The following is a 115,343-nucleotide window of genomic DNA, read 5'->3' as shown; positions in this document are numbered from 1 at the left end:
ACCAGAAAATGAAAGGCTTGTCGCATGGTCAACGGGTAAAAGCCTGTTTGTTACTGGTGCTGGCCAGACGACCCAAATTGCTGGTGTTAGATGAACCCACCACTGGGTTGGATCCAGTGGCCCGTGACGAAGTGATTACCGAGCTGGCCGATATATTGCGCGATGACGAACGCAGTGTGTTGTTCTCGTCGCACAACACCCATGACATCGAAAAACTGTCGGACCAGATTGCCTTTTTAGACAAAGGCAAATTACTGGCGCTGCAGGATAAAGAAAGCTTTGTGCAAAGTTGGGCGCGTTTTCGTTGTCAGCTGCTGCCGCAGGCGCAGGACAGTGTGCTCGGCGCGGTGAGCATTCGCCGCAGTGGCCAGTTAGCCGAGGTGATTACCGATCAATGCAGCAGCGACTTTGCCGTTGTGCTGCAGCAGGCCGGTTTTAAAGTGATCGAGCAGCATCGGATGTCGCTTGAAGAAATTTTTGTCGCCAACGTCAAGCGTAACAGATAGGAGCAGACAAGATGCTAAATGCGCTGGATAACACCGTAATGATAAAACGTTTGATAGTAAAAGACTGGCAACTGGTGAAAAAGTCCCTGGCCGCTTATATGCTCGGTGGCGTAGTGGTCATTGGCATGATGGGGATGGCCACACCGTTGATGTTTAATAGCGGTGCCATCATGATGATCACGCTGATGATTGTCATTGGTGCCCGCTCGGCCATTGAGCTGGTGGTGAACGAAAAGAAAGATCAAACCTTAGCCTTTATGATGAGTTTGCCGGTTACGGCGCAGGATTATGCCCTGGCCAAGCTTGGCGCGAATCTGGCGCTGTATTTGGTGCCCTGGTTGCTGCTGGTATTGGGGATGCTGCTGGTAATAGTTAGCACACCGGTGACCAACGGCGTGATCCCGCTGGTGGTGCTGGTAAGCGTGTTTATTTTGTTGTCGTACTGCTGTTATCTGGCCACCGCACTACTGACTTATTCAGAAGGCTACACCGTGACGGTGATGATAATCACTAACTTGTTACTGAACGGCTTTATTTTCTGGATCATCCGCATGCCGGCTGTGCATCTAACTCTGGAAGCGCCCACGGCCAGTTGGAATAGCACAACGCTTGGTCTACTTGCGGCAGGTAGCGTGTTAGTGGTGGTTGTACTGATGCTGACCGCCTACTTACAAAAGCGTAAAACCAGCTTTTTATAACCCCAGCTTTTTATACAGCCAGCCTGGTAACGGTTGCCAGAAGGAGCCAGCATTATGTCGCAGGGTAGCGGTTATACACGCCTGTTTTACCTGGATAATCTGCGTGCGCTTGCGATGCTGGCCGGCGTGCTTTTTCATGCCGCCCTGGCTTACAGCCCTATGGCGCAGCCATTTTGGCCCAGCGCCGATGTACTGAACCATCCGCTGTTTGATGTCTTCGCCTGGGCCAGCCATCTGTTTCGTATGCCGGTGTTTTTTCTGCTGGCCGGCTTTTTCGCCGCTATGCTGCTACATAAATATGGTGAGGCTGTGTTTTGGCGCAACCGGCTGCGCCGCATCGGCTTGCCCTTGTTGTTATTTTTGCCGTTGCTAACGCTGGCTATGGGGGCGGTAATACAGTTTGGCTTGTTCCATGTGCAGCACAAGCCACCGTTTTTAGCCTTTGTCCAGTCGATGCTAAGCCAGGCCGAGCCAGCCGCCATGCCGCTTAGCACCATGCATCTGTGGTTTTTATACCATTTACTGTTTTTGTATCTGCTGACCTGGTGCGGCCGCATTTTGCTTAACCGCAAGATGTTGCGCTGGTTTAGCGAACTTAAGCCAAATGCACTAGTGCTGTTGTCAATAATGGCCTGTGTGCCTGCCTTGTATAGTGTGTCAGTGCCATTTCCGGCACCGGAATGGATTTTCCCAGCCTTATGGGCACTGTGGTTTTATGGTGTGTTTTTTGGCTTGGGGTATGCCTGTTTCAGCATGCCGGCCTTGTTAGCCGGCTTTAGTCCGTTTCGGCATTATTATTTGCTACTGGGCGCTGCCAGCTATGCGCTGTACTACGCGTTATTGCCGATAACCCTGACACCACAGAGCCAGCCAGAAGGTTGGCTGAAACTGGCGATCACTGTGCTGGAAAGTTGCAGTGCGGTGTTATGGACACTATGTGCCCTGCTGTATGCCAGGCGCTGGCTAGACTGGGATAGCCGCGCTCTGGCGTATTTGTCAAAGGTTAGCTTTTGGCTGTATATCGTGCATTTGCCGCTACTGCTTTTTGTGCAGTTTCTGTTGATTGATGTGCAGATGGCACTATGGGTAAAATTTGTTATCAGCTGTGGCGCTACGCTGGCACTCAGCCTGCTGGGTTTCCATATTCTGGTCGCGCCCACCGCTCTGGTCAGCATCCTGGCCGGTAACCGAACACACCAGGCGTAAGCGGCGAATAACCCGGTATTAGCGTGCGTCCGCTTGTGGCCACGGGTTGCTGTAAGCCGGGTTGCTGACAAATTGCTCGTCGCTCAGGCTGTGTAAAAACGCCAGCAGCGCTTGTTTTTCTTCTGGGGTTAACTCAAAACCGCGCACAAAACCGCTTTTAGCCGGGTGTAATCTGCCATCGCTAAGCTCGCCATTGATCTCGGTTACCAGACCGCCTGCGGCATAAAAATCGACTACCTGCGCTAATGTCGCCAGACTGCCGTCATGCATGTAAGGCGCCGTTAGGGCGATGTTTCTTAGTGTTGGTGCCCGAAAGCGGCCATCGTCTGCCGGGTTAAGAGTTACTTCTGCTAATCCTCTGTCGTGCTGTAAATAGCCGCTATCTGCCAAATCTGGCCGGCTGGTATAGTACAGGCCGGTATTGTGAAATGGTCGGCGATCCAGTGGCTGGCGTTCGTGACTGGTGGCTTGAGTAAAGTTAAAGCCGCCGTGGCAGTGGTGGCATTCTAACCGCTCAGAGAAAAACAGGTTTAACCCCAGTAACTCTTGCTCATTTAGCGCATTGTCATCCTGTTGATAGGCGTAGCGGTCAAAGCGCGAATTAAACGACAGTAACTGCCGGGTAAAGCTGCTAAGCGCATCAACGACCTGACGAAACTCTGGCTTGCTGTCGCCAAAGGCGGCATTAAATAAGCCAGGGTAAGGCTGGCGTGTTAGCCGCGCTAAAATCTGTTGTTCGTGGCCAGCCGCGCCCAGTTCTGTTGGTGTGTCGCCAAATAGCGGGATCAGCAGTTGTGCTTCAATATGCTGCAAGCCATCGTGTGCCCAGGTAAGGCTGTTGTTATAAGCCACATTAACCAGTGCTAGCGCATTGCGCCGGTGCAGTTGTCCGGTACTGCCAACAGACACCGTACGAGGTTCAGCAAAAGCATGTGCTTGCTGGTGACAACTGGCACAGCTTTGCTGCTGATTGGCTGACAACGCCGTGTCGTAAAATAAATAGCGGCCAAGCTCTGCCTTTGCCGCCGACATGGGGTTATCTGCCGGTACTACCGGCTGAGGAAAGCCTTCGGGCAGTGCCCATTGATAAGCGGGTTCAGGCTTGCTACAGCTACTTAGCAACACGGTAAGCAGCAATGCCAGGGCATATCTCATTGCATGCTCCAGCCTAGTGCCTTGCCATTAATGCCTAACCTTGGCAATAAGGTTTGGCAGCTTAGCCGGTTGATGTCTGACATGCAGTGATTATCGGCCGACATATTAATGCCATGTAGCAGTGGCGCCAGGTCTAATTGCAGCGTTTGGCCACGCTGAAAGGGCAGGTTAATGCGGGCTAAATTAGGCTGTGCACAGGCTTTGCTTGGTGCACGTAGTACGCTGGCAGACTGGCAGCCCGTAGCACCCAAATGCAATGCCCATGCGTTTGCCTGTGGTGAGTTAACCTTGTCGCTAGCCTTGCCTGCCAGTTCTAAACGCAGGTATTTATAGCCTTGCTGCCAGCTCCAAAACATATCACTTTGATTCAATGGCGTCTTAGCTAACAGTGGGTCTTGGTGGTTACGCAGTTGTGGCACGCCTACAGTAAAACTTAAGCTGCCACTGGGCAGGGCGCTGGCAAATTTTAACTGCCAGTTGCCACGGCTATTTAATGCGTTACCGTCACACACGGCACCCAATAATGCAATGTTGGCTTGCTGATAGGGCAGCGTTGGGTCGAGCAATAAAGGCGTATTGTTTACGCTAAACTCACTTAAATACAGCTGAAATTGCTGCAGCGCCCAGGGTTTGCCGGCAATGTTTAGCGTGCTATCACAGGTAAGGGCTGCACCGTTATACTGCAATTGTAGTGATAGTCCCGCTGAGCCTGACTCCGATGTTGACCCCGAAGTAGTAGTGCCAGGCTCACAGCCGGTTAGCAACGCTGGCAGCAAAACGGCTAGCAAAGAAATACTCAGTCTCAACATTAATAAACACTTGCATAACATATGTATGAGGCTAACAATACCTGAAATAACAAAGTTGGTCGATATAGCAATAATACTGAAGGAGTGGCCTGTGCAAACGAGTTTAGGTTTCAACCGTATTAGCCTGGTATTGAGCTTGCTGGTATTGGCAATGCTGCCGCTCCAAGTGCTGGCGCATGCTGAACATGATAAGGCGCGCTTTGTTGCAACCGATGGTAAGGATATTGGTCGCTGTGATAAACCGTTACGTCCCTGTCAGACTATTGGTTATGCCGTTAAGCAGGCCAACAAGGGTGATAAGGTGTTGGTTGCAGCAGGCCATTATCAACTTAATGATGAAGAGCAGCTGTTTTACTTAAGCAGCGAGTTAGTGCCGGTATTGGGTGGATACAGCCGGATAGATCATTATCAGTTGCAGGCACCGCAAATTAACCGCACCACACTAAGCGGCGTGCCGGCCGAGTGGCAAGATAGGCTTTTACGTCGTGGTTTACATACATTGCGTGACGGCAAGGCCAGCCTGTCTGCCGGTTTGCAAGCGCGCTTGGCGCAGCATCAAAGCCTGAGTCATTCGCAGCCAGCGCAGCAATGTGTGGACGGTAAAGCTGGTAATTTTAGCTGCCGTAATATCGATTTGGTTGGCCATGTAGGCTTAGCCGATTTTAGCTCGCGCCCCAATGCCGCGAATGATATTTGGGGTCATGTTGATTTAAATACCGGTACCGAGTATGCCTTAATTGGCCTGACCAACGGTACTGCGGTGGTAAGCCTGGCAACACCGGATGCACCATTGGAAGTAGGCACTATTTCAGGTACTTTAACCTCCTGGCGTGACATTAAAGTGTACCAATATTTCGATAACACCTTACGGCGCTGGCAGGCGTATGCCTATGTCTCGTCTGAGGGCAGTGATGGTATTCAAATTATTGATTTAAACCGGCTACCTGATGCGGTATCGCTGGCGGCAAGTTACCGCACTGTGGTATCCAGTCATAATGTGTTTATCGGTGGTGTAGATTACAGCACCAATAGCCAAAATAGCCCAGCAGCACCGGCGCTGTATTTAGCCGGGCAGAACACGCAGCGTGGCGCCGTGTCAACGTTGTCATTGGCTAATCCCACCCAATTGTCGTTTTTATGGCAACGAGGTACCGCACTGGCTGAAGATTACAGCCATGATGTGGCCATGATGCAAATAGAAGACAGCCGCGCGACAAGCGACTGTCGGTTTAGCCCTTGTCAGGTGTTGTTTGATTTTAATGAGCAGGAGGTGCAGTTGTGGGATGCGTCTGTTGCTTCTTCACCGGTTAAGTTGTCGCAGTTTACGTATGACCGGGCCAGCTATATTCATTCAGGCTGGAGCAGTGAGGACAACCGCTTTCTGTTTGTGCATGATGAATTGGATGAAACCAGTTTTGGTATAAACACTACGCTAAGGGTGTACCAACTGGATGACTTACGTAACCCGGTGCTGCAACATACCTGGAAAGGCCCCAGTGCCGCTATTGATCATAATGGTTTTGTTCGTGGCAACCGCTACTACATGTCTAATTATCAGCGCGGTTTAACCATTCTGGACATCACAGATCCTGCTGCGCCTACCGAAGTGGCTTTCTTTGATACCTTTTTACCCTCTGACGGTGCGGCGTTTAACGGAATGTGGGGCACTTATCCCTACTTACCTTCTGGCCTAATTTTAGGCAGTGATATTAATTCTGGCTTGTATATCTTGCAAGACAATAGCCTTACCTCTGCTGCCGGTTCGCTGTCGTTTAATCAGGCCAGTATCGAGGTGGTGCCAGGTGCTGCTGCGCAGCTTAGTGTACAACGGCCAGCGGGAACGGGCGCTGTTAGCGTGGCGTATCAAAGTTTTGCCGGCAGTGCAGTGCAAGATACCGACTTTGAAGCGCTAAGCGGGCGATTAAGCTGGGCGGCCGATGATAACAGTGATAAAACCATTACACTTAATACCCTTGATAGCGGTGAAGCCGGCCGGCGCACTGTTTTTGTCAGGCTGTTCGACCCACAAGGTGGTGCCACGCTGCAAGCACCGGCCATGACAACGGTGGCGTTTGGCATTGAGCCACCCCGCCCGGGTAGCCTTAGTTTTGTGCAACAAAATAAGCGGGTATTAGAAAACAAAACGGTGCAGCTTAGCGTGCAACGCCTGGGTGGCCAAGACGGCGACGTTGCTGTTGATTATGTGCTGCAAACTGCTAGTGCAACAGTAGGCGAGGATGTTGTTGCACAAAATGGCCAGTTAAATTGGGCCGATGGCGACATTAGCGATAAAACGTTTACCCTGGAGCTTATTGATGACACCTTGGATGAAGGTGACGAATCCTTTACCGTGCAGCTAGTTAGCGTTAACGGCAGTGTGCTGGGGGCAAGAAGTGTTTTGCAAATAACCATCCTGGACAACGATCTGAATACACCACCGCAAGTTAACGCCGGAGACAATATTCAGGTAAATGCCGGTCAAATGGTTAGCTTAACTGCCACAGGGCAGGATGCAGAGAACGACAGCATAAGTTATCAGTGGCAGCAACTCAGTGGCAGCACGGTTAGCTTGCAAAATGCGGCTAGTGAAACGCTGTCGTTTGTTGCACCGTCAAACAGTGCCACGCTGGTGTTACAGGTAACCGCGACAGACAACCGCGGAGCCAGCAGTAGTGATGACGTTACCGTTACTGTTGTGGCTGTGCCGCAGAACAATGCCAATACTAACGAAAGCACCGGTGGCGGCAGTGGTTCTCCTTTTGCCTTGCTGTTATTAGCGTTGCTGTGCTGCCGACGCCAACGTCGCTAAGGCATGGCTCTAACACAGGGCGCTAAGCAATAGCACTAAGCAATAGCACTAAGCAATAGCACCCAACTAACGTGCTAAGTTACCGCGCTAAGCAAAAAGCCAGACTCTCGTCTGGTTTTTTTCTTTTGGTACCCTGTAAAGATTACTAGCCGCAGGTAACTTCTACAGCTTTGGCAGTGGATAGTCGTGTCATTTATTTTTTTTATTAACCTTATCCTATTGTTTTGTATCATTATATTTAAACTGGCATAACCATTGCGTAGTTAACGTTGTACAACAGCAGTACTTCACTGCTTTTCATCCTGTTAACTAAGGAGGCATATATGGCCAGCTCATCAACTCAAACAAATAGTTCGTCTAGTAGCTCAGCAAATAACTCAGCAAATAATGCAGCAAATACGCCCGTTACTGACAAAGCCACTGCGGCGGCGCACCATGCCGTGGATGCCATGGCAGAAAAAGCCTCAGTTGCCGAAGACAGTTTACGCAAAACCGCGGCATCGTCGCGCGACACTATTGCGCACAAGCAAGAAGAAATTAAACAGCAACTACAAAGCTCTTACAGTAAAACCCGGGAGCTGGCAGCTGAAAACCCGTTAGCTACAGCAGGTATTGCTTTTGCTGCAGGCATGCTGCTTACCACATTGTTACGTCGCCGGTAGGATATGGCTATGCAAAGTCGTGAATTTGCCCAGGCGCCGCCACAGAAGCCGGTGACTAGCAAGACAGCGAATATAGGCGAGCAAGCGCTGGATCAGCTAACAGAGCTAGCGGCAATAAGTTGGTCGGTAACGGCCAATTATACTGAGCAAGTAAAGCTCACCGCTAAGACAGCTAAAGCAGAGTTATCGCTGTCTGCGCGCAGCCTTACCGTGGCTGCAGGCCTTGTGGTGTGTTTTGCTGCCGGGCTTATTTTACTCTGGGGCAGTATGCTAGTTGCCATTGGCTACCTGACATTTCAGTTAACCGGTTCGCTATTAATCATGGCCGCTACCTTATTACTGATGCAATGCATCATGCTGCTATGGTGTTGGCGTAGTTTACGTTACGTTTTATCGCAAGTAGGGTTTCGTCATACCTGGCAGCAGCTATGTAACGTGTTTATGGCCAAGGCAACTGAAAAGTAAGATGCGCATGCTGATAAAGGAGGACACTCATGCTGATAGATAAACTTTTGCGCCGCCGCAGACAGCGTGTACAACATTTCGCCGAGCAAGGCGCACAACTTCAGCAAACCTTGCAAGCACAGCAATGGCTGTTAAAACAGCGCGTCAGCGCATTTATCGTATCTGCACCGGGCTTACTGCTCAGTTTTAGCGTAGGCTGTTTATTTCAGTTACGGCACAACAATGCCGTGAAAACCCTGCATCGTGTTGTTGGCCTACGCCGGCTTACTAAGTGGTTTATTTTATAACCCGGTACGCCGAACGCAGCAAAATAGCAAAAAACCTTTATGCTTAAGCCCATAGCCCATAGCCCATAGCCCTGGCGCATGCTGCAGTGTTGCGCTAGCTCGGGTTCAACATAGTGCCAGTCCTTGTATTACCATTCCCTTTGACTAAATCCTGTTTAGCCTTCTCTATAAAATTTATTTTTGAATATTTTTTCAGCAAGGCACTTGCTAAATTGCTGTGTGGCACATAGTATGTGTTGCATGGTGTTTGATGCACAGTATGTGTTGCACAGTATGTGTTGCGCAGTATGTGTTGCACAGTAAAAGGAGAAACGCATGACAACAGCACAGTTGGATAAAATGCGACTGGAGTTACGCCGTGGGGTACTGGTGTTAGCTGCCCTGGCGTTGTTAAAGCAGCCGCATTATGGCTACTCATTACGCAAACAGTTGCAAGATAGTGGTATTGATATCGACGAAGGCACGCTATACCCGCTAATTCGTCGTTTAGCAGAGCAAGGGTTGCTGGACAGTGAGTGGAAACACGCTGAAGGCCGTGAAAGGCGTTATTACCAGTTATCTACAATGGGCCAGGAAATGCTGCAACAGCTTACTACTGAATGGCGTTTGTTAAATGGTGCGCTGGGTAACTTATTGGCAAGTGATGAGGAGAAGGCATAATGGAATTAGTCCAACGTTATATTGCTGCTGTGCAGCGCGAATTACCTGAAACAAAACGTGATGAAATAGGCCGCGAACTTAATGCCAATATTATGGATCAGCTCGACGCACTGACAGAGCAACAGGGTGAAATAAGCGATGCTGAAGTGGCAGCACTACTAAAGCAAATGGGCCATCCGCGCACTGTAGCACAGCAGTTTGTGCCGCCACAGCCATTCATCAATGCAAGCTATATGGCACTGTATAAAAATACCTTATTTATGGTGTTAGGTATTTTATTTGTGCTGCATCTGGTTGATGTGACGACACTTTGGCTAAGTAGCGCCGATATGGGCCTGATCCGCTATGGTTTTGCCCTGTTTGGCGGCTTTATCGACGAAGCATGCTTTGGTTTTACCTCTATTACTGTGGCGTATTGGTTTATGTCACGCCAGCAGCCTGTCGCTAATACCGGCTGTGGCAAAAGTTGGCAACCGGAGACACTGCCTCCAGCCGGGCCAGGCTGGCAACACATAAAATTGCAGGACATTTTTACTGATTTAGCCAGTTATATTTTCTTGCTGGTGGTCATTTGGTACCCGCTGTCGATGTCAGCTGAACAATTGGCGCAGAGCAGTTTGCTGTTAAGCAGTAATGTCAGGTTGATACTGCAATACAGTACACCGGTGATTGTGTTGGGAATTATGCATTCTTTATGGCAATTGCAGCAGCGACTGTGGAGCCGCAACATGTTGGCCAGTCATGTAGTGTTAAATGTGGTTATTGCTGCCATTGCACTGTATCTGGCCAGCACTTCGCCACTGCTGCAACTTAATACAGAGCGTTGGTACGGCGTGTTTAACCTGCAGCAACTGGAGCGCAGCGCTATGATAACCTTGGTAATTATTGCGCTGTTTCCCGCCTGGGAAGCGCTGCGTGATAGCGTGCGGCTGCGTAAATTTAAATAGTTTTTTGTCACCAGTCGGCTGCCTGTTACAGGCGGCCGCTGTTGATTAGGCCAATAATTAAACCGGCAAAGCCTGCACCATAACCCAACACTAAACCAAACGTACACCACAGCTGCTTTTTACGGTATGCCGCCGCGCCTTGTTGTTTTAACTGTGGCAGCATTAACTGCCAGCCGCGATAGTTGGCCCACAACAGGCCGCTAACAAACAGCGTAAAGGCGCTAATTGGCCCCCAGGCACCGGCAGTAAACTCGTAGCTGACGGTTAACAGCACACCACAGCCTAGCACCCAAGCAATAGTAAGGTTACGTAGTGTAATTAGCTGCTGTTTTTGCTTAGTGCTGTTGGCGCGTTTTATCGGCTGGCGCATACCGGCAATAACGGCAACCACGCCAGCCAGTGCACCCAGCATGGCACCGCCCAGCAGTAAGGCAGCTTTTCCCAGCCATGAGCTTTGGCTGGCGGCTGCCGTACTTGCCGTGGCCGCTGCTATCGGCGGGCTGGCCAGTGTTAAGGCGCTGCAAATGGCTGTGGTTAGCCCAAGGCCGGGTGCGGTGGTTAATATCAGCTTGCCGTATTTGGCCAGTAACTGGACTTTTAACAGTTCGCGCACCCGCTGTAGTTTTTTACGTACATTGCTCTCGCTTAAACCAAGTAGTTCAGCTACCTGTTGGCTGTTTTGCTCTTCGCGGTAAAACAGCAGCACGATTTCACGGCTGTCTTCAGGTAACTGGCTGATAAAATCCGCCATTATATGGTTTTGCTGTGCTTTGGCTAAGTCGTCATCCAGCTCAAGTTCGCTGGCAAACTCTGCCAGTGCTGCATCAGCATCATCACCGGTGAGAGTACTGCCAACTTTGTTATCGCGCAGGTAGTTAAAGGCACGGTAGCGCGTTATCTGGCGTACCCAGGGCAAAAAGCTAGCCGGGTTTTGTAAGGTATTCAGTTGCTGCCAGATATGAATAAACACCTGCTGGGTAATATCTTCACTGGCGTCTAAATCTTTAACAATAGCCAGTGCAATGCTGTTGACACTGCGCTGACAGCGCGCCACTAAACGTTCAAAGGCGTTAATATTACCTTGCTGCGCGGCAGTAACGTCAGGAATAAGCTGCTGCTCTGTAAATGTGATAGCCATAATGCTTACTCCTGCAGTGCGCTGATAATCTGGTTTGCTAACCACGCTGGCTGATCCAGCATAATAAAATGCCGCGATTGCTCATTAAACTCAAGCGTGGCATGGGCAATGCTGGCAATTTGTTCTTGATACAAGGCTTTGGCTCGTTCCCTGTCAGCGTTTGATGTTAAAGCCCCACCGGCACCAAGTAACAGCACTTTGCTTTTAATTTGATGTACTACCGGGCGCAAATCCGTTGTCAGTAGCTCATATACCGCCTGACCAGCAGCTTTAGGATCAGAGCGTGTCGCCATATCCAGCACCTGCTGCTGATGCTGTTGTGATGTGGCCTGAATAAACAGCCCTTGTGCCGTCATGGCGGACAACTGCTGTGGGCTCATTTGTTGATACTGCTGGCGCAGGTAATCGGCCTGTCCCTGCATCATCGCAACCGTGGTATCGTTAGTGCGACTAAACACCGGTGCCAGATAGGGCAGGCCGTCTACAGCAATCACAGTGCCAATCATTTCCGGCGCGCGGCTGGCGAGGTTAAATGCCATAAAAGCCCCTAAACTGTGGCCAACAATTGCAGGCTGTTTTAGGTGGTGTTGATTAATATATTGCAGCAGTTCTTGTGTAACGGTGGGTAGCAACTCACCATCAATGGCTGGTTTACCAGCAAAACCGGCAATACTGATTAAATGCAGCTGATATTGACCTGAGAGCGCTTCGGCTGTTGGCCGCCATACGCTGGCGTCCGACATTAGCCCTGGTATCATAATCACCGGTTTGCCTTTGCCAATAACCTCAACACTAAAGCTTTCAGCCGCTTTACTACTAAAATTGGCCGCCAGCATACCGCCAACGATGGTTAGGCTAATGGCGAAGTGGGTCCAAAAGCCGGGGTGCTTTTTATGGTTGTTCTCGTTAGAAGGTTTCATTTTAGGTCCTTAATAAGTTATGAGTAACATTACCAAGTACCGCCAGCAAAACGGGCTGTGACAAAAAAACTGAAAAATATTTTAACGGTAACAAAACTGGAGCGGGTGGCGGGAATCGAACCCGTGTCTAAAGCTTGGCAAGCTTTGCGGGGTAGTTGAGCTACACTCAGTTACACAGTATGCTGACCAAGCAACAGTAAGTGGAGTATATCGGTGATAAATATCCAAATAGACAACCCAGCATTGGAAGCGGATTTAAAACAAGCTTTTGGCGACAATCCGCAATCGGTCGCGCACGCTTTTGCTGAGTTTGTGCAGGCAAAACGTATTGGCGATGACATTAAGGTGTCACTAAGTCAGTTAGAGCAAGGGCAAGCACTTAACTCTGCCGACGTATTTAACAGCATTCGCGCCAGGTATGAGTAAACTCACACTCGCTTTTTCACCCAGAGCTAGCGAGCGCTTAGGGCAAATAGCAGCACACTTGTCTGAGCAAAGTTTATCAAATGCATTTGTTATCGATTATCTGAATCAATTTGAGTTGTGGCTGAATAAAGTACTGCTGGAGTTTCCGGATTCAGGTGTGCCTATGCCGCAATTTGGCGCTGATATAAGAAAAATCTGCTATAAAAAAATACAGTTTTGTTTATCGCGTGACGGTAGAGCAAATTGAAATTTTGACGGTGTATCGAGAAAACTTACCTTAAAACTGGAGCGGGTGGCGGGAATCGAACCCGTGTCTAAAGCTTGGGAAGCTTTCGTTCTACCATTGAACTACACCCGCAGAACAGGCAACCACAGTAATGGAATGCTGCTTCAGCCGTCAACCAGATAAAATACTTTTTTCTTTGTACCTGTTACGCTAATGTAAGTGCTAAGCCAAACTTCAAGGAGATGAGGTGCTTAGTATTTACGAAACATTTAATGCTGCGCTTTATGCGCAAATTAATTACAGTAAAAACCAATTTTTAACCTTTAATTTAATATTAATTTGACAAAAATAACCCCTGTTGTGAGAATGCGCGACCTTATGAGTTAGGTTTTTGATTCATGGTCTTGTTTTTACTGGGGTAGTTGCAGCATGCACAATCAGCAGTTCGATGGTGTTATCTTGGAAGATAAGTGGGGTAAAACTTACCTCTGCAGCAACTGCCTGTTAGCCTTTGCTTCGCTTGGCGAGAGCCAGATTTGGGAAGTAAAAGACGCCATTTTCTGTAGTTATTTTCTGCACGATTTAGAACCCTATTGGGACCTGCGGCAAATCTGGACAGACGTTTACCGTCATGCCCGGCCGTGGGAATATGACTTGTCGGGCTACTCTGATTTTCAGCTACGCGATACACTAATACAGATGTTTGCCCAGCAGGAAATATGGTTATGGCAGTTAACCGAAGGTTGGGGCCAGCCACCTAAAGGTAACGGCATTGGCGATGGCGGTTTAGTCGCAGGCAGCAGTAGCACAACCCCCTTACCGATAACGAAAAAAACCAACAAACCCGGTGGTGGTTTAGCAGACACTAACGCTGTTTCGTCGACAACGGCCACTCATAGTAGTGAAGTTAAGCCAACCAATACGGCATCAACAAATCGGAGCGTTACCGAGCGGTATGGTGACAATGAAGCGGTTTGGGTAATTGATGAACAAGGTAGGCCGGTATCGGTTACCGCCAGCTTGGGTAGCACTTATAGTGATGCGCGTTCGTCGCAGGAAAAGAAACATCAGCGAACGGTAGGGGGCGATGTCCGGTTAGATACCGACGATGGCGGGCATATAATCGGCCACCGTTTTATGAGTGACCAAGGCTTAAAAAACCTGTTCCCGCAGGATGCTAACTTAAACCGTGGCGCTTATAAATCCATGGAAAATGAATGGGAAGACTGGACCAAAGAAGGCTACGAAGTTAGGTTAACGGTAGAATTGGACCCGCCAGGAAATGCGCGGCCAGATAACATCATTGCCGAGTATCAAGTTTTTGATAAAGTGTCGGGCCAGATGGTGTTTGAACGTGATCATGAATTTAATAATCAACATGGTGAAGCGTTTGAGCGGGTCGCCCGCAAAAATATGCAGGATTACAGAGGTTAACGATGAATATCGATCCAAAATATATCCAGGAATTAGCAGAACTGGTGTTGCGATGTAAGCGCGTTGTTGAAACAGAAAGCTGGGACGCATTGGTTTTTGTATTTGATGTTAGCGAGGGGCATATGGCTAACTCTGGATTTATCTATATTGGCGAAGAGATCATTCCGGCATCAGCAAGAATAACCGATGACAAAATGGCTTTGAGCAATAAAATCCGTGAGTTTCAAAATGCCATATTTGAAGCCTGCGGCCATAAATTTGTGCAACTGCTTATTCAAATGAACTCGGCCGGTAAAATTCATATCGACTTTGAGTTTGATAACCCCAAACGTTGGAATATGGGCCCGGCTAACTACCGCGCAATGCGCGAGCAGTTACGCCCGGTGTTTAACTGAGAGCTGCTATGCGTTTAGGGCTAAGCCTATTATTATTGCTGTCTGTTCCCGCCTTGGGTGCCGTGCAATTTAGCCAAGCGGAATGCCAGGCGTTAAACACTGAGCGGCTGGATATTCGTAAGCAGCTGCGCCAGCCTTATACCGCTGAACAGGGCGAGCAGTTGCAGGCGCGACAAAAAAAACTACTGCAGTTGCTTAAACATCACTGTAAAAAGCCGGTAAAGGCGCCGCCAGCTAATGAGTTGCCGCGGTTACCGTAAAGCGGGTTAAGCCAATAAGTTGTTCTGACTCGGTAATAACTTTTACCTGCCACTGGCCTTGGGCGTTGGCCGGAAAGTTCTGTTTATGGCTCCAGGCGCGGTAGCCCTGCTCTCGGCCTCCGCTAATATCCAGCATAATTCGATCGACCTCTTTGCCATTGTGCAGCCAAACATGAAACACCTTTTCACGTAAACCACGAGGCACTGTAACCGCGGTAAAACTGTACAACCCCTGTTGGTGTAAGCGGGTAGCGTCGAGGTGTTGAATACTGCGGCCGGGTTTTCGCTGTTGCTGGTCGACGTTGTGTGACAAGGTAATGGTACTTAAACGCAGCGCAGCCGGTGGCACAAAACTGCGTAGTTGCCACAACCCCGCGCTTAAGGCTGCCAGTAACAGTACGGTAAGTGGAAAACGCCACCAGTGGCCGTTAGGCATTAGCGCCCCCAAGCTTGGGAGGCTGAGCACACCGGCGATGGCTAGTGTGGCGGCCAGGCTTTGGCTGGTGGTAAGTTGCAACAATAAGGGCAGTACCACTAACAACACTACAAACAAGGCAAAGGCATGAAATACCACAAATAAGGTGCGATGCGGCGCCAGTTTTTTGTAATAAATTGGGTCAATTAATGATACCAGCGCACACAACATAATAAGCACGGTAAAGATGGCTTGAGCATGATCCCAGTGGGTCACGGCCAGGAAAAAGGGCAGGGCAAAAAATAAGCTTTCCTGATGCACCATTTGCAACACAAAGCGCACGATATTAGGAGACAGCGCAATGCCAAAGCGCTTTTCTACGCGTTCACGCAGCCAGTTATCCAATAACAACCATAGCCAGCTGAGTAGTAAACACAGTGCAATAAGTTGTGCCAGCGACTCTTTGCGGTCTACCAATATATAGCTGGCGATGCCAGAGGCGAATGCCAATACGGCCATTAAACCCGGGTAGCGCTGTAAGGGCGTATGTATTTGCAGCAGCAGATTTTTGGGCCAGTACATCTTTAGGGGGAAACTCCGCCTTGTGTTGCTCTGTTATAAGCAACAGAAGATAGCGGAGTATAGCTTAACCGTGGCTGTCTCACCTCGTGAGAATGATTAAGTTTGTGAAATTACGCCTCTATCTGTCATTAACTGTGCAATTTCTGGCAAGCTGGCTGGGTCGTCGATAGTTGACGGCACGGTATATTGGCTGCCATCGGCTATTTGCCGCAGTAGCTTACGCAAAATTTTACCGGAGCGGGTTTTAGGTAAGCGTTTAACAATAACCGCTTTTTTAAAACAGGCTAGGGCACCAATTTCCTGCCGTACCATAGCAACCAGCTCGGCTTCCAGAATGGTTTCGTCAACGTCGATACCATTTTTAATCAGCACCAGGGCTAAAGGTTGCTGACCTTTGATCGGCTCGTTAATACCAATAACACAACACTCGGCTATGGCCGGATGGCTAGACACGATTTGCTCCATCTCACCGGTAGATAAGCGATGGCCTGCAACGTTAATAACATCGTCGGTACGGCCCATAACAAACAAATAACCGTCCTCGTCGATATAACCGCCGTCGCCACTGGCATAGTAGCCAGGGAAGGTAGATAAATAGCCGTCTACATAGCGTTCGTCATTCCCCCAAATGGTGGTTAGGCAGCCCGGGGGGAGTGGTAGTTGCAGCGCAATATAGCCTTGCTCATTGGCTTTTACTGCCTGGCCGTTGTCATTAAGAATGTGTATGTTAAAACCGGGTACCGGTACTGTCGATGACCCCGGTTTGGCTGGCATTAATTCAATGCCTGCCGGATTAGCCGCGATTGGCCAGCCGGTTTCGGTTTGCCACCAGTGATCTATTACTGGCTTGGCTAGTTTGTCGCTAACCCAATGATAAGTGGCCGGGTCTAGCCGCTCTCCGGCCATAAAAATGCTGCGCAGGGCCGATAAGTCATATTGCTGCAATGCGGCGTCCGGGTCTTCTTTTCGAATGGCTCTAAAGGCGGTGGGTGCCGCAAATAAAATATTAACTTTATACTCAGCACACACCCGCCAGAATGCCCCCGCGTCTGGGGTAAATACGGGCTTACCTTCATATAAAATAGTGGTGCAGCCCGCTATGAGTGGGCCATATACAATATAAGAGTGACCTACCACCCAGCCAACATCTGATGCGGCCCAAAACACATCGCCCGCTTTGGCGTTATACACCGCTTGCATACTGTAATTCAGTGCTACGGCATGGCCGCCATTGTCGCGTACAACCCCTTTGGGTTTGCCTGTGGTGCCAGAGGTGTACAACACGTATAGCGGATCGGTGGCTTTTACCGGCTCGCAGGCAGCAGGCTCGGCTTTGGCCATGGCTAATTGCCAATCTAAGTCGCGGCCGTTTTGCATTGGCGCGGGCAACTGCGGGCGCTGAAAAATGACGCAGCGTTCGGGTTTGTGCTCTGCTTTAACAATGGCGTCATCCAGTAGCGGTTTATAGGCAATTAGTTTGCTTATTTCGATACCACAAGAGGCACTTACCACCACTTTAGGTTTGGCATCATCAATACGCAGCGCCAGTTCATGGGCGGAGAAACCACCAAACACTACCGAGTGCACCGCGCCTAAGCGGGCCACTGCCAACATGGCTATGGCTGCTTGTGGGATCATGGGCATATAGATAACAACCCGATCGCCTTTACTAACGCCTAGCGCTTTTAACACACCGGCAAAACGCGCGACATCGTCCCGCAGCTGCAAATAGCTAAATTGCTGTTTGGTGTTGGTCACCGGCGAGTCGTAAATAAGTGCGGTTTGTTCACCGCGGCCTTGTTCTATATGGTAATCAAGCGCGAGGTAAGCGGTATTGAGTACGCCATCAGTAAACCATTGATAATGGTTCGCATCCTGCTGTTGCACAATGCTGTTTGGTGTTTTGTACCAGCTAAGCTTTTCAGCCTGATGACGCCAGAATAGCTCTGGTGCGCTAATAGATTGTTTATGTTGTTGATAATATTGGCTTTGGGAATTGATAACCATAATAGCGCCCTCGGAGCGTGCATAAAGTGGCAACGATAATACCTCTACTGTAGCGAATAATTGCACTTTAAGAACTTAGACTTAAGGTGCATAGACTTTAGGAGAATAGACTTTAGGCGAAGCGCAGTAAGTACTAAACCTTGTATGGTTGAGGCGTATATGGTCTGATCACAGCAAAGTTGATGTAAACAGGCATAATTTATGGCAATTCAGATATCAAACAGCGTACAGCTGGCCGACAATGAGTTGGAATGGCAGTTTATTCGTTCCAGCGGCGCAGGTGGCCAACACGTGAACAAGGTTTCCACGGCCGCCCAGCTGATTTTTGATATTAGCGCGTCCAGCTTGCCGCAATTTTATAAAGATAAATTGTTGGGCAAGTCAGACCATCGTATTACTCAAAGTGGCAAAATCATTATTAAATGCCAGCAAAGCCGCAGTCAGGAAATGAACCGCGAGCAAGCGTTGGCGCAGTTTATAGAGTTGGTGCAATCCGCCGCACGGGTGGCAAAAAAACGTATTGCCACCAAAGCGACTTACGGCAGCCAGCAGCGGCGGCTGGAACACAAAAAACAACGTGGCGCGACGAAAGCACTGCGCCAGGGCAAGCCGCAGGTTTAGCTAGCTGTAGGGAGTTTAGCGGGTAAGCTACGAACCTGTTTACCCACGCTAACACGCCCTGAACCCGTCCATGGCGGCTCGTTTCCGCCCGTCCAGGGCTTCAACGGTTAGCTTAGGGTAATCAGGTTCTCGTTATTTTTACAACGCCCGGGCGCGAATCGATTTACCTTTAATCTTGCCTTCGGCAATAAGTTGAAGCGCCAGCCTGACAGCAGAACGCTTAACCGCGACAAAACTCCAGATGTCGTGCAATTGAATTTTGCCTAAATCATCATTCGTCAGTTGCTTACTGGCGGTGAGGGCACCAACAATATCACCGGCACGGATTTTATGTTTTTTGCCACCATCCAATTGCAAGGTAGCCATTAGCGGTTTGGCTGGTGCCTGCGTTGACATAGCTATTGCAGGCAGTTCAGCACCTTCAATTTTAATGCCTAAGCCATCTTCCAATGGGATAAGCTTGCCGGCATCGCTGGCGGTAAACAGGCTAATTGCCATGCCACTTTGACCCGCGCGGCCGGTGCGACCAATACGGTGGGTGTGAGTGTCGGCGTCGTGTGCTAATTGGTAGTTAAATACCGCATCTACACTGCTAATATCTAAACCGCGGGCGGCTACGTCGGTAGCTACTAAAATGCAGGCACTGCCGTTGGCAAACTGTACTAGTGTTTGATCGCGGTCTTTTTGCTCCATATCACCATGCAGGGCCAGCACACTAAAGCCATAGTCGTGCAGTGCATCGGCAACATCTTGCGTTTCGCGTTTGGTATTACAAAACACCATACTGCTTTGGCCCTGATACGTTAGCAATAAGCTGCGTAAAGCCGTTAAACGGTGGTGGTTGTCGCTAACCTGAAAAAACAACTGCTCAATACTACTGGTGTTATGCTGTTCTTCAACCGTGACACGCAAGGGGTTATTGAGTAAACGCTCACTAAGCTTGGCAATAGCATTGGGGTAAGTTGCGCTAAACAGCAGTGTTTGGCGTGCAGCAGGGGCTTTGGCAATAACGGCGTCTAAATCAGCCTGAAAGCCCATTTCCAGCATGCGGTCTGCTTCATCCAGCACCAGTGTGGTTAAATCATCCAGCTTTAAGCGATTTTGCTCTAAGTGATCAATAACCCGGCCCGGTGTGCCGACAATAATATGCGCGCCGTGCTCAAGTGAGCCAATTTGCGGGCCCAATGGCACACCACCACAAAGGGTAAGAATTTTAATATTGTGAATGCTACGTGCCAGTTTGCGCAGTTCTGCCGCCACTTGATCGGCCAGCTCGCGGGTGGGGCACAGTACTAATGTTTGTACACGAAAATATTTTACATCCAGCTTGGCCAGCAAGCCCAAACCAAAGGCCGCTGTTTTGCCTGAGCCGGTTTTAGCCTGAGCAATGACATCTTGCCCCGCTAGTATGGCGGGCAGTGCCTGCGCCTGTATAGCGGTCATGCTGGTGTAGCCTAAATCATTCAAATTACTAACTAAAGCAACGGGTAAGGCTAGGCTGGAAAAGGAAGTATCGGTCATGTAGGCGCTCCGCCAAAAGTAACACTGCGGGCCTGGGCCAGCAAAAGGGGCGGCATTGTAGCAGAATGCGCAGGCTTTGCATCTGTCTGCTGCTGAAAAAAGCAGCAGAGCATGATTTGGATAACCAGTGTCATCGGTTTGCTCACGCTAACACGCCGTAAACCCATCCCTGGGGGCTCGTTTCCGCCCATCCGGGGCTTCAACGGTTAGCTTAGAACAAACCGATTCTGTGTTGCTTCGACGTATGCTACGACACGCTTTTTAATAACATCATTGCTTTGGCATTAAATCCAGTAGCGCAATTACCGTGGCTTCAACGCCTTTAGTCACTGCCGGTTCTGGGCTAATTTTAAACAACGGGCTGTGGTGGCTGGGCACGGCCGGGCCACCGGCTTTCTCGGCGGCAAACGCCTCTGGTGGTGTGCCGCCTACAGCAAAATACGTGCTAGGAATATAGGGCTTGGTGGTAAAAAACGGAAAGTCTTCTGCACCCATGCCCAGCCGGCGGTAATTTTCGTCAAACACCGGTTCGCCCATGTTGGCGGCCCAGGCTTTTTTCAGCCGCTGTGTCAGTGGAATATCATTTACGGTGGGTGGTGTGGGTTCATCATCGATAATCACTTCTGGCAGTTTATCTTCTGGTAAACCAGCAGCTCGGCCCAGATTTTCAGCAACGCGTTTAATGGCAGCCATTAAATACTCTCGCGTTTCCCAGCTATCGTTACGTACGGTGAGTTGTAAATGCGCTTTGTCGGAGATGATATTGTGCTTGGTGCCACTGTGAAAGGCGCCCACGGTAATAAGTGCAGGCTCTTTAGGGGCAATCTCGCGGCTAACAATAGTTTGTAGGGCGAGTACAATTTGTGCCCCCAGTACGATAGGGTCTTTGCCTCTGTGCGGGCTGGCACCATGCGCGCCCACGCCGTGAACAATAATATCGACACTGTCGACACCTGAGTATGGCGATCCTTCTACAGCGACAATTTTACCCGTCTCAATTTCAGAAGAAACATGAAACGCCAGGGCGTAATCAGGTTGGCCAAAGCGGCCCCAAATATTGTCTTGCATCATGCCTTTAGCGCCGCCAACACGCTCTTCAGCGGGCTGCCCTACCAGCATTAAAGTGCCAGACCAGGCGTTTTTCATTGCGGCCATGCGTCTTGCGGTGCCTACCAGGCTGGTAATATGCACATCGTGCCCGCAGGCGTGCATCACATTGACCTTGTTACCGTCCCAATCTGTTTGTGTGGCTTTGGATGCATAGGGCAGGCCAGACTTTTCCTCTACCGGCAGACCATCCATATCTGCGCGCATCATTACCAGTGGGCCCGGGCCATTTTTCATCATGGCAACTATGCCGGTTTTACCCACCCCTTCGGTTACCTCAAAACCCGCTGCGCGCAGCTCTTGGGCTAGTCGCTTAGCGGTTTGAGTTTCCATGTGCGACAGTTCTGGGTGTTGATGAAAGTGCTTAAACAGCGCACCTAAATGGGTTTGGTAGTCTTGTTGAATATGTTCAGATAAGGTGCTTGCCGTTGCAGCGCTAAGGCTGCCAAAGCAGAGTAAAGTGGCCAGAAGCGTTTTTTTCATTGTTATCATGCCTGCAGGAGTAAGAACTGCATGTAACCTAACGCTGAATTAACAAAAACGCTAGCCTTTGCGACCAACGACAACTAGGTTGCGTTGCTATCCTGTTGCGTTACTATCCTTTATTGGCTTTGTTTTCCAAAGGTTGCTTCGAGCTTGGTTCTGTTTCACCTTTTGGTAAACTAACAACTTGATCTGCAGACGTTGGCAGAGTTTTACCCAAGAAGCTGCCACCGCGCTCTATACTTAAGTCGTCACAGTGAATTACGCCATGTGCTTTACCCTGTGGCAAAATTTCAACGCTATTGGCATAACACTCACCATCGAACAGGCCATTAATGATGACTTTGTCTGCCGTAACCTCGCCTTTAATGCGGCCGGATACGCTAATAACCAGGGTATGGTCGCTGACTATTTTCCCTTCAACGTAACCATCTACCTGAATATCACCGTTTAATCGGATACTCCCGTTAGCTGAGCATCCTTGTGCGATGACAGTTGTAACTGAGTGCTTGCCTTTGTTTCCAGCATGCTTACCAAAGAGTCCCATTTAATGCTCCTTTCCTTTTCAAAAACCAGATCAAAATTGGCAGAGTCCCAGTCCATAAAGCTCTGTGGATTCAGTGCCCGATCAAGGAAATGTACTTCATAATGCAAATGTGGTGCCGTAGACAGCCCCGTATTGCCGGAAGTAGCAATAAGTTCGCCCTTGTGCACAAAATGCCCACTTTTTACTTTGAAATCATTAAGATGTGCATATAGCGTTGAAAAACCATAGGCATGGCGAATTTTTAGTAGATTACCAAAACCTTCTTTACTGTTACGCACAACTTCAACTACGCCATCCGCAGGGGCATAGATAGGCGTACCTTTACTGGCAGATAAATCGACACCTTTGTGATGCGTTTGCTTACCAATAATGGGATGGTCGCGCAGGCCAAAACGTGATGAGCGCCGTCTAAATTCTAGTGGGGAACCATTAGGAACCAGTTGCAGCATGGCGTGTCTGGCGACGGAGTTAATGCTGGCGGTATCCAGCCTGTCTTCTAAGTTTTGCGGATAATGTTGTTCTAAACCCAATGCCAGCTCTATTTCACCTACGCGATTTACCACCTGCAGCATTTCGTCTTGCTTTAATGCTAATTCTTGTTCAAGTTGCTGTTTGCTGCCTTGTAATGTGGCAATTTCATTGCGTAAGGTGCTGGCTTGAACCGCTAACTGCTGATGCTGTGCCTGACTTTTGTCAACCGTACGTAGTAGATACTCTATTACCGCTGCAGTAATAATTAGGCCAAACAATAACAGCCAGGTTGCAATAATTGCGTTGCGTTTGAATAGCTTGCTGATATTAAAATGGCGGGTACCATTGATGGTCGAAACAGAAATGATAATACGATCTTTCATTTGGGTCAGATTTCGCTCAATGGCTAGAGGTTGCTCAGGGGGGTAAAAATAGGGGCCTTTGCTGTCGGTGTCAAGAATTTAGTTCTAATGCTAATACATTGTTAGCAAGTAAACATGGGCTAAAGGGACAAAAAATTTGATGAGATTAGCCGGCTGAGACGTTTATCCCAACCGGCTTACCTGCGTACTTAATGATCGGCGTGACCATCTAAACCATGCACATGGCCATGGTCTAACTCTTCTTCAGTGGCATCACGTACCAGCATTACTTCAACATCAAAGCTTAAATCAATGCCTGAAAGTGGGTGATTCCCATCGACGACGACTTCGTCCTCGGTAACTTCCAGCACAATAACTGACTGCTCGCGGCCATCTGGCCCTGCTGCACGAAAACGCATGCCAACAGACACATCCATGCCATCAAACATAGATTTAGGCACAGCCTGTGTTAACGCATCGTGGCGCTCACCATAGGCTTCTGCGGCTTTAATATCAGCTTTGAACTTAGCACCGGCAGCTTTTCCGGCCAGCGCTTGCTCTAGCCCTGGGATCAGTGAGCCGTGGCCAAATAAGAAGACTAAAGGTTCGCCGCCGACAGACGTATCTAATTCGTTACCTTGAGGGTCGGTAACGGTGTAATGCATGGCGACAACTTTGTCCTGAGAAATGGTCATGAAAACCTCTTTAATTTAACGAGTAAGGTAACGGCGTAATGTGCAGTGCCGGGGCACTGTCACTGCTTAGCCGTAATGAGTCTGCCGGTGTTATGTCGTTGGGCAAAACCGCAATTATCCATAATTGATTATGAATATTTGCCGCATTAACAACCTGGCCGCTCCGGCGCCAGTTTTCGCCTAATTGTATGTCGATGTCGGTGCCTGCTGCAGGTAGCTCTGCACTGTCGGCTTGTAATATAAACGCGGCTCTTTTATTGCCACCACGGTATTTAAGCCTGGCAACCGTTTCCTGCCCAATATAGCAGCCCTTACTAAAGCTAATAGCATCAAGTGCTTGTAAGTTAAGCATTTGCGGCACAAACTCGCCAATTAATCCCTGCTCAAGATAGCTAAAGCCGTGCTTAATATGCTGTACCAGCCAAACTGTAGGTGCGGCGAAGGGTAATGGTTGTTGCATCAGCGTGCGGGCATCATCCAATGGCATTAATAGTAAAAAGTGGTCGTCGGTTAATGCCAGAAGCAACGCACCGTTACTGCGACTAAGGCCACCATGTTTAGGCACGTCGAAGCCAAGTTGTTGTATCAAACTGGCCACATTATCACCACCTAAACCAAAACAGGCGAATTGTGACTGACCGGCGTCAAAACTCACTTTGGAAAATACACCAAACTTTTTCCATTGTGCGGTCGATGCGGTCAGTTCGTCGCGAAACGCTACTGTAATTAGCTGATCGCCATAGGTAGCAAGATAAAATTGTGACCACATTTTACCTTTGGCATCGCAGTGCGCACCATGTAAAAAATTGCTATCGGTTAACTGATCCACATCACAGGTGATTTGACCTTGTAAATATTTACGATTATCAATGCCGCCAACGAGTAAACTCTCAAAGGCGGGGAGTGGGGCAATAAAAGCGCCCTGAACCTGAGTGGATAAAGATGCGTATTGATCTGCGGTTAGCCAGGAAGTATGCATATAAATTGGGTACTCAATTTCAGCCGGACAACATATAAGGCTATGATTGGGGGAAAGCAGGAAAAGCTCAACCCCGTTTAATGAATTTTGTTAGAATTGACCACAATCATTGTTGATCCACTCGATCAGACAACTTTTATCAAGGAAATTTATGCCAGAGTTAATGATTAAGCCTCGACTACGTTGGGCCTGCCGGCGCGGTATGTTGGAACTTGATGTGTTATTAGCCCCCTTTGTTGAAGCTGGATATGACGCGTTAACGTTAGATCAAAAAAGAGATTTTGAACGATTACTCTCTTGCGATGATCCAGACTTATTTTCCTGGTTTATGGGCCATGCAACGTCACCCGATCCGGCAATACAAGCTTTAATCAAGTTGATTCTGGATCGTGTCCGCGTTTAACGTTGTACTAACGCCATCACGCTATGCCCGTCTTGGGTTACTGCTGCTGGCGTTGTTGCCTGTTTTGGTGTTAGCAACCCATCCGCTTGAAGGGGGGTGGCGCTATGCCCTGCTAATGTTGTCATTTGGGTATTACTGGCAATGCTATAGCCAGTTTAGCCAGCTTGAGCAGAGCACAATATTTACCCTTACGGCACAAGGACGATTACAAAGCGCTAATGCAAACCTGCCCTCAGGACAGTTAATCGCCGGGGGGCTTGTTAGCCAATATGTTCTAAAGCTGTGCTGGCGGTGTGATGACGGTGATGTGGTGCATCAACGCTGGATATTTGCCGATCAGTGCACAGATACGGAATATAGGGCTTTAGCTCGCTTGGTGAATCAAACTCATTGGCAACCGAGGCAGGCCAACGTCTGATGCGATGGCTTGCCCCAATATTGGTGTATCAAGTTTAACGTATTTTGGAGATTAGTTTGTCAACGGCGTTAGTATCGTCGGCTCGCTATTTGTCAGTAAATCTGGGTAGTCAAGATTATAGTGCAGTCCACGGCTTTCTTGGCGTTGCATTGCACAACGAATAATGAGTTCGGCTACCTGCACCAGGTTACGTAGTTCTAACAAGTTGTGACTTATGCGAAAGTGGTTGTAGTACTCATGTATTTCACGTTGTAATAGCTCTACCCTATGCAGTGCACGCTCTAGTCGTTTATTGGTACGTACGATGCCAACGTAGTCCCACATAAATAAGCGCAGTTCATGCCAATTGTGTGTAATAACCACTTCTTCATCTGAGTCGCTTACCCTGCTGTCGTCCCACTGCGGTAATAATGGCAATGCGCTGGTAACATCTAACTGCGCCAAAATATGCTTGGCAGCCGCTTGAGCAAATACTACACATTCGAGCAATGAATTACTCGCCATACGATTGGCACCGTGAAGTCCGGTGTACGCAACTTCACCGATAGCATACAGATTAGTAATGTCGGTTTGGCCATTAAGATTAGTCATAACGCCCCCACAGGTGTAATGGGCGGCAGGTACAACGGGAATAGGTTGCCGTGTTATATCAATACCCACACTTAAGCATTTAGCGTAAATAGTAGGGAAATGCTCAATAATAAAATTTTTCGGCTTATGGCTGATATCTAAATACACGCAATGCGTGCCCAGTCGTTTCATTTCAAAATCAATTGCCCGCGCAACAATATCACGTGGTGCCAGCTCAGCGCGTTCATCGAAATCTGGCATAAAGCGGCTGCCATCCGGCCGCTTTAAGTAAGCGCCTTCTCCTCGCATTGCTTCTGTAATTAAAAAGTTAGGCGCGTCCGGGTGATACAAGCTGGTTGGGTGAAACTGGTTAAACTCCATATTCGCTACCTGGCAACCAGCACGCCACGCCATGGCAATACCGTCGCCACTGGCGACGTCTGGGTTGCTGGTGTACAAATACACTTTACTGGCACCGCCGGTAGCTAATGCAATAAATCGGGCTTTTACCAGCTCAACTTTGGCGGCCGTTTTATTCCAAACGTAAGCACCGTAACAGCGTTTAGGATCCTGGTTAATTTTGCGGCCATTAATTAAATCTATTGCGTTGTAGTTTTCCAGCAGGTGAATATTCGGATGCGCTTTTACTTTATCAACTAAGGTAATTTGTACGGCCTGACCGGTAGCATCGGCTGCATGTAAAATGCGGCGATGACTATGGCCGCCTTCCCGCGTTAGGTGGTACTTCAGGCTGCCATCTTCACCTTGATATTGATCAAACGGAACGCCTTGGGCTATAAGCCATTCCATCGCACTTTTGGCATTGCCTGCGGTAAATTGTACTGCTGCTTCATTACACAAGCCAGCGCCGGCGACAAGGGTGTCGTTTACGTGTGACGCAATACTGTCGTTTTCATCAAATACTGCAGCAATGCCACCTTGCGCATACAGCGTAGATCCTTCGCGTAATGGGCCTTTACTTAACACCAGTACATTGGCGTTATCAGCCAGTTGCAGCGCGAGTGACAAGCCTGCTGCGCCACTACCAATAATTAAAACGTCACAGAGATATTCTTTTGCTTGCGTCATGCGATACACTTGTCATCAGTGGAATTGAGCCTATTGTAGCTTTTTTGCCATATTTAACAGAACTATTTCTGCGGTATACGGTCTTATCTTCATGCTAGACCAGCGCCAGTTAGCTTAATAATTAGTATTACAGGGGATTAGCTCGAACATGAGCGAGCAAGAATTGGACTGGCAGATTGTCCAGCGTGTACAGCAAGGCGATAAAGCCGCGTTTAATGTACTAGTGAAAAAATATCAGCATCGTATTGCGAACTTAATTTCGCGTTATGTCTCTAACCACGGAGACGTAGCAGATGTAGCCCAGGAAGCTTTTATTAAAGCGTATCGGGCTATTCCAGGCTTTCGCGGTGAAAGTGCGTTTTATACCTGGCTGTATCGTATTGCGGTTAACAGTGCTAAAAATTATCTGGTTGCCAATGGGCGTAAGCCTCCGGCAACAGATGTTGACGCTGAAGATGCTGAATATTTTGAGGGCAGTGATGCGTTAAAAGAACAGGACTCACCAGAGCAGCTATTGTTGTCTGATGAGATCCGACATGTGGTGTTTAGCACCATTGAAAAACTGCCGGACGAGCTGCGTACTGCAATTACATTACGTGAGCTGGAAGGGTTAAGTTATGAAGAAATTGCGGATGTTATGGGGTGCCCTATCGGCACCGTCAGAAGCCGTATTTTTCGGGCGAGAGAAGCCATTGATATACAGCTTAAACCGTTGATAAGCTAGCCATCAGGGCAAAATCAGTAACTAAGACAGGAAACATTATGTCATCAGAACATCAGGATTGGCTCTCTGCTGCCAGTGATAACAACGCACTGACCAAAGCACAGCTTGACCGCTTGCTAAGCGACGCCGAACTGCAAAACACGCTTGCGCGTTACAATCTGATTGGCGCTACTTTGCGCCGTGAGACGCACAGCCCGCTGCAAGCTAATTTTAGCGATGATGTTATGCTGCAATTAGCGGATGAGCCTGTATATAATTTGCAGTCGAATCGCAGCATGTTACAGCGTATCAAATCTGCGGTAGCCGTAGCGGCTAATGGCACTTGGTTACAGCCAGTAGCACAAGGAGCGATTGCCGCAGGTGTTGCTTTAATGGCGGTGTTTGGTGTGCAGCAATATCAACAGTCACCTGAAGCAGCTTTAAGCCCGCAGCCGTTATTGCAAACGCAGCCTATTGCTGGATTTGCAACGCCGGTCAGCTTAAGCCAAACCACCGTGTCTGATCGTTTTGCCGAGCAAGAACAGCAGGCTATGCTAGAGCAGCAAAAACGCTTGCAGGCGTTGTTAAATGCTCATCGCCAGCAGGTTAGGGTTATGGAGCAGGCCCAACAGGCTAGCCATAACACACCAGATACTGGAACTGGACAGAACGAGCAATAATGATGCGATTCTCTGGCGTATGTAGTGCCATAGTGTTAGTCGTATTGTCGGGATTTGCCCATGCTGAACAAGAAGCCTGGGCATTGTTCGACAAAGTGCAGCACGCCGTTCAACAATATAATTTCGATACCTCATTTGTCGTGCTTAAAGGCACTAAGGTTGACACCTATCGATGGTTACATGGCCGCACAGATACGCAAGAAATAGAACACCTTATTCCTCTGGATACCAGCGGCGTTGATATATTGCGTCGTGATAGTGTGGTTTATTATTTGCTTACAGACCGGCCAGCATTTGTTACCCGCAGTAGCAGTATTCCTGAACTACCATCACTGCTGTTTGAACCGAAAAGCAAGGTGAGTGAGCTTTACAATGCGATTGCAGGAAGTAGTGCGGTGATGTCTGGGCGTAATGCACAGTTATTGCGCTTAACTGCAAAGCAGAGTAGCAGATATAATTATTGGCTTTGGCTGGATGCTGAAACCGGCTTTCCTCTGCGTATCGATACCTTATCTGAACAGCAAACTCCGTTGGAACGCTGGTTAGTGACGCATATGCAAATTAGTCCTGAGTTGCCGGAAAATTTGCGCGCCTTGATGGATGCGGATCTGCCTGCCCCTGCCGACAGTATTGATAAGGCTTTACCTCAAACCAGCCATCAACTTACGTGGTTGCCAGATGGGTATCAGCAAGTGACTGAGCCTGCCACTATTCCACAATTGGAAAAAAGTTTACTGAGCTATTGGTTATTAACCGATGGTTTGCATCAGGTATCAGTGTTTGTGCAGAATTCGCAGCGGTTGCCCACTCAGGCGTATCGTGATGGCGCAACAACCATCTTTGTTCAGGCTGGTAACAAAATGGAGGTTACCGTTATCGGTCCTGTTAGCATTGATACTGCCCGCCAGTTAGCGGCATCGGTACAGTAATGGTTGAGGAAATTGCAACCGTCGTCTCTTGCAGCGATGAAGGGGTTTGGCTTACCACAACACCCGTTGCCACTTGCAATACCTGCCAGGTTAATGATGATTGCGGTACTGGCATAGTGGCAAAGACGCTGACGGCACGTAAACACCACTTTTTCGTGCCATGCACACTTAAATTGTTGCCTGGTGAGCAAGTTAAAATTGGCTTGGCTGAGCAAAGCCTGCTAATGGCTGCTCTCATGGTTTATATGCTGCCACTACTGCTATTGTTGACATTGGCGTTGCTTGCTAATGCTCTGGGCTTAAATGAAGGCGGTGTGGTGCTGTTTGGATTCAGTGGCGGATTTGCAGGCTTTATCATTGCACGTCGCTATGGACAGTATCAGGAAAAACATACACACATCCATATTATTGACGTCCTGCCTTCGCTGGGTATTCAACAGCAGATACGCTAAAACCATCAGCACCACGCAATGACACGCTGCAGTTAATAACACATAGCAAGCAGACGCGGGATAGAGTACAATTCGCGCTAATTTATCGGAATAACCCGCGTTGACGCTGACGGTGCTTTATGGCTTGGCCATCTTTGCAACCAGGTGCAACGCTCACTGTTTTGCGGACAACATGCCTAAACTAAATCACATCAGAAACTTTTCTATTATCGCCCATATCGACCACGGTAAATCGACATTGTCAGATCGGTTAATACAGTTCTGTGGCGGATTATCTGATCGCGAAATGCAACAGCAAGTGTTGGATTCAATGGATCTGGAGCGAGAGCGCGGTATTACCATTAAGGCACAAAGCGTTACGCTGTATTATAAAGCAGACGATGGTGAAACCTACCAACTGAATTTTATCGATACACCGGGCCATGTCGACTTTACCTATGAAGTAAGCCGCTCGTTGGCTGCTTGTGAAGGCGCATTGTTGGTTGTTGATGCCGGACAAGGTGTTGAAGCGCAGACCGTAGCCAATTGTTATACTGCGCTGGACATGAATTTAGAAGTTATTCCGGTACTGAATAAAATTGACTTACCACAAGCTGAACCGGAGCGGGTGGCGCAGGAAGTTGAAGATATTATCGGTATTGAAGCGATGGGTGCGGTGCAATGTTCAGCAAAAACCGGCCTTGGTATTAAAGATGTTCTCGAAACAATCGTTAAAAAAATCCCGCCACCGGAAGGCGAGCCAGAGCAGCCAACGCAAGCACTGATCATTGACTCCTGGTTTGATGCCTATCAGGGCGTTGTGTCGCTGGTAAGAATTAAACACGGCAGTATTAAAGCTAAAGATAAGATTAAAATCATGTCAACCGGTCAAGTGTACGAAGTTGATAAGGTAGGTATTTTTAGCCCTAAAGCCACCAATACTGGTGCGCTGAATACCGGTGAAGTCGGTTTTATTATTGCCGGTATTAAAGAAATTAAAGGTGCACCCGTTGGTGATACGCTCACATTGTCAAAGAACAGTGCCGAGAAGCCACTGCCAGGGTTTAAACGCATAAAACCTCAGGTTTATGCTGGTGTGTTTCCTGTATCGTCAGACGATTATGAAGACTTCCGTGATGCATTGGCTAAGTTAAGCCTGAACGATTCATCGCTGTTTTATGAACCAGAAAACTCTGCATCACTGGGTTTTGGTTTCCGTATTGGTTTCCTTGGCATGCTGCATATGGAAATCATTCAGGAACGTTTGGAGCGTGAATACGATCTGGACCTGATTACAACCGCTCCTACGGTAGTTTATGAAGTGGTCAAGAAAGACGGTACAGTTTTACTGGTAGATAACCCCAGTAGTTTGCCCGCGGTAAACGACATTGACGAAATTCGTGAGCCTATCGTTGAAGCCCATATACTGGTGCCGCAAGAATATTTAGGCAATGTTATTACGCTATGTATCGAAAAACGTGGCGTGCAAACCAATATGTTGTATCACGGCCGCCAGGTTGCCGTAACGTATGAGCTGCCAATGGCTGAAGTGGTGATGGATTTCTTTGACCGGTTAAAATCAACCAGTCGTGGATATGCCTCATTAGATTACGCGTTTAAACGCTTCCAAACGTCAAATATGCAGCGGGTAGATATTTTGATCAACGGTGAGCGGGTTGATGCGCTGGCCATTATCAGCCATGTCGATTTTGCCCAAAGTCGTGGCCGTGAATTAGCTGAAAAATTAAAAGAGCTGATCCCACGGCAGATGTTTGATATCGCCATACAGGCGGCGATTGGTAATCACGTAATTGCACGTACCACCGTTAAGCAAATGCGTAAAAACGTATTGGCTAAATGTTACGGTGGCGACATCAGTCGGAAGAAAAAATTATTACAAAAGCAAAAAGACGGTAAAAAACGTATGAAGCAGGTGGGTAATGTGGAAGTTCCACAAGAAGCCTTCTTAGCCATTTTAAAAGTTGGTAAATAATTAAGGGTTTTACATGGCAGGTTACTTTGCAATTTTTCTGGTGTTGCTAACGCTCGCCAGCGGACTTATCTGGTTACTTGATGCATTCGTGCTGGCGCCAAAACGCCAGCAAAAACTTGCCACAGCGCAAGCGGCTGCTGGTGGTAGTTTGCCAGAAGCTGCCGGTACAGAACTGGTAAAAGAGCCGCAGATTGTTGAAACGGCAAAGTCGATTTTCCCTGTCATTGCGCTGATTACCATATTCCGCTCTTTTATTTATGAGCCGTTTCAAATTCCATCTGGTTCTATGATGCCAACGCTGTTAGTCGGTGATTTTATTTTAGTGGAAAAATTCTCCTACGATGTAAAAGATCCGGTCTGGCGCAGTACGCTTTACAGCAATGCCAAACCACAGCGCGGTGACGTTGCTGTATTTAAGTACCCTGAGCAGCCGACGGTAGATTATATTAAACGTGTTATCGGCTTACCTGGCGACAGGGTGATCTACCGTAATAAACAGTTGTTTATTGAAAAGGCCTGTGCTTCAGAACTAAGCGCAGCGTGCAAAAAGCTGGAAATGGTTGAGTTGGCATTACAAAACGAAGGCGAGTTTTATCAAGAGCAGTACCCACAACGCCGTTATACCGAGCAGCTTGGCGACGTGTCACACGATATATTACAAACCCCGGCACGGCGAGAGCATACCGAGTTTTTCTTTAAACAGCGCGGCACAGCCATTGATGAATTTATTGTGCCCGATGGCCATTATTTTGTATTGGGTGACAACCGGGACAATAGCCGGGATGGCCGGTTCTGGGGTTTTGTGCCAGAAGATAACATGGTTGGCAAAGCGGTGTTTATTTGGATGAGTTTTGAATTTAATACTGACCCGAACAGCTGGATACCGGGTTGGGTACCAACAGGTGTGCGTTTTGAGCGTCTTGGCCCTATTGGCTGAGGTTTGGTACCACGCCGTTAAGAGACAAACATGCAAAAATCGTTAAATCCCCTGATAGCCCGGCTGGGCTATCAGTTTCAACAACCTGCATTACTGGAGCAGGCCCTGACACACCGCAGTTGCAAAGGTCAGCATAATGAGCGACTGGAGTATCTTGGTGATGCGGTATTAAGCCTGGTGATTGCTGAAACCCTTTACGCTAATTTCCCTAAAGCCCGCGAGGGTGATTTAACCCGTATGCGTGCAACCTTGGTAAAAGGGGTCACGTTAGCGGAAATAGCTCAAGAGCTGCGACTATCTGAATATTTACGTTTAGGCCCAGGCGAGCTTAAAAGTGGTGGCTTTCGTCGTGAGTCTATTTTAGCTGATGCCGTTGAAGCCATTTTAGGCGCTATTTACCTTGATACCGGAATGGAAGCTTGTAAAGAGCGCATCCTGTTTTGGTTCGGTTCCAGGCTGGAAACCATTACTCCCGGTGAGCAGAAAGACTCGAAAACCCTGTTGCAGGAATACCTGCAAGGGCTACGCTTAGCATTGCCGTTGTATGATGTTATTGCCACTGTTGGTGAGGCGCATCAGCAAACCTTTACTGTACGCTGCTCGGTTGCAGGTATGGATCCTTTTATCGCTACCGGCAGTTCACGCCGCAAGGCAGAGCAGGACGCCGCTCATATGGCGCTGGAAAAAATTAAGCATGACAGATAGCACTGCAACTCCAACTTATGCTGCGCTAGTGGCTATAGTTGGCCGGCCTAACGTGGGTAAGTCGACACTGCTAAACCAGTTGGTTGGGCAGAAGGTGAGTATTACGTCAAAAAAACCGCAAACCACGCGTCACCGTATTGTTGGTATAGATACTCGGGAAAATTATCAAACCGTTTATGTTGATACGCCGGGCTTACACATTGAAGAAAAACGCGCCATTAACCGCTTAATGAATAAAGCCGCTGCCAGCTCTATTTTGGATGTTGAATTTGTGCTGTTTGTGGTTGAGGGTACGCGCTGGACTGATGATGACCAAATGGTGCTAAACCGACTAATCGCGTCGAAAAAACCGGTGGTGTTGGTGGTAAACAAAGTTGATCTTTATCGCGATAAAGACACCCTGCTACCGCATTTGCAATGGTTGGGTAGTCAGCTAAGTTTTGTCGATGTAGTGCCGTTGTCTGCTGAAACAGGCGACAATATCAATGCCCTGCGGGCGGTAGTGCAAAAACACTTGCCGCCATGCGAGTTTTTCTTTCCGGATGACTATGTAACAGACCGGTCAATGCGCTTTATGGCTGCAGAAATCGTACGGGAAAAGTTAATGCGCTTTTTAGGCGACGAACTACCGTATTCGGTGACCGTAGAGATTGAACGTTTTAAGTGGGAAGAGAAACACTACCATATCGCCGCTCTGGTATTAGTTGAGCGTGAAAGCCAAAAACGTATGGTTATTGGTAATAAAGGTGAGCGTATTAAAACCATTGCCACTGAAGCACGTATTGATATGGCCGCCATGCTGGAACAACCGGTGTTCCTTCAAGTATGGGTTAAGGTGAAGTCGGGCTGGGCAGACGATGAAAGGGCACTTCGCAGCTTGGGCTACGGCGAAGACTAGCATTGCATGCACGCTGAACTTTGGCCTGCTTACATCTTACATAGCCGCCCGTTTGGCGAAGATAAGCTGATTTTGCAATTGTTGCTGCCAGAACAAGGCAGATTATCGGCAGTGGTGCGAAAGAAACAAGGTAAGCAACGATTAGCCTTGCAACCTTATCAATTGTTTATGTTGCAGTTAATCGGGCGCAGTGAGCTAAAAACGGTAAAAACGATAGACGAAGCTCAACCTGCATTTTTGTTCAGCGGTAAGGTACTTTATAGCGCAATCTATCTCAATGAACTGGTGTGTCGGTTATGGCCGGATAATTTAGCAGCAGAGCAGCTGTTTAATGTTTACCAGCAAAGCTTACACCAGCTATGGATGGTACAGCAGCAGGGGGTGGAGTTGGAGCCTTGCCTGCGAGAGTTTGAGTTTGCGCTGTTAGCAGAGCTAGGGTTGCCTATTGACTGGCAGTACGATAATTGTGGTGAAGCATTGCAAGCCAGCGCCAGTTATCAATGGCACAGCGAGTTAGGGTTTGTTGCTGCTGTCAGCGGATTTCGGGGTGAGCACTTGCTAAATATTGGCACGGGTCAGTGGCAAGATGCAGAAACACGTCGCTGTGCTAAACAGCTTAGCCGGCAAATACTCACCCCACTGCTTGGAGCTAAACCCCTTGCCAGCCGGGCGTTATTTGCGGGGCAATAATATTTTTTTCGACAATGTCCGGAGTAAGACATGCTGAATCCTATTTTTCTTGGTGTAAACATCGATCACGTTGCCACGTTGCGCCAAGCACGTGGTACTTATTACCCAGAGCCGGTTCACGCTGCGTTGATGGCTGAACAAGCAGGTGCAGATGGGATCACCGTACATTTGCGTGAAGACAGGCGGCATATTATTGACCGTGATGTGTTTGTACTGCGTCAAACCATTGCAACCCGACTTAATTTTGAAATGGCGGTAACGGACGAAATGCTTGCGATTGCTGGCAAACTTGCCCCTCATTTTGCTTGCTTTGTGCCCGAGAAACGTCAGGAGTTGACGACAGAAGGCGGTTTAGAGGTGGCCGGTCAGTTAGACCGCATCACCGATGCGGTAACTCAGATGCGTGAGCAGAATATTCTGGTGTCGTTATTTATCGATGCCGACCATGCACAAATCGAGGCTGCGGCGAAAGCGGGTGCACCTTACATTGAAATTCATACTGGTAAATACGCAGAATGCACCGATGCCGTCGCGCAGGCAGCTGAGTTAGCGCGTATAGCCAAGGCGGCAGAGTTTGCATCCAGTCTGGGGCTTATTGTCAATGCTGGCCACGGTTTGCATTATCATAATGTGCAGCCTATCGCTGCTATTCCGCAAATGTACGAGTTAAACATTGGGCATGCCATTATAGCACGCGCCGTGTTTAGCGGTTTAGACGCGGCTGTACGTGAGATGAAGCGACTGATGGTTGAGGCGCGTCGATAACATGGCGATAGTGGGGTTGGGAACCGATATTGTCGAGATAGCACGCATTGAGCAAAGCTTAACGCGCAGCCCAGCTTTACTGAAGCGAGTATTAACAGAAAGTGAGCAAGTTATCTTCGCTACGATGGCTGATAAGCATCCTGCTAATGCGGCACGCTATTTCGCCAAACGCTTTGCGGCAAAAGAGGCGGCAGCAAAAGCGCTGGGCACAGGTATTGGCCGCGGTGTTTCATTTCAGCATATCCATATTAGTAATAATGCTGACGGTGCACCGTTGTTAAGCTTAAGTGACTATGCGGCTGAACTTGCTGCGACCATGGCGGTTAGCCATATCTGGTTATCGATCACCGATGAGCAAGCTTATGCAGCTGCAACGGTCATTCTGGAGCGACAATAAACAAGCTTTACCAGTCGCTCCATTGCTGGCTCTCTTGCCACAACGCTTGCATAATATCATCCAGTTCAAGCAGTTCAGGCTCCAGCTGTGCAAGTTTTTCATCTTGCTTTAGCTGAGTCTCAAGCAATTCTGCCAGTTGCTTCAACCGGGGTACGCCGGTGTAACAACAGGCACCATGCAGTTTATGTACTTGTTGGAGTAATTCAGCAGTATTATGTGTAGCCTGAGCATGTTGCATGGCAGCGCGGCTTGCTGGAATACTGCTTACGAGCATTTGTAGCATTTCTTTTACTAAGCTGCACTTGCCACTAGCGCGTTCCAGCGCCAACGGCCAGTCAATTAATTTGCTAACGGGCCAGTTTGGTGCAGGGGGCTGAGTACGGCCTACAGGACAAAACTCGCGCAGCGTACAGTGCAACATATTTTCATCCAGCGGCTTGCTTAAAAACTCATTAAAACCTAGCGTAAGCAAGCGCGCACGTTCACCATCAACAGCGTGAGCCGTGACCGCAACGATGGGAGTGTGTTCGTTTAAGGAGCTTTGACGAATGCGCTGACACGCGGTAATGCCATCCATTACCGGCATATTGATATCCATAAATATAATATCGTAGACATGCTGCGTAGCCTTATGCCACGCTTCTGCGCCGTCTTGAGCTGAATCAATATGTTCTACTTGCTCTGCCAAAAGCGTATTGATAAGTTTTAAATTGGCATCGTTGTCATCCACAGTAAGCACTTTTAAGTTACTTAGGCTTTGGTCAGACTGCTCATCAATGATGGTTTTTTCACTTAGGTACGGTTGCGCTAACGCCGCTGCCAACTTACGTAAGTGAGGCGGTTTAGATAAACAAGCATCGGCTCCCGCGCTAAGGATGGATTCTCTTAAATGCGGTGACAGGGTATTGACTAACAAACAGGTATGACCGCTTTGAGGTTTTACTTGCTGAATAAGGGCAAGTACCTGATTAACTTGATTCAGTGCAATGGTTCGGCCAATTAGACTAATATCGTATCGCTTACGCTGAGCCAATGCTTGTTGTAGCTGGCCTTTCGTCGCACATGCTGTTACCTGCAATCCCCAACTGTGCAACACACTAAGCGTCGCTTCGCGTGAATGTTGCTGGGGTTCAAAATACAATAGCGATTTATTTTCTAACACGTCCAGCGGCAGGCTGTCTGCAACAGATAATTGGTGTCTCAGGCATTTAAGAGTAAACCAAAAAGTAGACCCCTCAGCCGGTTTACTTTCAAAACCAATATTGCCGCCCATGGCCTTTGTCAGTCGCTGTGAAATCATTAGACCAAGGCCAGAACCTGATTGATGACTGCGCGATTCACTTTGTGTAAAGCCTTGAAATAGTTGTGCTTGTTGCACTTCATTAATGCCTCGGCCGGTGTCTTGTACGGAGCAATGAAGAAACAGTTGGTCTTCATTTAGTAAAGTTGCTGATACCCGAATAACAATGCTGCCATGATCTGTAAATTTAATCGCATTGCCAGCGATATTCATCAAAACTTGCACAAAGCGGGTAGGGTCGGCGACCAGATCATCCGGGCAGGAAGGCTCAACCATTAACACCAGTTCCAGATGTTTTTCAAAGGCATTTGCGGCAAGCAGCTCGGTAGCATCATTTAGCAAATCGCGCAGTGAAAATGGCTCAGGGTTAATGGATAAACGGCCTTCCTCCAATTTAGAAAAATCAAGCACGTCATTAACCAAACGCAGCAAACTGTTAGCGGACTTTTGGATGGTGGTTAGGTAATCATACTGATTGCTGGACAATTGCGTTTTGAGCAATTGACGGGTAAAGCCAATAACCCCGTTTAGCGGTGTACGCAGTTCGTGACTCATTTTTGCCAGAAAATCTGATTTTTGCCGGTTTTCTTCCTGCGCTTTGCGCCGGGAGAAATCTAGCTCAATGTTTTGTACTTCCAACTGTTCCATACTCTGCTGCAAATCGCTGGTAACTTGCTCTATTTGCTGCTGCGTTTCTTGCTCTTGTGCACTTAAACGGCCACTAAGCTGGATCAGACTATTTTGCAGTGCAGATAACTCACGGACCATGCCATCGGCGACGACGTTTGGTGTTTGGCCGTTAATTAGCTGCTGTAGTTGTTGCTGTAGTCGTCTTACCGGCTGATATAACCGCCGGAGTAAAAACAGTGTCGGTATGGTTACTGCGAGCAAAAAGCTTAATGTCAGCATGCTAATGTGTAGCAGCATATTTTGTAATGCTAACTGCAGTTGCGCTTTGGGTAACTGTAATAAGATATAGCCGTTGTTACTGTTGTCATCGACCGTTTTCGCCGGCAGCGGTTGGTAAACAGCCAGATATTTATCTGTCTCCAGAGTAAAACCGTTAGCCGGTAACTGCTGTATCTGACTAAGCTGCAGCTCAGCATCGGCCTGTTGCGGATTAGTGTGCAGTAACGGCTGACGATTAGCATCAAAAAGGCTAATGTTGCTTAACAGTGGTGAATTTAAACGGTGCGTGCTATCAAACAATTGTTGCAAGGTAACTAGATTCTGCCTGCTGAGTAAATCCTGGCTACTGATTGCTAATGGTAAGGCAATCTGACGAGCTTGCTGGGTAAAAGAAAGTGTTATCTCCTGATAGCGAACATAGCTAAAATAGCTGGCACAGAATACACTAACCAGCAAAGCTGGTAGCACAGTGCAAAGCAGTAACCACGAACGCAATCCTATTTTAGTCATTGTTGCAGGCTATTAAAAAATAACTAGTGTATTGATAATGACATAAGACACTGCACTTGCCTATAACCCGATAGAGAAGCCATGTTAAACATATACAAAGCCAAACCTAAAGCCAGCCTGTTGGGCAAGACAATAACCTTTAGTATTGACAGTAACGATTACGAAGTACATGGCATAAGTCAGCACGAAAAAAAAATTGTCTTTGTCAGTGCTGCGCTACCGGGTGAGCGTGTACAGGCAAAGGTAACAGAAGACAAAGCTGCTTTCATAAAAGCGTCAACGGTGAAAGTGCTACAAGCGTCGCCATTGCGTATTACGCCGCCCTGCGAGTATGCCCGGGCCTGTGGTGGTTGTCAGTTGCAACACCTTGGTGTGACGTCGCAACGAGAGCTAAAACAGCAAGGCATAGATAAGTTAATTTGCCATCAAACGGGCTTAACGGTTTTGCCGTGGCAACCCATGTTGATAGCTGACGACAGCGGTTACCGGCGGCGTGCACGTATAAGTATTTGGTACGACAAAAAACAGCGCCAATTTAGCGTTGGCTTCCGTCAACACGCGGATAAACACATCGTTGCCGTCAACCATTGTATGGTGTTGTCACCCCAGTTAGCGCCGGTGTTTAACGTGTTAAATGCGGTGTTGCCACAGCTACAGGATCCAATGGCAGTAACCCATGCCGAAGTATTGCAGGCAGGCGATACCGCTTATGTTATTTTGCGTCATATTAAACCGATAAGTGCGCACGATCAGACGTTATTTGTAGATGCGTGGCCAGAAGCGGTTTGGTTAGGTGAAGCCGAACCTGGAAAGTTTTGTTACTGGCATAACACGGTGACGCCGCAGTACCAGTTAAGCGAGCAGGCGTTGACACTACAGTTTTCACCAAATGACTTTATTCAGGTTAATGCTGTTCTTAACCAACAGATGGTAAGTCAAGCGCTTAGTTGGCTGGACGTTAACAGCAACGATGTTATTCTGGACTTGTATGCGGGTATAGGTAACTTTACATTGGCACTGGCACAACGCGCTAAAACGGTGCGTGCTTTGGAAGGTGTTGCTGAAATGGTGCAACAACTGGAAACCAATGCTAAGGTAAACGGTCTTAGCAATGTAGAAGCATATCAAGCTGATTTGCATTTGGCATGGCCAAAAACCAGTTGGAACAAGCCTGATTATAACAAGGTGTTACTTGATCCGGCGCGCGCAGGTGCCGCGGGTGCCATCGAACAAATTGTTCGGTTAAAACCGGCACAGATATTGTACGTGTCGTGCAACGCCGCGACATTTGCCCGCGATGCGAAAATGTTGCTACAAAATGGCTATACGTTAGCGAAAGTCTGTGGCGTAGATATGTTTACGCACACCAGTCATCTGGAATTAATGGCGTTGTTCAGCCGGTCGTAATATAGAGGGAACAGCACATGGTAAGGGTGCGTCAGTCACACAGCACAGATTACAACAGTGGTGAAACACTGGAATGGTTGTGCTCGCTGGGATTGAATGAAAAGAAAATCAGCAGTCTGATGAGTGCCGCCGAGTGGTTGAAGCAGCATCAGTTAGTAGAGCCTGATCCTGCTGTACGAACCGGTTGGGAGATGGTCGAAATACTGGCAGAACTGCGGATGGACAGTGACTCATTGCTTGCAGCGTTGCTGTTTCCTTTGCTGGAAGCTCAGCAGGTTAATATAGAGCAATTGGAGCCTGAATTTCCTGCCAATGTTATCGGCATGCTGCGTGCGGTGCAGCAGATGGAAGCTATTCGTACTATTCCTACCGGGCCTAATCAAAGTGTTAATCCGCAGCAGGCCGATAATTTGCGGCGCATGTTGCTGGCGATGGTAGAAGATGTGCGCGCTGTAGTGATAAAACTCGCCGCCCAAATTTGTTATCTGCGTGAAGTGAAAAATGCAGATGAAGAAACCCGTGTACTGGCTGCCAAAGAAACCAATGCCATTTTTGCCCCGCTGGCAAACCGGTTAGGCATAGGGCAACTAAAATGGGAGCTGGAAGATTTAGCCTTTCGTTATCTGCATCCGCAACTGTATAAACAAATTGCCAGTCTGCTGGAAGAGAAACGCTTAGACCGTGAGCAGTACATGCAAGATTTTGTCGCCTCGGTGCGGCAAAAAATGGCGGAAGCCAACGTGATTGCTGACGTGTATGGCCGACCCAAACATATTTTTAGTATCTGGAAAAAAATGCAGAAGAAACAACTGGCGTTTGATCAGTTGTTTGATTTGCGTGCCGTGCGCATTGTTACCGACCGGGTACAAGACTGTTATGCCGCCCTGGGTTTAGTGCACACCAGTTGGCGACATTTGCCTAAAGAGTTTGATGACTATATTGCCACGCCTAAACAAAACGGCTATCAGTCCATTCATACCGTGGTGCTTGGGCCACTAGGCAGGGCCGTAGAAATACAAATTAGAACCCGGCAGATGCACGAAGACTCTGAGCTTGGGGTTGCGGCGCACTGGCGCTACAAAGAAGGTGCTGTCGCCAGTAAAGATGGTGCTAATGATGAAAAAATTGGTTGGCTGCGCAAGTTACTGCAGTGGCAGGAAGACGTAGTTGACAGTGCGGATCTGGCTGAAGAGCTGCGCAATCAGGTAATTGAAGATCGGGTGTATGTGTTTACGCCCAAAGGCGATATTGTTGATTTACCTATGGGCTCAACGCCGTTGGATTTTGCGTACTATGTGCATAGTAATGTAGGGCATCGCTGTATTGGTGCCAAAGTGTCAGGCCGAATTGTGCCATTTACCTACCAAATGAAAACCGGTGATCAGGTTGAAATTCTGACCGGACGCGAACCCAACCCCAGCCGTGATTGGTTAAACCCCCATCTGGGGTATTTAAAATCCAGTCGCGCGCGTTCCAAGGTACAGTATTGGTTTCGCTTACAAGACCGTGATAAAAACCTGGCGGCAGGCAAAGAGTTACTGGATACCGAATTAAGCCGGCTTAACTTGCTAATGGAGTTTCCTGCCAAGGTGTTGGCCCGCTTTAATGTCAACAGTATGGATGAACTGTTGGTCGGCATTGGTGGTGGCGAGATTAAAGTGACTCAGGTCGTGCATTTTATTCAAAGCCAGTTTGTTAAAACCGAAGAGCCGGAGATCGACCCACGTTTAATCACCAAACCGCTGGCGCCAACGCGGGCTAAAAGCGATGTTGTGGTACAGGGCGTTGGTAACTTATTAACGCATATGGCCGGTTGTTGCCACCCGCTGCCGGGCGATGCCATTATTGGTTATATTACGCAAGGCCGTGGTATTGCTATTCATCGCGATGATTGTGATCAATTTAAAACGCTGCAGGATAGCCATCCGGAACGTGTGGTTGATGCCACCTGGGGTGATAAGTATGCGTCGGGTTACGAGGTAGATATTCGTATTGTTGCGCACGACCGAAACGGCTTACTGCGAGACATCACCAGCATTTTGGCCAATGAAAAGGCCAATGTAACGAAAATGAGCAGTAGTTCAGATATCAAAGCGCAAACCGCAGTCATTAATATGACCTTGGAGCTATATAACCTGGACTCATTAAATAAATTACTGAGTAAAATTAGCCAGATAGATGATGTTGCTGAAGCGAAACGCTTTCATCATTAAGCATAAAAGAGATTAAGGTGCCAGATAATATTACCCGACTGTTAGGCATTATGAGCCGCCTGCGCGACCCGCAAACCGGCTGTCCGTGGGATTTAAAACAAAGCTACGCCAGCATAGTACCGTACACGCTGGAAGAAGCGTATGAAGTTGCGGACGCTATTGCACGTGAGAACTTTGACGAGTTAAAAGACGAGTTGGGTGACTTGCTGTTTCAGGTGGTGTTTTATGCGCAAATTGCAAAAGAAGAAGGGCGGTTTGAGTTTGATGATTGCGCTGCGGCGATTTGCGATAAATTAGAGCGGCGCCATCCGCACATTTTTAGCGATGTCACCGCAGAAGATGCAGACACCGTGCTTAGAAACTGGGAAGCGCTAAAAAGCGCCGAGCGCAAACATAGTGGTTTACACAGTGTGCTGGACAATATTCCCCAGGCTATGCCCGCATTAAGTCGGGCGTATAAGTTACAAAAGCGCTGCGCCAACGTAGGCTTTGATTGGCCCAATGTGGAAGGCTGCTGGGACAAAGTAAAAGAGGAAATCATCGAAGTAGAACAAACCCAACCAGGCAGTCCTGAGCTGACCGAGGAGTTGGGGGATTTAATGTTTGCTTTGGTTAACGTGGTACGAAAGCACAAACTTGATCCAGAAGCCGTACTGCGCGCGGCAAATACCAAGTTTGAAATGCGTTTTCGTGGTGTAGAGCAAGCGCTGGCAGCGCAAGGGAAAAGCCCAGAGCAAAGCAACCTGGATGAAATGGAAGCACTGTGGCAGCAGGTTAAACGGCGTAAGAACTGAAGCAACCTGGCTGCTAACAATCTCTTACCTATCTTTGAACATTGGCTGACATATATCTGTTAGTCGATGATCGGGTAGTTATAGAACGCGGTAAAACAGCTTTCTTGGATTAAATTTCATTGCTGCTCAGCTTTACATTGAGTGGCTGCGCAGGCTTTGCTATAATTTTCTCCCGTCCTGATACCAATTCTACAACAGTCTTTTCTTCCCTGTGTACTGCACTGGGTGATTGCTGTTTTTAGTGTTTGGTATTCATCTATTGATTAACATTGTCTCAGGGGTCTCATGACTACAAGATATATCTTTGTGACGGGTGGCGTGGTTTCATCGCTCGGTAAAGGCATTGCTGCTGCTTCACTGGCTGCTATTTTAGAAGCGCGGGGCCTGAAAGTAACCATCCTCAAACTTGACCCCTACATTAACGTTGATCCGGGCACCATGAGCCCTATTCAGCATGGTGAAGTATTCGTTACCGAAGACGGCGCGGAAACCGACCTTGATCTTGGCCACTATGAGCGTTTTATTCGTACCAAGATGAGCAAGCTGAATAACTTTACGCAAGGCCGTATATACGCTGATGTGCTGCGCCGTGAACGTCGCGGTGATTATTTAGGCGCGACCATTCAGGTTATTCCGCACATTACTAATGAAATTAAAACCCGTGTTGTTGCTGGCGCTGAAGGCTACGATATTGCCATTGTTGAAATTGGCGGCACGGTGGGCGATATCGAGTCATTGCCATTTTTAGAAGCGATACGCCAACTGGGCACCGAAGTTGGTCGTGAGCGTACCTTGTACATGCACTTAACGTTAGTGCCATACCTGGGCACTGCGGGTGAAATTAAAACCAAACCAACACAGCACTCGGTAAAAGAATTGCGCTCTATTGGCATTCAGCCAGATATTTTAGTGTGCCGGTCAGACCGTGCTATTCCATCGAATGAGCGCGCGAAAATTGCACTGTTTACTAATGTTGAAGAAAAAGCGGTGATCTCGTTAAAAGATGTCTCCAGCATATACCAAATTCCTGCCCTGCTTAAATCTCAGGGGCTGGATGATTTAGTCTGTCGCCGGTTTTATATTGAGGCGCCAGAAGCCGATTTAGTTGAATGGGAACAGGTACTGTACCAAGAGTCGAACCCCACCGGTGAAATTACCATTGGCATGGTAGGCAAATACGTCGAGTTACCTGATGCCTATAAATCAGTAAACGAAGCATTAGGTCATGCTGGCCTTAAAAACCGCGTAACGGTAAACATTAAATACATTGACTCACAAGACGTTGAAAGCAAAGGCGTGGGAGTGTTGGCTGGGGTAGATGGTATTTTAGTGCCCGGTGGCTTTGGCGAGCGTGGTGTTGAAGGTAAGATTTTAGCGGCCCAGTATGCTCGTGAGAATAACGTGCCTTATTTAGGCATTTGCTTAGGCATGCAAGTCGCATTAATCGAGTTTGCCCGCAACGTAGTGGGTATGACACATGCGCACTCAACAGAGTTTAATAAAGATACACCTTACCCGGTAGTGGGTTTAATTACCGAATGGCGTGATGCTGATGGTTCAGTAGAAACCCGTACTGATAAATCAGACCTTGGCGGGACGATGCGCTTAGGTAGCCAAAACTGTAACCTTGTTGATAATACTAAAGCCCGCGAAATTTATGGCAAAGCAGTTATTCAGGAGCGGCATCGTCATCGCTATGAAGTGAATAACAACTTGCGGCCACAATTAGAAGAGGCTGGACTCGTGGTATCCGGTTTGTCGGCCGACAATCAATTGGTTGAGATGATAGAAATACCGTCTCACCCGTTTTATGTCGCAGGGCAATTTCATCCGGAATTTAACTCTACCCCACGTGATGGTCACCCGCTGTTTCAGGGCTTTGTCGCTGCAGCGTACAAAGCGCAGAAACAGCAACGCGTTTAACTTTGCTAAGCCGTGCTACTTTGCACGGCTTTTTTCGTTTTAACAGGGAAATTTAAGCATGTCTGAAATTGTAAAAATTATCGCCCGTGAAATCATGGATTCCCGTGGCAATCCAACAGTAGAAGCTGATGTGTACTTAGCCAGTGGTGCTATGGGTCGTGGTTGTGCGCCATCTGGTGCGTCAACCGGTTCTCGCGAAGCGTTAGAGCTGCGCGACGGCGACAAAAGCCGTTATTTAGGAAAGGGCGTATTAAATGCTGTTGCAAACATCGCAGGCCCTATTCAGGCCGCGTTGTTGGGCAAAAACGCATATAACCAAGCGAACGTTGATCAGGTGATGATCGACTTAGATGGCACTGAAACGAAAAGTAAACTGGGTGCCAATGCCATACTGGCCGTGTCACTTGCTGTTGCTCGCGCGGCAGCTGTAGATAAAAAAATTCCATTGTATCAACATATTGCCGATTTAAACGGCACGCCAGGTGTGTATAGCATGCCAGTGCCGATGATGAATATCATTAACGGTGGCGAGCACGCTGACAACAACGTTGATATTCAAGAGTTTATGGTGCAGCCAGTCGGCGCAAAAAACTTTGCTGAAGCGCTGCGTATGGGCGCTGAAATTTTCCATAGCTTGAAAAAAGAGCTGCAAAAGCGTGGCTTAAATACGGCTGTTGGCGATGAGGGCGGTTTTGCACCAGACTTAAAATCAAACGAAGAAGCACTGTCGGTGATTGTTGAAGCAGTAAAAGCTGCTGGTTACGAGATGAACAAAGACATTACCTTAGCCCTTGACTGTGCGGCGTCTGAATTTTACAAAGACGGTAAATACGTATTAAGCGGTGAAAACAAGAGCTTTGATTCTTTCGGCTTTAATGACTATTTAGCCGGTTTAACCCAGCGTTACCCTATTGTGTCGATTGAAGATGGCCTGGACGAAAGTGATTGGGACGGTTGGAAAGACTTAACCAATAAAATTGGCGACAAAGTGCAGCTGGTTGGTGATGATTTATTTGTGACTAACACCAAGATTTTAACCCGCGGCATTGAACAGGGCATTGGTAACTCTATCCTGATCAAGTTTAACCAAATTGGTTCTCTGACCGAAACGCTGGCGGCGATTAAAATGGCAAAAGACGCTGGCTTTACTGCGGTTATTTCACACCGCAGTGGTGAAACCGAAGATGCCTTTATTGCCGATTTGGCAGTAGGTACTGCAGCTGGCCAGATTAAAACTGGTTCTCTGTGCCGCTCTGACCGTGTATCTAAGTACAACCAGTTGCTACGCATCGAGCAGGAATTGGCCGGTAAGGTGCCATACAATGGCCGTAGCGAGATTAAAGGTCAGTAATCACTGACGTTTGCTCAAACAACGCCACCTTCAGGTGGCGTTGTTGTTTTAAGCACATCGAAGCCGTCATATCGCTACCGGTTTTTGCGATACTTTTGTGCTTACTTTGCGTTATACAAAGCCTCATCTTTTAGCCAATTTGTCATGCTGCTGAAATCTTTCGTTTTTACACTCTACCTAACTGAACTTTTAGCAGATAGTAACCGTGACTAACGATTTGCAGGATCCAACCAAGGCGCTGCTACAGCAATTAGCCCAATTGTGTAAAACGCAGTTTGATATCACTATTTCTGCCAGCAAGATGCAGGCAGATGTTGCTTATCGCAACTTGGTGTTGCAAGAATTATCACAACTGCAGCAACCTGATCTGGATGCTGTACTACAGCAGTTACAGCAAGAATTTCAACGTTCGACACCAATAGATGAACCTATCAGCCGACAGGCTAACTGGCGTCAGCCGCTGCTGGCGGGTGTTGTTGCTCTGGCAATACTGACGATAATGGGCGGCGTTTGGTGGTTTAACAGCACCCAACCCTCTGCTGCACCTATGCCACAAGCGGCTGTGCAAAATACGGCGATGCCTGCCACAGCGAGTGTCGAGGCAGATGAACAGAAGCAAACTGAAGCGGAACCGCTGTTTCGACTTCATGGCTCGAATACCGTAGGGGAAAAACTGGCACCAGCGCTGTTGCAGGCATTTTTGCAACAGCAAGATGCACAGGCACTTAATTGGCAACAGGGGCAGGCTGCGGTAGAGCGTCGCTTAGATTTCACCTTAGCTAATCGTCTGGGGGCTGTGCAATTACATGCTCATGGTTCCAGTACGGCATTTAAAGATTTAGCGGTAGGTAAGGCTGACATAGGTATGTCATCCAGACGCATTACCCCTGCAGAGGTGGAAAAGTTAAAACCACAGCATGGTGATTTAAGCAAAATTGGCAATGAACACATTGTCGCGCTGGATGGGCTTGCAGTGATTGTTAATCAGAACAATACCTTAAAAGCGATATCTACTGAAATGCTTGCCAAAATCTTCTCTGGCGAAGTAAGCCGTTGGTCGCAGTTAGGCGGCGCAGAGCAGCCTATTACGTTATATGCCCGGGATGATCAATCCGGTACGTTTGACACCTTTAAGGCATTGGTATTGGCAAAGCATGGCAAAACGCTAAGCCCCCAAGCTCAGCGGTTTGAATCCAGTTCGGCGTTGTCTGCAAGAGTATCAGAGGATGAAAATGGTATCGGCTTTATTGGCTTAAATTACATTTCGTTTAATAAAGCGCTGGCGATATCGGCAGGTGCTGATAGCACACCGATATATCCAACCCGCTTTACTATTAGCACTGAAGACTATGCGCTGTCGCGGCGGTTATATCTGTATACGCCAACGGCAGCATCACAAACGGTTAAAGATTTTGCCCGTTTTGCCATCTCTGATGAAGGCCAGCAGTTGGTAGATCAAGCCGGGCTAATTTCACAAAATATTCGGGTAGAACAGGTTTATCCTATTAACGACGCCCCTGCTAGCTACAACCAATACGCCCAAAAAGGCCAGCGCTTATCGCTGAATTTTCGCTTTAGTTATGGCGACAATGAGCTGGATAACAAAGGCAAGCGTGACTTACAGCGTTTAGTGCATTTTATGGAAAGTAATGCTGGTCGGCGCTTGGTGCTGATGGGCTTCTCTGACGCCGTGGGGGCAGTAGCTAAAAATGCTGAGCTGGCGTTAAAGCGAGCCAAGGCAGTAGAACGTGAGTTAACCGCCAGAGGTATTCCGGTGATGGCGGTAGAATCCTACGGCGAGATGCTACCGGTTGCCAACAATGACACCGATAGCGGTCGCGAGCGTAATCGGCGGGTTGAAGTCTGGGTAATTTAACCTTAAACGTTAAGAGAGAAATGCTATGTTTCGTATTCTGAACGATGTAACCAACTTACAGCTGGTGTTTGCAAATTACAGTGCTGCGGAAGCGCTTAAAGTACAGCATAATATTCGCGCTGTAACGGCAACTCTGCGTATTCCTGGTGCGGAACTCCTGCGGCAGATGCGTGCTGAGGGCCTGGATATTACAGAGTTTGATACCGTGCCAGCTACTATTGGCTCAGCACCACTGGATTGCTCTGAGACAGTGTTGCGTAGTCATTTACGCACACTGTTTTTGTCCCAGCAGAAGCTTGAGACCGCTTTACAGGGGCTTAGCCTGACACAACGGGTTACTGTTCGAGATCAGCTTGAGTTTGCCAGCAGTTCGCTGCGCTTACCTTCTGAACAGCTATTGCAACGCATGGCGGAACAAGGCTTAACATTAGATAAGTTGGGTTTAGGCCAGAGCGCGGGCCAGGATAAAATATCAGCTATACGTCAGCGTCTGGCAGGTGCGTTAGCGCCAGCAGCAGAGGCGGATAAAGTCGCGCAAGTAAAACAGCGCTTAACGGCATTAAATGGAGCCATTGATTTGGCGGAGGAAGATGTAAACGCAGCGACGCGTAGTTTTAATGTGGTCAATTTAGAGCAAGCTCAGGCCCGGGTAGCTAATAGCCGGCGCTAAGGCGAATTACTACTGCATCCTGTCATAATTTAGTCATGGTAACGCCTTATCATTGCCAGTTGTTAGGATGACAACACAAATGCCACGGACGGTGCTGGCATCCATGGTATTTATCAGGCTAATCTTTTGGGACTAAGTGATTTTCACCGTAATGAATTGCTGCGCATTATCCAGCATAAGCTACTGACCCCGCTGTTTCAGCCGTTGGTGACGCTATCAGATGGCAAAATTTGGGGCTATGAAGCCCTGATACGAGGACCGTCGGACAGCGCATTGCACTCACCTATATTGCTATTTAAAACGGCTCAGGTCTATGGCCTGCTTGAGCCGCTAGAGTTACTGTGCCGACAACTTAGTATTAATGCGTTTGCCGCAGCTGCAGTAGATGGGTTGCTTTTTTTGAATGTTAACCCCTTACTGTTACTTACATCTGACCATCCGTCTGGGCTAACGAAACGTTTTATTCAACAAGCGGGTTTACAGCCGGAACGTATTGTCATTGAGTTATCTGAGCAGTTTCAGGTAGAGGATACTGACCTGTTTATCAGTGCGGTTAAGCATTACCGGGAGTTTGGATTTAAAATTGCGATAGACGATTTGGGCAGCGGCTTCTCCGGCCTTAAACTCTGGTCTGAATTGCAACCAGATATTGTTAAAATAGACCGCTACTTTATTGACCAGCTGCATCGTGATCCTATCAAAAAAGCCTTCGTAAAAAATATTATCGAAATTGCTAAAAATACTGGTTCAAGCATCGTTGCCGAAGGCATTGAAACCAGTGAGGAGCTGATAACCTGTAAAGAATTAGGCGCCGATTCCGGCCAGGGATATTTGCTGGGGCGGCCGGAAGTGGAGTGTCGTGATGTGTCAGCAAACGCGGCGCAATTGCTCCGAATTGAAAAAGGTCTGTCGTTAAACGAATCACTTGAACCTGTTATTAGCCTTGTCGCGGCGGTTATTGCACATACCCCAGCGTTGCAGGTTGCAGCAATGTTTAACAAAGATAAAAACTTAGCCTGTGTCGCTGTGGTAGATGAACAGCAGCGGCCGGTTGGTCTTGTTAGCAAAGGCATGATAAACGAGCGCTTTTCTCATCAATTTGGCCGGGCGCTATACGAAAAGAAAGCCATTAAGCATTGTATGGAGCAATCACCGGTTGTGGTTGAACGCAAGTTATCGATGGACAGCGTTAGTACGATTTTAACCACCGGCGAAAATCAAGACGCTAGCCTGTACTTTATTGTGACGGATAACGGCAAGTATTATGGCTTGGGTTCAGTTCGTAAAGTACTGCGCCAGATCAGTGAGCATAAAATTCAGCTGGCGCGCTATGCTAACCCGCTAACCTTATTACCCGGCAACGTACCCATAAATACTCAGATTGATAAACTGTTGGCACAAAATGAGCCATTTACCATTGCTTATATTGATATCGATAACTTTAAACCTTACAACGACCAGTATGGTTACAGTAAAGGTGATTTGGTGATAGAGCTGCTGGCGCAAATTATACAAGCGGAGACCAATAGCAGCGGTGATTTTGTTGGTCATATTGGCGGTGATGATTTTATTGTCCTGTTTAGCGGCGACAATGCTGAAGCCGTAGCTGAACGCATTAGTCAGCATTTTGAACAGCGAATTAAATATTATTATTTGCCTGAACATTCGGCTCAGGGCGGTTTCAGCGCCATGGATAGGTTGGGCGCCGCGTCGTTTTATCCCCTAATTACGCTGTCTATTGGTTTAGCCATGCCTGATACCGCATTATGTCGCAGCCATCATGACGTTTCTGATTTGGCATCTGCGGCAAAGCAGCAAGCCAAGAAACAGACCGGTAACAGTGTGTTTATCAATAAAAGGCGGGTACCTGAAACTCTGGCAGAAGGGCGATCACTTCAGCTTAATATCGGTTAAATGGTTTTGAATATGCAAGTAATGCGCACTGTAATATTGCGCTTTTGTCAGATTGCCATAGGCGAAGTGCGGTGCTAAATCGCCTTGCCAGGCAATAAATTGTTCAATTTCGCTGACAAGCTCTGCCATGGCGACATCGGCTGGTAAGTGATTTACTAACAGCGGTGCGCCCGGAATAGGTTCATCCAGTGGGTGTGTCATGCTGCCTGCAGCAGAGAATAGATTCAGCGCGACACTACCTGCCGTGTGCTGAAACAGTGCCGACTTTGCCTGTGGATAGCCCAGGCGCGAGTAACGGATACTCTGTGCTAAATGCTGCAAAATGCTGCTAACATTCCAAGCCCCGTGGCTGGTGAGCTTATCCGCGGGCAGACGTTTTAACTGCATCAGTAACTCATCTAACGGATAATGCCGTGCCATGGCAACGGTTTTTACACCAAAGGTTAGGGTTAAGGGGGCTGCCAAAGTCCAGATTAAGAATTTACGTCGGTTCATAGTTTAAGGTGTTCATTGACCTCATGTAGTGGCTGATACTCTAGCAGGATACTGGCATTAAATGCGATACCTCACCCGCACTAGGAGGGGGTAATTTGTTGTTACTGAGCAATAAAACTGCACTGACAAAGGGGTTTTCGCTTTGCAAACGTCAGCCAATTGGCTAACATCTTGCCATGATTGATACAAGCAGTAACCAACCCCACTTCTGGCAAGTATCCAGAGACAACCAAACTTATACCGAGCTTTGCAATGCTTTGTATGAGAGAGAGTTGTTACGCCTGTCACAATTAACGACTGAACAGTTACTTAGGCTGCCCAACAGGCTGGCCAGTTTGCCATTTTATATTCGCCGTGCGGCCAGTAATATTTTGCAGCAGCAGAGCGCGTTAGCGCTGGATAGCCTGAATGCATCCTGGTATTACAAACAAGCAGCAAGTTGCCCTGCGCGTCTGCAACAGGCCGATCCAATTGATGCTTTTTACCATAAATATGCGAAACCAGGCTTAATAGTACCACTGTATATTACTCAGTTGACCCGGGAACAGATAGTGCTGGATAGCATTGACGAAGTTGACTTCACAGGGTTGCGTTTACACTGTAATGAACATGGCTGGTTTAGTTTTTCCGGTACTCCACTGGAGCAACACAACAGCGATAAATTTTTGCTAAAACCGATTAAGACCATTATGGCCGCCGCCTGTTGTGGCCACCAGTGGTTAAATGGCGATAAAAAGCCGCCAAGATTACTGAGCTTACGTGAATTATTGCTAGCTAGCCGGTTGAATTGGCAAAACTTTGCTAAACCGTTACCTGCTTTGACGGTGTGATGCGCATTTTCATGCTTTGCATTCAACGGGCAAGGCTTCATAATAGTCAAAGTTTGGTTAACGAAGTTGTAATATGCGAATACTCACCTTACTGCTAATTGCTGTGTTTGGCCTACTGCAATATCGACTGTGGTTCGGGCAGCACAGTATTGCCGATTACTTTCGCCTGCAGGATGACCTGCATAGCCAGCAAGCCAGTATTATGGAACTGGAAAAACGCAACCGAATGCTGCGCGCCGATGTTAAAGATTTACAACAAGGGTTAGAGGCTATCGAAGAGCGCGCGCGCAATGAGCTGGGCCTTATTCGCGAGGACGAAGTTTTTTTCCGCATTTTTAGCCAAAATAATGCCGATGGCAGCCGCAATGACTGATGCAGTTAAACGGCAAACCTTAGTTCCTGCTATTGCAGCAATAATGCCTGCCGCCGGCATTGGCAGTCGTATGCAAGCGTCGTTACCTAAGCAATATTTGCAGTTACATGGTAAGACTATTTTGGAACACAGTGTGGCCAAATTAAAGTCTGTACCAGCCATAGGGCCATTGTGGTTAGCTCTGGCTTCTGATGATCCCTATTACGATACCACCCCACTGGCGCATAGCGATATCACTCGCGTCAAAGGCGGTGCTGAACGCATGCATTCGGTGCTAAATGCGCTGCATTTTATTGATGAACATCATTTCCCCTGGGTATTAGTGCACGATGCTGCCAGACCTCTGGTACGTAAAAGCGATATTGAACATTTGATAACGCGTTGTATAACAGAGGGAGAGGGTGGCATTCTTGCATGCCGGGTTCGCGACACCATGAAGCGCGGTGAAAGCTTTGTGGCAGAAACCGTTAGTCGTGAACATTTGTGGCATGCTCTTACCCCCCAGCTCTTTCCCACTGCGTTATTAAAAGCAGCACTGCGAGATGCCGTACAAGCAGAGGTGCATGTTACCGATGAAGCTTCAGCAATGGAGTGGGCGGGGCATAAAGTGCTACTGGTAGAGGGGCACAGCGACAATATTAAAATTACGCAGCCGGCTGACCTGGCGCTGGCGGCATTTTATCTGGAGCAGTTAACGTAATGAACATGCGTATTGGTCATGGTTTTGATGTACATGCCTTTGGTGGCGATGATCCGCTGATATTGGGCGGGGTGAAAATAGCATACGAGCAAGGGTTGCTGGCACATTCGGACGGTGATGTGGTTCTGCATGCGTTGGCAGATGCGTTATTAGGCGCTATAGCTGCGGGTGATATTGGCCATCATTTCCCCGATACCGATGCCAGTTTCAAAGGCATAGATAGCCGTATATTGTTGCGCAAAGTGTTTGCTGACGTGAGTGCTGCCGGGTTTAAAGTGGGTAACCTGGATATTACTATTATGGCGCAAGCACCCAAAATGGCACCCCATATTAGCGCGATGCGCAGGTGCATTGCTGACGATTTAGCTTGCGAACTGACCCAGGTTAATGTCAAAGCCACCACAACAGAAAAGCTCGGCTTTGTTGGTCGCAAAGAGGGTATTGCGGTTGAAGCCGTGGTGCTGTTGGTTAGCGCATGAGTGTTGCTAGTCCAATACATTATCTTTATGGCAGTCCGACGGCAACGGCATTGTTGCGCCAGCAAGATGATGATTTTATTGTCGACGAGCTGCTTAACTTTCAGCCCAGTGGTGCCGGCGAGCACATCTTACTGCATATCGAAAAGTGCGGTCAGAACACCCAGTATGTCGCGAAGCAGTTGGCTGAACTAACCGGTTTGCGTGCACGGGATATTAGCTATGCCGGCTTAAAAGACCGTCACGCGGTGACCCGACAATGGTTTTGTTTTAAGTGGCCAATTAAACAAGCGCTAGATTGGCAAAGCTGGCAGCTTGAAGGCTGCAAGATTTTGAATGTGCAGCGACATTATCGCAAGCTACGCCTCGGGGCATTAAAAGCGAATGTATTTCAGATCCGCCTGCGGCAAGTATCAGATTGTGATGCTGTTATTGCCCGAGCTGAACAGGTTATGCGCGGTGTGCCGAATTATTATGGTGAACAGCGTTTTGGTATTAATGGCGGCAATCTGGTGCTTGCCAGGCAGCTATTTAGCGGGCAGGGCATTAGCGACCGTAAACTGCGTGGTTTAGCACTTTCGGCTGCACGATCTTTTGTGTTTAATCAACAAGTATCGGCACGGATCAGTGCCGGGCTGTTTAACCAGCTGCTTAATGGTGATGTATTACAACTTAACGGTACCGGTTCAGTGTTTCGTATGCCGCAAGCGGATGCAGAGTTGCAACAACGTCTAAATGAGATGGATGTACACCTGACGGCCGTCCTTGCTGGAATGGGAGTGCCGATGGTAACCGATGCCGCCGCCGACTTTGAACAGCAAGTTTTAATTCAGCACAATGACTTAGTACAAGGGTTGGAAGATTTCAGGTTAAAGTCAGAACGGCGCGCCATTCGTGTTGTTCCGCAGCAACTGACTTTGCAACAAGACGGTAGTGATATCGTGCTAAATTTTGCTTTGCCTGCTGGCTGTTTTGCCACCAGCGTGCTGCGCGAATTGGTTAATTATCATGATTGTGGCCGTAAAGCGGCTAACATGGAGTAGCGAATGCGAATTTTACTAAGCAACGATGACGGCGTGCATGCTAAAGGCATGCAAGTATTACAACAAGCGCTAAGCCAAATCGCTGAAGTTACCACTGTGGGCCCGGATCGAAATTGTAGTGGCGCGAGCAATTCATTAACGCTGATTAATCCGTTACGTGTGCAGCAGATGGACAATGGCTTTTTGGCGGTAAATGGTACGCCAACGGATTGTGTACATTTAGCTATCAGCCAATTACTGGATTGTACGCCTGATTTAGTCGTGGCAGGTATTAATCATGGTGCAAACCTGGGTGATGATGTGCTGTATTCTGGTACTGTTGCTGCCGCAACAGAGGGAAGACATTTAGGCTTGCCAGCCATAGCAGTATCGCTGGCGGGTCATGACGATGATTATTTTGCTACCGCAGCCTATGTGACAGTGCAGGTCATTAAAAAGTTAAAATCGCACCCCCTACCGGCTGATCAAATTCTTAATATCAATGTGCCTGCCGTCGCAATCGACCAGCTTAAAGGCATTCAGGTTACGCGTCTGGGGCGCAGACATAAAGCAGAGACCATGACCAGTACGACGGACCCGTGGGGACGAAAAATATACTGGTATGGTTCGTTAGGGCCAGAGTTGGATGCCGGCGAAGGTACAGATTTTCATGCAGTAGCCAATGGTTATGCATCAATAACGCCGTTGCAAATTGATATGTCAGCTTACAAAAGTATGGACCGATTGCAACAATGGCTAGCGGGGATTTTTTTGTAACATGGCAGTCGCAACTTCACGTAGCGCCGCGTTACTGGCGCAAAAACTTCAAGCGGAAGGTATAGTGCAAGCGCATGTATTAGCTGCAATAGCCAATACGCCACGGCATATCTTTGTTGAACCTGTATTGGCGCATAAAGCCTACGAAAATACCGCCCTGCCAATAGGGCAGGGCCAGACAATTTCTCAGCCCTATATTGTTGCACGTATGACAGAGTTACTGCTACAGGACAGGGCGCCCGGTAAATTATTGGAGATTGGCACCGGTTCGGGGTATCAGACGGCGATTCTGGCACGGCTATTTTCTCATGTCTGCAGTGTCGAGCGGATAAAAGCGCTGCAGTTTCAGGCGAAGCGTCGCTTACAACAACTTGACTTGCATAACGTGTCGATGAAACATGGTGATGGTTGGCAAGGCTGGCCAAGTAAAGCTCCGTTTGACAGTATTATTGTGACTGCCGCACCGGCTGAAGTTCCTGCGGCGTTGTTACAACAACTAACGGATGGTGGTCGCCTGGTGATACCCGTAGGGCTACATGAACAGGTACTGCGTGTCTATCAGCGCAACGGAGATGCCTTTACCAGTAAGGATATTGAAGCGGTAAGATTTGTTCCACTGGTGCCGGGTGAACTGGCATAAGCTGCGAAAGTATGTGTTATAGGCGATACACAAGGAAAGCAAATGCAGTACTTGCAATGGATAATTAAAGGTTTGGCAATGGGTGCTGCCGATGTAGTGCCCGGAGTGTCTGGTGGGACTCTTGCTTTTATTTTAGGTATTTATCAGCGCTTACTCGGTGCAATTAGCCAATGCAACTTAACGGCATTGCAGTTGTTACTGCGTGGGCAAATCAAGGCACTTTGGCAGCATGTTGACGGCACGTTTTTGCTTTGTCTGTTCAGCGGCATCATCGTTAGTATATTTTCATTGGCGGGCGTCATAAGCCATGTGCTGTCAAGCCGACCTATTCCACTTTGGGCGCTATTTTGTGCGCTGATCCTCGCGGCGTTGCCGCATCTATGCCGAAGTTTGAACTGGACGCCTTGGAGACTGATTTTAGCCGCGTTAGGTATTGTATTTTCAGTGTTGGTCGGCATGTTGACTCCTCGGGAGTTTGAACCACAAAGTTGGATGTTTTTTGTCGCGGGCGCTATTGCCATTTGTGCCATGATTTTACCTGGCATTTCTGGTGCCTTTATTTTGCTAATGTCGGGAATGTATGCGCCGGTATTACTGGCGGTGAATGAGCTTCAGCTGGGTGTCTTGGCGCTGTTTGTGCTCGGTTGCATTGTCGGGCTGCTAAGCTTTTCCAGAGTGTTAAACTGGATGCTGCAACATTACCATGATGCCAGTCTGGCGTTATTAATTGGTGTGGTCATTGGGGCTTTGTATCGAATTTGGCCCTGGCAGCAGCAGCAACAGCTGTATTGGCCCTGGCAGTATGCTGAGCAGGTAGGACAGGCTGATATGCTGCTAGCGTTGGTATGTGCGGTGTTTGGCGCAGCATTGATGATGTTACTGTTAAATATGGAACGCTGGCTAAAACCGGTGGCTCAAGCCACAGGAACGTCAGCTGATTGACAAGGAGCTAAGTATTCGTTGTTCTAACTACCAACAATTAATGCAGAAGTGGCTTAATCATTATTGTAGCCACGCTTTGTTATTGCTATTAATGACATTGTTGGCTGGCTGTTCATCGCGTTCTGTCCCAGCACCGGTGACGACGCTTGAACTGCGGGAAAATTTTTATCAACAGCGTAATCGCGGCACATTAAGCGCGAAAATTTACACCGTTCAAGCTGGCGACACTTTATATTCAATAGCCTTTCGGGCCGGTAAGGACGTGCGCGAGCTGGCCACTATTAATGGTATTGTTAGTCCCTACACCATTTATCCAAAGCAAAAATTACGTCTTAATGCTGCTGTTGTAAGTGCCGGTAAAAAGCCTGTAGCACGACACCGTCAGGCCACAACCAGTGCTAGTCAAAATACAAATAAGAATAGTTCAAGCCAAGCAAAATCAAATAGTTCGGTAAAACCGGTTAAACCAGTTGCACCAAAAAATCAAAAGGGTTATGGTCAATCAACGCCCAACAAAAATGAAAAAATCGTGAATCCTACCCTAAATGGGGACTTGGTGCAATGGAGTTGGCCGGTTAAAGGTAAAATAATTTCTGGCTTTTCTCATCAACAGCAAGGTAACAAAGGTATCGATATTAGTGGGCGTGAAGGAACAAGAGTAAATGCGGCTGCCAGTGGTCAGGTGGTGTACGCAGGTAATGCGCTTCGTGGCTACGGTAATTTAATTATAATAAAACATAATGACGATTACTTAAGTGCGTATGCACATAATCGCAAGCTGTTGGTGTCGGAAAAGCAAATGGTGACCGCAGGTCAGCAAATTTCTGAAATGGGCAGCACTGATGCGACAGATGCCCGTCTACATTTTGAGATCCGTTTTCGCGGAACCTCAGTAGACCCATTAAAATATTTACCAAAATAATAATAACAAGATACAAGTATTATCAGGAATGGATGCGATAAAGCTTGACCAGCCCCAGCACCCTATAGACGTGGGAGAGAGGATATGGGACAAAAAAGTGAAGATGAAGTATTAGAATTTAAAGAAGACGATATTGCGGACGATGTACTTTTAGACGATGACGCGGAGCCCGATGCGGCGGCGCTGGCATCTGAAGAGACGAGCACAGAGGACATCTTTGCACGTGACGATAGTCAAAAAAGTATGGATGCAACGCAAATTTATCTGGGGGAGATTGGATTTTCGCCACTGCTTTCAGCAGAAGAAGAAGTATATTTTTCCCGCTTGGCATTAAAAGGAGACCAAGCTGCACGCCGGCGTATGATTGAAAGTAATTTACGTTTGGTGGTTAAAATTGCCCGCCGTTATATTAATAGAGGCTTGGCGCTGCTTGATCTTATTGAAGAAGGCAATCTTGGCCTGATCCGGGCCGTAGAAAAATTCGATCCAGAACGCGGTTTTCGATTTTCTACCTATGCAACCTGGTGGATCCGCCAGACCATAGAACGCGCTATCATGAATCAGACTCGTACTATTCGCTTACCTATTCACGTGGTTAAAGAGCTCAATATTTATTTGCGTGCAGCCCGTGAGCTATCACAAAAATTAGACCACGAACCGACACCAGAGGAAATTGCTGCATCGCTTGATCGTCCGGTAGAAGAAGTCCGCAAAATGCTTAAACTGAATGAGAAAATAACGTCAGTTGATACCCCGGTAGCTGGCGCGTCAGAAAAGCAATTGTTGGATGTTATTGCCGATGAGAAAGAGTTAGGTCCTGAAACAGAGTTGCAAGATGAAGACATTCGCCAGCACTTAGTTGTATGGTTGAACGAACTTAATCCGAAACAACGTGAAGTGCTGGCCCGCCGCTTTGGCTTGTTAGGCTACGAACCGTCTACATTAGAAGATGTTGGCCATGAAATAGGTTTAACAAGAGAGCGTGTTAGACAAATTCAGGTTGAAGCGCTGCGTCGGTTACGGGAAATAGTAACGCACCAAGGACTTAATATAGAGACCTTGTTTCAAGTGTAATGGCGTTTAGGGGGGGCCCCTTAAATGAGAAAGAGTATTTGCTAAAACGATTTGCCGAATAATAAGGCGCCAGTAGGCGCCTTATTGATTTTGTAAGTAGCTGACCAGTTTCTTGTTTGCTGAGGCAATATGCTCAGTGAGCACCGCGCAAGCTCCCTCTATATCCCCAAGGCGTAATAGCGTTAGCAGTTGCTGATGCTCAGCCGCGCTGGTTTGTGCATAGGATTGTGTCTGATCCTGATAACCAAGATAGCGAGATACCTGCTGATGCAGCTTTTCAAGTAACCCCAGTAAGTGCGGTTTATTGCAGCTTTGGTATAACAAGTGGTGAAATTGCCAGTTGAGTTCGCCACGCTGATACGGTGACAATGCGGGCGTGCTGCTTAAGGTTAACAGTACGTCTTCAGCTTGGCCCAGCTGGGCGAAACTCAGCGTCGGAGCAGCCAGTTTTAACGCCAGCGGTTCTAGTTGCAACCGTAACATCGCTAATTCGTCAGCCTCATTAGCGTTAAACGGCGGTACTTGCATACCGGCCTTACCGTGCGTGGTAAGCCAACCTTCATTAAACAATTGCTGTTGCACATCACGGACGACAATCCGGCTGACGCCGTAGTGTGCCGACAGTTGTTGCTGGGTTAATACAATACCCGGCTGCCAGTGTAGCTGCTGAATATCGTTTTTTAACTGATGATACAATTGCTGTTTTTTTAGCATTAGTTGCGCTTTGGCCACTGATTAATAATAAGCAGTGTTAAACCGCCAGCGATAATGCCCCAAAATGCAGCTGCTACGCCGAAAAAGCTCACCCCACTGGCGGTGACTAATAAGGTGATAACGGCAGCTTCGCGATGCTCGCCTTCTGCTGTGGCAACAGCTAAATTAGCGCCAATGGTGCCCAGTAAGGCCAGACCCGCCAGGGCGGCAATCATTTCTTTGGGAAAGGCGGCAAATAGCGCAACCACTGTCGCGCCGGCCAAACCGGCTAGTAGGTAAAATATGCCGGCCGCGATACCTGCTATGTAACGTTTGTCTTTATTGGGATGGGCTTCTGTGCCGGTACAAATGGCAGCAGTAATCGCTGCCAGGTTAATAGAAAATGCTCCCCAGGGTGCAAGTAGCAATGTAGCTAATGCCGTTGAGCTAATAAGCGGTGATACTGGTGTTTGATATCCGCTGGTGCGAATAACCGCAACGCCGGGAATATTTTGCGACGCCATTGTAACCAATAACAAGGGCAAACCAACCCCCATCAAGGCGCTTAATGACCAGTGCGGTGTTACCCAAACCGGCTGCGTCAAACTAAAGGTTACGGCGCTGTAATTAAACTGACCTTGCACTAGGACACAGAGTAACCCTGATAGTAATACCCACAAAATAGCGTAGCGTGGTGAAAAACGTTTTGCCAACAAGTAGCTTAAACACATCAGGCCAACCAGTAGTAACTGAGAATGTAATGAGGTGAAAATACTCAGCCCAAATTGCACTAAAATCCCTGCCAGCATAGCGCTGGCCAACGGCAATGGAATAAGGCGCGTCAGCTTGTCGAACCAGCCGGACAGACCAATAATAAACCCCAGTAAAGCCGTGAAAATAAACACACCAATTGCTTCATTTATGGTTAAACCTTGCAAGCTGCTGGCAAGTAAAGCCGCACCGGGTGTTGACCAGGCAGTAATAATGGGGGCTTTATAATACCAGGACAAACCAATGCAGGTTGCTGCCATACCAATGCCCAATGCGAGCAACCAGGAGGCCATCATATCCTGCGTCGCCCCGGCCGCCGCCGCGGCTTGTAAAACAATAGCCACCGAGCTGGCAAAGCCAACCAGTACGGCAACAAAGCCAGCCACTACGGCTGACAGGCTGAGATCTTTAATCAGCATAGATTCACTCAAATTGGAAATGTATACCTAATTTAAAATGTATACATTTTTTGTCAAGTAGAAACCGTCGTAGAAAGCCGGTTTATCTACTGTTAGATACCGGCTTGTTTATGGGTGCTATAGCTGTTGTTTTAATTGATATAACAACTCTAGGGCTTGGCGGGCGGTTAAATCATCCGGGCTTACATCACGCAGCTGTGCCAGTATCGGGTGTTCTTCTGTCAGCAAACTCAATTGGGGTTGTGTTGTTGGCGTTGGCGGGGCTGCGTTATAGCTTTGCTGTTCTAACTCCATTAATTTGTGCTTGGCGCGCAGAATAACGGCCTTAGGTACACCTGCCAGTTGTGCGACCTGTAAACCAAAGCTTTTGCTGGCTGCACCATCTTGTACATGGTGCATAAATACAATGTCGTCACCGTGTTCTACCGCATCCAGATGCACGTTGGCTAAACCCGGCAGTTGTTCAGCTAAATCCGTTAGCTCGAAATAATGCGTTGCAAATAACGTTAGTGCTTTAATTTTTGTTGCAAGGTAGTCGGCGCAGGCCCATGCCAGGCTTAAACCGTCATAAGTACTGGTGCCGCGACCAATTTCGTCCATTAACACTAAGCTTTGTTCAGTGGCATGATGCAGGATAGTCGCAGTTTCAGTCATTTCTACCATAAAGGTTGAGCGACCAGAAGCCAGATCGTCCGATGCGCCAATACGAGTGAAGATGCGATCTATAGGGCCAATTTGGGCTGTTTCTGCCGGCACGAAACAGCCAATGTAAGCCATGAGTACAATAAGCGCAGTTTGTCGCATGTATGTAGACTTTCCTCCCATATTGGGACCGGTGATCATTAACATACGTCTGTCAGCATGCAGGTGTAATGGGTTGGCAATAAAGGGTTCTGTCAGCACCTGCTCTACCACGGGATGGCGCGCTTGCGTCAAACTAACACCCGGTGTGCTGCTAAGTTCAGGCCGGCAGTACTGCAAACTATCGGCACGCTCGGCAAACGTGCATAGCACGTCTAGTTCTGCCAGCGTTTGTGCCAGCTGTTGTAGCTGGGCCAAAAAGGGCGCGGTTAACTCAAACAACTGCTCATATAATTGTTTCTCCAATGCCAGTGCCTTGCTTTGGCTACCAAGCACTTTGTCTTCATATTCCTTTAACTCAGGAATAATATAGCGCTCGTTATTTTTCAGGGTTTGGCGGCGAACATATTCCGCAGGCACTTTGGTATCTGCGCTACGGCCAGTTTCAATGTAATAGCCATGTACCCGGTTAAAGCCCACTTTTAAGGACGCAATGCCGGTGCGCTCACGTTCACGCAGTTCAAGTTGCTCAAGATAATCAGTAGCACCTTCCGCCAGTGCACGCCACTGATCCAGCTCAGCGTGGTAACCCGGCGCTATTACGCCACCATCGCGGATAAGCACCGGAGGGGCTTCTACAATAGCCTGCTCAAGCAACTGACATAGCGCCGGTACAGGTAAAGCGGATTGACTTATTTGGCACAACAATACGCTTTTGAGATGCGCGAGTTCTGGCGCTAATAGCGGAAGTTGTTGCAGCGCCTGACGTAGGCGAGCAAAGTCGCGTGGTCGGGCGCTTCTCAGTGCAAGGCGGGCAATAACACGTTCAATGTCGCCTATCTGGCGCAATAACGGTTGCAGTTGCTCATATTCAGTGTGCAGTTCGCTAACAGCATCAAGCCTTGCATTTACCTGTGGCTGCTGTCGAAGTGGCGCATGGATCCAGCGTTTTAACAGCCGGGATCCCATGGCTGTCTGGCTGCGATCTAACACGGCTGCTAACGTATGTTCATAATGGCCAGCTAAATTCTGTGTCAGTTCCAAATTTCGCCGTGTCGCGGCATCCAACACGATATTGTCTTGCGCTCTTTCCAGTGCAACCGCGCGGATATGCGGCAAAGCTGCGCGCTGTGTGTCTTTAACATATTGCATAAGACATCCTGCAGCCATCAGGGCTACCGGCGCATCTTCAACACCAAAGCTAAGCAAATCTTTGGTGCCAAATTGTTGGCAAAGCAAACGTTTTGCCGTGGCCAGTTCAAACTCCCATACCGGACGGCGGCGGGCACCTTTGCGTTTTTCAATTAAAAAATGTTCGGTGAAATCTTCTGGATAGAGTAACTCCGCCGGGTTTAATCGCTGCAGCAAGGCGGCTAAATCATCAATATTATCAACTTGATTCAGTAAAAATCTGCCACTACTCAAATCCAATTGTGCCAGACCATATTGCCCACGCATTTGGCTTAGGGCACAGAGTAAATTGTCTTGCCGCTCGTTAAGTAAGGCTTCATCAGTAACCGTACCTGGCGTTACAATCCGCACGACTTTGCGATCAACCGGCCCTTTACTGGTCGCCGGGTCGCCTATTTGCTCACAAATTGCAACAGATTCACCGAGTTGCACCAAGCGGGCTAAATAGCCTTCCACCGCATGATAAGGCACGCCAGCCATGGGGATGGGGTTGCCGCCGCTTTGACCGCGCTTTGTCAGCGAGATATCTAATAAAGCCGACGCACGTTTTGCATCGTCGTAAAATAGCTCGTAAAAATCGCCCATACGATAAAATAGCAGGATGTCGGGATGCTCACTCTTTAATCCCAGATACTGCTGCATCATAGGGGTATGTGTGCTTAAGGCTTGCTCCACTTTCTGGTCTGACGGCATAATGGTGTTATGAATTCCCTATTGGATAAAATATGACGGTCGCAGCAGACAGCCTGCAGCTGGCGACAGAGTTAGGCCAGCTATTATTACGGAAAAAATGCAGTATAACCACTGCTGAATCCTGCACCGGTGGCGGCATTGGTTACTGGCTAACCGCTGTGCCGGGTAGTTCTGCTTATGTTGATCGCGGTTTTATTACCTACAGTAACAAAGCGAAGCAACAGTTGTTAGCTGTGCGAAGTGCTACCTTGCTGCAGTATGGTGCGGTAAGTGAAGAAACGGCGCGGGAAATGGCGCAGGGGGCGGCAAAAGCTGCCGGTGCTGATATCGCAATTGCAGTAACGGGTATTGCCGGGCCGGACGGTGGCTCGGAGTATAAACCGGTCGGCACTGTCTGTTTTGGTTTTTATCTTAACGGTAATGTTGCCAGCTGCCGAATGGTGTTTGCTGGCGACCGTCAACAAGTGCGTCAACAGGCGATTAACTATGCTATGAAACAAAGCATCGAGCTGTTGACAGCAATAGTAAACTAGACTACTGTACGAGCATACAGTGTTAATTGTCCGGCAAGCCCGGCTCAACCATGGATATAAAAATGGACGATAACAAACAAAAAGCGCTCGCCGCTGCATTAGGTCAGATTGAACGTCAGTTTGGTAAAGGCTCAATTATGCGTTTGGGCGACAGTACCGCGCTAGATATTGCTGCGGTGTCTACCGGTTCATTGGGGCTCGATATTGCGCTTGGTATAGGTGGCTTGCCTTATGGCCGTATTGTTGAAATTTATGGTCCAGAGTCATCAGGTAAAACTACGTTAACATTGCAGGTTATTGCCGAAGCGCAGCGTGACGGTAAAACCTGTGCTTTTATCGATGCTGAGCATGCATTAGACCCGGTATATGCAAAAAAATTAGGCGTAAACGTTGACGCGTTATTGGTATCTCAGCCGGATACCGGTGAACAAGCCTTGGAAATTTGTGACATGTTAGTGCGTTCAGCTGCAGTAGACGTAGTGATTGTCGACTCGGTGGCTGCACTGACGCCTAAGGCAGAAATTGAAGGTGACATGGGCGACAGTCATATGGGTTTGCAAGCCCGCTTGATGTCACAGGCACTGCGTAAGTTAACCGGTAATATTAAACGTTCTAATACACTGTGTATTTTCATCAACCAAATCCGGATGAAAATTGGCGTGATGTTTGGTAACCCGGAAACAACAACAGGTGGTAATGCATTGAAGTTTTATGCTTCAGTACGTTTAGATATTCGTCGTATTGGTTCGGTAAAAGATGGCGATGAAATTACCGGTAACGAAACCCGCGTTAAAGTGGTGAAAAATAAAGTAGCACCACCGTTTAAACAAGCTGAGTTTATTATTCAGTACGGTGCTGGCATTAATAAGCTTGGCGAGTTAATTGATTTAGGTGTCGCCCAAGGCTTGGTCGATAAAGCCGGCGCCTGGTATGCTTATCAAGGTAATAAAATTGGCCAGGGCAAGGCGAATGCAATGAAATTTTTAGCGGACAACCAGCCTATCGCGAACGAAATTGAGAAAGAATTACGTGCTCGCCTATTATTAAAGCCGGGTGAAAAGCCGGTAGAAGAGAGCATACCAGAAGCGTTTGAAGCTGATTTGTAAAACTGTTCATCTAGTGTTAATACAGCCAGCTTATGCTGGCTTTTTTTGTTATTAATTTTATCTTGCTCTGCTGTTACCGCAGCGTTAAGCTGATCACTGAGCCTAAATAGTAGCTCCCATATGCAAGCATGCAGTAAACGGTAGCCGGATCTAAATAATGATACTTAGGAAAAGACTTTATCTTATCGCAGTTAGCATGGCCCTTGTCGCATGCGACGCTGATATAAGTGTACAGAATGAACCGACAGATCCGGTTGTACAAGAAATTGCTCTCGCTTTTGTTGAACGCCCGCTTTTGATAACAGATGAGGTGGAATACCGCACCAGTCTGACAGACCCAACACGCTTTAATCCCGGCGCTCGCTTGTTATTAAAACAAAATGCGTTTGCGCAATCAGCTGAAACAGATCTTACTGCCGCGTTATTTGCTGAAGGGCAATTGTATGATGTAAAAGATTTAGTCGCATCGGCAGATGGCATGACCTTACTGTTCGCATTGCGCGCGCCTGAGTTGGAAGATGTGCCGGATGAATTACAGCCTAAGTGGGATTTGTGGCGTTACAATGTCAGTGATAAAAGTGTTACTCCTTTAATTGCAGACCCTCAACTGGCCCAGCGCGGCCATGACATAACACCCGCTTTTTTGCCAGATGGCCGTATTATTTTTAGTTCGACCCGCCAAAGTACCTCACGGCAAATATTGCTGGATGAATTTAAGCCTCAGTACACGGCGTTAGATGAAAACTTAAACATTTCAACGTTCAATCTGCATGTAATGAATGCTGATGGCAGTGGTATTGAGCAGCTAAGTTTTAATTTAAGCCATGATATTTACCCTGTGGTGTTAAGCGACGGTTATGTGTTGTATAGCCGCTGGGATAACCAGAGCGACCGTTCCATGTTCAACTGGTATAAAATGCAGCCAGATGGATCTGAGAATCAACTGGTTTATGGTTGGCATTCACATAACACGGGCGCTGCAGAAACTGCCGTTGAATTTACCAAGGCAATAGAATTGGATGGCGGCGGCGTATCAATTGCGTTAGCTAGCGTTAACGCCCCGAACTACAATAGTTGGCCGCAACAGATAGCGTTAGAGCTGGCTAGTGATAACGACCAGGCACTGGCTGGTGAGACGTTAAACATACCGGCACAAACCCCCTTGTTTCCATGGGCGTTTGATAATACGGCACGGCCAGAAACCTCGGGTGCGATAAACAGCTATGCGCCGTTAAAAGATGGTACCGGACGTTATCTGGTTAGCTGGTCTCCTTGTCGTGTAATCCAGGATGATGTCACCTTAAGCTGCACGCAAGTTGAGGCTGATGCTGAGTTAGTACTGGCGGCGCCTTTGTATGGCTTGTGGTTGTTTGATACGCAAAAACAAACGCAGGTGCCGGTGCGGCCGGGACAGGAAGGTTTGTTAGTGAGCGAACCGGTTGTGTTGCAGTCTTCACCTGATGCGGTTTTTTTACCAGAAAACCCATCATTAGATGCTGACCTTGCCGCTGAAAACGCTGCTATTTTGCATATTCGCAGCGTCTATGACTTCGCCGGTACTGCCAGCGTAAATATCGCTAGATTAGCCGATCCAATGCAAACCACTGCTGACATGCGACCTGCACGCTTTTTACGACTAGTTCGCGGCGTACCTCAGCCACCTGACGATGTACTTGATGTGCCTAATTTTGCTTTTGGCGTTAGCCGGCGTCAGTTGATGCGTGAAATTCTGGGTACAGTGGCAATTGAGCCTGACGGTTCAGTGCAAGTAAAAGTACCGGCAAATGTGCCATTTAATTTGGCGTTGTTAAACGCTGAGGGACAGGCTATTTCGCCGTTGCATCAACAATGGATTACCTTGCGGCCAGGGGAAACCCGAAGCTGCAATGGTTGTCATCGTGCACAAAGCACGGCACCGCATGGTCGTTTGACCGGTGAGGCTGCCAGTGCCAATCCAGGATTAGACACTAACGGCAACTTTGCCAATACTAACCCGCAGCTAGTGGCATTGGCCGGCGAAACCATGGCACAAACGGCCGCTCGGTTAAATGGCACGCCTGAGCTTAGTGCCGCATTACACTACCTTGATATCTGGACTAACCCTGCTCAACGAGAGCCAGATGCTGAGCTTTTAGTTAGTGCTGCGGATCTGACCTCAGCGCCACCAGCTGGCGTGGAATGCTTTGCGCAGTGGCTGGCAAGTTGTCGTATACGTATTGATTACCCCAGCCACATCCAGCCGTTGTGGTTGTTAGACCGACGCCAGTTTGACCCTGAAACCAATGAACTTATCGCTGATCATACCTGTGTTAGTTGCCATAGCCGCACTGATGTTGATAGCAATACGCAGCTGCCAGCCGCCCAGTTGGAGCTAGACGATGCCGCCTCCGATATCGATGCCAATCATGTTCGCAGTTATCGGGAGCTATTAAGCAACGATAACGAATTAGAACTGGTTGGTGGGGTACTGGTCGATCGTTTGGTACAGGCGACCGATGCCGATGGGAATTTACGCTTTGTCACCGATGAAGACGGTAATCTGATACTGGATGATGAGGGCAATCCAATCCCGGTAATGGTAACTGTGCGGGTTAACCCTGCTATGCGTGCCGGCAATGCGTTAAACAGTTCGGCATTTTTTAGCCTGTTTAGTAATGCCGGTTCACATCAAGGCTATTTGTCTGCTGCTGAATTAAAACTGGTAGCGGACTGGCTGGATATTGGTGCGCAATACTATAACTCGCCTTTTGTGATCCCGGAGTAGTAAATGATTAAACCTTTACTGCTATGTTTGAGCTTACTATGCAGTGCAGCGTTGGCCGCACCGATACCGGTGAAAGTGCAGGGTGACTTTGTTAATTTGCATTCTGGTGCGGGTCGGGGTTATCCGATGGTACAGGTTGCAATAAAAGGTGAGTCATTAACCCTGGTGACCCGTCGAAACGATTGGGTTCAAGTGTTGTTTCGTCAGCAGACATTCTGGCTGGCGAGAGCGGATTTAACACAGCTGGTTACGCTTACCGGTGAGCAGTTTGACGTGTCGGACCAGCGATTAAATGAGTTCGAACAACGCGCATTTGAAGCCGGACTATTATTTGGCGATTTTAACGGTAGTAGCTATTATCAGTTGTCGTTTTCATACTTGTTTAGTCCTTATTTTCATACGGAATTAGCTATTGGCCAAGCAAATGGTCGTCAAGCTGATAACCTGTCTGCAGAGTTAAGTGCGTATCTAAGTCCAATGCCACATTGGCGGCTGTCACCTTATTTTGGTATCGGTGGCGGGGTACTGCAAACAACCCCACGAACCATACTGGTGCAAACGCCCGATCGAAACAACAGCCTTGCCAGCGTTGAGCTTGGGCTACGTTATTATATGACCCGAAATTTTATCGCCCGCATGGGATACCGGCGTAGCGTAATTATTACCGATCGCAACGACAACGAAGAGATTGATACATGGAAACTTGGCTTCAGCGTATTTTTTTAGTTCTCAGTTTCACTTCTGTTGCGGCTATGGCGCAACAGGTTGAACCAGACATCGAACGTCAGGTGGTGAGTGAAGACCTGTTGGACAGTGAGAATTGGTTATTAGGCGCCCGGGTTGGCGTTATTAGTATTGAAGATTTTGGTAGTAGTGCAGTGTCGGCGCTTCAACTGACGTACCACATCAATGAAGATTTCTACCTGTCAGCTGAGTACGCTATGGCTAAAGCCGGTAAAACATCTTTTGAAGAGCTAAGTGGCGCGGCACCACTGTTAACGGATAGCGAGCGTGAATGGCGTTACTACGGTGGACATCTGGGCTACATGCTTTTGCCTGGTGAGACCTTTTTAACCCGTGACTACGCTTTTAATAGCGGCTTATCGCTGTTTATCGGTGGCGGCAATGTCGACTTTGCCGGTGACACTGTATTCGCTGTACAGGTAGGTAGCCAGTTTAGGTTATATGCCACCGATTGGTTGGCAATGGAGCTTACCTTTAGTGATTATATTTTTGAAACCACCATACTGGCACGCAGTAAAACCACGCATAATTTAGCGTTGGGTTTAGGTATAGCGGTATATTTTTAATGCCAATAGCAGGAGCAAAAATGAAAAGCAGTATCTTAGCAGTAGTATTCAGTTTGTATTGTTCTCTGTTGCACGCGGCACCCGCGCCGGACTTTACGTTAAAAGCCCTGGATGGCGCCAATTTACGTTTAGCTGAACAGCGTGGCGATATCGTCTTAATTAACTTCTGGGCCAGCTGGTGCGGCCCGTGTATTCAGGAAATGCCTCAGCTTGACAAGTTGGCTCAGAAATACCAAATGCTGGGTGTGCAGGTATGGGGCGTTAATGTTGAAAACGATAGCGCTGCAGCAAAAGCCTATTTAAATAAAGTTCAGGTGCAGTTTCCTGTGTTATTTGACACCGACAACAGTGCGTCAAAGGCCTATCAGGTAGAAGCGATGCCCACAACGGTAATTATTGATAAAGACGGTCAATTGCGCACCGTTCACCGCGGTTATAAACCAGGCTATGAGAAAAAATATGAAGATGATATTAAGACCTTACTGCGTGAGTAAGCCTGCGGTATTGGCCAGCGTGTTACTCATGCTTAGTGGTTGTGCCAGCGTTGAGCCATGGGTTAAACCTTATGAGCGTGATAAGTTGGCAGACCCTATCATGGCATTTGGACGGCATCCGGTGGCCTTACAGCATGTCGCCCACGTGCGCGACTCGCGTGAAGCCGCCAAAGGCGCCAATGGCAGCGGGGGCGGTGGTTGTGGTTGTAACTAGGCTACTCACGCTATTTATCTTGTTCTGCTCCGTGGCGCAGGCTGCGGTGCTACCCCAAGATAGAGCCGACTTAATGTATCACGCCTATCAGGGCGGCGGTGTGTCTATTGATGGCCCGGCGGTAATGCTTCGCAAGAAGGCGGGACAATCCGTATCATTGTCAGCGTATTACTATGTCGATACCGTCTCTGGTGCGTCGGTTGATGTGCAGGCCACAGCATCGGCCTACACTGAGGAGCGTGAGGAAAAGCGCGTCGGTATTGACTATCTTGCCGGCAACAGCATTGTTAGTTTGAACTATGCACAAAGTGACGAAAACGACTACAACGCAAAATCGGTTAGTTTCGCCATAGCACACGATACCTTTGGTGGCATGACAACGCTAAGCTTGGAAGCTGGGTTGGGTGACGATGAAGTTGGCCGTAACGGCGATGAGAGCTTTAGCGAATCGCTTAAACGATATAACTACAAATTGGGTTGGACGCAGGTATTAACGGATCGCTGGATTGCCGCCCTTAACGTGCAGGTCGATTTGGATGAAGGCTTCTTAAATAACCCCTACCGCAGTGTTCGCTATCTCAATACTAATGAGTCTCGTGGCTATAGCTACCAAGCGGAAGTGTATCCCAATACCCGAAATACTGTTGCCATAGCGCTGGTGAATAAATTTTATTTGCCGTATCGGGCCGCGGTGAGTGTAAACCTGCGACATTATCAGGACAGTTGGGATATTCGTGCTTTTGACGCTGAAGTTGAGTATGTGCATCCGCTTAGCCAGCAATGGGTGCTGGAAGCCAAAATGCGCTGGTATAGCCAAGGTCAGGCCAACTTCTATCGTGACTTATTTGATTACGCCAATCAGCAAAATTTTATGGCGCGGGATAAAGAGCTTAGTGAGTTTAATAACATTACGCTGGGCCTTGGCGCCAGTTATATGTTGCCAGTATGGGGCGCTTGGCCAGAAGCTAAACCCGAACTAACGCTGCAATGGGACCATATTCGCTTTAACTATAAAAACTTTCGCAACGTCACCGTGGTTGACGCCAGTGCAGGCCTTGAGCCGCTGTACCGGCTGGAAGCCAATGTGATTCGGGCGTTTTTCAGCCTTTACTTTTAGCAGGACAAACGAATGAGAACGCTATTTTTAACCGGATTATTGTGGCTTAGTATGTTAGCCAGTGCGGAAACCGAGCCGGTAAATACGCAGCTTGAACAACTCAAGCAACAGGTGATACAGCTGAATCGGGAATTATTCCTGCTGGAGGAGGAGCTGTTGTTTCCACCTGAAACGCAGCTGGCAGTCTATCTATCAGCAGATATGGGGCAGTTTTTTCAGCTAGACAGTGTCGAACTTATTTTAAATGACAAGCCGGTTGAAGCGCATTTGTATACCACACAGCAATGGGATGCTTTAAAACGCGGGGCGATTCAGCCTTTGTTTAAAGGTAATGTTAAAGCCGGTGAACACAACCTTACTGCGGTATTTATTGGCAAAGGGCCTGATAACAGAGACTACCGGCGTGCGGTGAGTTATCCGTTTACTAAGGCCGAGGAAGCTGTGCTGTTAGAGCTACAGATTAAAGATCGTAGCAGTGATTACCAACCTGATTTTATTGTGCAGCCATGGTCCAACGACTAGCGCCTGCGTTTTTACTGGCTCTTAGTATATCTCTGCCTTGGCAGAGTGTATCAGCGCAGTTTGAAAACGGAGAAAAACACTATCGCCAGGCGGCCTGGTCATTTTATTTGCAACAGCCGGCGCAAGCCCTGGAAACCTTGCAACTGGCCCCTGAGCAAGACAAACGGGCGCAGTTGTTAGAGGCTGGGTTATATTTGCAGTTAAATATGCCGCAGCACGCAACCACGTTGCTCGAAGACCTGTTGCTTAAGGCTGAAAAAGACCAAGAGGCATTACCTCAGTCATTACGCAATATTGCCTTATTGCAATTAGCGCGTTATCAACTGGAACTAGGCGACAAGCCCAGTGCAAAACGTTACTTATCTGCCGTTAGCGAAAGTGATAAGGGCGAATGGCTTGGCCAGCAGCAGTTGTTAAATCAGTTAGTTAACTGGCCGGATATTAGCATCCCAAACAAACCCGATTTCACCTTGTTAGCCATGCAGCCAGAAATGCCTTATATCGTTAGCAATCAGGCGCTGGCATTGGCGCGGGCGCAAAAAAGTGATATTGCCCTGCAGTGGTTAGCGCAGTTAAAACCGCGGTTAAACGATACTGCCCAACAAAGCTTTTGGTCGGCTTTGTTTAGTGGTCAATGGCGCTTTTTGTCACAACCGGAGGGCTTTGTTTATCCGGCGCAGGAACGTCAGGCATTAGCTGACTATATCGGTTTGACACAGGCGCAGCTGCATATTGAACGGCAGGAGTTTGCCGCGGCCGATGTTATTCTGGCGAATTTCGCTGCTGACAGCGCACTAAGTGGTACAGCACTTTCCTTGTATAGCCATATTCTTACTGAACAGCGGCACATTCCGGCACTACTTGCTGTGCTACAGCAACAAATAAAACAGCAACCTTTTAGCCAGTCGGCCTGGCAGGCGGCTACACGGATAGGTGAACAATTAGAGCGCGCTTTGCAACCGCGTGATGCATTGGGTGCTTATCACTGGGCTGAGCAATACTATGAACAGCAAGTGCAGCTTATTCAGCAACAAGCCCGACCTTTGCAAGTGAGTCAGTTGCAACAAGGCGGTTCACAGTGGCAACAGCTGCAGTTAAGCAACGACAATAACTTGCATCGACTGCAGCAAGATGTGTTGGCATTGCAGCAGCAATTAGCGGATGCGCCGATACGCCAGCAACGCCTGGCGCATTTGCAGCAGGTAACCGAGTTTAAGCTGGTGCAACAGCAGCAATTATTACGTACACAATTACCGCAGCTGACAACGAAACTGCAGCAGTTGCAACAGCAGTTTTCTCAGCTGCAACAGCACATTGAGCTGGCCCAACAGCACCCCATGGACCTGGCGTTATGGCAAGGCCAACCTTACGAGCAGCTTAGCCGGTTAGAACAAGCTGAACAGCGTTTACCACTACTAAAACAAAGCGGGCGCGATGTGCAAGGGTATGCTCAGCGCTTGCAGCGGCTTCGTTCACTGTTACAGTGGCAATACAGTAATACCGCGACAGAGCGAAACTGGCAACGCACCAAGCAGCTTCAGATACTAAGTGAGCTGCTTAGCAATACACAGCAGCAGCTAACAGCGTTAACGTTGCAGGGTGACCAAACGGCGCGGTTGCAACAGGTACAACACCAGCTGGCTCAACTGAGTGCCAGTCAACAGCAGTTAAATTTGGCGTTGCTTAGCTGGCAACAGCAATTGCTTGCCGAGTTAAATCAGCAACTGCAACAGAAACTGCAGCAGCAGCTTGCCGGATTAACTGAATTAAAACGCCATAATAAAGAATCTATGGCACGTGTAATGGAAAAAGTATTACTTACAGCGGATACAACTAACAGCGGAGCCACATTATGATATGGCGCCTTGAACCTGTTGGTTTATCCTGTCAACACCGTATCACCATATTAGCATTGTGCTGCGCCACACTTATCGGATGCTCTGCATCTTCGGTGTCTGATAGCAGACCGAAACTAGCAGACTTACCGGCGTTTGACCGCAGTATTGTGGCAGTATTGCCTGATGTTAATGAGCAGCAACTAGACGCTTTGTATCAGCAAATCCTGCAGTTACAACCTGCGGCGCAAACCCGGCAGAAAATTTTGTATCGTTTGTCGCAAATGCATACCAGCCAGTTTGAACGGCAAGACTTAGCGCCAGAGCAAGAACAGGCGGCATTACAGCAACTGGTTCAACGTTATCAACAATTGCTTAACGATTACCCGCAAGACCCGAATAATGAGCTCATTAGATACCAGTTGGCGCGTAGCTACGATCTATTAGGGCAGCAGCAGGCCTGTCTGGAACAGTTAGACCAGTTGTTGCAGCATTACCCTGATTCCGGTTTCGCAAGTGAGGCCTGGTTTCGCAAGGGCGATATTCACTACAGTCGCAGTGAATATCCGGCCGCATTAGCCGCTTATCTTGCGGTGATAAATGGTCAGGAACTCACCCTCAAACAACATGCCCGCTATATGGCCGGTTGGAGTTACTTTAAGCAACAGCAATTTGAACTGGCGGATGAGCAGTTTTTAGCGGTACTAGATACAAGTTACAGTGAAATACATACTGACGAGCAGGATCCCGGTGTACAAGGATTACGTGCAGAAGTACTTCGCACTTTAAGTGTTTCACTCAGTTATCAGGAGCAAGCGCAGAGCTTACAGAGCTTGCTGCAGCGCGTAAGTTATCGAAGCGGCGAACGTCCGGTTGCCTTGGTTGCCGAGGTGTATCAGGCCTTGGCCAATTTCCTGGCCGAAAAAGCCTTGCACAACGCTCGTTTGCAAACCTACCGGCTATTTATAACTGACTACCCTGAAAGTATTTTGGCGGCGCGTTTTCAGCTTACGGTAATTCAGCATTATTTATCCGACGCCAATGCACAGCAAGCATTGGCTGAACAGCAACAGTATTTGCAGCTATTTGGTCCGGAGTCTGCTTTTTGGCAACAAGCTAAGGTAGCTGAATTGACAGAAGTAGAGCCTAACTTACTGCAATATTATGACTATTTTGCCCGGGCTCAATACGCTAAGGCGCTGACGTTAGCGAGTGAACCACGTCAAGCTGCTTTTGCTGCCGTGATACCGTTGTGGCAACAAATGCTCAGTGTACTGGGTGAGCCATTACTGCAACATAGCCCGCAGCAGGCGACATACTCTGCAGCCGATATCCGCTACTTACTGGCTGAATCCTATGCGGGTGCTTTGGATAGTGCCGCAGCGCTTAAACTGTACACGCAACTGGGATATGGCGCTGAACCTGAAAATGCCAGCTTGTTCACAACAGAAAGTGCTGCTTATAAAGCGTTATTAATAAGCGCCGAGCTGGCTGAACATGACGAAACCTCAGCCCGCCAGCACTGGCAGCAACAAACTGACTTTGTGCAGCACCATCGCAGCCATCCTGCGGCGCAACAGGTTGCATTACAGCAGTTGCAGCAACGTTACAATGAACAAGATTATTTTGCTGTATTGCAGCACAGCGATGAGGTTATAGCCTGGCCTCTGGCAGACAAAAGTCAGCCAGCGCTGGTACAAGAAGCCAGGTTTTTACACAGCCAAAGTGAGTTGGCATTAACACACTATGCTGCGGCTGAGCAGAGTATTCAAACCCTGTTAAACGATGCCTTAAGCCCGGCACGACGTAATTTACTTACTGAGCAGTTGGCCTCCAGTATTTATCAGCAGGCGCAGCAAGCGGACGTTTCATCGGAGGTTGTGCAAGGCCATTTGCAGCGTTTGCTTAGTACCTTAAGCACTTCAGCCTATCATGAAGCGGCGGCATTTCAGCAGATTGAAATAATCCGCCAGGCATTGGATTACACTAGTGCAATACCGTTGCTTACGGCATTTATCCAACGTTATCCCGACAGTGAACGAACCCGTGCAGCCAAGGCACAATTGCTAGACAGCTACGAGCAAGCCGGGCAGTGGAGCAATGCCGCCAGAGAGTTAACAACATTAGCAGCAACCAGTACTGACACCGAGCAACAGCGTGAGGCACTGTATTTGGCAGCGCAGTATTTTCAAAAAGCGGGTGAAAATAATAACGCGCTTGATGCCTGGCGCAGTTATGCAAATCGTTATCAGCAGCCACATTTGCTGGCACAAGAAGCGCGCTTACAGCTGATACAGCTGTATCAGGCAGAGCAAGATGTGTACCGGCAAAACTTTTGGCGCAGCAAAATCGCCAGCTTCGAGCAACAGTTCTCCAGCGAAGGCAATGAACGCACTCAGCAATTGGCTGCGCAGGCACTGCTTGAACTGGGTCGACACGAAAGCGAGCTGTTCAATGGCATCAGATTAGCGCACCCGTTAAAGCAAAGTTTGCAAAAGAAGCGCCAACATATGACGGCCGCGATCAGCCATTTTGAGCAAAGTATGCAGTATGGCGTGGCGGCATTACTGACAGAGGCACAATTTCGCGTGGCGGAACTTTATCAGCAAATGGCTAAGGCATTGCTGGCATCCGATCGGCCTAAAGGGCTGGACGAATTAGCGTTAGAAGAATATGAGCTGTTGCTGGAAGAGCAAGCCTACCCGTTTGAAGAGCAGGCTATTGCGATTTACCAGCAGAATACCCAGCTTACCCAGCAGCAATTGTGGGACCAATGGGTGCAACACAGTTTTAGCCGTCTGGCGCAGTTATTGCCGGCCAAATTCGATAAAACTGAAACCTATACTGAGGTAGCCAATGAGGTATTTTAATTTGGCGCGCCAGCCCAAGCTGTCAACGCTTAAGTTGCCATTTGCTCTGCTAATATTAAGTTATTTAACCGCATGCAGTCAGCTACTGCCTGTCGCACCAGCAACCTCGCCTGAAGTCGCCTCCTCGCGCCCGGTTGAACCGGCACCGGCAACCGGTCTATTACCGCTTAGTGCTGTGCAGCAACAACAATTTGATTTAGCGAAGCAGCAATTGAACCAAGGTGAGTTTGTTGCCGCTATCCCTAAGTTACAGCAGTTGGCATCAGCATTGCCTTCCTTGCCAGGCATCGGTTACAACCTGGCAATAGCGCAGTGGCGTAGTGGCGATATCGACGCCGCGCAGCAAACATTACGCCAAGTGGTCAGTGTGGCGGCACAGTATAGTGATGCCCATAATTTACTGGGTGTACTTGCCAGACAGCAGGGGCATTTTCGACTGGCTGAACAGCATTTTCAGCAGGCATTGGTGCCAGACAATCGTTATGCGGTCGCGCATAAAAATTTGGCATTTTTGTACGAGTTGTATTTAGGGCAACTGGTAAAGGCGAAAGATCACTATCAGCAATATTATGCGTTGACTAACGATCAGCAAGCAGTTGGTTGGATTGCCTTGTTGGAGCAACAACTGGCGCAGGAGCAAGCACGTGATTAAATTAAGCGTTGTTATAACAACATTGCTGCTTAGCCTGAGCGTATTGGCACAACAGCAACCTTCAACCGTTAAATTAGAGTCAACCATTAGCGGTAATCAGGAGCAGCCAAAAACAATTTATGTACTGCCCTGGCAAAGCCCGGTTAGTGTTATTCGTGTACCCGGGCAGTCATTGGCTACTGAAGAAGCCGTGCTGTCTCCATTAGATCGACAACAATTTCTACGTTTTATCGCAATACAGCAAGGCATTAAGCCATTGCCCGCATTGCAATCAGTTAACCCAAAAAATCAATAAGAGGTATTTCATGGAGTTTTTTAGCGGCATAGTGCGATTTTTACAGGAAGGTGGCGTATTTATTTACCCCATCGCGTTTATCCTGGTGTTAGGCATCGTGATTGCCGTTGAGCGCTGGTGGTTTTTACGCTCAGTATATGGTGTAAATCAACGTGCGGTTGGGCAGGTGCAATCGGCCGTGGCTCAGGCTGATACTCGTCGTATTCTTGAACTCGCATCAAACAGCGCTGCCCCCTTGTTGGCTATGCTGGCCAGCGGTGTAAATCGTCTGCGCTCATCATCGCGCCGCGAAGATATGGAGTACGCCATGGAAGAAGTGGTTTTGGAGTACAGTTTACGCCTGCAAAAGCGCACGCCGTTTTTAGCGACGTTGGCAAACGTTGCCACCTTGCTAGGCTTACTGGGCACCATTATGGGCTTAATTGCCGCATTCTCCGCCGTAGCCAATGCTGATCCGTCGGAAAAGGCCAGTTTACTGTCGTCCAGTATTTCAGTGGCGATGAATACCACCGCTTTTGGTCTGATAACGGCCATACCATTGGTATTTATTCATGCACTGTTACAAGGCAAAACGGCCAGCATTATCGATACGATGGAAATGGTCGGTATTAAGCTGATGAACAGTATTGCCAAACAAGCAGATGGTGGCGCGGATGATCAAAAGGCGTAAAGCACCGCTTGCTGACGCGGAGCTGGACATCACATCATTTATGAACCTGATGATAGTGCTGGTGCCTGTGCTGCTACTTAGCCTGGTATTTGCGCAGATCCGCGTACTGAATATTCAGCTGCCAGCGCTAACCGAGCAATTGCTACAGCAAGAGATGGAGCAGCCACAGCAGTTAGAGCTGGCAATTTACCCCGACCGGCTCAGGTTAAATTATCCGGCGGGTGAACCGCTGCGGGTATTTGAGCTGACCGAACAGGGCAAATTAGATTTTGCTGCACTTAGCCTGTATCTGCAGGATTTAAAGCTAACTTTCCAGCAAAAAAATATAGAAAAACAAGACATTACCATACTGGCGCCGGACGAACTGGACTATCAGACGCTGGTGACTGCAATGGACACCGTACGCTCGTTTAAAGCCGTGGTGGCGGCCGATGTTATCGATGCTGAATTGTTTCCATTAATTTCGCTAGGTGAATTACCGCAAGAGGAGGGCGCAGAATGAAGATGTCATTTCGCGCTAAGCGCCTGGAGCGGCAAAACCATCGTCTGGCCCAAGCCAGTAAGCTAAATTTAGTGGCACTGATGGATATTTTTACCATCCTGGTATTTTTTCTGATGGTGAATCAATCGGAAGTTAAAGTGCTACAAAGCAATAAAGACATTAGCTTGCCGCGCTCGCTGTCACAGCAGTTACCAACAGAAAAGGTCATGCTTACCATTACTGCAAATGGCGTCTTGGTGCAGGGTAAACCTATCTGGCAAGGAGACTGGCAGCAGGACAGCAGCCTTTGGTTGCCAGAGTTAACACAGGCGCTGACTGATGAACTTAATTACCTTGCTCAAAGAGCCGGGCCTTTACCTGAACCGCAGCAGCAGGTTGGCCGTGCCATGACTATTTTAGGTGATGCCGCTACCCCTTATGCTTTGTTACGCCAGCTAATGGCTATTTGTGCTGCTACCGAATATCGCGATTTATCGCTGGCGGTAGAGGCCGCGTCGCCTGCCGCTGTTTCGGAGGCGCCATGACGACATTAGCCATGGTCGCTCAGCATAACGGCCAGTTTGAAGATAAACGATTTTATCGCTTATTGTGGGTAGGTTTTGCGCTGTGGCTTATTTTTGCTGTGGTAGTGCCCATGTTTGAGGTGCCAGAGCTTAGCCGGCAAGTGCAGGAGCGGATCCCAGAACAATTGGCTCGTGTTATGTTGGAAGAGCGCAAAGCACCACCGCCACCTGAACCTGAGCCCGTGCCGGAACAAATTATTGAGCCCGCTAAGCCAGAACCTATGCCTGAACCGGAGCCTGTAGCCGCGGTTGCCGAGCCGGTAAAGCCAGATCCAAAGCAAGCACGTGAGCAAGCCCAGCAAGCGGGATTAATGGCAATGCGTGACGACTTAGCGGATTTGCGCCAGAGTTTTCAGCTAAATAACAGCCAGCCCAAAGTAAAAAGTCGCGGTGAGCAGCAAGCCACACAAGTTGAGCGTAAGCTGTTAAGAAATGACGCCGCGAAAACCTTTGCCAGTGCCGAAGCGGCTGCGGTATCCGGTGATGTCGCGCGGTCAACATTAGCTGACACCGGTACCACTGCCTTAGCAGAAGCGGAGCTACAGGGGTTGTCTTTAACCGGGCTGGCAGAACCAATTGCGCGCACTGACACGGCTAAAACCGGGCCACAAGGGCGGTCGGAGGCTGAAATTCGCCGGGTGCTGGAGGCCAATAAAAGCAGTTTGTACACCCTTTATAGCCGGGCACTTCGCAGTAACCCGCTGCTTAAAGGTAAAGTGGTTTTTGAGTTAGTGATCCGCGCAGACGGTAGTCTGGCAGAAGTGAATATCGTACGTAGTGAATTGAACGACGCTAAGTTGGAGCGACAACTGACCTTGCGGTTACGTTCGGTTGATTTTGGTGCTGAGGCAGTAGCCTTAACCCGTTCGGAGTGGACGGTAGAGTTTTTACCAGGCTGATAGGCAGCCAGAGGTGATAGATATGCGCAATTTGACCTACGTTAAAGGGCTGGTAATAAGTTGCCTGTTACTTAGTAGCACGGTACAAGCAGGCTCATTAGAGCAAGCGAAACGATTACATGATCGTATTGCCGGTGTACCGGCGGATGCCGCAACCCTGGCACAAATGCAGACGCTGATTGACAGTGGCAATGCCACTGCAGCTGCTGAGTTGGCGATGCAACATCCGGATTTTTATCGCACAACGTTAAAGTTGTTTTCGTCAGCAGCGACGAATCGTGATGAGGATGTGTTTGAACCACTCAATGACTACAGTGCGACAGTTATTGGTTTAGTGCGGGACGAGGTAGATTTTCGCCAATTGCTGCAAACTGATGTGCTATATGTTGGCGCCGATACCTTAGGATTACCACCATACCAAAGTAACAGCAATGAACATTATCTGGCGTTAGAACGCCAAGCAGTCGATTTAGCCCGTTACCTTGAACCACGCTCGCAAAGCACGTTAAATGGCATTCCGTCAGAGGCTGCAGCCGGCGTGATGACCAGCAGAGCAGCGGCCAAAGCGTTCTTTTATTTAGGCACTAATCGCGCCATGTTTCGCTACACCCTGATGAACCAGCTATGCACCGATCTTGAGCCTTTACAAGACATTACTACGCCAAGCGGGCGTATCCGGCAGGATGTTAGCCGCAGCCCGGGTGGAGATAGCCGCATTTTTAATAACCGCTGTGTTGGTTGTCATGCGGGGATGGACCCGATGGCGCAAGCCTTCGCGTATTACGACTACCAGTTTAGTGATGAAGATGGCAGCAATGGCCGTATTTTTTACCAGCAAAGCGGCACATTAAACGCCACAACACAAAGTCGGGTACAAGCCAAATATCACATCAATGCGGGCAGCTTTCCTTATGGATACCGCACAGAAGACGACAGTTGGCAGAACTACTGGCGCGAAGGACAAAATCAATCACTTGGCTGGGATAATAGCTTGCCCGGTGAAGGCGCTGGCGCTAAAAGTCTGGGTGAAGAACTGGCTAATAGCGCTGCTTTTGCGCAATGTCAGGTGAAAAAAGTGTTTCGCACCGTTTGCTTACGTGATGCTGAAAGCTTAAATGATGTTACCGCGTTACAAAGCATTACTGAGCGCTTTACCACTGGCGGCTATGTGCTAAAACAGGTGTTTGCTGACACCGCAACCTATTGTATGGGAGATTAAGCGATGAAATATTCTTTACTCCCGTTGTTGATGCTGAGCCTGGTGCTTGTTGGGTGTGGAGGTGCAGATGTTGAGCAAAACCCACCACCGCCAAATCAGTCAGATAATATTAATTATCAGGGGCCAGCGCCGCAAACTGATGATATTCAGTTATTTAAATTAACCTTGTGGGACAACGTTGCCAGTAATAATCGCTGCGGTGCCTGCCATGTGCAAAATAATACCGCGCCGTCGTTTGCCCGTAATGACGATATTAATTTGGCTTATGCTGCCGCGATACCCTTAGTTAATTTACCTGATCCAGCGCAGTCGCTACTGGTTACAAAGGTGGCGGGTGGCCACAACTGTTGGCTGGCCAGTGATACAGCCTGTGCTGATACCCTAACGCAATGGATCCGTAACTGGGCCAACAGTGCTGAAACCGAAAGCGCTACGGTAACATTGGTTGCGCCGCCGGTGCGCCAGCCCGGTGCCAGCAAAGTGTTACCAGAGTCACCGGCATTATTTAGCGCGGGCGTGTATCCGTTGCTGCGACAGTTTTGTGTGAATTGTCATGCGCCAGGTGCAGCACAACCCCAAGCGCCATTTTTTGCTGACAGCGATCTGGCTGCAGCCTATGAAGCCAGCCGTAAGTTGATTAACTTAGATCAGCCGGAGTTGTCGCGTTTTGTTGCCCGTCTTGGTGGTGAGTTTCACAACTGTTGGTCTAATTGCGAATCAGATGCGCTGCAAATGCTTAACGCCATTCGACAGATTGCTGACAACGTAGAATTAACCGAACTAGACGCGAGTTTAGTACCCTCTAACGCCCTGCGTTTGGATGATGGTGTCGTAGCCTCAAGCGGTGGCAGGTTCGAAGCCAACCAAATTGCATTTTATCAGTTTAAAACCGGCAATGGAGCCATTGCCTACGACACCTCTGGGGTGGAGCCTGCAGCAAACTTAAGTTTGCAGGGTGACATAAGCTGGGTAACCGGCTGGGGCATTCAGATTAACAGTGGCAGAGCACAGGCCAGTACTGGCAACAGTGCCAAGTTGTCTCAGTTAATTTCGGCTACCGGTGAGTTTAGCGTAGAAGCCTGGGTGGTACCGGCGAATGTGGTACAAGAAGGACCGGCGGCCATTGTTAGCTACGCGGGTAGTAATACGGAGCGCAATTTTACGCTGGGGCAAAGTCAGTACAATTATGACTTTTTATTGCGGTCTGGTTTGAGCGATTTCGCCGGTATGCCAGCGCTGAGTACGCCGGATGCCGATGAAGTATTGCAGGCGACATTACAGCATGTGGTGATAACGCAAGACCCGGTGAACGGCAGGCGTATCTATGTCAATGGCCAGGACACCGGGTTGGCAGAGCCTGCCGATGCTATTCGTAACTGGGATAACACCTATGCACTGATTGTTGGTAACGAAGCCAATGGCAACCGGCAATGGCAAGGGGCGGTGCGCTTGTTAGCAATACACAATAAAGCCTTGTCTGCGGCGCAGATTCAGCAAAACTATGATGTGGGTGTTGGGCAAAAGTTTTATCTGCTATTTGGTATTGGCGAGCTGATTAACCTGGCGCAAAGCTATATTGTGTTTGAAGTGGCCCAGTTTGATAATTATTCTTATCTGTTTAATGCACCTTATCTGATTAATCTTGCCGGTAGCAGTTTGCCGGACGACCTGACAATCAGTGACATGGCCATTGGCCTTAATGGTAAAGAAGTGGTTACCGGCCAGGCTTGGTTGAAGCGCCAGTTTGACGTGCCAGCAAGTGCGGATTTAGCAGAAGGTGCCGTGCTCTCCACACAAGGTACGATTATAGCGACAGAGCTTGGTGCTAATAGTGACGAGTTCTTTTTGTCTTTTGGTCGCATTGGTGATCGCCAAAATGTGCGCACAGGCATCAGTGTGCCGGTTCAACAAATTTTGCCTGCAGCTGGCCAAAGTAGCGACATTGGCCTTAGAACCTTTGCTGAAATTCATGCCAGTATGAGTGCATTAACCGGGGTGTCGCAGCAACAGGCTGCAGTGGCTCAAGTGTATCAAACGGTGCAACGTCAGCTGCCTGCCGCTGAAGCGATTGATACCTTTGTATCGGCACAGCAAATGGCAGTAACACAGCTGGGTATTGCTTACTGCAATGCCGCGATAGAAGACAGCAGCATCCGGCAAAGCTGGTTTGCCGGGGTAAATTTTGCCGCTAGCCCGGCAGTAACCTATAGCCAAGCAAACCGCGCTCAGTTTTTAACCCCCTTGCTGGACAGGTTAATACCGTTATCTCCGCAAAGCTCAGCAGTTAGAACAGAGGTGCAAGCCGAATTGGATGCACTTATTAACCGGCTAAGTAGCTGCGGTGGCAGTTGCAGTAGTGATAGAAGCCGAACAATCGCAAAAGCTGCTTGTACAGCCGTGTTGGCAAGCGCCGAATTACTGGTGCAATAGGAGACGTATGATGAAAACAAAACAACCGTTGCATCCTGATAGCCCCTTACTGCACGCTTGCCACAGTAAACCGGTAAGCCGGCGTGATTTTATCGCGTGCGGCCTAAGTTACGGTGCTGCTGTGCTAACTACCGGTTCGGTTTTTGGCATGTTTGCCAACCCGAATAAAGCCCAGGCTGAATTGTCACCCGATTTAGAAGCATTAAAGCAGTTATGTGGCATTAACGTACAAGGCGCGGGCAAAATTCCGTTTATTTGTTTTGATTTAGCCGGTGGCGCCAATATTGCCGGTTCAAACGTACTGGTGGGCGGTGCAGATGGTCAGCGAGACTTTTTATCGGTGCAAGGGTATAGCAAGTTAGGCTTGCCTGCCGACCAGGTCCCTACAGCGGTTAATGCGGCTAATCCGGCTGGTGGCTTTATTAACGACCAGCTTGGGCTGGCGTTTCATAGTGACTCACAAATGCTCGCTGGCATTTTGGAGCGCACCAGCATGGCAACCCAGGCCATGACCAATGGCGCAGTACTGCCATCGCGCTCAGAAAATGATACCGGCAATAACCCGCACAACCCGATGTACGCTATTGCTAAAGCGGGTGCCAGTGGTTCTTTAATGCCGCTAATTGGTTCCAGAAACTCAGATTCTGGCGCCAATTCGATGACGCCAATGGAATTTTACAATGCTGAGCTTAGGCCAACAAAAATTGATCGCCCCAGTGATGTTACCGGCTTGGTGGATGTGGGCGATTTATTTGGTTTATTAGATCAAAACGATGCTGTAGCAGTGATGGAATCAGTACAGCGCATCAGCGACAGCAAATTAGGCCGGGTTAACACCACGATTAGTCGTGACGCGTTAATAAAAGAACTGGTGCGCTGTGGCTATGTTAAAAGTGCAGATTTAGCTGACCGTTTTGGTAACCCGGCAACCCTAGACCCGGCAGCCGATCCGGATATCGTCGGTGCAGCGGGAATATTTACTGCAGAAGAGTTTAATGGTGATGCCGAGTTTCGAAAAACGGCGTCGGTAATGAAACTGGTGGTAAACGGCTTTGCTGGTGCCGGTTCTATTACCATGGGTGGTTTTGATTATCATACGGGCGAGCGTGGCACGGGTGAGCTGCGTGACTTGCGTGCGGGACGCTGTATTGGCGCTTGTTTGGAATATGCCGCAAGGATGAACCAACCATTGATGATCTATGTGTACAGTGATGGCTCGGTTGCCAGTAATGGCCGCATAGATGACTCTGCAGCAGGTCGGGGCAAAGGTGAGTGGACCGGCGACAATTCCTCTACTGCAGCCTCTTATATGTTGGTCTATAGTCCATCTGGCCGGCCGTCGCTGCTGGGCGGCACGCCCACGGAACAAGCGCGTCACCAGCAAATTGGTTTTATGCGCTCAGATGCCTCGGTTGAAACCGGTTCATCAATAGCGGCTAACAATGTGAACTTATTAGTGCAAACGGTGTTGTTAAACTATTTAGCCCTGCACGGAGAACAAGGGCGCTTGGCTGAAGTAGCACCATTTCATGGTTTAGGCAATGCGGCTAGCCTGGACCGGTTAACGGCATTTGCCCCTATTATTTAATATGCAACTAAGATAGTGTTATCTTAGTTTTCCTGAATTTTGGCCATGGCATTACTAATGTAGTGCTGCATTGCGTGAAGAGTGAGTGTGCGATGAAGTATGTTTCTCTCATTATCGTTTGCTTTATCTTTAAAGCCCAGGCCGCTGGCTGCGTATTGCGCATGGGTATTGAAAGTGGCTTTGCGCCCTTTATCATAGCCAATGGCGACAGCTGGCGTGGCCTGAATGTGGAATTGCTGCAGCGCTTGGGGCAAGAGGTTGGGTGCGAGGTTGAGTTTGTGCACAGCCCCTGGTTACGTTCATTGCGGCTTGTTGAGCAAGGCGAGTTAGATGTTTTAAGCCATCTAAGTTACAACCCGCAGCGCAGTGCCCAGTTTGCCTTTATCGGCCCACATCATCAGGAAAATATTTATCTGGTTGGGCTGCCGTCAGCCTTTGTCGGTTTAACGGCAATGTCAGAGCTTAAACAGCACGGCACCTCAGGTATTATTGCACTGTTAAATGGTGCTTATTATGGCGAAGAATTAGAAAGTATTCTTAATGACGCTAAAAATCTCACCCGATTCGTGTTTATTCGCGGTAATGCCGATAAACAGGCGTTATTGCTAAACGGCAGAGTGCATGGTGTACTGGAAGATATTGCGGCTTACCACTACTGGAAAAGCAATAATACCTTAGCGCGTGAGCAGTTCAAACCGCTTTTTCGCGTTCACCAAAGCCCGGTGTTTTTTGGCTTTAACCGGTTGACATTGGGTGAAGCCCAGCTTAAACAACTTACCGCAGCATGGCAGCAGCTTTATGTGGATGGCAGCCTTCAGGCGATTATTGACCGCTACCCAATGGCAAACTATCAACTCACCATCCCTATGCCCGCACCAATACTACCTGCGTTATAAAATGGGTTCAGGCGTTAAATCGCCGTAATTAGTTATCTGGTATTTTTCATATACCCGAGCCAGCTTGCCTTGTTGATACAGTCGTTGCCAGGCTTGTGCCAGAGCCGAAATTTGCTCTGCAGATAGTGATGCTTTGCTAAAGCCAAAATACACTTTACTTTCATATACTTTAAATAACGGTTGGTATTTGTCTGCATCAGGATATTGATGTTGCTGCCAATAGTGCAATACGCTGATATCTTCCAGAATAGCGGTGATTCGTCCCGCGCGTAGCAGGGCTAATTTATCCTGAATGCTGCTAATCGTGACCAGCTGCCGGCTTAACCCAGGCTGTTGGCTTAAGCGGGCGAACTCTTCGCCATAGTAAGCACCATGAAGCACCGCGATGGCACCCAGATCCGTGTCTTTGGTCAGTTGTACCAAATTTAACGTGGCTGGTATCTTGGTGGGGTCGCCCACAAGGTAGATGCTTTCTAAATGGTGTGGGCCAATAAAGGCAAACTGGGCTTTGCGTTGCTCGGTATAGGACAAATGGGTTAATACGTCTAATTTGCCATCCTCGCTAAGTTGCAGCGAACGTAGCCAGGGGCTGTGAACAAACTCTAACTGGCAATCTACCTCTTGCGCCAAACGTTGCATTAACTCAACACTAAGCCCAGTCCATTGGCTATTTTGTTGAATAAGATGTGGCGGGAAATCACTCTCTACTGACATGCGAATTGCACACGCTTGGCCATTGTCGGCCAAGCTCGCAAAACTTAAACCGCTAAATAGCAACAAAGATAGTAGTCTACTTGTCAGCATAGGGGCTTCGCTTAAAAAAGGAACAGTAATGAATTTACAACAGTTTCTTGTTTCTGCACAGTGTATTTATAAACAGCATCAGTTTGTTTATGCATAACAGAATGCTAGCGGTTACTGGCTTAGTCCGCTTGAAACATGCATTTTGCGCTCGGTATCAATAAAAATGGCTTCATAGCCGGGTATTTGTTCAATAAGCGCCATACCCGCCTGTAAACCCAATACAAACAACGTAGTAGACAAGGCATCTGTCTGGGTAGTATCAGCGCCTGTAACGGTTACACTGAATAATCCGTTGGCACTCTGCCCGGTATTAGGGTCGATAATATGGTGATAACGCACACCCTCTTCAATAAAGTAGCGCTCATAGTCACCTGAGGTACTAATAGCGCTGTTTTCCAAAGGTAGTTGAGCGGCGTACTTATCTTCCTGACGCGGGTGTTTTATACCAACCAGCCAGGGACGGCCGCGTTTATCGCCAAGTAAACGGCTGTCACCGCCAGCGGTAAGTTGTGCGTGCTCAATGCCACGCTCTGCCAATAGGCGAATTCCGAGCTCGACGGCATAGCCTTTGGCGATTCCACCCAGGTCAATTTTTACGCCAGGTTGAGCAAAACTAACTTGATTGTTTGGCAGCAGCTGAATGCTTTGGTAGTTCACATATTGTCTTGCCAATTGAAGCTGCGCCGTACTGGGCTTTTTATGGGCGCGGTAGTCATAATAAAACCCAACCGAAGCAAAGGTGATATCAAAGGCGCCATTGCTTAATGTTGAAATGTGTTTAGCCTGCTGCAGCAGCTGATATAACTCTGCAGATACCGTTACCGGTGCACTAGCCGCCTGTCGATTAAGTTTGCTTAGCTCGCTGTTTGCTATGTAGGGGCTCATTAATTGGTTAATACGCTCAAACTCAGCCTGTACGTCTACAATAAGTTGCTTAGCTTTTTCAGTATCTGCAAGCCAAAACTCAATGTAAGCCTGCGTACCCAGCGTATTAAACGCTTCACGCTGCCACTGTGCCTGAGCAGGAGTGAAGATAACTACGCTGGCCGTCGCGGCAAAAAGCACTCTGTAAAACCAAGCCAATAGCAAGCGCATTAAAATATCCGAAAGTTTTCCAACATTAACGCTATTGTTACAGAGCTGATTAACTAACTCAATGTCTGCGGCTAATTCAGGCTGGACAAAAAGAGACTTAAGTATGAAAACGCCTGGTGTGTATATCGTGGAAAAAAGTGCTTTCCCCAATACTATTGTCGAAGTAGCAACGGCAGTGCCGGCATTTGTTGGCTATACCGAGCAAGCCTGCAATGCCAACCCTGATGGCAGTTTTAGTGACTGCCTTAATAAACAGAACTCGCTAACGAATAAGCCTATACGTATTAATTCAATGGCAGAATTTCAGCAGTGGTTTGGCTTAGCCCCGATGCCGGTATTTCAACTGGCTGAAACCTTGGCAGTGCAAAGCAATAGCGTTAATGTGGGCGATAACTGTTATCCGCTTAGTCAGTCTGCTGGCAGATACCTATTGTACTACGCCATGTTGTTGTTTTATCAAAATGGTGGCGCTACCAGTTATATCGTTTCTGTAGGCAGCTACCATGATCCGCTTGACGCTAGCCGGTTAATAACCGGTATTGACACGCTAACGAAAGAACAAGAACCAACCATGTTGGTTATTCCCGACGCGGTATTGCTGGGCGAAGAGGATTGTATCGCCGTGCAACAGGCTGCGCTGGCGCACTGCGGTGGCAAGATGCGCAATAGGGTGGCTATTTTAGATGTCTGGCAGGGCGATAAACCACGGCAGCACCCAGATGGCGATTGCATTGCCAATTTCCGAGACAAGTTGGGCACTGATTATCTGGATTTTGCTAGCGCTTATTATCCGTGGCTTAACACCAGTATTGTGCAAGAGCGCGAGCTAAGCTATCAGAATATAGTGCCGGCAAAGCGCTTGCAGCAGCTGTTAAAGCAAGAGCACAACCTGCCAGATGAACTCCCCAAGCTGGCTGACATAAACATCGACAGCTCCACCGAGAATGCCAGCGCTGCTAATAAAGCGGCTCATTTAAAACGGCAACAGCAATGGGATGTGATTAACCAAATTAGTGCTGACTGGAGCCAGCTAGACAGCGCAGAGCGTATCGCAAAGCACAGGTTGTTGCATGAAAGCTTACAAGCCATCAGCCCGATGTATAGCCAACTGCTTAGTCAAATGCGCACCATGTCAAATTTACTGCCCCCGGCAGCGGCGATGGCGGGTATTTATACTCTGGTAGATAACACTCACGGCGTATGGAAGGCGCCGGCGAATGTCAGATTAAGCGCAGTGGTATCACCGGCGGTAACTATTAGCCACGACGAGCAGGAAGACTTAAACGTTAGTCCACAAGGTAAATCAGTTAATGCCATCCGTAGCTTTGTAGGCGAGGGCACGCTGGTGTGGGGAGCCCGCACGCTGGACGGCAACAGTCTGGACTGGCGCTATATCAATGTCCGGCGCACCATGATCATGCTGGAAGAGTCTATCCGGCTTGCTACCAAAGCCTATGTGTTTGAAAGCAACACCGCCAGCACCTGGGTGACTCTTAAAAGTATGATGAGCCATTTTCTTACCGGCATCTGGAAGCGCGGTGGCTTAGCGGGCACCACTCCGGAAGATGCTTTTAGTGTTAGCGTAGGCCTGGGTGAAACCATGACCTCAGACGATATTCACGACGGAATTTTACGCGTTAGGGTGTTGGTAGCGCTTGTCCGGCCGGCCGAATTTATGGCAATAACGTTGCAGCAGATGCAAAAATCCTGATTAGCCGATCAAAAATAAGCTTACAAAGGAGCAAAAATGGCAGATGACGCTTCAACCCAGGCAACTTCGGTATGGCCCATTGCTAAGTTTTACTTTCAGGTGCAATGGGATTCAAAAGTCATGTTATTTCAGGAGGTATCCGGCCTGGATATTGAAACCCAAGCAATAGAATACCGCGCCGGTAATAGCCCTGATTTTTCTGTTATACAAATGCCTGGCCTGAAAAAATATAGCAACGTGATCATGAAAAAAGGGCTGTTTAAATCAGATAGCACTTTCTGGGATTGGTTTAGTCAGATCAAGATGAACACCACAAAGCGCCTGCCCATTACCATTAGTTTGCTGGATGAGGCTGGCGGCATCACTATGGTATGGACACTAACCTATGCCTGGCCCACCAAGATCACCGCAACCAATCTGGGCCCAGATGGCAATGAGGTGGCGATAGAGAGTATTGAAATTGCGCATGAAGGTATCAGCATTGATACCCGGTGACAGCCAGCGCGCTAGGGTATTAACCTATGGCGCTGTTTCAGGTGTTTGCGAAAAGGTAGCGCTACTAAGCCGATGGAATTCCATTTTTACTATTTAATGTGGGCGAGTTAAGTCAATATTTATGTGGTGGTTTATAACTCAGGTGACAGTCAGATTAATTTTGATCTGACGTCCCAGTGGCCGCAGGCCGCGAGTGATGCGCATTGTTATACATAAATGTACGCCCAAAAGTTATGCGTTAACAGCATTAAAGCTGTTAACGCAACGAAGGCAACAAAAGCTTTGAATAGCAGTAACGAACCTTTTTTTAGACCAAAAAATTTAAATGCATATGCACTGACACCAATTGGAGCAAAAAGAAAAGCAAGTAATGGATAGTACTTTGGATTTTCAATTCCATTCTCCTTGGCATGTTGTTTACACCATGTATAAACATACACAGCAATAAAAAAAGTGTGGATTATAAAAGTGGCGTCCTGTTCTCCGCTTTTAACATTGAAATAGAAATCAATGGATGCCGAAACGACATATGAGAATAAGATAATTAGTATGGTTCTGTATGATGACTTCATATTTATGTATAACGCTCAAAGCAGCCGCGCTGTAGGCGTCGGCTGCCTTTGCTTGTTAAGTTACTAATACCTGAAATCCAATACAATATTTAATCTCTCGTCAGGAACTACATCAGCTGCCGCTTTAAAACGACATGAGGATATAGATTCAATTGCTGAATTTTCAAAATATCCCTCTGGACTAGAATCTACAACCTTCATATCTATCGGATAACCAGATTGATTTAATGAGAAATCGACAACAACCCAACCTTCTAGGTTTTTCTTTATAGCAGCAATAGGGAATCTTGGCGCTGAAGCACACGAAATTGGCGCAGCATTGTTTTCTAAAGTTGGTGCTTGTCTAATTTCTGTACTTGCGCAGCCCGAAAGAGCAGCAATAAAAATAAATGCTATGGGATACTTCATAATCTTCCTTGGTAACTTAACGCCGCTAACACCGGACGGTTTAAAGTTGCTGAAGTGAAACGGAAGCGGCTTTAAACCGTTCCGAGTGGTTAGTTTTGTTAAGCCTTTACTCGATACCACGATTTTGACCCAATATTTCAGTACGAACCCAAATATTCCCTTTATCAAAACCTTCTAGATCTAAAGACCCTAATTTATTCTCCAAACTTTCTAAGTCTTCAGGGTTAATTGGATACAAACAATACTCAGGGAATCCCTCTTCATCTAGGATGGTTTCTTTAAATTCTTGCAGGCTATCGAATACACCATAACCCTTGCTGTTGCTCCCAGGCATACTTGGGTAAAAAACTAAATATTCACAAGTCTCTGGAGAGAATAAAAATATTGCACCCGTTGCCGAATACCCAATTACCTCGGTGTATTGCCACATATGCTTTTCCCATACACCGAGAATAGCACGATGTATAGGCTTATCAAAAAGCGTGTAGATAACTTTTTCGCGCTTCTTCTTGCCGAATAGTTTAGATAGCATAATGTGCTCTCAGAGGCTTAACGCTCGCCACAAACGCGAGCAACTTGTTGCGAGTCGAGCGCCCACAGGGCGCGTTTTTGGTGGCGATTGTTATGTTCCGTTGGCATCGAAAGTCCTTGTCACATCCAATTGCGCAACTTTCTGAAACACCGCAAGCTTCAACCTTGCATTACTCATTAAATCATCATGGCGTTTGGAATCACTGCTGTCACCGGAGCTTAAATTCTGTTTGTTGGAGATGATGAAAATAGTTACTGCATTGAATGCTTCGGATGCCGCAGCTCTTACGGAGTCTGAACATAAAATCTGCAAACTACTGAATACGGTCAAGTAGACCTTATAATCATCTTTTGTTGAGTCACACCAATCGTAAGTATATTTCTGAATAAGCGCATGCGATTGCGCTGAGAAATCAATATAAACAGACTTACGTTCTTCTTGGCTTTTATAAAAAAATGCTTCTTTTCGGCTGTCAGCCTCAAAGCGATGTGTTTTCTTCAGAGTAATATAGCTTGCAACCGCAGCAATTAATGCTCCGAGACCAATTTTCACAGCTGAGTCGATCACATCGATCCAAGTCAAATCAATTCTCTCCTAGGAACATAACGCCCCGCGCATGCGCGCGAACGTGTGAGCGTCGCAGGGGCCGCAGGCCCCGAATGACGCGGATTGTTAGGTATTTAATTCTCTATACGAACGGATACGCCTATAAAATCTGCAATGTTACCTGCCAACTCTTTTGTTACTGAAAGATCATTATGCTCTTCTAGTAAAATAGACTTATCGTTATTTTTTATCAGAGAAAGATTGTAAGAGTCAAAATCATCACTTTTGAATACTCTGATTTGGACTTCTTTAATATCGTCGAAACGAACTAATTCATTACCGTTATGCGTTATTGATTTTGAGTCGAGGTTGAAAGCATAACAATCACCTTTTGCAAAAACTGTTATAACATCGCGAAACTTTTTTACCACTATAAGCGGAAGCAGAAGCAGAAGCACAATTAGCAAGAGTGGTTGCTCTTTGACTTTAGCCACAATCGAATTCATGAAATCCACATTTGAGAAGTCCTGACCAAATACACTATAAAAGATTGAAGCGATTAAAAATGCAGCTAATAAGAAACCAATTAGTTCGCTTTGCTTAGATCGTGCAAGCAAAAGGGTGTTTAAATTTCTTTCTTTTATTTTTAGTGATCTCACGAAAACTCCGATGAATACCTAACGCTTCAATCAGCCGACGCCTTAGCGGTCGGCTGTATTGACTTGTTAGGGCCCAACTTGCCAATCTCAGCCCGGCCAATTGCAAACTCTTGTACTCTACTCAATTTAACTTTTGAAACAGAAATGGCGACCCCTGCACAAACAGGGCCTAGCAAGTATACAAAAGGGTTTAGTTGTAGCAGCCAACAACCAGCGAAATGAAACACCATAGCAAGTATGCCTATGGGAATACGCGGCTTCAATCGGTAGGGAAAACCGGTATACCTCGCAAATATTCCAATAACCGCAGCAGGCATTAGTAACATAGGCAGAAAAATGCCACCTATTTGAGCAAATAAAAAGTACAGTGCCGCGGCAGGCAGTGCCCCACCCAATGCACCACCAAAAGCTACAAGTGGACGTTCTTTTCGATTGATTTCATCATACGCATCCTGCATTTCTTCGATGGAATATCTCATGATTTCTCCTTACTGCAGAGCCCTAACGCCCAAATTTGCGGGCGACTGAAGCGCAGCGTAAGGCGCTCCGCAAGATTTGATTGTTAGGCCCCGACCGCACGGTGCTCAGTGCCAGCGCCAGGCGTAAGGAACAGCATAGTGGTTGCCACTGAAGTTTTAACTGTGTGCCAGACATTCTGCGGCACTAGAACATAGGAGCCGGGTTCACTCAACTGCACAGAGCGTTCGTTGCCAGACTCCTCAAGAACGACGGCGGCTGAGCCAGAGATTAGCATGACCAGCTCCTCTCCGGCAGGGTGGCGCTCCCACATGGACCACGGCTCAGAAAAAGTGAAAGCTGACATGAGCCTGCCCTGATCCAGCTGCGGATGTTTCCCAGCAGCCAGCTCACTCCAGAATGACTGAGACACGGGAACCGTATCGGCTAGTCCGCAGTCTCGGAAGTGCAAGTATGTGCTGAGGATGTCTTTGGCAGTACTCAATGTTGACTCCATTCTCGCCTAACGCTTTGCTAATTGGCTGCCGCAGCGCAGCGTAGGCAGTCCAGTGGAGGCCACGCTTTTTGTGGCCGGAACGAAATTAAGCAATTTGTTAAATTGCATTTGGTTTCAACCCGATGTCAGAACACACTTCGGGTAAAATCTGTTCTGTGAGGCCTGCAGGAAGGCGCTCCAATTTTGGAAGTGCTAGTTGCCGCTGATCAGCATCTTCGCCAGTCGTGATTGTTTCAATCCAAGGCTTAAAGAAAGACACTCTGGAATACACTTCCACTACACCGTACTTCCCGATATCGCCGCCTTCAACTCTGGAGCTAATACCGAGTAAGTGGCTCGTACCGTCAATAGTCAGATAGGCTGGGCCGCCACTATCGCCCCCACCAGAAACACCTTCGTGTGGTAAAGCTGCATCATCTCTGTCAAATTTGAATTTTAATAGCGGCCCCTCTGCTTGTTCGATTCGATTTTCGGCTTTTCGTAAAACTCCGCCATTTTCATAATTATCAACCGTTTGTCCGGTTAGCCCATTTCCAGTGCCGCCAACACCGATAAACCATATTATCTTGCCAACTTCATCTGTTTTTTCATACAAACTCGCCGGTTCTACATCCTTTATTTGATTTACTAATTTTATTAACGCAATGTCGTGACTTTTACCTGGCTGATAATCTTTATGAACAAAGACACTTTCCACTTTGTGGTAGCCATTATTTAGACCGATGTAGCTACCAGAATTAATACAGAACGTTGCGTGAGCGGCAGTCACAATCCAATCAGGCTTAATTAATGTGCCATGAGCCCCATCAACATACAGTGTTGCCAATGGTGCAAAATCTGCAGAGTCAGCAAGATATTTTTTGTCATCAACATCATGACGGACCACAATTGCTAAAGCCGATAAGCTTGAAATTATTAATAAAAAAGACAGAAATATACGCATGACTTCCCTATGCAATTTAACGCTTATTAGGCCGGTCGGCCCGTGTTTAAACACGGGGTGACCCGTACTTGTAAATTTTATGTATTGTAGATTACTGGGCATTTAGAGAAAATACAACGAGATGCGAAAGCCCAAGTCTGTGCTTTGGTAGAAAATACGGGTCGAACCGTCTAACAAGGCTAATTTGACACTTTCCCATTTGGTCACTGGCATTAAGGTATATCTATGACGCGCCGCACTGGCTGGAAGCTATTTTTTGTCATCAACATAATTTACTTATTATTGGGCCTGTATAGCTTTGTGCAAGCGACACAGCAATCTATTACAATGAACGACAATGATATTTTTGGTTGGTTGTTTCTGTTGGTTTTTGCTTCGCTTGGCATTGTAGCTAGCTATGGCTATGCTTGGCGAAAAACGATTGGCTTTGGCAAGTTCTGGTATTTATTGCTTGTTGCTATACTCGTCAGTGTTATATACGAAGGCTTTCAGCTATACCAGGCTAACGATATTGACGGCAGTGAAAAACTGTTTGTGACTATTGTGGGTATTTTGTACTTTAGCTTTTTCAGTCGACTAATGTTGAATTACGCAACCGAGGATAAATCTCCGCCAACAAAATCCACAAATTAATTATCCAACTAAAAGACGCCTAAGCGCCTTTTTTGAATTCAACCTGCACGTATTACTTGGCGCTTGTCACCTTGTTCAACGAAAGCTGGAACCATAAGTTCGCAACCCGTTTCAATTTTAGCAGGCTTCAATACTTTACCTGATGTGTCGCTACGTGCTGCTGGTTCTGCGTATGCCTTAGGGGAAGGCCATACTTTTTGCCAGCCGAAGTCAAAAGACCTGGCCCTAGAGGTTTTAATCAGTAATAGCGATTTAAAAAATACAGATTACCGGCTTGCACTTATCAAGCTGATTAAAAGTTGTTCATATCTTTGTAACTTTGCTCGGACAGGATGCTTGTAGTTTAATAACCCGAGCATCATCATGAAAACGATAACCTTTATAACGTTTACGCTTACAGCTATTCTGTTTGGCACTTCAGCTAACGCGGCTAATTGTGCTTATAACTGCCCAACCGGTAAATCTGGCCAGACTATTGAAAGGCCAATTTACACGCTACACAACAACAGCAGCACTAAGTTTGCCAATTGGGTGGCTTACAAAGTAACCAAAAACACCATTGATGGACCCAGCCGGACCCGGACGTGGAAAGCAGACCCAAACATCAACTCAGCATATACGCTTGAACCCGCAGACTATACCGATGCGGCTGCAGTGCTTAGCACAGACCGTGGCCATCAGGTGCCTTTGGCGGCGTTTAGTAATACTGCTTACTGGGCAATGACGAATTATCTCTCTAATATCACACCACAGTCTGCTAACCTGAACCAGGGGGCTTGGGTAAAGTTGGAAACTGCCGTTCGTAATTTGGCTCGCACCGGCCAGGACGTTTATGTAATCACCGGGCCATTGTATGAATGGTACTTTGGGGCTTTGCCGGGAGCTGATGAAGGCCATACTATCCCGTCTGGCTATTTCAAAGTGGTCATTACGGATAACGCCGGGTGGGTAGAGGCGTCTGCATTTATCATGGAGCAAAACCTTAACCGCTCTGCCAGTTTCTGCCCACGTGAGGTTACGGTTAATGAAGTAGAACGCCGCAGTGGGTTAAATATTATGCCGTTACTGCCGTCATACAAAGAGCCTGCGGTTGAAGGGCAGGTTGGTGGTTTAAAAACGGAGTTAGGTTGTTAACGTGCCGTCCAAAGGGTATGTCTTGCTGCATACCAACAGGAGTTAACAACAGACCTAACTAGGAAGTCTAAATAGGGGCCTTAAGGTTAATTAGCACAGGCCCTTTTTTCTGGCTCTTTTTCGATGCTGCCTTGAGCGTTGTTATACCCGTTTACGGCAACAATACATCAGAGAATGTTTTATCACGGTTATTGAAATAGTTAAGATCAACTTCTTTCTCCACCCCGGGAAGCGTTGATTGCTCTGTCCATTGCCAGAAATGCCAATCCAGCCATCCTTTTGGACTTACGGGTTTTTCCACGCCATACTCCGCAATCCACAATGGATACTGGCCAAACTTGTCAGTCATATGCTTGTTCCAGAAGGTGCGGCCGGTGTAAATAATCGGCTTTTTACCGTAATGCGCGGTCAAAATATTAACAAATACCTGAAGTTTGTCTGCCACATCAGGGGCGGTATTTTTGCCCAGTAACTCGATGTCTACTGCAGGTACCAAATCGCCACTGCTTAGCTTGACGGTATCGATAAAAAACTGCGCTTGTTTCTCTGGCGGATCTTCGGTGACATAAAAATGATAGGCGCCACGCACAATGCCTGTTTTTTCAGCATTCTGCCAGTGCGAATCAAAGTTAGGGTCTTTGTCATCCATGCCTTCAGTCGCTTTGATAAAGACAAAACGCATCCCCACTGAAGAGAGCTTTGGCCAATCCACTTCGCCGTTATGGTGCGACAGATCAAGCCCGTGGTACTCAATAATTTGGCTATCGTCCGCAGTAGCTGCAACCTGAAGCGACGTAAAAATCAGTACAGCGAAAACGCTAAGTAGATAGGCTATTTTTTTCATATTACCCTTAAGAATGATATCTGGCATGCAAAGCAACCTAGTTTTAATTTAGGCAAGCTTTACCCTTTAATATGGCATTTCGCATAATACCAAACCTTGTAAACACTTCTTCTTAAAACAACGCCAGGAAGCTAATTATTACCATTACTAGCAGCAGGCTGGGCCAGTAAAGTAGTTTTGGTAGCAAAATGTTATACGGTGCCAGTTTACGCTGCACGTTTAGCGGCGCTTTAACGACAACACTGCACAGCAATACTACGATCATTGCGATATACAGTAGCAGATAAAAATACTCGATGTAGACAATGCTCTGCGCTGGAAACTTAGCACGGGTATTAAGCTGTAATAACACCACCACAACACACAGTGCCGATATGAAACCGATAACCAACTTAATAGAAAAGCTGTTAAACGCCAGATTGCTGGGCTTACGGCTTATGGTTAATAACACGGCAAATAACAGCACTGCGACGGCTAATGCCGGCAGAACGTTAACCACAAAGGCATTATTGCGCTTTAGTACCAGGTTAAAATGCAGTTCCGGGCTTTGTGCAGCAGTGGCGGTGGGGTAACCAAAATTGCTGTGGTAGCTGGCGGTTTTAACATCGAAAAAGGTTGCAGCTATCAACCAGTCACTCAGAACAATATCGCGCTGGACGCCATAGATGTTTGCCATGCCGGAGTCGTTATAAGCGTTGAAATCGGGGATCAGAATCGTTTTACCATCAAAATCATCAGATAAAATGCGCAGCTTTACCGTTTGCTGATCCAGAGGGTACTGGCTGTAATCAAATTGCTGGCGCAGGGTGGTTTCAAAAAACCACGCTGTCAGGGTTTCATCGTCCTGCACCTTTTGATTAACGTCATTCAGCTGCGCGCTACCCTCTATTGCATCTGGAAAGTAAAAACCGGCTTTGGCCTGCAGCGGGCAATCGGGCGCTATGGGGACTTTTTGCCAGATATAGCCGCTGATATGCACATCGTTAAGTGAATGAAAGCTCAGCGATTGCAAAAACACGCCGGTTGCAACATACGCGCAGTGCGGTACATCGTCTTTAGTTGTCTGTGCCAGCTTGGCTATCCAGTTATCGCGATCCATGTTCATGTGTGTTAACTGATGTTCAGTTGCCTCGACCTTTGGGGCGGCCTGAAACCACATATATGCCAAGATGGTAATACCTATAACGCTGCTGCTAAGGCTCAACAGCAGGTAAAAACCCAGGTTCTGCAAAGGGTGGGAGCTAATTTTGTCTGGCATGTTAAAAAGAATATATAAGTTAGGCGCCTGCTAAGCCTAGCTGCTAGCAGGTGAATTGCCAGCATGGCTGTAAGACAAAACTGTCCATTTATCTCTTTCTTGAACGATCTGAAAGTCTCTTTATTTGGCCATCTAAACGTATAGAAGTTGACTTTGCCGTCGGTTTTGCGCAAAGTAGCGGCTATGTGTGCTAATGGGGTTTGGCTATGCCTATTAAAGTGATCGATCAGTTGCCGGCGGTAGAAGCGCTGTCGGCAGAAAATGTCTTCGTAATGACCGAGAGTCGGGCGCAGTCGCAGGATATACGGCCGCTGAAAATTGCCATTCTCAACCTGATGCCAAATAAAATTGCCACTGAAATTCAGTTGCTACGTTTATTGGCTAACAGCCCATTACAAGTAGATGTCGATTTGGTACGTATTGATGATCACGTGAGTAAAAATACGCCACCGAGCCATTTAAATTGCTTTTACCGCTATTTTTCAGACGTGCAGCAGCAAAAGTACGACGGCCTGATTATTACCGGCGCGCCGTTGGGGCTGGTGGACTATGAAGACGTGAGTTACTGGGATCAATTTGGCGATATTCTGCGCTGGGCAGATAAACACGTTACCTCAACGTTGTTCTTATGTTGGGCTGCACATGCCGCGCTGTATCAGTACTACGGTTTACAGCGTGAAATACGCGGCGAGAAACTTTCCGGTGTGTATTGGCAAGATGTTGTGCAGCCACTGTGTCCGTTAGTTCGCGGTTTTGATGATGCCTTTTTAGTGCCCCATTCACGTTATGCGCAGGTGCCAAAACAGAAATACCAGCAACACGATGATTTACATATTCTGGCGGAAGCGGATGCGACCGGCGCCTATTTATTGCAAAACAGCAGTGGTAGCCGGGTATTTGTTACTGGTCACCCGGAATACGACTTAACAACGCTTGATGACGAATATCAACGTGATGTCGCCGCAGGCGTATCGGCAAAATTGCCGGAAAATTATTACCGTAACAATGACCCCTTACAGGGACCACAAAAGTTATGGCAGAGCCATGCCTTTTTACTGTTTAGTAATTGGTTAAACTATTATGTTTATCAGGCTACCCCATTTGATTTGGGCCAGATAGGCCAGACGGCTTAAGGTAAAGAGTATTCTATGACAGCAAGATTAACGCCTGAACAATTTCGTCAGTTGATCGCTCAACGTATTTTTATTCTTGATGGCGCCATGGGCACCATGATCCAGCAACATCGCTTAGAAGAGGCCGATTATCGCGGCGCGGAATTTGCCGATTGGCCCAGTGATGTTAAAGGCAATAACGATTTACTGGTGCTGACGCAACCGGATTTAATTGCTGATATTCACCGGCAATATTTGTTGGCCGGGGCGGATATTGTTGAAACCAATAGCTTTAACGCCACCACTATTGCCATGGCTGATTACCAGATGGAAGGTTTATCGGCGCGGATTAACCGTGAGTCGGCAGCGCTGGCGCGTAAAGTATGCGATGAGATAACTGCGCTTGAGCCCGATAAACCGCGCTTTGTCGCCGGTGTGTTAGGGCCAACTAACCGCACCGCGTCTATATCACCTGATGTAAACGACCCAGGCTTTCGTAATGTCAGTTTTGATGAGTTAGTAGACGCTTACACCGAATCTACCCATGCGTTAATTGCCGGTGGCGCCGACATTATTATGTTGGAAACCATTTTTGATACCTTAAATGCGAAAGCTGCGGCTTTTGCCGTACTTAAAGTGTTTGACGAAGTTGGCTATAAACTACCGGTGATGATCTCCGGCACCATTACCGATGCGTCTGGCCGTACCTTGTCGGGCCAGACTACCGAAGCGTTTTATCATAGCCTGGCCCATGTTGAGCCGGTATGTTTTGGCCTTAACTGCGCACTTGGACCAGATTTGCTGCGGCCTTATGTCGAAACGCTGTCGGGCGTATCAGAAGCTTATGTTTCCGTGCACCCCAATGCAGGTTTGCCAAACGAGTTTGGCGAATACGATTTAGGCGCTACAGAGATGGCTGCAGAAATTGCCGATTGGGCCAAACAGGGCTTTTTAAATATTGTTGGTGGCTGCTGTGGCACCACGCCTGAGCATATAAAAGCCATCGCTGATGCGGTAAAAGATGCGCCTGCCCGCCAACCAAAAGCGCCCGGCCATAGTTTTAATTTAGCCGGCCTTGAAGCCTTTTCTCTGGAGTGGTAATGCGACAACAGGCCCGATTTATTAACGTTGGCGAGCGGACGAATGTTACCGGCTCAGCCAAATTTAAAAAGCTGATTTTAAACGGCGACTATGAAGCGGCGCTGGATGTAGCACGCCAGCAAGTGGAAAACGGTGCGCAAATTATTGATATCAACATGGATGAGGCGATGCTCGACAGCAAAGCCGCCATGGTGCGCTACTTGCAGTTACTGGCGTCTGAACCCGATATTTCGCGGGTACCCATTATGGTCGACTCGTCGAAGTGGGAGGTTATCGAAGCTGCGCTAAAATGTATTCAGGGCAAGGCGGTGGTTAACTCTATTTCGCTAAAAGAAGGCGAAGCGCCGTTTTTACATCAGGCGCGTTTGCTACGGCGTTATGGCGCTGCTGTGGTGGTGATGGCGTTTGACGAGAAAGGCCAGGCTGACACCAAGGTGCGCAAGGTCGAAATTTGCCAGCGTGCTTATAAAATCCTTACTGAGCAAATTGGCTTTCCGCCCGAAGATATTATTTTTGACCCGAACATCTTTGCTGTTGCTACCGGCATTGAAGAGCACAACAACTACGCGGTCGACTTTATTGAAGCCACCCGCGAGATAAAGCGTTTATGCCCGCATGCGAAAATATCCGGCGGTGTGTCTAATGTGTCCTTCTCGTTTCGCGGTAATGACGCAGTGCGTGAAGCCATTCACTCAGTATTTTTATACCATGCAATCGGCGCCGGTATGGATATGGGCATTGTTAACGCCGGCCAGCTTACCGTGTATGACGATATTCCATCACTGCTGAAAGAGCGGGTGGAAGACGTTATTTTAAACCGCCGTGACGATGCTACCGAAAGGTTGCTAGAGATTGCCGCCCAGTTTAAAGGCGATGGCAGCGTGGCTGAAAAAGTGGATGATGCCTGGCGCAGTTTACCGGTAAATAAGCGGCTTGAGCATGCGCTGGTAAAAGGTATTACCGACTTTATTGATATTGATACTGAAGAGGCGCGTCAACAAGCCGAAAAACCGCTGCACGTCATAGAAGGGCCGTTAATGGACGGCATGAACGTAGTGGGGGACTTGTTTGGCGAAGGCAAAATGTTTTTGCCGCAAGTGGTTAAATCAGCCCGGGTAATGAAAAAAGCCGTGGCCTATTTGCAGCCGTATATTGAGCTGGAAAAAGAGGGCGGTCGGGCGCAGGGCAAGGTGCTGTTGGCCACAGTAAAAGGCGATGTGCACGATATCGGCAAAAATATTGTTGGTGTGGTGCTGCAATGTAATAACTTTGAGGTTATCGACCTTGGCGTTATGGTGCCCTGTGCTGAGCTGTTGCGCGTGGCGAAAGAACGCGATGTTGATGTCATTGGTTTATCTGGCCTTATTACACCGTCGCTGGATGAAATGGTGCATGTTGCCAAAGAAATGACCCGCTTAGGTTTTACCCAACCGCTGCTGATTGGCGGTGCTACTACGTCTAAAGCCCATACTGCCGTGAAAATAGAGCCGAATTACGCCAATGGCGTGGTGTATGTGCCGAATGCCTCGCGCAGTGTGTCGGTGGTGCAGTCACTTATAACACCGGACAGCAAAGCGGATTATTTAAGCCGGATTAAAAACGAATATGTCGTGGCGCGCGAACAACATGCCCGCTCGCGCCCCGGTGAAAAGCTGCTTAGTTTAAATGAAGCTAAAGCGAATAAGTTTCAGCTTGATTTAAGTAAGGTGGCGCCGGCACCAAAACAGTTAGGTGTGCAACTATGGCAGGACGTTGATCTTAACGTGTTACGCGATTATATCGACTGGACACCATTCTTTTTAACCTGGCAGTTATCCGGTAAATACCCGGCCATACTTAACCATGCTGAAGTGGGCATGGAAGCGCGTAGAGTGTTTAAAGACGCTAATGCCATTCTGGACACCATGATTAATGAGGGGCATGTAAAAGGTAAGGCCGTATTTGGTTTATTTCCGGCTAATAGTGACGGTGAAGATATTGTGGTTTACACCGACGAAAGCCGCAGCACCGAAAAAGTTCGCTTATATAACCTGCGCCAACAGTTGCAGCTGCGCAATAATGCGCCCAATTGCAGCCTGGCCGATTTTATCGCCCCGGTGGGCAGCGGGGTTAAAGATTATATTGGCGGTTTTGCCGTAAGTACCGGTTTTGGTGCTGACGAATTTGCGGCTAAATTTGCTGTTGAGCACGACGATTACAACAGCATTATGGTTAAAGCACTGGCCGACCGTTTAGCTGAGGCTTTAGCCGAATACCTGCATTTAAAAGTGCGGCGCGAATACTGGGGCTATGCCGCAGGCGAGACGCTTGATAACGAGCAGCTTATTCGTGAGTTGTATCAGGGGATTCGCCCGGCACCCGGTTATCCGGCGTGTCCGGAGCACACTGAAAAAGGCACCTTGTGGCAGTTGCTGGATGTTGAAGCGCAAACCGGTATTGTACTGACCGAAAGCTACGCCATGTGGCCAGGCGCTGCGGTTAGCGGTTGGTACTTTGGCCATCCTGACAGCAAATATTTTGCCGTGAGTAAAATAGGTGATGATCAATTAATCGACTATGCCGCGAAAAAAGGTTGGAGCAAGGAAGAAGCAGAAAGCTGGCTGGCGCCCAATATACGCTGATACGGCAAGGCGCGTTATTTTAGCTGTGTTACAGCACAGGTAAAGCGCGCGCTCATATCTGCTGGCCTGCTTTGTTTTTCATTGCAACCACTTGTCGAGTAATTGCGCCATTGTAGTGATATCGATAGGCTTCATTAACAGATCATTCATGCCAGCTTGTGCGGCGTTTTGACGGGTGATATCGGCGCTGTGTGCTGTCATAGCAATAACCGGTAGAAGGTCTAAGCCTGGCAAGCGACGAAGTTGTCTGGTGGTTTCGTAGCCGTCAATGCCGGGCATTTCTATATCCATCAAAACAAGGGAAATCGTGTGTACTGCGAGGCACTCCAGAGCCTGTTCACCATGGGTGGCAGTGATAATGTTGTAGCCCAGCTTATGCAAAATTATCTTCGCCAACGCCTGATTAAAATAGTTGTCTTCAACTAACAAAATGGTGTGTTGTGCTACTGTAGCCGCGTTGCTTGGCTGGAGTGTTTGCAGTGTTGTTGGCTCAACGGCGCTTAAGGTTATATTTGCCGCTTCAGCAAATTCCAGACTAAAACTGAACGTACTGCCTTTGGCGGGTGAGCTACTCACAGCCAGCTGGCCTCCCATCAATGTTACCAGCCGCTGGCAAATTGTCAGGCCCAGCCCCGTGCCGCCATACTTGCGACTAATTGAACTATCCGCTTGATTAAATGCAGTAAACAAGAGCTTTTGCTGGCTTTCGCTAATACCGATACCGGTGTCACGCACGGCAAAATGCAACTGCCAGCCTGATTGGTTGAGCTGCGCGTTAATACTCAGGCTAATATCACCTTGCTCAGTAAACTTAATGGCATTACTTATCAGGTTAATTAGTATTTGAGACAGGCGAAGTGCATCGCCTTGCAGCTGATCGGGTATTTGCTCGTCCAAATACAGGCTGAATTGTAAGCTTTTTTGCTTAATGTGTTCGCTAAACATGTCACTGACCTGTGCCACTGTATCGCGCAGACTAAAAGCAGCCTGTTCTAACTCCAGCTTGCCGGCTTCAATTTTAGAAAAATCTAAAATGTCATTAATAATGCTGAGTAACATTTTTCCAGCGCCGCGTATCTTGGTAATGTAACTTTGCTGTGTCGTTGGGTCTTCGTTGAGTTGTGCCAATTCAGAAAAGCCTAATACTGCATTAAGTGGTGTGCGCAGTTCGTGGCTCATGTTGGCCAAAAAGTCACTTTTTGCCTGCGCTGCGGTTTCGGCACTTTGCTTGGCTTGTTGCAGTTGCATCATGGTTTGTTGTAAGTGGGCCGTGCGTTCTTCTACCTGGCGGGTGAGTTGGTGTTTTTCCTGTAACAGATGATAGGTGCGCCATTTCAGCAAAAAATACATAATGAGTAGCGCAAATGTTATGTACCCAATCCAGGCGACTGTGCTGGCATACCAGGGCGCAGCAATATGAAAACTTAACTCTTCAGAGAGTTGCAAATTTCCCTGATGGTCGCGACTGCGCACCATAAAATGATAGTCCCCTGGCGCAAGGTTGGTGTAATCGCGGTACAATTCGTTACTCCAACCAGACCAGGCTTTATCATGCCCTTGCAGTTTGAGCTGAAACTGCGGCTGAAATAAGTGGCTAAAATTGGGGCTGGCATATTCAAAGCGCAGTGCATTGCTGTTGGCGTTAAGCTTGAGTTGTTTAGGTAAAGCCCCTCCGTGGTAAAATGTGCTGCCATCAAGTGTTCTTAGTTGGCGAAGTAAAGGCGGTTTAGGTGGCATATTGCGATGTTCATCCAGCGCAAAGCGGAATAGCCCCTCAGCACCGCCAAACCAAATCACGTTTTGTGCATCAATCAATAAGGTGTCTAGCGGGATATCCTGCAACGGCAGTAGGGCAGAAGCTTGCCAGCGATACAGGCCTTCACTGTCAGCAAACAGCACGCCTGCCTGACGCCGGCCAGTATCATTGTCCCAGGTAAGTAACCACAAATTATTATTTTTGTCAGCTTGCGGATAGCGAACCCAAGGCTGGGTAGCGCTAAATGCTGCAGCTAACTGTGGGTCCAGAAAAAATTGCTGGCTTGGCGGGTCAAAGCGGTAAAAACCGGCAACCGTTGCAATTAATAATGCGTTTTTATACCAGTGCACAGCGTTGCGGTTATTACTGGGTAAGCCATCGGTCTTACTAAAATGTGAAACGGTGAACGAGGCGGAATTGCCGCCTTGCCAATTTGGGGGTAATTGAAGCCTATACACACCATGGGCCAGAGTGCCCAGCCAGAGTTCGCCGTCGGCGGACTCTAGTATGCTGTTAAGATTACCACTGACGCCCGGCACCCGGCCTTCATCTCGCCATTCTCCTTGCTCATAGCGCATGCTAGCCAGACCATTTTGCAGGCCAATGTAGATGCGTTGTGGGTCTAACCTTGATTGATACAGTACTTTGCTGGCCAGTTCTGACGCACGTATTAGCTTCAGTTCAGTTCCGGTTTTAGCGTAGACGCCTTTACCATTAGCGATAAGGAGTTGCTCGTTATAGCTAATAAAATCCCAGGTTTGCTTTTGTGCTTGCTCAACTGCCTCAAAACGGTTCTGCGCATTTTTACGAAATAAGCCCAGGCTGGTGCCGGCATATAAGGTGTTTTGATGCTGGTACAACGACAGCACATTGCCTTGCAAACCACTGGTGCTGTTGTAATAGGAGATAGCTGCGGACAAATCTATGCGGCTTAAACCATGATCCAGCGCCAACCATAAACCTTGCTGATGGTCTTGATACAGCGCACGGATATTCTGGTCTACCAGACCAAGCTCGGTAGTAAGGTGGCTTTTTAGTTTGCCATCAGCGGTCAGAATATATAAACCGGCATTTGTAGTGCCAAGGGCAAAGTCGCCGTTTTTTAGCCGTAAACCACTGTAAAGTGACGCTTGTTGAAGCTGTGCGTCAATGTCGGTGTGCCAGCGTTCAGTACCGGTGCTGCGAAGCAAAAACAGCTCGCCTTCGCGGCTACCCGCAAGCAGCGTATTTTCATCAAAGGATTCGAGCATAAAAATGCTGGTATCACTAAACTGTTCTGCACCGGGCACAGGGCTAAATTCACCTTGCACCAATTGCAGTAAGCCACGGCCTTCCTCTCTGACAAGTAAGCGCTGCTGTAAATAAAATGCTTTGAGAAAACCATTTTCAGAGGCCCAAACGCTGACCTGTTGTGGCGAGATAAAAAAGATATAGTTACGGCTAACGAAATAAACGCCGTCGGGGGTGGTGAAGGTTTGGCGCACATCCTGAAAATTGCGGTATTCTGGCGCAATACGGTCTAATAGCGATACGTACTGCGTTCCACCTGCAGCTTGGGTATCCAGATAGCCAAGTTCGCCTTTTGACCCAACATAAACTTTGCCATCTGCCGCTAAGGCCAATGACCGGACTACTGCTTTATTGTGAGTGGGGATCATCCGCCAGCTAGCACCATCATGCTCAAGCACGCCGACATTGTTGCCAACGTAAAGCACGCCGCGCTGATCTTGAATTATGGCCCAGTTTTGCGTGCCGCCATTGTAATCTTTTGGCTTGAAGTTGCTTAGCAGTGGTGTGCCATATTGCTGTGCATTTGCTGTCTGGCTAAATATCAGCACCAAGGCACAGCAAAGCCAGATTAATTGTTTTAAAACCTTCACTATGCACAACCTCCCTGTTTGCACAGCTATCTTTGCTTGTACACCCGTCAGCGTGTCATTCGGGTGGGCGTTTTATTTGCGTAACACTTTGTCCAGATAGCCCATAGCAAACGCTGATAACACAAACGTTATATGTATCAGTAAATACCATTGTATTTTGTCATTGGCAATGGTTTCGGTATTCATAAAGACTTTAAGTAAATGTATCGACGAGATAGCCACGATAGAGGCTGCGACTTTGTTCTTCAACGACGAAGAGTCCAGTTTACCTAACCAGCTAAGTTTGTCGTCATTACCCTCTAAATCAAGCCGTGACACGAAGTTTTCGTAGCCGGAAAACATCACCATGACAATAAGCCCGCCTACCAGAGCAATATCAATAAGTGACAGCACGACTAAGATTAACTCTACCTCTTTCATAGTCAAAATGGTGGGTATAATGTGGAATATTTCCTGGAAAAACTTAATACCCAGCGCGAAAAGTGCCAAGCTTAAACCCAGATAAATTGGCGCCATGATCCAACGTGCTGAATACATCAGTTTTTCAATAAAATTTTCCATAACCACACCCGAAGTTTCTAATCGCTGTATTATGCGGTTACTCAGTTATAGATCAAGCATTGCTAAAGCTTTTTCTTGTTTGCGTTACAGTTACCGCAAATTCCAGCGTCTTGCCGCAACGACAAAGGATACAGCGTGAGAATATGATAGCGTCATCGCGTTATAAGTCAGCCACATGTTGTTATGATGAAAATTATTTGCTGCAGTATGCTTGCCTTACTGCTGTTACCCCCAAAAGGTAGTGCCGCTGAAGGATTTTGGCTGCCAAGCCAACTTACTGCTGATAGCCCCGTACTGCAACGCTACAAGGGGCAAACATTACCGTTAACTCAGCTACAACAGGTTAGCGGTCGAATTGATAATTGCAGTGCTGCCTTTATATCCAAAGCCGGGTTGTTAATTACCAACGCGAACTGTGTTGCCTCTTATCTGCAGGAATTGTCTGTTGCAAGTGTAGCCCCAGAAATGCCGGTGCCCGGCTTGCAGTTTAGAATGCTGCAGCAAACTTTGGATGTCACCACGACCATTAACCGTCAACTCAGTGGCGAGTCTTCGGCGTATCAACGTAGTATTAAATTTGAGCAAATAAAACAACAGCTGCAAGCGGATTGTGAACAGCGTTCGCAGTTATCATGCGAGCTGAAGACTCTGCACCATGGCCTGGAATTCTATTTACTGCAGTATAAAACCTTACGTGACGTGCGCTTGGTATATCGACCACCACTGTCAACAGCTGATGCCGATCAGCGCTGGCCACGTTATGGTGCGGACTTTGTAATATTGCGTGCTTATGATAGTGCTAATAACGATGGGGTGGCATATGCAAAAGACAATACGCCTTATCGTTCTGCTTTTGCACGATTGTCGCAACAGGGCGTTACCGATGATGAGTTGGTAATATCACCGAGCTTTTCTGTACATAGCCGACGCTATGCTACCGCGACAGAGATTCAGTTCAACTTTGAGCAGCTTTTCCCCCGTTCGATTGAATATTTGCAGCAAGCGACTCGGCTGTTAAAGCAACTGGCTCCAGCCGGTTCAGTTAGAGCTGAACAATACAACAATACGTTAACTGACTTGACAAGCGAAGCTGAAAAACTAAGCGATATGCTGTCGCATTATCAGCGTAGCGGCTTATTATCAGGCAAACAGCAGCGGCAACAGGCTGTGCTGGAATGGATTAATAGTAGTGCTGTTCGACAACAATTATATGCTCCTGTACTGGCTACTTTGGATAGGTTATTACTGCAACAACAACGCGTAGCGCTGCGCGATCTGGTGTTGGATTACCTGAAGTATGCGCAGTTACCTGCTTTAGCTAATCAATTATATCAACACGCCTTGCAGCCAAATCCAACGAAGGCTGCGTTATTAAAAAGCCGAATGCAGCAGTTTGACCTGCGGTTTGATGCCAGAGTTGATTTAGAGCTGGCGCTGCATTTTTTGGAACAATACGCTAAGTTGCCGCAGGGGCAAAGACTAGTGGCATTAGATCAGTATTTTGCGCTCAATGATGGGTTTAATCGTGAAATTGTGCGGCATAAACTGTCAGCTATGTATCGGGGGACGAGTTTGACCGATGCTAATCAGCGGTTGCAATGGTTGCAGCGTAATGCTGAACAGTTCCAGCAAAGTTCAGATCCGTTAATTAGCTTTTCCGTCGCCATGTATGACACGGTGACACAGCTTAATGCTGAGCGCCGACAGTTAAAAACAGCATTAGATAATGCCCGCGCTGAATTTATGGAAGTGCTGATGGCCTATAATGATGCGCAAGCCAAAGCCACTTATGCTGAGGCAAATGGTATGTTGCGTTTTAGCGTTGGAAGGGTAAGTGGCTATCAACCCGTTGACGCAGTGTGGTTTCAGCCATTTAGTACCTTGCAAGGTATGCTAAAGCTTAGCCGCAGTGTTAATAACACCCAACCTGTGTTGGCAGAACATGCCGCTGATAAATTAACTCCGGTAAATTTTCTTAGCAGTATCGACAGTGGTACGGATTATGGCGGCGCCCCCACGTTTAATACAAAAGGCGAAGTCGTTGGGCTGCTCTTTTGTGGTGTAGAAGAAAACTTGCTTGCAGATTGGCACTATGATGAAGCGCTTAGCCGTGCGGTGCATGTCGACAGCCGCTTTATTATTTGGCAATTAAAACAAACTGATGCTGGCCGTGCCGTACTGGCCGAACTGTTTTCTGATATATAACCCGTTAACCTATTCCGAACATAGCGTTATTCTGATTCTACGCTCTTAATTTAGGCTAATTTACAGTATCATGGTGGCGTTGCATCAAAACTATGATAGCCAAGATTTTGAACGTTGGAGAGCATGTGGATAAGCAGTTCCGGGTGAAACTTATTGTAAAGCGCGCGCCCACTTTGGCCGCGATAAGCTGGTTAAAGCAAAGCTGGGTCATTTTTATGCAGGCCCCTATGACATGGCTGCTGATGTTTATTACCATTGGCGCTATTGCATTAGTGGGACAGCTGCACCCTTTAGCAGCCGTCATAAGCATTTTGTTAAACCCGTTTCTTACGGCGGGTGTCTATAAAAGTGTGGTGATGCTACAACAAAAGCAGCCCATTACGTTCACTGATCTATTCAAGCCGCTAAGCGAGAGTGACTGTAGAGCCGTATTCTTACGCATCGCAGCGCTAAATGTATTAGCGTCTATACCGTTAAGTAGTTTAGCGATGACACTGATGCAACAGCACGAGGCACAGCAAAGTGTTGATGCATTAATGTTGATGCTTTTTGTGGTAAGTTTTTTAGTCAGTTGGATGGTTTTTGCTTATGCCGTTGCTATAGCTTACTTTTTAAAAGAATACCGCATATTGGCAATTATTAAGGCCAGCTTTATTGCTTGCTGGCGCAATATAGTGCCGTTGGTCGTCTTTGGCCTCTTGAGTCTGTTGCTGATAATGCTTACCATGCCAACGCTATTTATCGGTTTACTGCTGGTTGTACCGGTGCTGAATATCGCGTTCTTTTTATCGTTTAATGAATTTTTTGCTTTGCAAGTAAAAGCTACTGATGATGGCGTATTGGAAATATAACCTTGGCTGATATCGCAGAGCTTAAACGGATGGCGCTAAATTGGTTAAGCCGGCGTGATTATAGCGAGGCGCAATTGAGTCAACGTTTAGCGCGTCAGGGGGGAGAGCCTGCTGATATTGCTCAGGTTATTGGCTGGTGCAAAAACGAAGATTATCTTAACCAGCAGCGTTTTATCAGTATGTTGTTACGCAGCAGAATAAACAAAGGTTATGGCCTTAACTATATTGTGCAGGAATGCCGCCAGCAGAATATCAGCCGTGAGCAGGTACTAGAAGTTGTTGCTCAGCTGGATGTAGACTGGTTTCAACAGGCTTTGCTGCTTTATCAGAAAAAATATGGCCAAAGTGCAATAACAGAATACAAAGACAAGTTAAAACGTATGGCGTATTTACAGCGCCGTGGTTTTAGCAGCGAGCAGATTCAATTTGCTATTAATCATTTAGAGTAAAACCCAAGCGAACAGGATTTTTCCATGACAATGACATCGGCCAACATCAGGCGTGCCTTTTTAGATTTTTTTGCCAGTAAGCAGCATCAGATAGTATCTAGTAGCTCACTTATTCCTGGCAACGATGCCACGTTACTGTTTACTAACGCGGGTATGGTGCAGTTTAAAGATGTGTTCCTTGGCCAGGATTTACGAAACTACAGTCGGGCTGTTTCTGCACAACGTTGTGTGCGGGCTGGCGGTAAACATAACGACCTGGAAAACGTGGGTTATACCGCGCGTCACCATACTTTTTTTGAGATGTTGGGTAACTTTAGTTTTGGTGATTACTTTAAGCATGATGCTATTGCCTATGCCTGGGAGTTTTTAACCGCAGTGGTTAAGCTGCCCAAAGACAAGCTTTGGGTTACCGTTTATGAAACTGACGATGAAGCTTACGATATTTGGCTAAAAGACATAGGTGTACCGGCTGAGCGTATTATCCGTATTGGCGACAATAAAGGTGCGCCCTATGCGTCTGATAACTTTTGGGCCATGGGTGACACCGGGCCATGCGGTCCTTGTTCTGAGATTTTCTACGACCATGGTGAGCATATTTGGGGCGGCCCGCCAGGTTCACCAGAAGAAGATGGCGATCGCTATATTGAGATCTGGAACATCGTGTTTATGCAGTTTAACCGCCACAGTGATGGCCGGATGGAACCGCTACCTAAACCCAGCGTAGACACAGGCATGGGGCTGGAGCGTATTGCGGCAATTTTGCAGCATGTACACAGCAACTATGAAATAGATACTTTTGTAGCACTTATTAAAGCGGCGGCAGAGGCTACCGGTGCAACAGATTTAACGGATAAATCATTGCGCGTGGTTGCTGACCACATTCGTAGCTGTGCCTTTCTTATTGTCGATGGCGTGCAACCCTCCAACGAAGGTCGTGGCTATGTGCTGCGCCGCATTGTGCGTCGCGCAGTGCGCCACGGTAACAAGTTGGGTGCTAAAGGGGCTTTCTTCTATAAGTTGGTCGCTGCGTTAGTGGCACAGATGGGCGAGGCTTATCCTGAGCTGGCTGAAAAGCAGGCCGTAGTTGAAAAAATACTGCAATTAGAAGAAGAGCAGTTCGGCAAAACCTTAGAACGTGGTTTGGTTATTCTGGAAGACGCGTTAGCGGGATTAAGCGGTACTGAGCTACCCGGCGAGCTGGTGTTTAAGTTGTATGATACCTATGGTTTCCCGGTAGACTTAACCAATGACGTAGCACGAGAGCGTAATTTAACCATTGATCAGGCCGGTTTTGATACGGCTATGGCGGAGCAACGTAAACGTGCACAGCAAGCGTCTAATTTTGGTGCCGATTACAATAACGCGCTAACATCGAATCAGCACACGGTATTTACCGGTTACGAACATGAGTTTGGCAATGCGCAAGTGCTGGAAATTCTACATGAAGGTCAGCAGGTTAATGCGCTAACAGATGGCCAACAGGCTCTGATTGTGCTGGACAGCACACCATTTTACGCTGAATCCGGTGGTCAGATGGGTGATAGCGGCAGCTTGACGCTTTCAAGCGGCGCAGTGTTTGTAGTACAAGATACCATTAAGCTAGGTAAAGCCTTTGCCCACAAAGGCTATATCCAGGGAGCCATCGCAACTGGAGATAAGGTTGATGCACAGATTGATAGTGCGCGCCGGGCAGCGATTAAACAAAATCACTCTGCAACACATTTACTGCATGCTGCCTTACGTGAAGTGCTAGGCGAGCATGTTACGCAAAAAGGTTCTTTGGTTGGGCCAGAGCGTTTACGCTTTGACTTTAGCCACTTTGAAGCGGTTAAACCAGAAGAGCTGCGAACCATAGAACAGATGGTAAATGAACAGATCCAGCAAAATAATGCTTTGCAAACGCGTTTAATGCCCATTGACCAGGCTAAAGCGGCAGGTGCAATGGCGTTGTTCGGCGAAAAGTATGACGATGAAGTGCGGGTGCTGAGTATGGGCGAGTTTTCCATCGAGTTGTGTGGTGGAACGCACGTTAATCGTACCGGTGATATTGGTATGTTTAAGCTGGTGTCTGAAGGCGGTATTGCCTCTGGTGTGCGCCGTATAGAAGCCGTCAGTGGTGCTGGTGCCGTTGCCTATATTCAGCAAATGGAACAGCAAGCTCTTGCGGTTGCCAGTGCCTTAAAAGGTGATGTGTTTAGTATTGGTGAACGCGTGCATCAGGCGCTGGACCGCACTAAATCACTGGAAAAAGAGATTGATCAACTAAAAGCCAAATTGGCCAGCCAGGCGGGTGCGTCATTGTTAGATCAGGCTGAGCAAATTGCGGGCGCAACCGTGTTGGTAACACAATTACCGGCAACGGAGCCTAAGGCCTTGCGTACCATGCTGGATGAGCTGAAAAATAAACTGAACTCTGGTGTGGTTTTATTAGCCACAGTAAATGACGAAAAAATTAGTTTAATTGCAGGCGTAACAGCTGACCTGACAAGCAAAGTACATGCAGGCCAACTGGTGGGCTGGGCGGCTGAAAAGTTGGGTGGCAAAGGCGGCGGCCGGCCTGATATGGCGCAGGCGGGTGGTTCAGACGTCGGTGCACTTGCACAAGTTATTATTGATGCAAAAAATCTTATAAGTGAGAAATTGGGCTAAACTGCTTAAATCGCTGATAAAGAAGGGCAAGAAAGTCCTTCTTTACTGTTCCTGAGGCTGAGTTTTGGCATGGAGATATGTCAACGGTTGTGCCCAGATCAGAAGCAAAGGGTGTCTATTTGTCATTCCACTATGACATGTTGCAACATTATTGTTAGCAAACTAGCAGAAATGCTGGGTTTGAACGCTAATTAATTAAACGCTTTACTTTTAATCGGCTTAGAAGCTGAGTTATGATACGGCGCTTATAGTGTATGTCCCGGTGTGATCCGCGCTGGATAAAAGGAAAAAGGAGCAAACGAATGCTAATTCTTACTCGTCGTGTAGGTGAGACACTGATGATAGGTGATGAAGTTACGGTGACTGTGTTAGGTGTAAAGGGAAATCAGGTACGTATTGGTGTTAACGCACCAAAAGAAGTATCAGTGCATCGCGAAGAGATTTATATGCGTATCCAAGCTGAAAAAGGCGATTCAAGCTCAACTTATGGTGAGGACAACTAAATTACGTTTTGCTTTCGTGCCTTGCTGATGATTTATGCCGTTTTTGTACGTTTTATGACTCATTATCGGTGAATTGCTTAAAAGGTCGACAAACGCACTTTTGATTACCAAAAATTGTTTGACTTATTTTCCTGAGACATTAATATACACGCCGCAACACAGAGCGGAGAAATGGCCGAGTGGCTGAAGGCGCACCCCTGCTAAGGGTGTATAGGGGAAACTCTATCGAGGGTTCGAATCCCTCTTTCTCCGCCAGTTTTTCAGATGGACGCATAGCTCAGCTGGATAGAGTACTCGGCTACGAACCGAGCGGTCGGAGGTTCGAATCCTCCTGCGTCCACCATTTACGAAGAACCCGCTACGGCTAACGCCTTAGCGGGTTTTTTTCATTTTAGCCTGGGACAGACTGACGCAGGCGGGTGAGAAGCTCCGCAAGGTTCGACCAATTTGCCGGGAGCAAATTGGCACAGTGTAAGCTGGCC

General features: G+C 47.8%; 111 protein-coding genes and 3 tRNA genes (1 of these 114 only partly in view). 81 read left to right on the top strand and 33 right to left on the bottom strand.

Annotated features, from left to right (window positions below; translation table 11 throughout):
• The 3 genes in view from ORJ00_RS14855 to ORJ00_RS14845 are tightly spaced (at most 54 nt apart) and all read left to right on the top strand, a layout consistent with a single transcriptional unit that may run on beyond the window.
• A protein-coding gene (locus ORJ00_RS14855) for an ABC transporter ATP-binding protein (protein WP_306140220.1) crosses the window boundary here: on the top strand, positions 1–506 show its 3' portion. The gene continues 373 nt to the left of window position 1, outside the view; 506 of the gene's 879 nt are visible here — the last part of the coding sequence; its start codon lies off the left edge, out of view; its stop codon occupies positions 504–506.
• Positions 507–517: 11 nt separating this feature from the next.
• Positions 518–1,204, top strand: a complete 687-nt coding sequence (locus ORJ00_RS14850; RefSeq protein ID WP_027670434.1) for an ABC-2 transporter permease — start codon at positions 518–520, stop codon at positions 1,202–1,204.
• A 54-nt stretch (positions 1,205–1,258) separates the two neighbouring features.
• The gene (locus ORJ00_RS14845; RefSeq protein ID WP_306140219.1) at positions 1,259–2,410 is read left to right on the top strand and encodes an acyltransferase family protein; all 1,152 of its coding nucleotides are present in this window, start codon (positions 1,259–1,261) and stop codon (positions 2,408–2,410) included.
• A gap of 18 nt (positions 2,411–2,428) precedes the next feature.
• Here the strand turns inward: ORJ00_RS14845 and ORJ00_RS14840 are convergent, their stop codons facing one another.
• Complete coding sequence (locus ORJ00_RS14840; RefSeq protein ID WP_027670436.1) at positions 2,429–3,565, bottom strand: MbnH family di-heme enzyme; 1,137 nt, start codon at positions 3,563–3,565, stop codon at positions 2,429–2,431.
• Positions 3,562–4,374: an MbnP family copper-binding protein gene (locus ORJ00_RS14835; protein WP_306140218.1), complete on the bottom strand. Its 813-nt coding sequence runs from the start codon at positions 4,372–4,374 to the stop codon at positions 3,562–3,564. The genes ORJ00_RS14840 and ORJ00_RS14835 overlap by 4 nt, the downstream gene beginning before the upstream one ends.
• Positions 4,375–4,465: 91 nt before the next feature.
• Between ORJ00_RS14835 and ORJ00_RS14830 the strand changes: the two genes are divergently transcribed.
• From ORJ00_RS14830 to ORJ00_RS14805, 6 genes are all read left to right on the top strand, one after another.
• On the top strand, positions 4,466–7,183 hold the full coding sequence (locus ORJ00_RS14830) for a choice-of-anchor B family protein (protein WP_306140217.1): 2,718 nt from the start codon (positions 4,466–4,468) through the stop codon (positions 7,181–7,183).
• A gap of 323 nt (positions 7,184–7,506) precedes the next feature.
• Entirely contained in the window at positions 7,507–7,845 is a 339-nt protein-coding gene (locus tag ORJ00_RS14825) for a DUF883 C-terminal domain-containing protein (RefSeq protein WP_027670439.1), read from the top strand.
• Positions 7,846–7,854: 9 nt separating this feature from the next.
• Positions 7,855–8,310 (top strand): hypothetical protein, encoded by a 456-nt coding sequence (locus ORJ00_RS14820; protein ID WP_306126870.1) that lies wholly within the window; start codon positions 7,855–7,857, stop codon positions 8,308–8,310.
• 29 nt (positions 8,311–8,339) lie between these two features.
• Complete coding sequence (locus ORJ00_RS14815) at positions 8,340–8,597, top strand: hypothetical protein (RefSeq protein WP_306140216.1); 258 nt, start codon at positions 8,340–8,342, stop codon at positions 8,595–8,597.
• Positions 8,598–8,912: 315 nt separating this feature from the next.
• A complete protein-coding gene (locus tag ORJ00_RS14810; protein ID WP_027670442.1) occupies positions 8,913–9,257 on the top strand; it encodes a PadR family transcriptional regulator in 345 nt (114 codons plus the stop codon).
• A complete protein-coding gene (locus ORJ00_RS14805) occupies positions 9,257–10,204 on the top strand; it encodes an HAAS signaling domain-containing protein (RefSeq protein ID WP_306140215.1) in 948 nt (315 codons plus the stop codon). The genes ORJ00_RS14810 and ORJ00_RS14805 overlap by 1 nt, the downstream gene beginning before the upstream one ends.
• Positions 10,205–10,229: 25 nt before the next feature.
• Here ORJ00_RS14805 and ORJ00_RS14800 read toward each other — a convergent pair whose 3' ends face one another.
• Both ORJ00_RS14800 and ORJ00_RS14795 read right to left on the bottom strand, forming a co-directional pair.
• Positions 10,230–11,342, bottom strand: a complete 1,113-nt coding sequence (locus ORJ00_RS14800; RefSeq protein ID WP_306140214.1) for an RNA polymerase sigma factor — start codon at positions 11,340–11,342, stop codon at positions 10,230–10,232.
• A gap of 5 nt (positions 11,343–11,347) precedes the next feature.
• Complete coding sequence (locus tag ORJ00_RS14795; protein WP_306140213.1) at positions 11,348–12,262, bottom strand: alpha/beta fold hydrolase; 915 nt, start codon at positions 12,260–12,262, stop codon at positions 11,348–11,350.
• 213 nt (positions 12,263–12,475) lie between these two features.
• On the opposite strand from ORJ00_RS14795, the gene ORJ00_RS14790 reads away from it, so the two are divergent.
• Positions 12,476–12,688, top strand: coding sequence for a hypothetical protein (locus ORJ00_RS14790; RefSeq protein ID WP_027670445.1), 213 nt, complete (start codon positions 12,476–12,478; stop codon positions 12,686–12,688).
• On the top strand, positions 12,681–12,935 hold the full coding sequence (locus ORJ00_RS14785) for a type II toxin-antitoxin system RelE/ParE family toxin (RefSeq protein WP_306140212.1): 255 nt from the start codon (positions 12,681–12,683) through the stop codon (positions 12,933–12,935). The genes ORJ00_RS14790 and ORJ00_RS14785 overlap by 8 nt, the downstream gene beginning before the upstream one ends.
• A 37-nt stretch (positions 12,936–12,972) precedes the next feature.
• Here ORJ00_RS14785 and ORJ00_RS14780 read toward each other — a convergent pair.
• Positions 12,973–13,046: transfer RNA gene (locus ORJ00_RS14780), tRNA-Gly, on the bottom strand.
• A 297-nt stretch (positions 13,047–13,343) separates the two neighbouring features.
• Between ORJ00_RS14780 and ORJ00_RS14775 the strand changes: the two genes are divergently transcribed.
• The 3 genes from ORJ00_RS14775 to ORJ00_RS14765 are packed head-to-tail and all read left to right on the top strand — an operon-like array spanning position 13,344 to position 15,003.
• Positions 13,344–14,348, top strand: coding sequence for a DNA/RNA non-specific endonuclease (locus tag ORJ00_RS14775; protein WP_306140210.1), 1,005 nt, complete (start codon positions 13,344–13,346; stop codon positions 14,346–14,348).
• A gap of 2 nt (positions 14,349–14,350) precedes the next feature.
• Positions 14,351–14,743 carry a hypothetical protein gene (locus tag ORJ00_RS14770; RefSeq protein ID WP_306126877.1) on the top strand — a complete coding sequence of 131 codons (393 nt, stop codon included), beginning with the start codon at positions 14,351–14,353 and terminating at the stop codon, positions 14,741–14,743.
• Positions 14,744–14,751: 8 nt separating this feature from the next.
• A complete protein-coding gene (locus tag ORJ00_RS14765; RefSeq protein ID WP_306126878.1) occupies positions 14,752–15,003 on the top strand; it encodes a hypothetical protein in 252 nt (83 codons plus the stop codon).
• Here ORJ00_RS14765 and ORJ00_RS14760 read toward each other — a convergent pair.
• Positions 14,978–16,000 carry a DUF5924 family protein gene (locus ORJ00_RS14760; protein ID WP_306140209.1) on the bottom strand — a complete coding sequence of 341 codons (1,023 nt, stop codon included), beginning with the start codon at positions 15,998–16,000 and terminating at the stop codon, positions 14,978–14,980. The two genes, ORJ00_RS14765 and ORJ00_RS14760, sit on opposite strands and share 26 nt — an antisense overlap.
• A 96-nt stretch (positions 16,001–16,096) precedes the next feature.
• Positions 16,097–18,007: a propionyl-CoA synthetase gene (locus tag ORJ00_RS14755; RefSeq protein WP_306140208.1), complete on the bottom strand. Its 1,911-nt coding sequence runs from the start codon at positions 18,005–18,007 to the stop codon at positions 16,097–16,099.
• Between the two features lie 201 nt (positions 18,008–18,208).
• On the opposite strand from ORJ00_RS14755, the gene arfB reads away from it, so the two are divergent.
• Entirely contained in the window at positions 18,209–18,628 is a 420-nt protein-coding gene (arfB, locus tag ORJ00_RS14750; protein ID WP_027670451.1) for an alternative ribosome rescue aminoacyl-tRNA hydrolase ArfB, read from the top strand.
• Between the two features lie 138 nt (positions 18,629–18,766).
• Here the strand turns inward: arfB and dbpA are convergent, their stop codons facing one another.
• From dbpA to ygfZ, 6 genes are all read right to left on the bottom strand, one after another.
• Positions 18,767–20,149: an ATP-dependent RNA helicase DbpA gene (gene dbpA / locus ORJ00_RS14745; RefSeq protein ID WP_305974183.1), complete on the bottom strand. Its 1,383-nt coding sequence runs from the start codon at positions 20,147–20,149 to the stop codon at positions 18,767–18,769.
• 270 nt (positions 20,150–20,419) lie between these two features.
• A complete protein-coding gene (locus ORJ00_RS14740; protein ID WP_306140207.1) occupies positions 20,420–21,739 on the bottom strand; it encodes an amidohydrolase in 1,320 nt (439 codons plus the stop codon).
• Positions 21,740–21,851: 112 nt separating this feature from the next.
• Positions 21,852–22,286 carry a bactofilin family protein gene (locus ORJ00_RS14735; protein WP_306140206.1) on the bottom strand — a complete coding sequence of 145 codons (435 nt, stop codon included), beginning with the start codon at positions 22,284–22,286 and terminating at the stop codon, positions 21,852–21,854.
• A complete protein-coding gene (locus ORJ00_RS14730; protein WP_306140204.1) occupies positions 22,190–23,140 on the bottom strand; it encodes a M23 family metallopeptidase in 951 nt (316 codons plus the stop codon). The genes ORJ00_RS14735 and ORJ00_RS14730 overlap by 97 nt, the downstream gene beginning before the upstream one ends.
• Before the next feature lie 188 nt (positions 23,141–23,328).
• Positions 23,329–23,814, bottom strand: coding sequence for an FKBP-type peptidyl-prolyl cis-trans isomerase (locus tag ORJ00_RS14725; RefSeq protein ID WP_305974185.1), 486 nt, complete (start codon positions 23,812–23,814; stop codon positions 23,329–23,331).
• Positions 23,815–23,824: 10 nt separating this feature from the next.
• Entirely contained in the window at positions 23,825–24,793 is a 969-nt protein-coding gene (gene ygfZ, locus ORJ00_RS14720; RefSeq protein ID WP_306140203.1) for a tRNA-modifying protein YgfZ, read from the bottom strand.
• Positions 24,794–24,944: 151 nt separating this feature from the next.
• Here ygfZ and ORJ00_RS14715 point away from each other — a divergent pair, with 151 nt between their 5' ends.
• Both ORJ00_RS14715 and ORJ00_RS14710 read left to right on the top strand, forming a co-directional pair.
• The gene (locus tag ORJ00_RS14715; RefSeq protein WP_306140202.1) at positions 24,945–25,196 is read left to right on the top strand and encodes an FAD assembly factor SdhE; all 252 of its coding nucleotides are present in this window, start codon (positions 24,945–24,947) and stop codon (positions 25,194–25,196) included.
• The gene (locus ORJ00_RS14710) at positions 25,183–25,614 is read left to right on the top strand and encodes a protein YgfX (RefSeq protein WP_305974188.1); all 432 of its coding nucleotides are present in this window, start codon (positions 25,183–25,185) and stop codon (positions 25,612–25,614) included. The genes ORJ00_RS14715 and ORJ00_RS14710 overlap by 14 nt, the downstream gene beginning before the upstream one ends.
• Before the next feature lie 51 nt (positions 25,615–25,665).
• On the opposite strand, the gene nadB is transcribed toward ORJ00_RS14710, so the two are convergent.
• Positions 25,666–27,273: an L-aspartate oxidase gene (gene nadB / locus ORJ00_RS14705; protein WP_306140201.1), complete on the bottom strand. Its 1,608-nt coding sequence runs from the start codon at positions 27,271–27,273 to the stop codon at positions 25,666–25,668.
• Between the two features lie 148 nt (positions 27,274–27,421).
• Between nadB and rpoE the strand changes: the two genes are divergently transcribed.
• From rpoE to acpS, 11 genes are all read left to right on the top strand, one after another.
• Positions 27,422–27,997 carry an RNA polymerase sigma factor RpoE gene (gene rpoE, locus ORJ00_RS14700; protein ID WP_027670460.1) on the top strand — a complete coding sequence of 192 codons (576 nt, stop codon included), beginning with the start codon at positions 27,422–27,424 and terminating at the stop codon, positions 27,995–27,997.
• 38 nt (positions 27,998–28,035) lie between these two features.
• On the top strand, positions 28,036–28,656 hold the full coding sequence (locus ORJ00_RS14695; RefSeq protein ID WP_051219757.1) for a sigma-E factor negative regulatory protein: 621 nt from the start codon (positions 28,036–28,038) through the stop codon (positions 28,654–28,656).
• Positions 28,656–29,585, top strand: coding sequence for a MucB/RseB C-terminal domain-containing protein (locus ORJ00_RS14690; protein ID WP_306140200.1), 930 nt, complete (start codon positions 28,656–28,658; stop codon positions 29,583–29,585). The genes ORJ00_RS14695 and ORJ00_RS14690 overlap by 1 nt, the downstream gene beginning before the upstream one ends.
• A complete protein-coding gene (locus ORJ00_RS14685; RefSeq protein WP_306140199.1) occupies positions 29,585–30,037 on the top strand; it encodes a SoxR reducing system RseC family protein in 453 nt (150 codons plus the stop codon). Before ORJ00_RS14690 ends, ORJ00_RS14685 begins: the two co-directional genes overlap by 1 nt.
• Before the next feature lie 172 nt (positions 30,038–30,209).
• Positions 30,210–32,009 carry a translation elongation factor 4 gene (gene lepA, locus ORJ00_RS14680; protein ID WP_027670463.1) on the top strand — a complete coding sequence of 600 codons (1,800 nt, stop codon included), beginning with the start codon at positions 30,210–30,212 and terminating at the stop codon, positions 32,007–32,009.
• A gap of 13 nt (positions 32,010–32,022) precedes the next feature.
• Positions 32,023–32,946 (top strand): signal peptidase I, encoded by a 924-nt coding sequence (gene lepB, locus ORJ00_RS14675; protein WP_027670464.1) that lies wholly within the window; start codon positions 32,023–32,025, stop codon positions 32,944–32,946.
• 30 nt (positions 32,947–32,976) lie between these two features.
• Positions 32,977–33,651 (top strand): ribonuclease III, encoded by a 675-nt coding sequence (gene rnc / locus ORJ00_RS14670; RefSeq protein WP_027670465.1) that lies wholly within the window; start codon positions 32,977–32,979, stop codon positions 33,649–33,651.
• Positions 33,641–34,549: a GTPase Era gene (gene era, locus ORJ00_RS14665; protein WP_027670466.1), complete on the top strand. Its 909-nt coding sequence runs from the start codon at positions 33,641–33,643 to the stop codon at positions 34,547–34,549. Before rnc ends, era begins: the two co-directional genes overlap by 11 nt.
• Before the next feature lie 6 nt (positions 34,550–34,555).
• Entirely contained in the window at positions 34,556–35,239 is a 684-nt protein-coding gene (recO, locus tag ORJ00_RS14660; protein WP_306136527.1) for a DNA repair protein RecO, read from the top strand.
• A gap of 30 nt (positions 35,240–35,269) precedes the next feature.
• Positions 35,270–36,004, top strand: a complete 735-nt coding sequence (gene pdxJ, locus ORJ00_RS14655) for a pyridoxine 5'-phosphate synthase (protein WP_037053851.1) — start codon at positions 35,270–35,272, stop codon at positions 36,002–36,004.
• A gap of 1 nt (position 36,005) precedes the next feature.
• A complete protein-coding gene (gene acpS, locus ORJ00_RS14650; RefSeq protein ID WP_027670469.1) occupies positions 36,006–36,401 on the top strand; it encodes a holo-ACP synthase in 396 nt (131 codons plus the stop codon).
• A 7-nt stretch (positions 36,402–36,408) separates the two neighbouring features.
• Here the strand turns inward: acpS and barA are convergent, their stop codons facing one another.
• Positions 36,409–39,120, bottom strand: a complete 2,712-nt coding sequence (barA, locus tag ORJ00_RS14645; protein WP_306140198.1) for a two-component sensor histidine kinase BarA — start codon at positions 39,118–39,120, stop codon at positions 36,409–36,411.
• 81 nt (positions 39,121–39,201) lie between these two features.
• On the opposite strand from barA, the gene rlmD reads away from it, so the two are divergent.
• The 8 genes from rlmD to ORJ00_RS14605 all read left to right on the top strand — a co-directional run bounded on the left by rlmD (position 39,202) and on the right by ORJ00_RS14605 (position 51,268).
• A complete protein-coding gene (rlmD, locus tag ORJ00_RS14640; RefSeq protein WP_027670471.1) occupies positions 39,202–40,527 on the top strand; it encodes a 23S rRNA (uracil(1939)-C(5))-methyltransferase RlmD in 1,326 nt (441 codons plus the stop codon).
• Between the two features lie 17 nt (positions 40,528–40,544).
• Positions 40,545–42,740 (top strand): GTP diphosphokinase, encoded by a 2,196-nt coding sequence (gene relA / locus ORJ00_RS14635; protein WP_306126892.1) that lies wholly within the window; start codon positions 40,545–40,547, stop codon positions 42,738–42,740.
• A 17-nt stretch (positions 42,741–42,757) separates the two neighbouring features.
• Positions 42,758–43,534, top strand: a complete 777-nt coding sequence (gene mazG, locus ORJ00_RS14630; RefSeq protein WP_306136530.1) for a nucleoside triphosphate pyrophosphohydrolase — start codon at positions 42,758–42,760, stop codon at positions 43,532–43,534.
• A 285-nt stretch (positions 43,535–43,819) separates the two neighbouring features.
• A complete protein-coding gene (pyrG, locus tag ORJ00_RS14625) occupies positions 43,820–45,457 on the top strand; it encodes a CTP synthase (RefSeq protein ID WP_305974202.1) in 1,638 nt (545 codons plus the stop codon).
• 58 nt (positions 45,458–45,515) lie between these two features.
• Complete coding sequence (gene eno / locus ORJ00_RS14620) at positions 45,516–46,808, top strand: phosphopyruvate hydratase (protein WP_027670475.1); 1,293 nt, start codon at positions 45,516–45,518, stop codon at positions 46,806–46,808.
• Between the two features lie 205 nt (positions 46,809–47,013).
• Positions 47,014–48,684 (top strand): phosphate ABC transporter substrate-binding/OmpA family protein, encoded by a 1,671-nt coding sequence (locus ORJ00_RS14615; protein WP_306140197.1) that lies wholly within the window; start codon positions 47,014–47,016, stop codon positions 48,682–48,684.
• A 25-nt stretch (positions 48,685–48,709) separates the two neighbouring features.
• Entirely contained in the window at positions 48,710–49,354 is a 645-nt protein-coding gene (locus ORJ00_RS14610) for a hypothetical protein (RefSeq protein ID WP_305974206.1), read from the top strand.
• 126 nt (positions 49,355–49,480) lie between these two features.
• Positions 49,481–51,268, top strand: coding sequence for a GGDEF domain-containing protein (locus tag ORJ00_RS14605; RefSeq protein ID WP_306140196.1), 1,788 nt, complete (start codon positions 49,481–49,483; stop codon positions 51,266–51,268).
• Here the strand turns inward: ORJ00_RS14605 and ORJ00_RS14600 are convergent.
• Positions 51,245–51,763, bottom strand: coding sequence for a DUF1569 domain-containing protein (locus ORJ00_RS14600; protein ID WP_305974208.1), 519 nt, complete (start codon positions 51,761–51,763; stop codon positions 51,245–51,247). The genes ORJ00_RS14605 and ORJ00_RS14600 overlap by 24 nt on opposite strands.
• Positions 51,764–51,939: 176 nt before the next feature.
• Here ORJ00_RS14600 and ORJ00_RS14595 point away from each other — a divergent pair, with 176 nt between their 5' ends.
• From ORJ00_RS14595 to rpoS, 10 genes are all read left to right on the top strand, one after another.
• Positions 51,940–52,593 carry a hypothetical protein gene (locus ORJ00_RS14595; protein WP_306140195.1) on the top strand — a complete coding sequence of 218 codons (654 nt, stop codon included), beginning with the start codon at positions 51,940–51,942 and terminating at the stop codon, positions 52,591–52,593.
• Between the two features lie 73 nt (positions 52,594–52,666).
• Positions 52,667–52,966 (top strand): cell division protein FtsB, encoded by a 300-nt coding sequence (gene ftsB, locus ORJ00_RS14590; RefSeq protein WP_305974212.1) that lies wholly within the window; start codon positions 52,667–52,669, stop codon positions 52,964–52,966.
• Positions 52,959–53,666: a 2-C-methyl-D-erythritol 4-phosphate cytidylyltransferase gene (gene ispD / locus ORJ00_RS14585; RefSeq protein ID WP_305974214.1), complete on the top strand. Its 708-nt coding sequence runs from the start codon at positions 52,959–52,961 to the stop codon at positions 53,664–53,666. Before ftsB ends, ispD begins: the two co-directional genes overlap by 8 nt.
• Entirely contained in the window at positions 53,666–54,145 is a 480-nt protein-coding gene (ispF, locus tag ORJ00_RS14580; protein WP_027670482.1) for a 2-C-methyl-D-erythritol 2,4-cyclodiphosphate synthase, read from the top strand. The genes ispD and ispF overlap by 1 nt, the downstream gene beginning before the upstream one ends.
• Complete coding sequence (truD, locus tag ORJ00_RS14575; RefSeq protein WP_306140194.1) at positions 54,142–55,185, top strand: tRNA pseudouridine(13) synthase TruD; 1,044 nt, start codon at positions 54,142–54,144, stop codon at positions 55,183–55,185. Before ispF ends, truD begins: the two co-directional genes overlap by 4 nt.
• A 3-nt stretch (positions 55,186–55,188) precedes the next feature.
• Complete coding sequence (gene surE / locus ORJ00_RS14570) at positions 55,189–55,941, top strand: 5'/3'-nucleotidase SurE (protein ID WP_306140193.1); 753 nt, start codon at positions 55,189–55,191, stop codon at positions 55,939–55,941.
• A 1-nt stretch (position 55,942) separates the two neighbouring features.
• Positions 55,943–56,581, top strand: a complete 639-nt coding sequence (locus tag ORJ00_RS14565; RefSeq protein WP_027670485.1) for a protein-L-isoaspartate(D-aspartate) O-methyltransferase — start codon at positions 55,943–55,945, stop codon at positions 56,579–56,581.
• A 42-nt stretch (positions 56,582–56,623) separates the two neighbouring features.
• Positions 56,624–57,523 (top strand): DUF368 domain-containing protein, encoded by a 900-nt coding sequence (locus ORJ00_RS14560; protein ID WP_306140192.1) that lies wholly within the window; start codon positions 56,624–56,626, stop codon positions 57,521–57,523.
• A 262-nt stretch (positions 57,524–57,785) separates the two neighbouring features.
• Positions 57,786–58,445 carry a peptidoglycan DD-metalloendopeptidase family protein gene (locus ORJ00_RS14555; protein WP_370304651.1) on the top strand — a complete coding sequence of 220 codons (660 nt, stop codon included), beginning with the start codon at positions 57,786–57,788 and terminating at the stop codon, positions 58,443–58,445.
• An 84-nt stretch (positions 58,446–58,529) separates the two neighbouring features.
• Positions 58,530–59,519 (top strand): RNA polymerase sigma factor RpoS, encoded by a 990-nt coding sequence (gene rpoS / locus ORJ00_RS14550; RefSeq protein WP_027670488.1) that lies wholly within the window; start codon positions 58,530–58,532, stop codon positions 59,517–59,519.
• 81 nt (positions 59,520–59,600) lie between these two features.
• Here the strand turns inward: rpoS and ORJ00_RS14545 are convergent, their stop codons facing one another.
• From ORJ00_RS14545 to mutS, 3 genes are all read right to left on the bottom strand, one after another.
• A complete protein-coding gene (locus ORJ00_RS14545; protein WP_306126899.1) occupies positions 59,601–60,233 on the bottom strand; it encodes a GntR family transcriptional regulator in 633 nt (210 codons plus the stop codon).
• Positions 60,233–61,402, bottom strand: coding sequence for a benzoate/H(+) symporter BenE family transporter (locus tag ORJ00_RS14540; RefSeq protein WP_306140191.1), 1,170 nt, complete (start codon positions 61,400–61,402; stop codon positions 60,233–60,235). Before ORJ00_RS14540 ends, ORJ00_RS14545 begins: the two co-directional genes overlap by 1 nt.
• Before the next feature lie 117 nt (positions 61,403–61,519).
• Positions 61,520–64,087 (bottom strand): DNA mismatch repair protein MutS, encoded by a 2,568-nt coding sequence (mutS, locus tag ORJ00_RS14535; RefSeq protein WP_306140190.1) that lies wholly within the window; start codon positions 64,085–64,087, stop codon positions 61,520–61,522.
• Positions 64,088–64,119: 32 nt separating this feature from the next.
• Between mutS and ORJ00_RS14530 the strand changes: the two genes are divergently transcribed.
• From ORJ00_RS14530 to ORJ00_RS14430, 21 genes are all read left to right on the top strand, one after another.
• A complete protein-coding gene (locus tag ORJ00_RS14530; protein ID WP_027670492.1) occupies positions 64,120–64,620 on the top strand; it encodes a CinA family protein in 501 nt (166 codons plus the stop codon).
• Between the two features lie 62 nt (positions 64,621–64,682).
• Positions 64,683–65,726 carry a recombinase RecA gene (recA, locus tag ORJ00_RS14525; protein ID WP_027670493.1) on the top strand — a complete coding sequence of 348 codons (1,044 nt, stop codon included), beginning with the start codon at positions 64,683–64,685 and terminating at the stop codon, positions 65,724–65,726.
• Positions 65,727–65,922: 196 nt separating this feature from the next.
• Positions 65,923–68,490: an HzsA-related protein gene (locus ORJ00_RS14520; RefSeq protein WP_306140189.1), complete on the top strand. Its 2,568-nt coding sequence runs from the start codon at positions 65,923–65,925 to the stop codon at positions 68,488–68,490.
• Positions 68,491–68,493: 3 nt separating this feature from the next.
• A complete protein-coding gene (locus tag ORJ00_RS14515; protein ID WP_027670495.1) occupies positions 68,494–69,216 on the top strand; it encodes an SH3 domain-containing protein in 723 nt (240 codons plus the stop codon).
• Positions 69,186–69,800: an outer membrane beta-barrel domain-containing protein gene (locus tag ORJ00_RS14510; protein WP_027670496.1), complete on the top strand. Its 615-nt coding sequence runs from the start codon at positions 69,186–69,188 to the stop codon at positions 69,798–69,800. The genes ORJ00_RS14515 and ORJ00_RS14510 overlap by 31 nt, the downstream gene beginning before the upstream one ends.
• A gap of 20 nt (positions 69,801–69,820) precedes the next feature.
• Positions 69,821–70,294 carry a TlpA family protein disulfide reductase gene (locus ORJ00_RS14505; RefSeq protein ID WP_027670497.1) on the top strand — a complete coding sequence of 158 codons (474 nt, stop codon included), beginning with the start codon at positions 69,821–69,823 and terminating at the stop codon, positions 70,292–70,294.
• Positions 70,287–70,508, top strand: a complete 222-nt coding sequence (locus ORJ00_RS14500; RefSeq protein ID WP_027670498.1) for a DUF4266 domain-containing protein — start codon at positions 70,287–70,289, stop codon at positions 70,506–70,508. The genes ORJ00_RS14505 and ORJ00_RS14500 overlap by 8 nt, the downstream gene beginning before the upstream one ends.
• On the top strand, positions 70,495–71,625 hold the full coding sequence (locus ORJ00_RS14495) for a DUF3570 domain-containing protein (protein WP_027670499.1): 1,131 nt from the start codon (positions 70,495–70,497) through the stop codon (positions 71,623–71,625). The genes ORJ00_RS14500 and ORJ00_RS14495 overlap by 14 nt, the downstream gene beginning before the upstream one ends.
• A 12-nt stretch (positions 71,626–71,637) precedes the next feature.
• Positions 71,638–72,147, top strand: a complete 510-nt coding sequence (locus tag ORJ00_RS14490) for a hypothetical protein (protein ID WP_027670500.1) — start codon at positions 71,638–71,640, stop codon at positions 72,145–72,147.
• Positions 72,132–74,003 carry a hypothetical protein gene (locus ORJ00_RS14485; protein WP_306140188.1) on the top strand — a complete coding sequence of 624 codons (1,872 nt, stop codon included), beginning with the start codon at positions 72,132–72,134 and terminating at the stop codon, positions 74,001–74,003. The genes ORJ00_RS14490 and ORJ00_RS14485 overlap by 16 nt, the downstream gene beginning before the upstream one ends.
• Entirely contained in the window at positions 74,000–76,852 is a 2,853-nt protein-coding gene (locus ORJ00_RS14480) for a tetratricopeptide repeat protein (RefSeq protein ID WP_306140187.1), read from the top strand. Before ORJ00_RS14485 ends, ORJ00_RS14480 begins: the two co-directional genes overlap by 4 nt.
• On the top strand, positions 76,839–77,504 hold the full coding sequence (locus tag ORJ00_RS14475; RefSeq protein WP_306140186.1) for a tetratricopeptide repeat protein: 666 nt from the start codon (positions 76,839–76,841) through the stop codon (positions 77,502–77,504). The genes ORJ00_RS14480 and ORJ00_RS14475 overlap by 14 nt, the downstream gene beginning before the upstream one ends.
• Complete coding sequence (locus tag ORJ00_RS14470; protein WP_037053874.1) at positions 77,497–77,799, top strand: hypothetical protein; 303 nt, start codon at positions 77,497–77,499, stop codon at positions 77,797–77,799. The genes ORJ00_RS14475 and ORJ00_RS14470 overlap by 8 nt, the downstream gene beginning before the upstream one ends.
• A gap of 10 nt (positions 77,800–77,809) precedes the next feature.
• Positions 77,810–78,469, top strand: coding sequence for a MotA/TolQ/ExbB proton channel family protein (locus tag ORJ00_RS14465; RefSeq protein WP_306140185.1), 660 nt, complete (start codon positions 77,810–77,812; stop codon positions 78,467–78,469).
• Positions 78,453–78,971 (top strand): biopolymer transporter ExbD, encoded by a 519-nt coding sequence (locus tag ORJ00_RS14460; RefSeq protein WP_306140184.1) that lies wholly within the window; start codon positions 78,453–78,455, stop codon positions 78,969–78,971. The genes ORJ00_RS14465 and ORJ00_RS14460 overlap by 17 nt, the downstream gene beginning before the upstream one ends.
• Positions 78,968–79,495 carry an ExbD/TolR family protein gene (locus tag ORJ00_RS14455; protein ID WP_306140183.1) on the top strand — a complete coding sequence of 176 codons (528 nt, stop codon included), beginning with the start codon at positions 78,968–78,970 and terminating at the stop codon, positions 79,493–79,495. Before ORJ00_RS14460 ends, ORJ00_RS14455 begins: the two co-directional genes overlap by 4 nt.
• A complete protein-coding gene (locus tag ORJ00_RS14450; protein WP_306140182.1) occupies positions 79,492–80,433 on the top strand; it encodes an AgmX/PglI C-terminal domain-containing protein in 942 nt (313 codons plus the stop codon). The genes ORJ00_RS14455 and ORJ00_RS14450 overlap by 4 nt, the downstream gene beginning before the upstream one ends.
• Before the next feature lie 22 nt (positions 80,434–80,455).
• Entirely contained in the window at positions 80,456–81,652 is a 1,197-nt protein-coding gene (locus tag ORJ00_RS14445; protein WP_305974241.1) for a hypothetical protein, read from the top strand.
• 3 nt (positions 81,653–81,655) lie between these two features.
• Entirely contained in the window at positions 81,656–84,082 is a 2,427-nt protein-coding gene (locus ORJ00_RS14440) for a LamG domain-containing protein (RefSeq protein WP_306140181.1), read from the top strand.
• A 7-nt stretch (positions 84,083–84,089) separates the two neighbouring features.
• Positions 84,090–85,670, top strand: a complete 1,581-nt coding sequence (locus ORJ00_RS14435; protein ID WP_037053877.1) for a hypothetical protein — start codon at positions 84,090–84,092, stop codon at positions 85,668–85,670.
• 92 nt (positions 85,671–85,762) lie between these two features.
• A complete protein-coding gene (locus ORJ00_RS14430; RefSeq protein ID WP_027672593.1) occupies positions 85,763–86,566 on the top strand; it encodes a substrate-binding periplasmic protein in 804 nt (267 codons plus the stop codon).
• Here the strand turns inward: ORJ00_RS14430 and ORJ00_RS14425 are convergent.
• Entirely contained in the window at positions 86,561–87,370 is an 810-nt protein-coding gene (locus tag ORJ00_RS14425; protein WP_306140180.1) for a substrate-binding periplasmic protein, read from the bottom strand. The genes ORJ00_RS14430 and ORJ00_RS14425 overlap by 6 nt on opposite strands.
• A 111-nt stretch (positions 87,371–87,481) precedes the next feature.
• On the bottom strand, positions 87,482–88,465 hold the full coding sequence (locus tag ORJ00_RS14420) for an FAD:protein FMN transferase (RefSeq protein WP_027672592.1): 984 nt from the start codon (positions 88,463–88,465) through the stop codon (positions 87,482–87,484).
• Positions 88,466–88,568: 103 nt separating this feature from the next.
• Between ORJ00_RS14420 and ORJ00_RS14415 the strand changes: the two genes are divergently transcribed.
• Complete coding sequence (locus ORJ00_RS14415; RefSeq protein ID WP_306140179.1) at positions 88,569–90,176, top strand: phage tail sheath family protein; 1,608 nt, start codon at positions 88,569–88,571, stop codon at positions 90,174–90,176.
• A 36-nt stretch (positions 90,177–90,212) separates the two neighbouring features.
• Complete coding sequence (locus tag ORJ00_RS14410; RefSeq protein WP_306140178.1) at positions 90,213–90,671, top strand: phage tail protein; 459 nt, start codon at positions 90,213–90,215, stop codon at positions 90,669–90,671.
• A gap of 635 nt (positions 90,672–91,306) precedes the next feature.
• Here the strand turns inward: ORJ00_RS14410 and ORJ00_RS14405 are convergent.
• The 7 genes from ORJ00_RS14405 to ORJ00_RS14375 form a co-directional block, all read right to left on the bottom strand.
• A complete protein-coding gene (locus tag ORJ00_RS14405) occupies positions 91,307–91,651 on the bottom strand; it encodes an energy transducer TonB (RefSeq protein ID WP_306140177.1) in 345 nt (114 codons plus the stop codon).
• A 106-nt stretch (positions 91,652–91,757) separates the two neighbouring features.
• Positions 91,758–92,183: a hypothetical protein gene (locus ORJ00_RS14400; protein WP_306140176.1), complete on the bottom strand. Its 426-nt coding sequence runs from the start codon at positions 92,181–92,183 to the stop codon at positions 91,758–91,760.
• Positions 92,184–92,273: 90 nt separating this feature from the next.
• Positions 92,274–92,765: a hypothetical protein gene (locus tag ORJ00_RS14395; RefSeq protein ID WP_306140175.1), complete on the bottom strand. Its 492-nt coding sequence runs from the start codon at positions 92,763–92,765 to the stop codon at positions 92,274–92,276.
• 98 nt (positions 92,766–92,863) lie between these two features.
• Positions 92,864–93,388, bottom strand: coding sequence for a hypothetical protein (locus tag ORJ00_RS14390; RefSeq protein ID WP_306140174.1), 525 nt, complete (start codon positions 93,386–93,388; stop codon positions 92,864–92,866).
• 26 nt (positions 93,389–93,414) lie between these two features.
• A complete protein-coding gene (locus ORJ00_RS14385; protein ID WP_306140173.1) occupies positions 93,415–93,867 on the bottom strand; it encodes a hypothetical protein in 453 nt (150 codons plus the stop codon).
• 83 nt (positions 93,868–93,950) lie between these two features.
• Positions 93,951–94,211 (bottom strand): WxcM-like domain-containing protein, encoded by a 261-nt coding sequence (locus ORJ00_RS14380; RefSeq protein WP_306140172.1) that lies wholly within the window; start codon positions 94,209–94,211, stop codon positions 93,951–93,953.
• A 247-nt stretch (positions 94,212–94,458) separates the two neighbouring features.
• A complete protein-coding gene (locus ORJ00_RS14375; protein ID WP_306140171.1) occupies positions 94,459–95,304 on the bottom strand; it encodes a trypsin-like serine protease in 846 nt (281 codons plus the stop codon).
• A 225-nt stretch (positions 95,305–95,529) separates the two neighbouring features.
• Here ORJ00_RS14375 and ORJ00_RS14370 point away from each other — a divergent pair, with 225 nt between their 5' ends.
• The gene (locus ORJ00_RS14370; RefSeq protein ID WP_306140170.1) at positions 95,530–95,937 is read left to right on the top strand and encodes a hypothetical protein; all 408 of its coding nucleotides are present in this window, start codon (positions 95,530–95,532) and stop codon (positions 95,935–95,937) included.
• 38 nt (positions 95,938–95,975) lie between these two features.
• Here the strand turns inward: ORJ00_RS14370 and ORJ00_RS14365 are convergent, their stop codons facing one another.
• Positions 95,976–96,176 (bottom strand): hypothetical protein, encoded by a 201-nt coding sequence (locus tag ORJ00_RS14365; RefSeq protein WP_306140231.1) that lies wholly within the window; start codon positions 96,174–96,176, stop codon positions 95,976–95,978.
• A 124-nt stretch (positions 96,177–96,300) separates the two neighbouring features.
• Here ORJ00_RS14365 and ORJ00_RS14360 point away from each other — a divergent pair, with 124 nt between their 5' ends.
• Positions 96,301–97,071: a DNA/RNA non-specific endonuclease gene (locus ORJ00_RS14360; RefSeq protein WP_306140169.1), complete on the top strand. Its 771-nt coding sequence runs from the start codon at positions 96,301–96,303 to the stop codon at positions 97,069–97,071.
• A 151-nt stretch (positions 97,072–97,222) separates the two neighbouring features.
• On the opposite strand, the gene ORJ00_RS14355 is transcribed toward ORJ00_RS14360, so the two are convergent.
• Complete coding sequence (locus ORJ00_RS14355) at positions 97,223–97,942, bottom strand: glycoside hydrolase family 25 protein (RefSeq protein ID WP_306140168.1); 720 nt, start codon at positions 97,940–97,942, stop codon at positions 97,223–97,225.
• Positions 97,943–98,027: 85 nt separating this feature from the next.
• Positions 98,028–99,020: a ligand-gated ion channel gene (locus tag ORJ00_RS14350; protein ID WP_306140167.1), complete on the bottom strand. Its 993-nt coding sequence runs from the start codon at positions 99,018–99,020 to the stop codon at positions 98,028–98,030.
• Between the two features lie 359 nt (positions 99,021–99,379).
• Between ORJ00_RS14350 and ORJ00_RS14345 the strand changes: the two genes are divergently transcribed.
• The 3 genes from ORJ00_RS14345 to metH are packed head-to-tail and all read left to right on the top strand — an operon-like array spanning position 99,380 to position 104,007.
• Entirely contained in the window at positions 99,380–100,306 is a 927-nt protein-coding gene (locus ORJ00_RS14345; protein WP_027671505.1) for a homoserine O-succinyltransferase, read from the top strand.
• A gap of 15 nt (positions 100,307–100,321) precedes the next feature.
• Positions 100,322–101,386 carry a homocysteine S-methyltransferase family protein gene (locus ORJ00_RS19035; RefSeq protein ID WP_370304650.1) on the top strand — a complete coding sequence of 355 codons (1,065 nt, stop codon included), beginning with the start codon at positions 100,322–100,324 and terminating at the stop codon, positions 101,384–101,386.
• On the top strand, positions 101,386–104,007 hold the full coding sequence (gene metH, locus ORJ00_RS14340) for a methionine synthase (protein WP_370304649.1): 2,622 nt from the start codon (positions 101,386–101,388) through the stop codon (positions 104,005–104,007). The genes ORJ00_RS19035 and metH overlap by 1 nt, the downstream gene beginning before the upstream one ends.
• Before the next feature lie 78 nt (positions 104,008–104,085).
• Here metH and ORJ00_RS14335 read toward each other — a convergent pair whose 3' ends face one another.
• Both ORJ00_RS14335 and ORJ00_RS14330 read right to left on the bottom strand, forming a co-directional pair.
• Complete coding sequence (locus tag ORJ00_RS14335) at positions 104,086–107,643, bottom strand: hybrid sensor histidine kinase/response regulator (RefSeq protein ID WP_306140166.1); 3,558 nt, start codon at positions 107,641–107,643, stop codon at positions 104,086–104,088.
• Positions 107,644–107,715: 72 nt separating this feature from the next.
• Positions 107,716–108,204, bottom strand: coding sequence for a TIGR00645 family protein (locus ORJ00_RS14330; RefSeq protein ID WP_027671502.1), 489 nt, complete (start codon positions 108,202–108,204; stop codon positions 107,716–107,718).
• A 183-nt stretch (positions 108,205–108,387) separates the two neighbouring features.
• Between ORJ00_RS14330 and ORJ00_RS14325 the strand changes: the two genes are divergently transcribed.
• The 7 genes from ORJ00_RS14325 to ORJ00_RS14295 all read left to right on the top strand — a co-directional run bounded on the left by ORJ00_RS14325 (position 108,388) and on the right by ORJ00_RS14295 (position 115,204).
• Complete coding sequence (locus ORJ00_RS14325) at positions 108,388–110,409, top strand: S46 family peptidase (RefSeq protein WP_306140165.1); 2,022 nt, start codon at positions 108,388–108,390, stop codon at positions 110,407–110,409.
• A gap of 125 nt (positions 110,410–110,534) precedes the next feature.
• Entirely contained in the window at positions 110,535–111,260 is a 726-nt protein-coding gene (locus ORJ00_RS14320) for a DUF2189 domain-containing protein (protein ID WP_240474887.1), read from the top strand.
• Positions 111,261–111,262: 2 nt separating this feature from the next.
• Positions 111,263–111,709 (top strand): regulatory protein RecX, encoded by a 447-nt coding sequence (locus ORJ00_RS14315; protein ID WP_027671499.1) that lies wholly within the window; start codon positions 111,263–111,265, stop codon positions 111,707–111,709.
• 30 nt (positions 111,710–111,739) lie between these two features.
• A complete protein-coding gene (alaS, locus tag ORJ00_RS14310; protein ID WP_370304654.1) occupies positions 111,740–114,358 on the top strand; it encodes an alanine--tRNA ligase in 2,619 nt (872 codons plus the stop codon).
• Between the two features lie 302 nt (positions 114,359–114,660).
• The gene (gene csrA, locus ORJ00_RS14305) at positions 114,661–114,861 is read left to right on the top strand and encodes a carbon storage regulator CsrA (RefSeq protein WP_027671497.1); all 201 of its coding nucleotides are present in this window, start codon (positions 114,661–114,663) and stop codon (positions 114,859–114,861) included.
• A gap of 165 nt (positions 114,862–115,026) precedes the next feature.
• Positions 115,027–115,116, top strand: a tRNA-Ser gene (locus ORJ00_RS14300).
• A gap of 11 nt (positions 115,117–115,127) precedes the next feature.
• Positions 115,128–115,204: transfer RNA gene (locus tag ORJ00_RS14295), tRNA-Arg, on the top strand.
• Positions 115,205–115,343 lie beyond the last annotated feature (139 nt).

The organism is Rheinheimera baltica (genome assembly GCF_030731985.1).
In the GTDB taxonomy this organism is placed as follows: domain Bacteria; phylum Pseudomonadota; class Gammaproteobacteria; order Enterobacterales; family Alteromonadaceae; genus Alishewanella; species Alishewanella baltica.
This window is presented reverse-complemented; position numbering and strand designations above follow the sequence as displayed.

What these genes read in the sequence shown, in the direction of transcription:
- ORJ00_RS14730 (WP_306140204.1), bottom strand. Translation starts at nt 23,140, where the DNA reads ATGAAAGATCGTATTATCATTTCTGTTTCGACCATCAATGGTACCCGC.
- rpoE (WP_027670460.1), top strand. Translation starts at nt 27,422, where the DNA reads ATGAGCGAGCAAGAATTGGACTGGCAGATTGTCCAGCGTGTACAGCAA.
- pdxJ (WP_037053851.1), top strand. Translation starts at nt 35,270, where the DNA reads ATGCTGAATCCTATTTTTCTTGGTGTAAACATCGATCACGTTGCCACG.
- ORJ00_RS14600 (WP_305974208.1), bottom strand. Translation starts at nt 51,763, where the DNA reads ATGAACCGACGTAAATTCTTAATCTGGACTTTGGCAGCCCCCTTAACC.
- ORJ00_RS14845 (WP_306140219.1), top strand. Translation starts at nt 1,259, where the DNA reads ATGTCGCAGGGTAGCGGTTATACACGCCTGTTTTACCTGGATAATCTG.
- ORJ00_RS14490 (WP_027670500.1), top strand. Translation starts at nt 71,638, where the DNA reads ATGAGAACGCTATTTTTAACCGGATTATTGTGGCTTAGTATGTTAGCC.
- ORJ00_RS14805 (WP_306140215.1), top strand. Translation starts at nt 9,257, where the DNA reads ATGGAATTAGTCCAACGTTATATTGCTGCTGTGCAGCGCGAATTACCT.
- rpoS (WP_027670488.1), top strand. Translation starts at nt 58,530, where the DNA reads ATGGGACAAAAAAGTGAAGATGAAGTATTAGAATTTAAAGAAGACGAT.
- recA (WP_027670493.1), top strand. Translation starts at nt 64,683, where the DNA reads ATGGACGATAACAAACAAAAAGCGCTCGCCGCTGCATTAGGTCAGATT.
- lepB (WP_027670464.1), top strand. Translation starts at nt 32,023, where the DNA reads ATGGCAGGTTACTTTGCAATTTTTCTGGTGTTGCTAACGCTCGCCAGC.
- ORJ00_RS14690 (WP_306140200.1), top strand. Translation starts at nt 28,656, where the DNA reads ATGATGCGATTCTCTGGCGTATGTAGTGCCATAGTGTTAGTCGTATTG.
- ORJ00_RS14465 (WP_306140185.1), top strand. Translation starts at nt 77,810, where the DNA reads ATGGAGTTTTTTAGCGGCATAGTGCGATTTTTACAGGAAGGTGGCGTA.
- ORJ00_RS14850 (WP_027670434.1), top strand. Translation starts at nt 518, where the DNA reads ATGCTAAATGCGCTGGATAACACCGTAATGATAAAACGTTTGATAGTA.
- rlmD (WP_027670471.1), top strand. Translation starts at nt 39,202, where the DNA reads ATGTTAAACATATACAAAGCCAAACCTAAAGCCAGCCTGTTGGGCAAG.
- ORJ00_RS14760 (WP_306140209.1), bottom strand. Translation starts at nt 16,000, where the DNA reads ATGTACTGGCCCAAAAATCTGCTGCTGCAAATACATACGCCCTTACAG.
- ORJ00_RS14775 (WP_306140210.1), top strand. Translation starts at nt 13,344, where the DNA reads ATGCACAATCAGCAGTTCGATGGTGTTATCTTGGAAGATAAGTGGGGT.
- ORJ00_RS14825 (WP_027670439.1), top strand. Translation starts at nt 7,507, where the DNA reads ATGGCCAGCTCATCAACTCAAACAAATAGTTCGTCTAGTAGCTCAGCA.
- nadB (WP_306140201.1), bottom strand. Translation starts at nt 27,273, where the DNA reads ATGACGCAAGCAAAAGAATATCTCTGTGACGTTTTAATTATTGGTAGT.
- ORJ00_RS14755 (WP_306140208.1), bottom strand. Translation starts at nt 18,007, where the DNA reads ATGGTTATCAATTCCCAAAGCCAATATTATCAACAACATAAACAATCT.
- mutS (WP_306140190.1), bottom strand. Translation starts at nt 64,087, where the DNA reads ATGCCGTCAGACCAGAAAGTGGAGCAAGCCTTAAGCACACATACCCCT.
- ORJ00_RS14735 (WP_306140206.1), bottom strand. Translation starts at nt 22,286, where the DNA reads ATGGGACTCTTTGGTAAGCATGCTGGAAACAAAGGCAAGCACTCAGTT.
- ORJ00_RS14325 (WP_306140165.1), top strand. Translation starts at nt 108,388, where the DNA reads ATGATGAAAATTATTTGCTGCAGTATGCTTGCCTTACTGCTGTTACCC.
- ORJ00_RS14810 (WP_027670442.1), top strand. Translation starts at nt 8,913, where the DNA reads ATGACAACAGCACAGTTGGATAAAATGCGACTGGAGTTACGCCGTGGG.
- ORJ00_RS14695 (WP_051219757.1), top strand. Translation starts at nt 28,036, where the DNA reads ATGTCATCAGAACATCAGGATTGGCTCTCTGCTGCCAGTGATAACAAC.
- ORJ00_RS14445 (WP_305974241.1), top strand. Translation starts at nt 80,456, where the DNA reads ATGCGCAATTTGACCTACGTTAAAGGGCTGGTAATAAGTTGCCTGTTA.
- ORJ00_RS14350 (WP_306140167.1), bottom strand. Translation starts at nt 99,020, where the DNA reads ATGAACATGGATCGCGATAACTGGATAGCCAAGCTGGCACAGACAACT.
- ORJ00_RS14795 (WP_306140213.1), bottom strand. Translation starts at nt 12,262, where the DNA reads ATGAAACCTTCTAACGAGAACAACCATAAAAAGCACCCCGGCTTTTGG.
- ORJ00_RS14800 (WP_306140214.1), bottom strand. Translation starts at nt 11,342, where the DNA reads ATGGCTATCACATTTACAGAGCAGCAGCTTATTCCTGACGTTACTGCC.
- ispD (WP_305974214.1), top strand. Translation starts at nt 52,959, where the DNA reads ATGACTGATGCAGTTAAACGGCAAACCTTAGTTCCTGCTATTGCAGCA.
- ORJ00_RS14475 (WP_306140186.1), top strand. Translation starts at nt 76,839, where the DNA reads ATGAGGTATTTTAATTTGGCGCGCCAGCCCAAGCTGTCAACGCTTAAG.
- ORJ00_RS14770 (WP_306126877.1), top strand. Translation starts at nt 14,351, where the DNA reads ATGAATATCGATCCAAAATATATCCAGGAATTAGCAGAACTGGTGTTG.
- ORJ00_RS14420 (WP_027672592.1), bottom strand. Translation starts at nt 88,465, where the DNA reads ATGCGCTTGCTATTGGCTTGGTTTTACAGAGTGCTTTTTGCCGCGACG.
- ORJ00_RS14460 (WP_306140184.1), top strand. Translation starts at nt 78,453, where the DNA reads ATGATCAAAAGGCGTAAAGCACCGCTTGCTGACGCGGAGCTGGACATC.
- ORJ00_RS14355 (WP_306140168.1), bottom strand. Translation starts at nt 97,942, where the DNA reads ATGCCAGATATCATTCTTAAGGGTAATATGAAAAAAATAGCCTATCTA.
- surE (WP_306140193.1), top strand. Translation starts at nt 55,189, where the DNA reads ATGCGAATTTTACTAAGCAACGATGACGGCGTGCATGCTAAAGGCATG.
- ORJ00_RS19035 (WP_370304650.1), top strand. Translation starts at nt 100,322, where the DNA reads ATGACAGCAAGATTAACGCCTGAACAATTTCGTCAGTTGATCGCTCAA.
- ORJ00_RS14560 (WP_306140192.1), top strand. Translation starts at nt 56,624, where the DNA reads ATGCAGTACTTGCAATGGATAATTAAAGGTTTGGCAATGGGTGCTGCC.
- acpS (WP_027670469.1), top strand. Translation starts at nt 36,006, where the DNA reads ATGGCGATAGTGGGGTTGGGAACCGATATTGTCGAGATAGCACGCATT.
- ORJ00_RS14765 (WP_306126878.1), top strand. Translation starts at nt 14,752, where the DNA reads ATGCGTTTAGGGCTAAGCCTATTATTATTGCTGTCTGTTCCCGCCTTG.
- ORJ00_RS14385 (WP_306140173.1), bottom strand. Translation starts at nt 93,867, where the DNA reads ATGAGATATTCCATCGAAGAAATGCAGGATGCGTATGATGAAATCAAT.
- lepA (WP_027670463.1), top strand. Translation starts at nt 30,210, where the DNA reads ATGCCTAAACTAAATCACATCAGAAACTTTTCTATTATCGCCCATATC.
- ORJ00_RS14380 (WP_306140172.1), bottom strand. Translation starts at nt 94,211, where the DNA reads ATGTCAGCTTTCACTTTTTCTGAGCCGTGGTCCATGTGGGAGCGCCAC.
- ORJ00_RS14715 (WP_306140202.1), top strand. Translation starts at nt 24,945, where the DNA reads ATGCCAGAGTTAATGATTAAGCCTCGACTACGTTGGGCCTGCCGGCGC.
- ORJ00_RS14435 (WP_037053877.1), top strand. Translation starts at nt 84,090, where the DNA reads ATGATGAAAACAAAACAACCGTTGCATCCTGATAGCCCCTTACTGCAC.
- csrA (WP_027671497.1), top strand. Translation starts at nt 114,661, where the DNA reads ATGCTAATTCTTACTCGTCGTGTAGGTGAGACACTGATGATAGGTGAT.
- era (WP_027670466.1), top strand. Translation starts at nt 33,641, where the DNA reads ATGACAGATAGCACTGCAACTCCAACTTATGCTGCGCTAGTGGCTATA.
- ORJ00_RS14685 (WP_306140199.1), top strand. Translation starts at nt 29,585, where the DNA reads ATGGTTGAGGAAATTGCAACCGTCGTCTCTTGCAGCGATGAAGGGGTT.
- ORJ00_RS14405 (WP_306140177.1), bottom strand. Translation starts at nt 91,651, where the DNA reads ATGAAGTATCCCATAGCATTTATTTTTATTGCTGCTCTTTCGGGCTGC.
- ispF (WP_027670482.1), top strand. Translation starts at nt 53,666, where the DNA reads ATGAACATGCGTATTGGTCATGGTTTTGATGTACATGCCTTTGGTGGC.
- ORJ00_RS14400 (WP_306140176.1), bottom strand. Translation starts at nt 92,183, where the DNA reads ATGCTATCTAAACTATTCGGCAAGAAGAAGCGCGAAAAAGTTATCTAC.
- recO (WP_306136527.1), top strand. Translation starts at nt 34,556, where the DNA reads ATGCACGCTGAACTTTGGCCTGCTTACATCTTACATAGCCGCCCGTTT.
- ORJ00_RS14505 (WP_027670497.1), top strand. Translation starts at nt 69,821, where the DNA reads ATGAAAAGCAGTATCTTAGCAGTAGTATTCAGTTTGTATTGTTCTCTG.
- alaS (WP_370304654.1), top strand. Translation starts at nt 111,740, where the DNA reads ATGACATCGGCCAACATCAGGCGTGCCTTTTTAGATTTTTTTGCCAGT.
- ORJ00_RS14725 (WP_305974185.1), bottom strand. Translation starts at nt 23,814, where the DNA reads ATGACCATTTCTCAGGACAAAGTTGTCGCCATGCATTACACCGTTACC.
- ORJ00_RS14480 (WP_306140187.1), top strand. Translation starts at nt 74,000, where the DNA reads ATGATATGGCGCCTTGAACCTGTTGGTTTATCCTGTCAACACCGTATC.
- metH (WP_370304649.1), top strand. Translation starts at nt 101,386, where the DNA reads ATGCGACAACAGGCCCGATTTATTAACGTTGGCGAGCGGACGAATGTT.
- relA (WP_306126892.1), top strand. Translation starts at nt 40,545, where the DNA reads ATGGTAAGGGTGCGTCAGTCACACAGCACAGATTACAACAGTGGTGAA.
- ORJ00_RS14430 (WP_027672593.1), top strand. Translation starts at nt 85,763, where the DNA reads ATGAAGTATGTTTCTCTCATTATCGTTTGCTTTATCTTTAAAGCCCAG.
- ORJ00_RS14510 (WP_027670496.1), top strand. Translation starts at nt 69,186, where the DNA reads ATGGAAACTTGGCTTCAGCGTATTTTTTTAGTTCTCAGTTTCACTTCT.
- arfB (WP_027670451.1), top strand. Translation starts at nt 18,209, where the DNA reads ATGGCAATTCAGATATCAAACAGCGTACAGCTGGCCGACAATGAGTTG.
- barA (WP_306140198.1), bottom strand. Translation starts at nt 39,120, where the DNA reads ATGACTAAAATAGGATTGCGTTCGTGGTTACTGCTTTGCACTGTGCTA.
- ORJ00_RS14840 (WP_027670436.1), bottom strand. Translation starts at nt 3,565, where the DNA reads ATGAGATATGCCCTGGCATTGCTGCTTACCGTGTTGCTAAGTAGCTGT.
- ORJ00_RS14610 (WP_305974206.1), top strand. Translation starts at nt 48,710, where the DNA reads ATGTTTCGTATTCTGAACGATGTAACCAACTTACAGCTGGTGTTTGCA.
- ORJ00_RS14450 (WP_306140182.1), top strand. Translation starts at nt 79,492, where the DNA reads ATGACGACATTAGCCATGGTCGCTCAGCATAACGGCCAGTTTGAAGAT.
- ORJ00_RS14425 (WP_306140180.1), bottom strand. Translation starts at nt 87,370, where the DNA reads ATGCTGACAAGTAGACTACTATCTTTGTTGCTATTTAGCGGTTTAAGT.
- ORJ00_RS14375 (WP_306140171.1), bottom strand. Translation starts at nt 95,304, where the DNA reads ATGCGTATATTTCTGTCTTTTTTATTAATAATTTCAAGCTTATCGGCT.
- ORJ00_RS14820 (WP_306126870.1), top strand. Translation starts at nt 7,855, where the DNA reads ATGCAAAGTCGTGAATTTGCCCAGGCGCCGCCACAGAAGCCGGTGACT.
- ORJ00_RS14455 (WP_306140183.1), top strand. Translation starts at nt 78,968, where the DNA reads ATGAAGATGTCATTTCGCGCTAAGCGCCTGGAGCGGCAAAACCATCGT.
- ORJ00_RS14415 (WP_306140179.1), top strand. Translation starts at nt 88,569, where the DNA reads ATGAAAACGCCTGGTGTGTATATCGTGGAAAAAAGTGCTTTCCCCAAT.
- eno (WP_027670475.1), top strand. Translation starts at nt 45,516, where the DNA reads ATGTCTGAAATTGTAAAAATTATCGCCCGTGAAATCATGGATTCCCGT.
- truD (WP_306140194.1), top strand. Translation starts at nt 54,142, where the DNA reads ATGAGTGTTGCTAGTCCAATACATTATCTTTATGGCAGTCCGACGGCA.
- ORJ00_RS14815 (WP_306140216.1), top strand. Translation starts at nt 8,340, where the DNA reads ATGCTGATAGATAAACTTTTGCGCCGCCGCAGACAGCGTGTACAACAT.
- ORJ00_RS14545 (WP_306126899.1), bottom strand. Translation starts at nt 60,233, where the DNA reads ATGCTAAAAAAACAGCAATTGTATCATCAGTTAAAAAACGATATTCAG.
- ORJ00_RS14345 (WP_027671505.1), top strand. Translation starts at nt 99,380, where the DNA reads ATGCCTATTAAAGTGATCGATCAGTTGCCGGCGGTAGAAGCGCTGTCG.
- ygfZ (WP_306140203.1), bottom strand. Translation starts at nt 24,793, where the DNA reads ATGCATACTTCCTGGCTAACCGCAGATCAATACGCATCTTTATCCACT.
- ORJ00_RS14360 (WP_306140169.1), top strand. Translation starts at nt 96,301, where the DNA reads ATGAAAACGATAACCTTTATAACGTTTACGCTTACAGCTATTCTGTTT.
- pyrG (WP_305974202.1), top strand. Translation starts at nt 43,820, where the DNA reads ATGACTACAAGATATATCTTTGTGACGGGTGGCGTGGTTTCATCGCTC.
- ORJ00_RS14485 (WP_306140188.1), top strand. Translation starts at nt 72,132, where the DNA reads ATGGTCCAACGACTAGCGCCTGCGTTTTTACTGGCTCTTAGTATATCT.
- ORJ00_RS14530 (WP_027670492.1), top strand. Translation starts at nt 64,120, where the DNA reads ATGACGGTCGCAGCAGACAGCCTGCAGCTGGCGACAGAGTTAGGCCAG.
- ORJ00_RS14740 (WP_306140207.1), bottom strand. Translation starts at nt 21,739, where the DNA reads ATGAAAAAAACGCTTCTGGCCACTTTACTCTGCTTTGGCAGCCTTAGC.
- ORJ00_RS14370 (WP_306140170.1), top strand. Translation starts at nt 95,530, where the DNA reads ATGACGCGCCGCACTGGCTGGAAGCTATTTTTTGTCATCAACATAATT.
- ORJ00_RS14835 (WP_306140218.1), bottom strand. Translation starts at nt 4,374, where the DNA reads ATGTTGAGACTGAGTATTTCTTTGCTAGCCGTTTTGCTGCCAGCGTTG.
- ORJ00_RS14785 (WP_306140212.1), top strand. Translation starts at nt 12,681, where the DNA reads ATGAGTAAACTCACACTCGCTTTTTCACCCAGAGCTAGCGAGCGCTTA.
- dbpA (WP_305974183.1), bottom strand. Translation starts at nt 20,149, where the DNA reads ATGACCGATACTTCCTTTTCCAGCCTAGCCTTACCCGTTGCTTTAGTT.
- ORJ00_RS14440 (WP_306140181.1), top strand. Translation starts at nt 81,656, where the DNA reads ATGAAATATTCTTTACTCCCGTTGTTGATGCTGAGCCTGGTGCTTGTT.
- ORJ00_RS14540 (WP_306140191.1), bottom strand. Translation starts at nt 61,402, where the DNA reads ATGCTGATTAAAGATCTCAGCCTGTCAGCCGTAGTGGCTGGCTTTGTT.
- ORJ00_RS14565 (WP_027670485.1), top strand. Translation starts at nt 55,943, where the DNA reads ATGGCAGTCGCAACTTCACGTAGCGCCGCGTTACTGGCGCAAAAACTT.
- ORJ00_RS14330 (WP_027671502.1), bottom strand. Translation starts at nt 108,204, where the DNA reads ATGGAAAATTTTATTGAAAAACTGATGTATTCAGCACGTTGGATCATG.
- ORJ00_RS14515 (WP_027670495.1), top strand. Translation starts at nt 68,494, where the DNA reads ATGATTAAACCTTTACTGCTATGTTTGAGCTTACTATGCAGTGCAGCG.
- ORJ00_RS14410 (WP_306140178.1), top strand. Translation starts at nt 90,213, where the DNA reads ATGGCAGATGACGCTTCAACCCAGGCAACTTCGGTATGGCCCATTGCT.
- ORJ00_RS14520 (WP_306140189.1), top strand. Translation starts at nt 65,923, where the DNA reads ATGGCCCTTGTCGCATGCGACGCTGATATAAGTGTACAGAATGAACCG.
- rnc (WP_027670465.1), top strand. Translation starts at nt 32,977, where the DNA reads ATGCAAAAATCGTTAAATCCCCTGATAGCCCGGCTGGGCTATCAGTTT.
- ORJ00_RS14595 (WP_306140195.1), top strand. Translation starts at nt 51,940, where the DNA reads ATGATTGATACAAGCAGTAACCAACCCCACTTCTGGCAAGTATCCAGA.
- ftsB (WP_305974212.1), top strand. Translation starts at nt 52,667, where the DNA reads ATGCGAATACTCACCTTACTGCTAATTGCTGTGTTTGGCCTACTGCAA.